This is a genomic window from Mesorhizobium sp. M0998, from assembly GCF_040318885.1.
GTDB lineage: Bacteria > Pseudomonadota > Alphaproteobacteria > Rhizobiales > Rhizobiaceae > Mesorhizobium.
This window is the reverse complement of sequence record NZ_JAMYND010000020.1, coordinates 1-113,887: the sequence shown is the minus strand read 5'-3', so window position 1 is coordinate 113,887 and position 113,887 is coordinate 1. Positions and strand designations below refer to the sequence as shown.

At 62.4% G+C, this 113,887-nt stretch carries 101 protein-coding genes, 1 tRNA gene and 1 riboswitch (1 of these 103 cut by a window edge); of the genes, 45 read left to right on the top strand and 57 right to left on the bottom strand.

The genetic code is table 11. The features are described 5' to 3' along the window. The 5 genes in view from NKH59_RS19990 to NKH59_RS19970 are tightly spaced (each overlapping or abutting the next) and all read left to right on the top strand, a layout consistent with a single transcriptional unit that may run on beyond the window. Positions 1–262, top strand: partial view of a sugar ABC transporter ATP-binding protein gene (locus tag NKH59_RS19990; protein ID WP_352685301.1) — the 3' end only. Its footprint begins 1,280 nt before the window's first position; only the last 262 of its 1,542 coding nucleotides appear in the window; the start codon falls outside the window, past its left edge; the stop codon is at positions 260–262. Beyond that, entirely contained in the window at positions 259–1,236 is a 978-nt protein-coding gene (locus NKH59_RS19985; protein ID WP_352613932.1) for an ABC transporter permease, read from the top strand. The genes NKH59_RS19990 and NKH59_RS19985 overlap by 4 nt, the downstream gene beginning before the upstream one ends. Next, positions 1,233–2,234: an ABC transporter permease gene (locus tag NKH59_RS19980; RefSeq protein WP_353022817.1), complete on the top strand. Its 1,002-nt coding sequence runs from the start codon at positions 1,233–1,235 to the stop codon at positions 2,232–2,234. Before NKH59_RS19985 ends, NKH59_RS19980 begins: the two co-directional genes overlap by 4 nt. After that, the gene (gene rhaM / locus NKH59_RS19975) at positions 2,234–2,551 is read left to right on the top strand and encodes an L-rhamnose mutarotase (protein WP_353022815.1); all 318 of its coding nucleotides are present in this window, start codon (positions 2,234–2,236) and stop codon (positions 2,549–2,551) included. The genes NKH59_RS19980 and rhaM overlap by 1 nt, the downstream gene beginning before the upstream one ends. Then, positions 2,548–3,918 (top strand): FGGY-family carbohydrate kinase, encoded by a 1,371-nt coding sequence (locus NKH59_RS19970; RefSeq protein WP_353022813.1) that lies wholly within the window; start codon positions 2,548–2,550, stop codon positions 3,916–3,918. The genes rhaM and NKH59_RS19970 overlap by 4 nt, the downstream gene beginning before the upstream one ends. Positions 3,919–3,954: 36 nt before the next feature. On the opposite strand, the gene NKH59_RS19965 is transcribed toward NKH59_RS19970, so the two are convergent. Together NKH59_RS19965 and galE are read right to left on the bottom strand one after the other, a co-directional pair. After that, positions 3,955–5,205, bottom strand: a complete 1,251-nt coding sequence (locus NKH59_RS19965; protein WP_353022811.1) for a D-amino acid dehydrogenase — start codon at positions 5,203–5,205, stop codon at positions 3,955–3,957. 43 nt (positions 5,206–5,248) lie between these two features. Continuing rightward, positions 5,249–6,244, bottom strand: a complete 996-nt coding sequence (galE, locus tag NKH59_RS19960; protein WP_353022810.1) for a UDP-glucose 4-epimerase GalE — start codon at positions 6,242–6,244, stop codon at positions 5,249–5,251. Positions 6,245–6,509: 265 nt separating this feature from the next. Between galE and hemA the strand changes: the two genes are divergently transcribed. Beyond that, on the top strand, positions 6,510–7,787 hold the full coding sequence (hemA, locus tag NKH59_RS19955; protein WP_353022824.1) for a 5-aminolevulinate synthase: 1,278 nt from the start codon (positions 6,510–6,512) through the stop codon (positions 7,785–7,787). 151 nt (positions 7,788–7,938) lie between these two features. Here hemA and NKH59_RS19950 read toward each other — a convergent pair whose 3' ends face one another. Then, entirely contained in the window at positions 7,939–9,105 is a 1,167-nt protein-coding gene (locus tag NKH59_RS19950) for a pyridoxal phosphate-dependent aminotransferase (protein ID WP_353022809.1), read from the bottom strand. A gap of 111 nt (positions 9,106–9,216) precedes the next feature. Next, positions 9,217–9,639, bottom strand: a complete 423-nt coding sequence (gene mscL, locus NKH59_RS19945) for a large conductance mechanosensitive channel protein MscL (protein WP_352577002.1) — start codon at positions 9,637–9,639, stop codon at positions 9,217–9,219. A gap of 231 nt (positions 9,640–9,870) precedes the next feature. On the opposite strand from mscL, the gene NKH59_RS19940 reads away from it, so the two are divergent. Next, on the top strand, positions 9,871–13,359 hold the full coding sequence (locus tag NKH59_RS19940) for a PAS domain-containing hybrid sensor histidine kinase/response regulator (RefSeq protein WP_353022807.1): 3,489 nt from the start codon (positions 9,871–9,873) through the stop codon (positions 13,357–13,359). Positions 13,360–13,362: 3 nt separating this feature from the next. Here the strand turns inward: NKH59_RS19940 and NKH59_RS19935 are convergent, their stop codons facing one another. Both NKH59_RS19935 and NKH59_RS19930 read right to left on the bottom strand, forming a co-directional pair. Continuing rightward, positions 13,363–14,025, bottom strand: a complete 663-nt coding sequence (locus NKH59_RS19935; RefSeq protein WP_502893818.1) for a response regulator — start codon at positions 14,023–14,025, stop codon at positions 13,363–13,365. A gap of 119 nt (positions 14,026–14,144) precedes the next feature. Continuing rightward, positions 14,145–14,576, bottom strand: coding sequence for a hypothetical protein (locus NKH59_RS19930; RefSeq protein WP_353022806.1), 432 nt, complete (start codon positions 14,574–14,576; stop codon positions 14,145–14,147). Between the two features lie 126 nt (positions 14,577–14,702). Between NKH59_RS19930 and NKH59_RS19925 the strand changes: the two genes are divergently transcribed. After that, positions 14,703–15,053 (top strand): DUF952 domain-containing protein, encoded by a 351-nt coding sequence (locus NKH59_RS19925; RefSeq protein WP_023677366.1) that lies wholly within the window; start codon positions 14,703–14,705, stop codon positions 15,051–15,053. Next, a complete protein-coding gene (locus NKH59_RS19920) occupies positions 15,050–16,126 on the top strand; it encodes a quinone-dependent dihydroorotate dehydrogenase (RefSeq protein ID WP_352541314.1) in 1,077 nt (358 codons plus the stop codon). Before NKH59_RS19925 ends, NKH59_RS19920 begins: the two co-directional genes overlap by 4 nt. A gap of 3 nt (positions 16,127–16,129) precedes the next feature. Here NKH59_RS19920 and NKH59_RS19915 read toward each other — a convergent pair whose 3' ends face one another. Continuing rightward, positions 16,130–17,554, bottom strand: coding sequence for an MATE family efflux transporter (locus NKH59_RS19915; RefSeq protein WP_352685317.1), 1,425 nt, complete (start codon positions 17,552–17,554; stop codon positions 16,130–16,132). A 50-nt stretch (positions 17,555–17,604) separates the two neighbouring features. Here NKH59_RS19915 and NKH59_RS19910 point away from each other — a divergent pair, with 50 nt between their 5' ends. Next, positions 17,605–18,507: a histone deacetylase family protein gene (locus NKH59_RS19910; RefSeq protein WP_353022805.1), complete on the top strand. Its 903-nt coding sequence runs from the start codon at positions 17,605–17,607 to the stop codon at positions 18,505–18,507. 4 nt (positions 18,508–18,511) lie between these two features. Here the strand turns inward: NKH59_RS19910 and NKH59_RS19905 are convergent, their stop codons facing one another. Continuing rightward, entirely contained in the window at positions 18,512–18,775 is a 264-nt protein-coding gene (locus NKH59_RS19905) for a DUF6460 domain-containing protein (RefSeq protein WP_023677362.1), read from the bottom strand. A gap of 131 nt (positions 18,776–18,906) precedes the next feature. Here NKH59_RS19905 and NKH59_RS19900 point away from each other — a divergent pair. Then, positions 18,907–18,980 (top strand) — tRNA-Gly (locus NKH59_RS19900). A 316-nt stretch (positions 18,981–19,296) separates the two neighbouring features. Here the strand turns inward: NKH59_RS19900 and NKH59_RS19895 are convergent. Next, a complete protein-coding gene (locus tag NKH59_RS19895) occupies positions 19,297–20,286 on the bottom strand; it encodes a LysR family transcriptional regulator (RefSeq protein WP_352685289.1) in 990 nt (329 codons plus the stop codon). A 317-nt stretch (positions 20,287–20,603) separates the two neighbouring features. On the opposite strand from NKH59_RS19895, the gene chvE reads away from it, so the two are divergent. The 4 genes from chvE (at position 20,604) to araD1 (ending at position 25,770) form a co-directional block, all read left to right on the top strand. Then, a complete protein-coding gene (gene chvE, locus NKH59_RS19890; RefSeq protein ID WP_352470121.1) occupies positions 20,604–21,668 on the top strand; it encodes a multiple monosaccharide ABC transporter substrate-binding protein in 1,065 nt (354 codons plus the stop codon). A gap of 99 nt (positions 21,669–21,767) precedes the next feature. Continuing rightward, the gene (gene mmsA / locus NKH59_RS19885; RefSeq protein ID WP_352470119.1) at positions 21,768–23,300 is read left to right on the top strand and encodes a multiple monosaccharide ABC transporter ATP-binding protein; all 1,533 of its coding nucleotides are present in this window, start codon (positions 21,768–21,770) and stop codon (positions 23,298–23,300) included. After that, positions 23,297–24,589 (top strand): multiple monosaccharide ABC transporter permease, encoded by a 1,293-nt coding sequence (gene mmsB, locus NKH59_RS19880; RefSeq protein WP_292659525.1) that lies wholly within the window; start codon positions 23,297–23,299, stop codon positions 24,587–24,589. Before mmsA ends, mmsB begins: the two co-directional genes overlap by 4 nt. Positions 24,590–24,777: 188 nt before the next feature. Then, positions 24,778–25,770, top strand: a complete 993-nt coding sequence (gene araD1 / locus NKH59_RS19875; protein WP_352613920.1) for an AraD1 family protein — start codon at positions 24,778–24,780, stop codon at positions 25,768–25,770. 30 nt (positions 25,771–25,800) lie between these two features. Here the strand turns inward: araD1 and NKH59_RS19870 are convergent, their stop codons facing one another. Continuing rightward, entirely contained in the window at positions 25,801–26,895 is a 1,095-nt protein-coding gene (locus NKH59_RS19870) for a 2'-deoxycytidine 5'-triphosphate deaminase (protein ID WP_352470117.1), read from the bottom strand. A 135-nt stretch (positions 26,896–27,030) separates the two neighbouring features. Beyond that, positions 27,031–27,108, top strand: a riboswitch (SAM riboswitch). 70 nt (positions 27,109–27,178) lie between these two features. Here NKH59_RS19870 and NKH59_RS19865 point away from each other — a divergent pair. After that, positions 27,179–28,369, top strand: a complete 1,191-nt coding sequence (locus NKH59_RS19865) for an O-succinylhomoserine sulfhydrylase (protein WP_352541307.1) — start codon at positions 27,179–27,181, stop codon at positions 28,367–28,369. A gap of 37 nt (positions 28,370–28,406) precedes the next feature. Here the strand turns inward: NKH59_RS19865 and NKH59_RS19860 are convergent, their stop codons facing one another. Then, the gene (locus tag NKH59_RS19860) at positions 28,407–29,561 is read right to left on the bottom strand and encodes a glycosyltransferase (RefSeq protein ID WP_353022803.1); all 1,155 of its coding nucleotides are present in this window, start codon (positions 29,559–29,561) and stop codon (positions 28,407–28,409) included. A 227-nt stretch (positions 29,562–29,788) separates the two neighbouring features. Here NKH59_RS19860 and apaG point away from each other — a divergent pair, with 227 nt between their 5' ends. After that, a complete protein-coding gene (gene apaG, locus NKH59_RS19855; protein WP_352470114.1) occupies positions 29,789–30,181 on the top strand; it encodes a Co2+/Mg2+ efflux facilitator ApaG/CorD in 393 nt (130 codons plus the stop codon). Between the two features lie 6 nt (positions 30,182–30,187). Here apaG and NKH59_RS19850 read toward each other — a convergent pair whose 3' ends face one another. The 3 genes from NKH59_RS19850 to NKH59_RS19840 form a co-directional block, all read right to left on the bottom strand. Continuing rightward, the gene (locus NKH59_RS19850; protein WP_352501705.1) at positions 30,188–31,198 is read right to left on the bottom strand and encodes an Hsp33 family molecular chaperone; all 1,011 of its coding nucleotides are present in this window, start codon (positions 31,196–31,198) and stop codon (positions 30,188–30,190) included. A 162-nt stretch (positions 31,199–31,360) separates the two neighbouring features. Further along, the gene (gene argF / locus NKH59_RS19845) at positions 31,361–32,272 is read right to left on the bottom strand and encodes an ornithine carbamoyltransferase (protein ID WP_353022801.1); all 912 of its coding nucleotides are present in this window, start codon (positions 32,270–32,272) and stop codon (positions 31,361–31,363) included. Positions 32,273–32,286: 14 nt separating this feature from the next. Further along, positions 32,287–33,486, bottom strand: coding sequence for an aspartate aminotransferase family protein (locus tag NKH59_RS19840; RefSeq protein ID WP_353022800.1), 1,200 nt, complete (start codon positions 33,484–33,486; stop codon positions 32,287–32,289). Between the two features lie 355 nt (positions 33,487–33,841). Here NKH59_RS19840 and NKH59_RS19835 point away from each other — a divergent pair, with 355 nt between their 5' ends. Continuing rightward, positions 33,842–34,366, top strand: coding sequence for a GcrA family cell cycle regulator (locus tag NKH59_RS19835; protein ID WP_023677348.1), 525 nt, complete (start codon positions 33,842–33,844; stop codon positions 34,364–34,366). A gap of 90 nt (positions 34,367–34,456) precedes the next feature. On the opposite strand, the gene NKH59_RS19830 is transcribed toward NKH59_RS19835, so the two are convergent. From NKH59_RS19830 to NKH59_RS19820, 3 genes are all read right to left on the bottom strand, one after another. Next, positions 34,457–35,464 (bottom strand): magnesium and cobalt transport protein CorA, encoded by a 1,008-nt coding sequence (locus NKH59_RS19830; protein WP_023677347.1) that lies wholly within the window; start codon positions 35,462–35,464, stop codon positions 34,457–34,459. 116 nt (positions 35,465–35,580) lie between these two features. Further along, positions 35,581–36,306 (bottom strand): phosphate signaling complex protein PhoU, encoded by a 726-nt coding sequence (gene phoU, locus NKH59_RS19825; RefSeq protein WP_023677346.1) that lies wholly within the window; start codon positions 36,304–36,306, stop codon positions 35,581–35,583. 117 nt (positions 36,307–36,423) lie between these two features. Continuing rightward, the gene (locus NKH59_RS19820; protein WP_352501704.1) at positions 36,424–37,686 is read right to left on the bottom strand and encodes an ATP-binding protein; all 1,263 of its coding nucleotides are present in this window, start codon (positions 37,684–37,686) and stop codon (positions 36,424–36,426) included. Between the two features lie 197 nt (positions 37,687–37,883). On the opposite strand from NKH59_RS19820, the gene ppk2 reads away from it, so the two are divergent. Beyond that, entirely contained in the window at positions 37,884–38,786 is a 903-nt protein-coding gene (gene ppk2 / locus NKH59_RS19815; protein WP_352501703.1) for a polyphosphate kinase 2, read from the top strand. Between the two features lie 24 nt (positions 38,787–38,810). On the opposite strand, the gene NKH59_RS19810 is transcribed toward ppk2, so the two are convergent. The 3 genes from NKH59_RS19810 to NKH59_RS19800 all read right to left on the bottom strand — a co-directional run bounded on the left by NKH59_RS19810 (position 38,811) and on the right by NKH59_RS19800 (position 41,043). Beyond that, positions 38,811–39,560 (bottom strand): enoyl-CoA hydratase-related protein, encoded by a 750-nt coding sequence (locus NKH59_RS19810; protein ID WP_023677343.1) that lies wholly within the window; start codon positions 39,558–39,560, stop codon positions 38,811–38,813. Between the two features lie 15 nt (positions 39,561–39,575). After that, a complete protein-coding gene (locus NKH59_RS19805) occupies positions 39,576–40,214 on the bottom strand; it encodes an acyl-homoserine-lactone synthase (RefSeq protein ID WP_023677342.1) in 639 nt (212 codons plus the stop codon). A gap of 97 nt (positions 40,215–40,311) precedes the next feature. Further along, complete coding sequence (locus tag NKH59_RS19800; RefSeq protein WP_352470107.1) at positions 40,312–41,043, bottom strand: helix-turn-helix transcriptional regulator; 732 nt, start codon at positions 41,041–41,043, stop codon at positions 40,312–40,314. Between the two features lie 271 nt (positions 41,044–41,314). Here NKH59_RS19800 and NKH59_RS19795 point away from each other — a divergent pair, with 271 nt between their 5' ends. After that, complete coding sequence (locus NKH59_RS19795; RefSeq protein ID WP_353022799.1) at positions 41,315–42,166, top strand: ABC transporter substrate-binding protein; 852 nt, start codon at positions 41,315–41,317, stop codon at positions 42,164–42,166. 14 nt (positions 42,167–42,180) lie between these two features. On the opposite strand, the gene NKH59_RS19790 is transcribed toward NKH59_RS19795, so the two are convergent. Continuing rightward, positions 42,181–42,591: a tellurite resistance TerB family protein gene (locus NKH59_RS19790; protein ID WP_353022797.1), complete on the bottom strand. Its 411-nt coding sequence runs from the start codon at positions 42,589–42,591 to the stop codon at positions 42,181–42,183. Positions 42,592–42,837: 246 nt separating this feature from the next. Between NKH59_RS19790 and NKH59_RS19785 the strand changes: the two genes are divergently transcribed. Further along, complete coding sequence (locus NKH59_RS19785; RefSeq protein WP_353022795.1) at positions 42,838–44,493, top strand: lysine--tRNA ligase; 1,656 nt, start codon at positions 42,838–42,840, stop codon at positions 44,491–44,493. Here NKH59_RS19785 and NKH59_RS19780 read toward each other — a convergent pair. The 7 genes from NKH59_RS19780 to NKH59_RS19750 all read right to left on the bottom strand — a co-directional run bounded on the left by NKH59_RS19780 (position 44,456) and on the right by NKH59_RS19750 (position 53,409). Then, a complete protein-coding gene (locus NKH59_RS19780; RefSeq protein ID WP_353022794.1) occupies positions 44,456–45,295 on the bottom strand; it encodes a thermonuclease family protein in 840 nt (279 codons plus the stop codon). The genes NKH59_RS19785 and NKH59_RS19780 overlap by 38 nt on opposite strands. 11 nt (positions 45,296–45,306) lie before the next feature. After that, positions 45,307–45,951 carry a S24 family peptidase gene (locus NKH59_RS19775; protein WP_352501699.1) on the bottom strand — a complete coding sequence of 215 codons (645 nt, stop codon included), beginning with the start codon at positions 45,949–45,951 and terminating at the stop codon, positions 45,307–45,309. Positions 45,952–46,033: 82 nt separating this feature from the next. Beyond that, positions 46,034–48,253, bottom strand: coding sequence for a 3-hydroxyacyl-CoA dehydrogenase NAD-binding domain-containing protein (locus tag NKH59_RS19770; RefSeq protein WP_353022792.1), 2,220 nt, complete (start codon positions 48,251–48,253; stop codon positions 46,034–46,036). Positions 48,254–48,265: 12 nt separating this feature from the next. Then, positions 48,266–49,474, bottom strand: a complete 1,209-nt coding sequence (locus NKH59_RS19765) for an acetyl-CoA C-acetyltransferase (RefSeq protein ID WP_352541294.1) — start codon at positions 49,472–49,474, stop codon at positions 48,266–48,268. Positions 49,475–49,506: 32 nt separating this feature from the next. Further along, positions 49,507–50,676: an acyl-CoA dehydrogenase family protein gene (locus NKH59_RS19760; protein WP_352977709.1), complete on the bottom strand. Its 1,170-nt coding sequence runs from the start codon at positions 50,674–50,676 to the stop codon at positions 49,507–49,509. A 237-nt stretch (positions 50,677–50,913) separates the two neighbouring features. Next, positions 50,914–52,710 carry an acyl-CoA dehydrogenase gene (locus tag NKH59_RS19755; RefSeq protein WP_352541292.1) on the bottom strand — a complete coding sequence of 599 codons (1,797 nt, stop codon included), beginning with the start codon at positions 52,708–52,710 and terminating at the stop codon, positions 50,914–50,916. A 237-nt stretch (positions 52,711–52,947) separates the two neighbouring features. Beyond that, a complete protein-coding gene (locus NKH59_RS19750) occupies positions 52,948–53,409 on the bottom strand; it encodes a MerR family transcriptional regulator (protein WP_023677331.1) in 462 nt (153 codons plus the stop codon). Positions 53,410–53,961: 552 nt separating this feature from the next. Between NKH59_RS19750 and NKH59_RS19745 the strand changes: the two genes are divergently transcribed. The 4 genes from NKH59_RS19745 to NKH59_RS19730 all read left to right on the top strand — a co-directional run bounded on the left by NKH59_RS19745 (position 53,962) and on the right by NKH59_RS19730 (position 61,093). Beyond that, complete coding sequence (locus NKH59_RS19745; protein ID WP_353022791.1) at positions 53,962–57,822, top strand: peptidoglycan-binding protein; 3,861 nt, start codon at positions 53,962–53,964, stop codon at positions 57,820–57,822. Between the two features lie 191 nt (positions 57,823–58,013). Further along, positions 58,014–58,937 carry a sulfite exporter TauE/SafE family protein gene (locus NKH59_RS19740; RefSeq protein WP_023676949.1) on the top strand — a complete coding sequence of 308 codons (924 nt, stop codon included), beginning with the start codon at positions 58,014–58,016 and terminating at the stop codon, positions 58,935–58,937. Beyond that, the gene (locus NKH59_RS19735; protein ID WP_352448631.1) at positions 58,937–59,728 is read left to right on the top strand and encodes a TIGR02186 family protein; all 792 of its coding nucleotides are present in this window, start codon (positions 58,937–58,939) and stop codon (positions 59,726–59,728) included. The genes NKH59_RS19740 and NKH59_RS19735 overlap by 1 nt, the downstream gene beginning before the upstream one ends. 108 nt (positions 59,729–59,836) lie before the next feature. Then, on the top strand, positions 59,837–61,093 hold the full coding sequence (locus NKH59_RS19730) for an Hsp70 family protein (RefSeq protein ID WP_352470096.1): 1,257 nt from the start codon (positions 59,837–59,839) through the stop codon (positions 61,091–61,093). Positions 61,094–61,098: 5 nt separating this feature from the next. Here the strand turns inward: NKH59_RS19730 and NKH59_RS19725 are convergent, their stop codons facing one another. After that, positions 61,099–62,001 (bottom strand): LysR substrate-binding domain-containing protein, encoded by a 903-nt coding sequence (locus NKH59_RS19725; protein ID WP_353022789.1) that lies wholly within the window; start codon positions 61,999–62,001, stop codon positions 61,099–61,101. A gap of 279 nt (positions 62,002–62,280) precedes the next feature. Here NKH59_RS19725 and NKH59_RS19720 point away from each other — a divergent pair, with 279 nt between their 5' ends. The 3 genes from NKH59_RS19720 to NKH59_RS19710 are packed head-to-tail and all read left to right on the top strand — an operon-like array spanning position 62,281 to position 66,889. Continuing rightward, on the top strand, positions 62,281–65,211 hold the full coding sequence (locus NKH59_RS19720) for a molybdopterin oxidoreductase family protein (protein ID WP_353022788.1): 2,931 nt from the start codon (positions 62,281–62,283) through the stop codon (positions 65,209–65,211). Then, positions 65,208–65,942: a 4Fe-4S dicluster domain-containing protein gene (locus NKH59_RS19715; RefSeq protein WP_352470094.1), complete on the top strand. Its 735-nt coding sequence runs from the start codon at positions 65,208–65,210 to the stop codon at positions 65,940–65,942. Before NKH59_RS19720 ends, NKH59_RS19715 begins: the two co-directional genes overlap by 4 nt. A gap of 11 nt (positions 65,943–65,953) precedes the next feature. Next, positions 65,954–66,889, top strand: coding sequence for a dimethyl sulfoxide reductase anchor subunit family protein (locus tag NKH59_RS19710; RefSeq protein WP_352920660.1), 936 nt, complete (start codon positions 65,954–65,956; stop codon positions 66,887–66,889). Positions 66,890–66,891: 2 nt separating this feature from the next. On the opposite strand, the gene pdeM is transcribed toward NKH59_RS19710, so the two are convergent. The 5 genes from pdeM to NKH59_RS19685 form a co-directional block, all read right to left on the bottom strand. Further along, positions 66,892–67,608 carry a ligase-associated DNA damage response endonuclease PdeM gene (gene pdeM, locus NKH59_RS19705; protein ID WP_352470092.1) on the bottom strand — a complete coding sequence of 239 codons (717 nt, stop codon included), beginning with the start codon at positions 67,606–67,608 and terminating at the stop codon, positions 66,892–66,894. Continuing rightward, positions 67,605–70,127 (bottom strand): ligase-associated DNA damage response DEXH box helicase, encoded by a 2,523-nt coding sequence (locus NKH59_RS19700; protein ID WP_353022786.1) that lies wholly within the window; start codon positions 70,125–70,127, stop codon positions 67,605–67,607. Before NKH59_RS19700 ends, pdeM begins: the two co-directional genes overlap by 4 nt. Positions 70,128–70,194: 67 nt before the next feature. Then, positions 70,195–71,106: a C40 family peptidase gene (locus NKH59_RS19695; RefSeq protein ID WP_502895698.1), complete on the bottom strand. Its 912-nt coding sequence runs from the start codon at positions 71,104–71,106 to the stop codon at positions 70,195–70,197. Beyond that, positions 71,069–71,419: a MarR family winged helix-turn-helix transcriptional regulator gene (locus tag NKH59_RS19690; protein WP_023676939.1), complete on the bottom strand. Its 351-nt coding sequence runs from the start codon at positions 71,417–71,419 to the stop codon at positions 71,069–71,071. Before NKH59_RS19690 ends, NKH59_RS19695 begins: the two co-directional genes overlap by 38 nt. A gap of 69 nt (positions 71,420–71,488) precedes the next feature. After that, positions 71,489–72,853, bottom strand: coding sequence for a leucyl aminopeptidase family protein (locus tag NKH59_RS19685; RefSeq protein WP_353022784.1), 1,365 nt, complete (start codon positions 72,851–72,853; stop codon positions 71,489–71,491). Between the two features lie 122 nt (positions 72,854–72,975). Between NKH59_RS19685 and NKH59_RS19680 the strand changes: the two genes are divergently transcribed. Next, the gene (locus tag NKH59_RS19680; protein WP_353022822.1) at positions 72,976–73,797 is read left to right on the top strand and encodes a tetratricopeptide repeat protein; all 822 of its coding nucleotides are present in this window, start codon (positions 72,976–72,978) and stop codon (positions 73,795–73,797) included. A 116-nt stretch (positions 73,798–73,913) separates the two neighbouring features. Here the strand turns inward: NKH59_RS19680 and NKH59_RS19675 are convergent, their stop codons facing one another. From NKH59_RS19675 to NKH59_RS19635, 9 genes are all read right to left on the bottom strand, one after another. After that, the gene (locus tag NKH59_RS19675) at positions 73,914–74,930 is read right to left on the bottom strand and encodes a type II secretion system F family protein (RefSeq protein ID WP_023676936.1); all 1,017 of its coding nucleotides are present in this window, start codon (positions 74,928–74,930) and stop codon (positions 73,914–73,916) included. Positions 74,931–74,938: 8 nt separating this feature from the next. Beyond that, a complete protein-coding gene (locus tag NKH59_RS19670) occupies positions 74,939–75,952 on the bottom strand; it encodes a type II secretion system F family protein (protein WP_352685699.1) in 1,014 nt (337 codons plus the stop codon). Between the two features lie 29 nt (positions 75,953–75,981). Then, a complete protein-coding gene (locus tag NKH59_RS19665; RefSeq protein ID WP_352448622.1) occupies positions 75,982–77,490 on the bottom strand; it encodes a TadA family conjugal transfer-associated ATPase in 1,509 nt (502 codons plus the stop codon). Positions 77,491–77,519: 29 nt separating this feature from the next. After that, the gene (locus tag NKH59_RS19660; protein WP_352621909.1) at positions 77,520–78,803 is read right to left on the bottom strand and encodes a CpaE/TadZ family protein; all 1,284 of its coding nucleotides are present in this window, start codon (positions 78,801–78,803) and stop codon (positions 77,520–77,522) included. Positions 78,804–78,858: 55 nt separating this feature from the next. Next, a complete protein-coding gene (locus tag NKH59_RS19655) occupies positions 78,859–79,593 on the bottom strand; it encodes a CpaD family pilus assembly protein (protein ID WP_352541279.1) in 735 nt (244 codons plus the stop codon). 14 nt (positions 79,594–79,607) lie between these two features. Further along, entirely contained in the window at positions 79,608–81,134 is a 1,527-nt protein-coding gene (locus tag NKH59_RS19650) for a type II and III secretion system protein family protein (protein WP_353022782.1), read from the bottom strand. Continuing rightward, complete coding sequence (cpaB, locus tag NKH59_RS19645; protein ID WP_023676931.1) at positions 81,131–81,946, bottom strand: Flp pilus assembly protein CpaB; 816 nt, start codon at positions 81,944–81,946, stop codon at positions 81,131–81,133. Before cpaB ends, NKH59_RS19650 begins: the two co-directional genes overlap by 4 nt. A gap of 189 nt (positions 81,947–82,135) precedes the next feature. Then, the gene (locus tag NKH59_RS19640; RefSeq protein ID WP_353022780.1) at positions 82,136–82,654 is read right to left on the bottom strand and encodes an A24 family peptidase; all 519 of its coding nucleotides are present in this window, start codon (positions 82,652–82,654) and stop codon (positions 82,136–82,138) included. 150 nt (positions 82,655–82,804) lie between these two features. Beyond that, a complete protein-coding gene (locus NKH59_RS19635; protein ID WP_023676929.1) occupies positions 82,805–82,975 on the bottom strand; it encodes a Flp family type IVb pilin in 171 nt (56 codons plus the stop codon). Positions 82,976–83,317: 342 nt separating this feature from the next. On the opposite strand from NKH59_RS19635, the gene NKH59_RS19630 reads away from it, so the two are divergent. The 12 genes from NKH59_RS19630 to NKH59_RS19575 all read left to right on the top strand — a co-directional run bounded on the left by NKH59_RS19630 (position 83,318) and on the right by NKH59_RS19575 (position 95,048). Then, positions 83,318–83,740, top strand: a complete 423-nt coding sequence (locus NKH59_RS19630; RefSeq protein ID WP_352613897.1) for a pilus assembly protein N-terminal domain-containing protein — start codon at positions 83,318–83,320, stop codon at positions 83,738–83,740. 152 nt (positions 83,741–83,892) lie between these two features. Beyond that, positions 83,893–84,453, top strand: coding sequence for a TadE/TadG family type IV pilus assembly protein (locus NKH59_RS19625; protein WP_353022778.1), 561 nt, complete (start codon positions 83,893–83,895; stop codon positions 84,451–84,453). Between the two features lie 30 nt (positions 84,454–84,483). After that, positions 84,484–85,104: a TadE/TadG family type IV pilus assembly protein gene (locus tag NKH59_RS19620; RefSeq protein ID WP_352470083.1), complete on the top strand. Its 621-nt coding sequence runs from the start codon at positions 84,484–84,486 to the stop codon at positions 85,102–85,104. Positions 85,105–85,494: 390 nt separating this feature from the next. Continuing rightward, a complete protein-coding gene (locus NKH59_RS19615) occupies positions 85,495–86,736 on the top strand; it encodes a phosphopentomutase (protein WP_352685693.1) in 1,242 nt (413 codons plus the stop codon). Next, positions 86,729–87,619, top strand: a complete 891-nt coding sequence (gene mutM, locus NKH59_RS19610; protein WP_352541274.1) for a bifunctional DNA-formamidopyrimidine glycosylase/DNA-(apurinic or apyrimidinic site) lyase — start codon at positions 86,729–86,731, stop codon at positions 87,617–87,619. Before NKH59_RS19615 ends, mutM begins: the two co-directional genes overlap by 8 nt. A 24-nt stretch (positions 87,620–87,643) precedes the next feature. Beyond that, positions 87,644–88,417 carry an enoyl-CoA hydratase gene (locus tag NKH59_RS19605; RefSeq protein ID WP_352685689.1) on the top strand — a complete coding sequence of 258 codons (774 nt, stop codon included), beginning with the start codon at positions 87,644–87,646 and terminating at the stop codon, positions 88,415–88,417. Positions 88,418–88,577: 160 nt separating this feature from the next. Further along, on the top strand, positions 88,578–88,844 hold the full coding sequence (rpsT, locus tag NKH59_RS19600; protein ID WP_023676922.1) for a 30S ribosomal protein S20: 267 nt from the start codon (positions 88,578–88,580) through the stop codon (positions 88,842–88,844). A 915-nt stretch (positions 88,845–89,759) separates the two neighbouring features. After that, a complete protein-coding gene (gene dnaA / locus NKH59_RS19595) occupies positions 89,760–91,232 on the top strand; it encodes a chromosomal replication initiator protein DnaA (RefSeq protein WP_023676921.1) in 1,473 nt (490 codons plus the stop codon). A gap of 199 nt (positions 91,233–91,431) precedes the next feature. After that, positions 91,432–92,550, top strand: a complete 1,119-nt coding sequence (dnaN, locus tag NKH59_RS19590; RefSeq protein WP_352613892.1) for a DNA polymerase III subunit beta — start codon at positions 91,432–91,434, stop codon at positions 92,548–92,550. 26 nt (positions 92,551–92,576) lie between these two features. Further along, a complete protein-coding gene (gene recF / locus NKH59_RS19585) occupies positions 92,577–93,725 on the top strand; it encodes a DNA replication/repair protein RecF (protein WP_352470079.1) in 1,149 nt (382 codons plus the stop codon). Between the two features lie 76 nt (positions 93,726–93,801). Then, the gene (locus tag NKH59_RS19580) at positions 93,802–94,563 is read left to right on the top strand and encodes a molybdopterin-synthase adenylyltransferase MoeB (protein ID WP_352470078.1); all 762 of its coding nucleotides are present in this window, start codon (positions 93,802–93,804) and stop codon (positions 94,561–94,563) included. Further along, positions 94,560–95,048, top strand: a complete 489-nt coding sequence (locus tag NKH59_RS19575; RefSeq protein WP_353022776.1) for a GNAT family N-acetyltransferase — start codon at positions 94,560–94,562, stop codon at positions 95,046–95,048. Before NKH59_RS19580 ends, NKH59_RS19575 begins: the two co-directional genes overlap by 4 nt. 64 nt (positions 95,049–95,112) lie before the next feature. Here NKH59_RS19575 and NKH59_RS19570 read toward each other — a convergent pair whose 3' ends face one another. Next, positions 95,113–96,114, bottom strand: a complete 1,002-nt coding sequence (locus tag NKH59_RS19570; RefSeq protein ID WP_352470076.1) for a 2-hydroxyacid dehydrogenase — start codon at positions 96,112–96,114, stop codon at positions 95,113–95,115. 156 nt (positions 96,115–96,270) lie between these two features. Here NKH59_RS19570 and NKH59_RS19565 point away from each other — a divergent pair, with 156 nt between their 5' ends. Further along, complete coding sequence (locus NKH59_RS19565; protein WP_352541270.1) at positions 96,271–96,828, top strand: SH3 domain-containing protein; 558 nt, start codon at positions 96,271–96,273, stop codon at positions 96,826–96,828. Positions 96,829–96,908: 80 nt separating this feature from the next. Here NKH59_RS19565 and NKH59_RS19560 read toward each other — a convergent pair whose 3' ends face one another. Continuing rightward, positions 96,909–97,268, bottom strand: coding sequence for a DUF4260 domain-containing protein (locus tag NKH59_RS19560; protein ID WP_352770784.1), 360 nt, complete (start codon positions 97,266–97,268; stop codon positions 96,909–96,911). Between the two features lie 9 nt (positions 97,269–97,277). Continuing rightward, a complete protein-coding gene (gene irrA, locus NKH59_RS19555; protein WP_352969655.1) occupies positions 97,278–97,709 on the bottom strand; it encodes an iron response transcriptional regulator IrrA in 432 nt (143 codons plus the stop codon). 239 nt (positions 97,710–97,948) lie between these two features. Here irrA and fabA point away from each other — a divergent pair, with 239 nt between their 5' ends. The 3 genes from fabA to fabI all read left to right on the top strand — a co-directional run bounded on the left by fabA (position 97,949) and on the right by fabI (position 100,636). Next, positions 97,949–98,467, top strand: a complete 519-nt coding sequence (fabA, locus tag NKH59_RS19550; RefSeq protein ID WP_352470073.1) for a 3-hydroxyacyl-[acyl-carrier-protein] dehydratase FabA — start codon at positions 97,949–97,951, stop codon at positions 98,465–98,467. Between the two features lie 122 nt (positions 98,468–98,589). Continuing rightward, on the top strand, positions 98,590–99,810 hold the full coding sequence (gene fabB / locus NKH59_RS19545; RefSeq protein ID WP_023676911.1) for a beta-ketoacyl-ACP synthase I: 1,221 nt from the start codon (positions 98,590–98,592) through the stop codon (positions 99,808–99,810). A 13-nt stretch (positions 99,811–99,823) separates the two neighbouring features. After that, positions 99,824–100,636, top strand: coding sequence for an enoyl-ACP reductase FabI (gene fabI / locus NKH59_RS19540; RefSeq protein WP_352613887.1), 813 nt, complete (start codon positions 99,824–99,826; stop codon positions 100,634–100,636). Between the two features lie 36 nt (positions 100,637–100,672). Here the strand turns inward: fabI and NKH59_RS19535 are convergent, their stop codons facing one another. The 11 genes from NKH59_RS19535 to rimP all read right to left on the bottom strand — a co-directional run bounded on the left by NKH59_RS19535 (position 100,673) and on the right by rimP (position 113,618). After that, entirely contained in the window at positions 100,673–101,686 is a 1,014-nt protein-coding gene (locus tag NKH59_RS19535; RefSeq protein ID WP_352767033.1) for a class I SAM-dependent methyltransferase, read from the bottom strand. An 89-nt stretch (positions 101,687–101,775) separates the two neighbouring features. Next, a complete protein-coding gene (pnp, locus tag NKH59_RS19530; RefSeq protein ID WP_023676908.1) occupies positions 101,776–103,923 on the bottom strand; it encodes a polyribonucleotide nucleotidyltransferase in 2,148 nt (715 codons plus the stop codon). A gap of 402 nt (positions 103,924–104,325) precedes the next feature. After that, positions 104,326–104,637 (bottom strand): 30S ribosomal protein S15, encoded by a 312-nt coding sequence (rpsO, locus tag NKH59_RS19525; RefSeq protein WP_280940423.1) that lies wholly within the window; start codon positions 104,635–104,637, stop codon positions 104,326–104,328. A gap of 140 nt (positions 104,638–104,777) precedes the next feature. Continuing rightward, on the bottom strand, positions 104,778–105,872 hold the full coding sequence (gene corA / locus NKH59_RS19520) for a magnesium/cobalt transporter CorA (RefSeq protein ID WP_352613885.1): 1,095 nt from the start codon (positions 105,870–105,872) through the stop codon (positions 104,778–104,780). Positions 105,873–106,018: 146 nt separating this feature from the next. Beyond that, entirely contained in the window at positions 106,019–106,972 is a 954-nt protein-coding gene (truB, locus tag NKH59_RS19515) for a tRNA pseudouridine(55) synthase TruB (protein WP_353022774.1), read from the bottom strand. Then, entirely contained in the window at positions 106,972–107,397 is a 426-nt protein-coding gene (gene rbfA, locus NKH59_RS19510) for a 30S ribosome-binding factor RbfA (protein ID WP_352541264.1), read from the bottom strand. The genes truB and rbfA overlap by 1 nt, the downstream gene beginning before the upstream one ends. 256 nt (positions 107,398–107,653) lie before the next feature. Further along, complete coding sequence (locus tag NKH59_RS19505; RefSeq protein ID WP_353022773.1) at positions 107,654–108,073, bottom strand: hypothetical protein; 420 nt, start codon at positions 108,071–108,073, stop codon at positions 107,654–107,656. A gap of 16 nt (positions 108,074–108,089) precedes the next feature. Continuing rightward, the gene (gene infB / locus NKH59_RS19500; RefSeq protein ID WP_353022771.1) at positions 108,090–110,657 is read right to left on the bottom strand and encodes a translation initiation factor IF-2; all 2,568 of its coding nucleotides are present in this window, start codon (positions 110,655–110,657) and stop codon (positions 108,090–108,092) included. After that, positions 110,654–111,304 carry an RNA-binding protein gene (locus NKH59_RS19495; protein WP_352455116.1) on the bottom strand — a complete coding sequence of 217 codons (651 nt, stop codon included), beginning with the start codon at positions 111,302–111,304 and terminating at the stop codon, positions 110,654–110,656. The genes infB and NKH59_RS19495 overlap by 4 nt, the downstream gene beginning before the upstream one ends. Positions 111,305–111,342: 38 nt before the next feature. Further along, complete coding sequence (gene nusA, locus NKH59_RS19490; RefSeq protein WP_352681242.1) at positions 111,343–112,938, bottom strand: transcription termination factor NusA; 1,596 nt, start codon at positions 112,936–112,938, stop codon at positions 111,343–111,345. Between the two features lie 47 nt (positions 112,939–112,985). Continuing rightward, positions 112,986–113,618, bottom strand: a complete 633-nt coding sequence (rimP, locus tag NKH59_RS19485) for a ribosome maturation factor RimP (RefSeq protein WP_023676900.1) — start codon at positions 113,616–113,618, stop codon at positions 112,986–112,988. Between the last annotated feature and the right edge of the window lie 269 nt (positions 113,619–113,887).

Here is a 113,887-nt window from a genome sequence, read left to right as displayed (position 1 = left end):
GGCGACCGCGCCCAAGGTGATCATCCTGGACGAGCCGACCAAGGGCATCGACATCGGCTCGAAGGCGGCCGTGCACGGCTTCATGGCCGAGCTCGTCGCGCAAGGCCTGTCGGTGATCATGGTGTCGTCCGAATTGCCGGAAATCCTCGGCATGTCGGACCGCGTCGTCGTTATGCGCGAGGGCCGCATTGCCGCGGTCTACGACAATAAAGGGCTCGACGCCGAAACCTTGGTCAGGACGGCAGCGGGGATCGCGGCATGAAGGCTCTTCTCAAACACCGCGAGGTCTGGCTGCTGGCGGCAATCGTCGTGCTGATCGGGCTGATCTCCACGCGGTTTCCAGGTTTTGCCGATCCGGCCAACCTGCGCCAGGTGTTCAACGACACGTCGATCCTGATGATCCTGGCGCTCGGCCAGATGGTCGTCATCCTGACCCGCTCGATCGACCTGTCGATGGCTTCAAATCTCTGCTTCACCGGCATGGTGGTGGCAATGCTGAACGCCGCGCATCCGGCGATCCCGATCCCGCTGCTGATCGTCATCGCACTGCTGGTCGGCCTGGTGCTCGGCGCCATCAACGGCCTGCTGGTATGGCGGCTGAACATTCCCTCGATCGTGGTAACGCTCGGCACCCTCACCATCTACCGCGGCGCCACGTTCGTTATTTCAGGCGGCGCCTGGGTCAACGCCGACCAGATGAGCGCTGAGTTCATCGGCCTGCAGCGTGCGGCTTTCCTCGGCATTCCGGTACTGTCGTGGATCGCCCTGCTGGTCATTGCATTGTTTTTCCTCGTGATGACGCGCACCGCGCTCGGCCGCTCGATCTATGCCATCGGCGTCAACCCGACCGCATCGGTCTATGCCGGCATCGATGTCGGCCGGACGAAATTCATCGTCTTCTGCATCTCGGGGATGATCGGCGGCCTCTGCGGCTATCTGTGGATTTCGCGCTACGTCATCGCCTCGGTCGAGGTCGCCAACGGCTATGAGCTCAACATCATCGCCGCCTGCGTCATCGGCGGCATCTCGATCGCCGGCGGCATCGGTTCGGTCGGCGGCGCGGTGCTCGGCGCGCTGTTCCTCGGCATCATCTCCAACGCGCTGCCGGTCATCAACATCTCACCTTTCTGGCAGATGGCGATTTCAGGCAGCGCCATCATCCTGGCCGTGGTGCTCAACGCGCGCGGCGAACGCCGGCAAGGCCGCATCATCCTCAAGAAAGCGGAAGCGGCATGACCGACACCCCTGCCCCACGCCACATTCCCGATCGGCTCGACAAGCCGCTGACGTCGGCGATCTTCTCATGGGAGGCGCTGCTGGTCGTCGTGGCGGTTGCCATCTTTGCCGTCAACAGCTTTGCCTCGCCCTACTTCCTCGACGCGTGGTCGTTGTCGGACCTGACCTTCAACTTCACGGAAAAGGCGCTGATCGCGCTGGCCATGGCGCTGCTGATCATCTCCGGCGAAATCGACCTGTCGGTGGCCGCCATCATCGCGCTGGCGTCAACAATGATGGGCATGGCGGTGCAGGCCGGCGCCGGCATGCCTGAACTGGTGGCAATCGGCCTCGTCGTCGGGCTCGGCTGCGGCGCCTTCAACGGACTGCTCGTCACCAGGCTCGGCTTGCCGTCGATCGTCGTCACCATCGGCACGATGAGCCTATTTCGCGGCATTGCCTTCATCATCCTCGGCGACCAGGCCTACAAGGGCTATCCCGCGAGCTTCGCCTTCTTCGGCCAGGGCTATGTCTGGTGGGTGGTGTCGTTCGAACTGACGCTTTTACTGGTCGCGGCAGTCGTCTACTGGTTCCTTCTGCACCGGACGAGCTTCGGCCGCCGGGTCTTTGCCATCGGTAACAACCCGGTCGCGGCGCAGTTTTCCGGCGTACGCGTCGGCCGTATCAAATTCATCCTGTTTTGCCTGACCGGCCTGATGGCGGGCATCGCCTCAGTGCTGATCACATCGCGGCTCGGCTCGACCCGGCCGTCGATCGCGCAGGGCTACGAGCTGGAAGTCATCACCATGGTGGTGCTTGGTGGCGTCAGCATCCTGGGCGGGGCCGGCAGCATAGTGGGCGTGGTGCTCGCGGCCTTCATCATGGGGCTGGTGACCTTCGGCCTCGGCCTGCTCAATGTGCCAGGGATTGTTATGTCGATCTTCATCGGCCTGCTGCTGATCATCGTCATCGCGCTGCCGATCCTGTGGCGGCGAGTACGGCGGGAGCGCTTTGCCTGATGCCGGAGAAATACGCGTTCAAGATGAAGCTCAATCCGGGCATGAAGGCCGAATACAAGAAGCGCCACGACGACATCTGGCCGTCGCTGGTCGCGCTGCTCAAGCAGGCCGGTATCTCCGATTACTCGATCCATCTCGACGAAGGGACCAACACCTTGTTCGGCGTGCTGTGGCGCCGTGACGACCACGGCATGGACGAATTGCCGAAGCATCCGGTGATGCAGCGTTGGTGGGCCGAGATGGCGGACATCATGGAGACCAAGCCGAACAACGAGCCGGTGGCGGTGCCGCTGGAAACAATGTTCCATATGGAATGACCCGCCACGTCGCCGTCATCGATATCGGCAAGACCAACGCCAAGGTGGCGCTGGTCGATCTTGCCGCAGCAAGCGAAGTCACGCTGCGCAGGATGGTGAACGAGCCGGTTCGGCAAGGCCCATACCCGCACCATGACGTCGAGCGGTTATGGGCGTTTATCCTTGGCAGCCTAGCCGAGATCGATCGCGAGCAGCGCATCGATGCGATATCGATCACCACCCATGGCGCAACGTCCGTGCTGGTCGACGCATCAGGCGAGCTGGCGCTGCCGGTGCTCGACTACGAATTCGACGGTCCGGATGCCCTTGCCGGGGACTATGACACGATCCGTCCGGCGTTCTCCGAGACCGGCACGCCGCGCCTGCTGGCCGGCCTCAATCTCGGCGCGCAGCTGTTCTGGCAGCAGAAGCGCTTTCCGGCGGATTTCGCCAGAACCGCCGCGATCCTGATGTATCCGCAATACTGGGCCTTGCGCCTGACCGGCGTCGCCGCCAGCGAGGTGACTTCGCTCGGCTGCCACACCGATCTGTGGAACCCGTGGAAAGCGGATTTTTCGTCGCTGGTCGACCGGCTGCAATGGCGCCGGCTAATGGCGCCGGTGCGGCAGGCCAAGGACCGCTTGGGCCCGATCCTGCCCGCGCTTGCGACACGGACCGGGCTCGACCCGCAAACGCCGGTGTTTTGCGGCCTGCACGATTCCAACGCCTCGCTGCTGCCACATCTCCTGTCCGACCGACCGCCTTTCTCCGTGGTCTCGACCGGCACCTGGGTGGTGTCGATGGCGGTTGGCGGCAACAAGATCGCGCTCGACCCGGCCCGCGATACGCTGGTCAATGTCAACGCGCTCGGCGATCCCGTGCCGTCGGCGCGCTTCATGGGTGGCCGCGAGTTTTCCGTGCTGACCGAGGGCCAATCGGAGAACTGGACGGAAGACGATGTTGCCACGGTGCTGGCGCGCAAGACGTCCCTATTGCCCTCGACCCAACAGGGTTCGGGCCCGTTTCCGCATCATACCGCATCATGGCTTAACGCGGACGGTATGAGTGTCGGCCAGCGCTTTGTCACCATCTCGTTCTACCTGGCGCTGATGACCGCGACCTGCCTCGACCTGATCGGCGCGGACGGTCCAACCATCGTCGAAGGACCCTTCGCCCGCAACCGGCTGTTCACCCGCATGCTGGCTGCGGCGGCGGCGCGCGCCGTCATTGCCTCCGAGGCTGCGACTGGTACCAGCATCGGCGCCGCCTTGCTGGCATCGGACCAGGGGACACCGCAAGGCAGAGGCGAAAGGACCGAACCGTCGGCCGATCCACTCTGGACAAGTTACGTGCGCTCCTGGCGTTCAGCGGTCGACGAACGAGCCTGACCGCCGAGCTCATGGCGCCCTGATGTCCGGAGATGCCTAGCCCGCATAGAGCAATCCTTGCGGATCGATCTCCGGCTTGCGGCCGGCGACCACATCGGCAAGGAACTTTCCCGAGCCGCAGGCCATGGTCCAGCCGAGATGACCGTGGCCGGTGTCGAGGTAGAGATTGTCGTACCGCGCCCGGCCGATGACCGGCACAGAGTTCGGCATCATCGGGCGAAGTCCAGCCCAGAGCTCGGCCTTGCTCTCGTCGAAAGCGCCGGGGAACAGGTCCTTGGCGGTGTTCAGGATCGAGTTGAAATCGCGTGGCTTGAACGTGCGGTCGAACCCGGTGAACTCCGCCGTCGAGGACATCCGCAGCCGATTTCCCAGCCTGGAATAGCCGATCAGCCGGTCCTCGTCGGCGCCACCCATGATCGGCCCCTTGCTTTCATCTTCCAGCGGAACAGTCACGGTATAGCCCTTCACGGGATAGACGGGCAGATCGATGCCGTAGCGGCGGCCGAGCAGACCGCTCTCCGGCCCCATGGAAATGACCACTGCGTCACCCGCCACCGGGCCGGCCGAGGTCATCACGGCGCGCACCCGGTCGCCGTCGATGTCGAGGCCTTCGACCGTGGTGCCGTAGAGGAATTGGACGCCGAGTTTCTCGGCGGCATAGGCAGCGAGGTTCTGCGTGAATTGGCTGGAGTCGCCGGTCTGGTCGATCGGCGAATAGACGCCGCCGGCTATCTTGTCCTTGGCGCCGGCAAGGCCGGGCTCGAGCTCGACCAGCCGGTCGCGGCCGACGATCTCGATCGGCAGGCCGTGTTCGCCGAGATAACGATAATTGTCGGTGCCGGTATCAAAGCTCTGCTGCGAGCGGAAGAAATACAGAATGCCTTTCTTGCGCTCGTCATAGTGGATGCCGGTTTCGGCGGAGACGGCGTTGATGCAGTCGCGCGAATAGAGCGCCAGACGCAGCTTGACGTCGGTGTTGGCGCGCATGCGCTTATGCGTGCACTGGCGCAGGAAGCGCAGGCTCCAGGCGAAAAAATACGGATCGAAGCGCAGCCGCACCTTGATGCCGAGATCGTGGTTGTAGAGGCCGCGCAGGAACGTCTTCAGCGCGGCGGGCGAGGCCCAGGCGGTGGCATCCCCGGGCGACACCAGGCCGGCATTCGACCGGCTGGTGCCGCGTGCCGCCGCCGGATGGCGCTCGATCACTATCACCTCATGGCCGGCGCTGGCCAGATAATAGGCCGCCGCCGTACCGACGACGCCGGCCCCAAGCACCAGGATTTTCATTCCGCCCCCAGCGCGCTGAACCAACCTTTGCGGAGAGCCCACTTCACCCCAGAGCCGAATTCTTGCTGGTCAGGATGCGCTCCCAGGCAAGCGCATCGGCAACGATCTGGTCGAGGTTGTCGCGCTGCGGGGTCCAGCCGAGTTCGCCGCGCGCCAGCTCCGAATTGGCGACGACCGCGGCGGCGTCGCCGGCGCGGCGATCGCCCATCCGTACGTCGAAATCATGGCCGAAGACGCGACGGACGCTGTCGATGACCTCGAGCACCGAATAGCCGTGGTTGTAACCACAATTGGCGACCAGGCTCGATCCGCCGGCACGCAGCCGCTGAAGCGCCAGCCGATGCGCCGCCGCCAGGTCGCTGACGTGGATATAGTCGCGCATGCAGGTGCCGTCCGGCGTCGGATAGTCGGTGCCGAACACCTGCATGAAGGGGCGCTTGCCGAGCGCCGTCTCGCAGGCGACCTTGATCAGATGCGTGGCACCGGGCGTCGACTGGCCGGTGCGGCCCTTCGGATCGGCGCCGGCGACGTTGAAATAGCGCAGCGCCGTATAGCGCAACCCATGGGCAATCGCCGCGTCGCGCAGCATCCATTCGCTCATCAGCTTGGACAGGCCATAGGGCGATTCCGGCGCAAGCCGGGCATCCTCGCGCACCGGCTCCAGGCCGGCGCCGCCGTAGACGGCGGCGGTCGAGGAAAAGATAAAATTGGGCACGCCTTCGCGCACCGCAGTCTCGATCAAGGTGCGCGTCTTGCAGGTATTGTTCTCGTAATAGGCAAGCGGGTCAGCGACCGATTCGGGGACCACGATCGAGCCGGCGAAATGGATGATCGCGTCGATCTTATTGTCGCGAATGATCGAGGCGACCAGTTCCCTGTCGGCGACGTCGCCGACGACGAGCTTTGCTTCCGGGGCCACCGCCCATTCAAAGCCGGTAGAAAGCCGGTCGAGGACGACGACGCTGTCGCCCGTGTCCAGCAATTCCCAGACCATATGGCTACCGATATAGCCGGCACCGCCTGTCACCAAAACCGTCATCCGCATCCTCGCTATTCATGATTTATCGGAACTGTCTCAATCGTCGCCGTACTGGAAAATCTGCCGCCAGGCCATTAAAACCTGCGGTAACCGGTCTCATCGGCGCGTGGCATTGTCCTGAAACAAGATTGATCCACATCAAGGGAATAGGCCACGTTCCGTGGTCGTTAGGAACAGGCTCGGGGCGTGGCATTTTGACCAAAAAGGCCAGGTGGACGACGAATGGGCCAATGACTATGATCCCGCGCAAAACTGGGAAGGCGACATGAATTATCAGCGGTTTTTCGAGGAGGCGATCGACCAGCTCCATGCGGAGCGTCGCTATCGCGTCTTCGCCGACCTTGAGCGTATCGTCGGGAAATTCCCACGCGCCATCTGGCGCGCCAATGGCCGCGCCGAGGAAATCACCGTCTGGTGCTCCAACGACTATCTCGGCATGGGCCAGCATCCCGACGTCATTGCCGCGTTCCAGAAGGCGGCAGGCAAGATGGGGTCGGGGGCCGGCGGCACCCGCAACATCTCCGGCACCAGCAACCCGCTGGTCGAGCTCGAACTGGAGCTTGCCGACCTGCACGACAAGGAAGCGGCACTGGTTTTCACCTCCGGCTTCGTTTCCAACGAGGCGTCGATCTCGACCATTGCAAAGCTGCTTCCCAATTGCCTGATCATCTCGGACGAGCTCAACCACGCTTCGATGATCGAGGGCGTGCGGCGCTCAGGCGCCGAGAAGAAGATCTTCCGCCATAACGATGTCGCGCATCTCGAAAGCCTGCTGCAGACGGCCGGCCGCGAGCGCGCCAAGCTGATTGTCTTCGAGAGCGTCTATTCGATGGACGGCGACATCGCGCCGATCAAGCAGATCGTCGATCTCGCCGAGCGCTACAACGCCATGACCTACATCGACGAGGTCCACGCCGTCGGCATGTACGGGCCGCGCGGCGGCGGCATCACCGAGCGCGAAGGGCTGGCCGACCGCATCGACATCATCGAGGGCACGCTGGCCAAGGCGTTCGGCACGCTTGGCGGCTACATCGCCGGCACCAGCGCCGTGATCGACGCGGTGCGCTCCTATGCGCCGGGCTTCATCTTCACCACGGCGTTGCCGCCGGCGATCGCTGCCGCGGCAACCACCTCGATCCGCCATCTCAAGCGCTCGCAGGCCGAGCGCGATGCGCAGCTGCGTCAGGCGACGCGGACCAAGCAAGTGCTGGCCGCGGCCGGCCTGCCAGTGATGGAGTCGCCTACCCACATCGTGCCCCTTCTGGTCGGCGATCCCGAGCTCTGCAAGATGGCCAGCGACCGCCTGCTCGGTGTGCACGGCATCTACATCCAGCCGATCAACTACCCGACAGTGCCGCGCGGCACCGAGCGGCTGCGCATCACGCCGACACCGTTCCATTCGGACGCGTTGATTGCGTCCCTGCAGGACGCGCTGGTCGAGACATGGGATGCGTTGGGGATTCCCTACGGTTCGGCGGGCCGACCGTCGGTCGCCAACAGCGACCGCGTCATTCCGTTGCTGGTGCCGAAGTCGGGCGGCTGAAGCCCGTTTGAAACTCTACTCCGGCGGCCATCTGACGCGGCTTTCTGCGCTTCCGGTGCTCACGGACCCAAATGTCCGCTGCGCTCCGGTTCTCGAAACCCACGCCAGCTGACTCGCCGGAGCGAGTTTGAACTCGGGGCTTCGAGGCAGCTCACATATTCTTCATCCATTTCGCCAGCCGGTGCGCGGCTTCCTCGAGCTGGTCGAGACGGCGGTGGAAGCATAGCCTGAGAAAGGATTCGCCGCCGGGGCCGAAGGCGGTGCCGGGAGCCAGGCCGACATTGGCGCGGTCGACCATGTCGAAGGCCGCGGCGCGGGAATCGGTGATGCCGTCGACCGCGAAGAACAGATAGAATGCGCCCTGCGGCACGGTGAACCGCGCCCTGCCGGTTTCGGCGAGAATGCCGCACACCAGGTCGCGCGCCGCCCTCGCCCGCTCCACCTGCTCGACGATGAAGGCGTCGCCCTCATCGAGGGCAACGACGGCGCCGCGCTGCATGAACTGCGCAACGCCGGACGTCGAATACTGGACCAGGTTCTCGAACACCTGCTGCAAGGCGGGATGAATCTTGATCCAGCCGATGCGCCAGCCGGTCATCGCCCAATTCTTGGAGAAGGAATTGACGAACAGGATGCGGTCCTCATCGGCCATGATGTCGATGAAGGACGCCGCCCGGCCGTGGCCGTAATGAAACAGCGAATAAATCTCGTCGGCGACGATCCACAGGCCCCTTTCGCGGGCAAGATCGAGGATCGCCTGCAGCGTCTCCTTGTCGGCGGTCCAGCCGGTCGGGTTGGACGGCGTGTTGACGAACAGCGCCTTGGTCCGTGGCGTGATCGCGGCTGCGATCTTGTCGACATCGCAGGACCAGCCATTGCCCGACTGATCGAGCGTGACCGCGACTGGAACGGCGCCCGCGATGCCGGCGGCGGCGGCGAAGTTCGGCCATGCCGGCGACAGGTAGACGAGTTCGTCGCCCTTGCCGGCCACCGCATCGATGGCCATCTGGATGGCATGCATGCCGGAGCCGGTGACGATGAATTCCTCGTTGGCGAAAGTCTTGCCGAAATGCCTGGTGTAGTAGCGGGCGAGCGCCTGCCTGAGTTCGGGAATGCCCCGCTGCCAGGTGTAGAAGGTCTCGCCGCCGGCGAGTGCCTTGGCGGCTGCATCGGTGATGAAGGCAGGCGTCGGCAGGTCGCCCTCGCCAGCCCAGAGCGGGATCATGCCGTCGCGGCCGCGGCCACGGTTCATGACGGCGACAATGCCGCTTTCAGGCGCCGCCCGCGCTTCGGCGCGCAGAGTATCGATCAGGGTCATGGATGGGTCCGTTTTCGTTTGCTCGACTGCTAGCGTGTTTCAGGGCGGACGAAAACAGAAAACCCCGGCCGCAGGCGACCGGGGTTTTGGTCCAGAAAGTTACCGCAGGCACTACTTTCTGGCGAGGAGATCGCGAATTTCGGTGAGCAGCGCGACATCGGCCGGCGGCGGGGCAACCGGGGCGGCCGGTTTCTCGCGCTCCAGCCGCTGGCGCAGATTGTTCACCGCTTTGACCATCAGGAAGATGATGAAGGCGAGAATGAGAAAATTCAGCGCCACGGTGATGAAGCTGCCATAGGCGAAGACCGCGCCCTGCTTCTTTGCGTCGGCCAGCGATGTGGCGTTGACGGCTGAAGACAAGGGCAGAAAGTAGTTGTTGAAGTCCAGTCCGCCGAAAATCGCCCCGATAATCGGCATGATGATGTCGTTGACCAGCGAATCGACGATCTTGCTGAAGGCAGCGCCGATGATGACGGCGACGGCCAGGTCCATCACATTGCCCCTGGAAATGAATTCCTGAAATTCTTTCAGCATTCGACCCTCCTTGTCCTGACCGGCCGTGCTGCCGTCCACGCCTCGGCATCGACCGGCGGGCAGAATAGCAAAAACCTGCGGTTGCGACAGGCGCAAAGACGTGTTTCCCCGGCCTGGATTGCGCGAAGCCGCGGCCATAATGCGCCGAAAGCCGCGATGGACTCGGTGGCCAAGCTGTGATTGCGTCTGCAAGGCCGGATGAAAAATCGGCGCAGGGAGGAAGTTCGAGCCGTGCAGGGCTGGTTCATCGTCATCATCGCGATCGCCTATGTGACGTTGCTGTTTGCTATCGCCAGCCTGGGCGACCGGCGCTCGACTTCATCCGGGCCTGGCCGCGCCCGGCCCTTTATCTATGCGCTCAGCCTCGCCATCTACTGCACCTCCTGGACCTTCTTCGGCTCGGTCGGGCTGTCCTCCGAGCGCGGCCTGGAGTTCCTCGGCATCTATATCGGACCGGTGCTGGTGTTCGTGTTCGGCTTTCCGCTGCTGCAGCGCATCGTCAGGCTGGCCAAGACCGAGAAGATCACCTCGGTCGCCGACTTTCTCGGTGCCCGCTACGGCAAGAGCTTCGCTGTCGCGGCGATCGCCACACTGATCGCGACCATCGGCGCGGTGCCCTATATGGCGCTGCAATTGAAGGCGATCTCGGGCTCGGTCAGCCTGATGGTCGAGCACTATACCGGCTCGCCGCCGTCGTTCGATCCGTTCGTCAGCGACATCTCGCTGGTCGTTGCCATGCTGCTGGCGCTGTTTGCGGTGCTGTTCGGCACGCGCCACGCCGATGCCACCGAGCACCAGGACGGGCTGGTGCTGGCGGTGGCAGTCGAAACCGTGGTCAAGCTCGCCGCCTTCCTGGCAATCGGCCTGATGGTCATGTTCCTGATCTTCGGTGGGCCAGGCGACATGTTCGACCGGCTCGCCGAAAACACGCAGGTGCGCCAGGCGATGGGCTACAACACCTCGCTCGCCACCTGGCTGGTGCTGACATGCCTGAGCGGCTTTGCCATCCTGATGCTGCCGCGCCAGTTCTATGTCACCATCGTCGAGAACCGCAGCGAGGCCGAGCTGCGCACCGCGACATGGGTGTTTCCGCTCTATCTGGTGGCAATCAACCTGTTCGTGCTGCCGATCGCGCTGGCCGGCCTGGAACTGGTCGGCCCCAGGACCAGCAGCGACCTTTACGTGCTGTCGCTGCCGCTGTTCAGCGGCCACGACGTGCTGGCCATGGCCGCCTTCATCGGCGGGCTGTCGGCGGCGACCGCAATGGTGATCGTCGAAAGCGTCGCGCTGTCGATCATGATCTCCAACGACCTGGTCATTCCGCTGTTCGTGCGCCGGCTGCTGCGGACCACGACATCCGAGAACGAGGACTGGTCGACGCTCATCCTCAATGTACGCCGGGCGGCGATCTTCATCATGCTGTTCATCGCCTTTCTCTACTACCGCGAGAGCACCAATAGCGCGCGGCTGTCCTCGATCGGCCTGATGTCGTTCGCCGCGATCGCGCAGTTCGCGCCGGCAATGATCGGCGGCCTGATCTGGCGCGGCGCCAACGGAAGGGGTGCCGCACTTGGCATGGTCGCCGGCATCGTCGTCTGGAGCTATACGCTGCTGCTTCCCTCGCTCGTCGCGCCCGATACCGGCATCCTCGTCCACGGCCTGTTCGGCTTCGATGCATTGCGGCCGCAAGCGCTTTTCGGCACCGTCGCCGAGCCGCTGAACCATGGCGTGCTGTGGAGCCTGTCGATCAACACGATTTTTTTTGTGTTCGGCTCGCTGTCGCGCGCCTCCGTGCCGCTGGAACGCATCCAGGCATCGATCTTCGTGCCGCGCGAGGCGGGGCCGCTGCCGAGCCTGCGCCGCTTCCGCACCACCATAACCGTCAACGACCTCAAGGACACGATCGCGCGCTATCTCGGTGTCGAACGCACCGAGCGGTCATTTCAGTCGTTCGAAAAGAGCGGCGGCACTTCACTGCACGGCAACGAACAGGCCAGCATGGATGTCATCCGCTTCTCCGAGCAGCTTCTGGCCAGTGCCGTCGGCTCCTCTTCGGCGCGGCTGATCCTGTCGCTACTGCTGCGCCGCAACGACCGCGAATCCAAGGACGCCTTCCGCCTGCTCGACGACGCCACGGAGGCGCTGCAGCACAATCGCGATCTGCTGCAGATCGCACTCGACCAGATGGAACAGGGCATCACTGTCTTCGACCGCGATTTCCGGTTGATTTGCTGGAACCGCCAGTACCGGGCGCTGTTCGACCTGCCCGACGAGATGGGCCAGGTCGGCGTCTCACTCGATCGTATCCTGCGCCACCTTGCCGAGCGCGGTGACATACCGGCAGACCAGCGCGTCACCATGCTCAACCGCCTGACCAGCTTCGTCAGCCCATGGCAGATGGAGCTGAAGACCAGCGGGCGCATCCTGGAATTGCGCTCCAATCCGATGCCGGACGGCGGCATCGTCGCCACCTACGCCGACATCTCTGGACGCGTCGAGCAGGATCTGGCGCTGAAGCGCGCCAACGAATCCCTGGAACAGCGAGTGAAGAGCCGCACCGCCGAGCTCACCCGCGTCAATGAGGAGCTGGCGCAGGCGCAGATGCTGGCCGAGGAGGCCAATCTCGGCAAGACCCGCTTCCTCGCTGCCGCCGGCCACGACATCCTGCAGCCGCTGAACGCCGCCCGCCTCTATTGCTCGTCACTGATCGAGAAGACTGGCAAGGGACCTGCCGGCAAGGCGGCGATGAACATCGAATCGTCGCTGGAATCGGTCGAGACCATCCTCGGCGCGGTGCTCGACATTTCGCGCCTCGATGCCGGCGCGATGAAGCCGGACGATACGAGCTTCGGCCTCGACGGGCTGCTGCGCCAGATCGGCAACGACTTCCGGCCGCTTGCCGCCGAAAAGAAGCTCGAACTCTCGATCATGCCGTCGTCGCTCAGCGTCATGACGGACCGCAATCTGCTGCGCCGGCTGATCCAGAACCTGGTCTCAAACGCCATTAAATACACGCGCCATGGCCGCATCCTGGTCGGCGTGCGGCGGCGCGGCGAATTGGCCGAGATCCAGGTTATCGACACCGGCATCGGCATTGCCGGCGACAAGCTCAACACCGTGTTTCGCGAATTCACCCGGCTCGACGAGGGCGCACGCGAGGCGGAAGGCCTCGGCCTTGGGCTCTCCATTGTCGACCGCATCGCCCGCGTCCTGCGCCTCGAAATCCGGATCTTCTCCAACCCAGGCAAGGGCACACGCTTTTCCGTGTTGCTGCCGGTGGCGGCCGTGCAGGCACCGCGGCGTGAGGCGGAGGCGAAGCCGCCTGCCCGTGCAGCGGCCTCGCTTGCCGGGCTCAATGTGCTCTGCATCGACAACGACGCCCGCATCCTCGACGGCATGCGGCTCCTGCTCGAGGGTTGGGGCTGCAGCGTCGACACGCTTTCCGGCGCGGAGGATCTCGACAGGTCCGGCATGCATCGGCCGGACATCGTGCTTGCCGACTATCATCTCGACAACAGGACCGGCCTCGAATTGATCGCCCAGTTGCGTGCGATCCATGGCGAGGACCTGCCGGCCGTGCTGGTCACCGCCGACCGCTCCAGCGAGGTTCGCGGCGCTGCCGGCAGGCTCGACGTGCCGGTGATCAGCAAACCACTGAAACCGGCGATGCTGCGCTCGATGATGGCCAGGGTCAGGCCGCTGGCGCCGGCGGCCGAATAGGAATCAGCCGGCCGCCTGAACCGGGTCGCTGCCGATTTTGGACAAAAGGATGACCGCCTGCGTGCGGCTGTCGACCCCGAGCTTCTGCAGGATAGCCGAGACATGCGCTTTGATCGTCGCTTCGGAGACCCCGAGTTCATAGGCGATCTGCTTGTTGAGCAGTCCCTCAGCCAGCATGCCGAGCACGCGCGTCTGCTGTGGGGTCAGCGCCTGCAGCCGCTTGATCAGGTCGGAAATCTCAGGATCGCGCTCGACGCCGAGATCGACCCCGGCGGGTGCCGCGATATCACCTGCGAGCACCGACTGCACAGCATTGCGGATCTCCTCCATGCTGGCCGATTTGGAGATGAAGCCGGAGGCGCCGAGATCGAGCGCGCGCCGGATCGTCACCGGGTCGTCATGCGCCGAGACCACCATCATCGGCACCGCCGGATGGATGCCGCGCAACGAAATCAGGCCGGAAAGGCCGCTTGCCCCCGGCATCGAGAGATCGAGTAGCACCAGATCGACGTCCTCATTGGCCAGGACCAGCGCCTTGGCGCTTTCGAAATCGCCGGCCTCGTGAATGGCGGCAACGTCTCCGATGCCCGCGAGTGCCTCCCTCAATGCACCGCGAAAAAGCGGATGATCGTCGGCAATGACGAATGTGTAGCCCAACGGTGATATCCCTCCCCGAATCCCGTTGGCGATTTTCCGCCTTGCAGGATCTGAACGATCATAACGCTACGCCTGCTGTTCGGCGTGGCCGGCTTGCTATTCCCGCCCCAGGTCTTTTTGCGAATTGCCTAGGTCTTTTGCGAATTGGGCTTGGCGCCGTCTTCGTCCCTGTCCATGTCCTTGACGATGTCCATGAAGCTGCGCAGGAAGCGCTCCATGTAGCCCATCGTCTTGTTGAAATCCTCCTCGCTGGGCAAAGTCGATTCGAAACGCGCGGCAAGCGAATTTTCGAGCTTGGCGACGCGCTCGTCGAGCGCCTTCACCGAATTTTGCAGCCGGTCGACCTCATCCTGGAGGGCGGCACGTTCGTCGGCCGCCGTCTTGCATACGAGCTGGCCGGAGCGTTCCTCGCAGAGCGACATGGCGCCGGTTTGCGTATCCATGCGGACATAGCCATTGGCCGATTTCTCCAACCGGTAGCGATCGGCTTCCTCGGAAAAGGCCGACGCCGCGACAAGCGACACCACTGCTGCGGGGATCAAGACGTGTTTCAGACGCATGTTTTCCTCCATGAGCCAGTCAGCGCAATCTATCACAGTTTGCGCCTGAAATGGGGATGAACCTGAAATGGGGAAGAACACGGGCCTGCCCTTCCCCGCGTGGTCGGTTCGGACTATAGCGCAACGATGTCCGAGATCATCTACAAGATAGTTCCCGAGGCGCTGTGGCGCGAGGCTGAAAGAGAAGGCGGCTTCACCGGCGCGCCGATCGACGTCGCCGACGGCTTCATCCATTTTTCTACCGCCGGGCAGGTTCGGGAAACGGCGGCCAAACATTTCGCCGGCCAAAGCCGGTTGCTGCTGGTCGCCGTCGATAGCGCGCGCCTCGGCGATGCGCTGAAATATGAGGTCTCGCGCGGCGGCGCCCTGTTCCCGCATCTCTATGGCGGGCTCGGCCTCGATGCGGTCGTTTCGGTGCAGGCATTGCCGCTCGGCGCTGACGGCCGGCATGAATTCCCGGCGCTGGAGGCCGAATGAGCGCGTTCGACCGGATCGGCCAGAAACTGCTGTTTACGCTCGATCCGGAAACCGCGCATGGGCTGTCGATTGCCGCGCTGAGATGCGGGCTGCCGGTCGCCGGTCGTCCGCCGCACGACAACAGGTTAAAGGTCAGCCGTTGCGGGCTGGATTTCCCGAACCCGCTCGGCATGGCCGCGGGTTACGACAAGAATGCCGAAGTGCCGGACGCGCTGCTCGGCCTCGGCTTCGGCTTCGCCGAGGTCGGCACGATCACGCCGCTGCCGCAGACGGGCAATCCGAAGCCGCGCATCTTCCGGCTGCCTTCGGACGGGGCGGTGATCAACCGGCTGGGCTTCAACAATGAAGGCCACGCCGCCGCAGAGAAGCGTCTTGCCGCCCGAAAAGGCCGCCCCGGCATCATCGGCATCAACATCGGCGCCAACAAGGACAGCGCCGACCGCGTCAGTGATTATGAGCGCGGCGTGATCCGATTCGCGCGATACGCCGGCTATCTGACAATCAATATCTCCTCGCCGAACACGCCGGGCCTGCGCAACATGCAGGCGCGCGAACAGCTTGGCGAGCTCCTGTCGCGGGTCATGGCCGCGCGTGCGGCGGCACCGGCAAAACCGCCCGTGTTCCTCAAGATCGCGCCGGATCTGGTCGAGGCCGAGCTTGAGGACATCGCTGCCGAGATCAGCGACAAGCAAATGGACGGCGTCATCGTCTCCAACACAACGATCGCGCGAGCCGGCCTGAGCAGCGCCGGCCTTGCCGGCGAGACCGGCGGGCTTTCGGGGAAACCCTTGTTCGAGCGCTCGACTATCGTGCTGGCAAGGATGCGAAAACTGCTTGGCCCGGATCCCACTATCATCGGCGTCGGCGGCGTCGATTCCGCCGAGACGGCGCTGGAAAAGATCCGTGCCGGCGCCGATCTCGTCCAGCTCTATACCGGCATGATCTATGCCGGGCCCGCGCTGCCGGGGCGCATTCTTTCCGGCATGGCCCGTTTCATGGACAATCAAGGGCTGAAGTCGCTGTGCGAGCTTCGCGACAGCCGCCTCGATCACTGGGCGGCGAAACCGCTTTAGCGATCAGTTAAAGGCTGTGCGCACCCGCAGCCGCAATATGGCGAGCAGGCTGAAGCCGCGTACCAGCAGGAAGACATGCAACGCCGCCCACAAGCCGTGATTACCGAAGGCCGGCGCCAGGATCAGCAGCGCGGCGCTGAACGCCAGGAATGACAACAGCATCATGTTGCGCATGTCGCGCGACCATGTTGCGCCGATGAAGACACCGTCCATCTGGAAAGCCAGCACGCCGCTGAGCGCGGTGAACGCCGCCCAGGGCAGGTAGATGTCGGCAATGGCGCGGACGTCCGTCGAGGTCGTGATCAGGGCGATCAGATCCGTGCCCTCCAGCAGGAAGAAGAGCGTCGCCGCGCCGGCCAGACCGAGCCCCCAAAGCAGCGTCAGACGCACCGCCTGATCAAACGCCGTGGCGGCACGGGCGCCGATGGCGCGCCCGGCGAGCTGTTCGGCAGCGGTGGCGAAACCATCGAGGAAATAGCCGGCAACCAGAAAGAGGTTCATCAGCACGGCGTTGGCGGCCAGCGTCAGAGTGCCGAATTGTGCGCCCTGGCGCGTGAACAGCGCGAAGGCGGCGAGCAGCGAAAAGGAGCGGATCATGATATCGCGATTGAGCGACATCATGCGCAGGAATGCCGGCAGATCGAGGACGCGGTGGCGCGGCAGCCTGGGCGCCGCCCAAAAGCGCCGGCCGACAATGGCGAGACCAAGCAGCATGGCGACGAATTCGCCGGTGACCGTTGCCCAGGCAACGCCGGCAACGCCCCAGCCGAGCTCCAGGCCAAGCAGGAAGCAGAGGACGATGTTGATGCCGTTCAGCATCAACTGCAGCATCAGCCCGAGCCCGCCCTCGCCGCGCCCAAGCACGTAACCGAGGATGGCGTAATTGATCAGCGAGAACGGTGCCGCGAGCATCCTGATGCGGATATAGACGTCCATCGCCGCGCTGACGCGCGGTTCGGCGCCTATGAACCATTGCCCGGCGGTGGAGACCAGCGGCGCAAGCGCGGCAAGCACGACGCCGGCGACGACCGCGATCAGCACGGCGCGCCAGAACACCGCCTGCTCCTCCAGCGCATCGCCGCGCCCGAAGGCCTGGGCGACGAGGCCGGTGGTGCCGGAGCGCAGGAAATTGAAGGTGGTGAAGACGACATCGAAGATCAGGGCGCCGGCCGCCAGGCCGCCGAGAAGGGCGGCGTCGCCGAACTGCCCAACCACCGCCGTGTCGACAATTCCGAGCAGCGGCGTCGTCAGATAGGCAAGCGTCATCGGCACGGCGATGGCGAGCACCGAGCGGTTGGTGACGACGAAGGCCCCGGCTTCGGTGGCGTGGGCTTCGGTGGGTAAAGCCTGCTCCAAACGCGTGTTGCTTCCTGTTGCGGCTTGATCGGCCAGCCGATGTGCCCCAGTTTGCGGACCTCGCGCAACCATCCACCCCGTTATGGTCAACCGAAATCCGCCTCTGGCGCACCGGCCGCCCCATGCCCTTGCAGATCGTTCATCATCCCGACTATGACGCCGGCTTCGCCGTCAACCACCGCTTCCCGATGAGCAAATATCCGCTGCTGATGGATGCGTTGCGGGCACGCGGCCTGGCACGTCCCGAAGCGCTCAACAAGCCGGAGGCGGCGCGGCCATCATGGCTGAAGCTTGCCCACGCGGCAGACTATGTCGACCAGGTGCTTGCCTGCAAAGTGCTGGTGGCGATCGAGCGCGAGATCGGCTTTCCCGTCGGACCGCGGGTTTCGCTGAGGGCGCAGCTCGCAACGGCCGGCACGGTGCTGGCGGCGCGGCTGGCGTTGCTGAACGGCATCGCCTGCAACACCGCCGGCGGCAGCCATCATGCACGGCGCGCGCAAGGCGCCGGCTTCTGCACCTTCAACGACGTAGCCGTTGCCGCGCTGGTGCTGCTCGCCGAAGCTGCTGTCCAAAACATCCTGGTCGTCGACCTCGACGTGCATCAGGGCGACGGCACGGCGGATATCCTGAACGACGAGCCGCGCGTGTTTACCTTCTCCATGCATGGCGACCGCAACTACCCCGCGCGCAAGATCGCCTCCGATCTCGATGTCGCCCTGCCCGACGACGCCGGCGATGCAGCCTATCTGGAGCGGCTGGACGCCATCCTGCCGGAGCTGTCGGCGCGAAGGCGCTGGGACCTCGTCTTCTACAATGCCGGCGTCGATGTCCATGTCGAGGACCGGCTCGGCAGGTTGTCGCTCACGGATGACGGGCTGCGCGCCCGCGACGATATGGTGATCCGCCATTTCCGCACGCTTGGCATACCGGTATGCGGCGTTATCGGCGGCGGCTATTCGACGGATGTCGCAGCACTTGCTGCACGGCATGCCATCCTGTTCGAGGTGGCGGCGGGCTACGCCTGAAAATTCACTTCCGGTAGTTAGCGATCCTGAGCAGGATGAAGGCCGGCACGACGATCGCGGCACCGAGCAGGATGTAGCCGAGAAAGCGGTCGATGGCGTGGAAGCCCAAATTCCACAGGTCGATGAAGAATTTGCGAATGCCATAAAGCACATCCATCGGCGACCAGCCGAAGGCATTCATGACCAGCCCGACGAGGAACGACACCACAAGCAGCTTCAGGATCACCCGGAGCGGCGTATCGCCGAGAAAGCGGTTCAGTGCGGACAAGCCTGTCTCCACAGTCGGGTGCCGCGATTCGGGCACATGCCTAGAAATACGCAGTTGATAGCCCTGCATCAAGCCGAGCCCTCAAACCGGATTGCGCATCGGCGCCGGGCCATGATATCGGAGGAACCAGCGCGGGTATGATGTAATGGTAGCTTGTCAGCTTCCCAAGCTGAACGCGCGGGTTCGATTCCCGCTACCCGCTCCAGCTTTTGCCCCCCGGTGCATTGCACTTGTTCTGGCCAAGCTGAAAACCAGCGGATTTATAGGCAGTTTTACAGCCCGGGCTGGCCGTCTTTCATCTGTTTGGCCGATGTGCCAGTTCGTGGAATATCTCACATTGAGGGTCGGCGGGGCCTCGAATGACCCCAACCGGAAAGTCTACCCTTGGTCCGCTGGCTTCTGCTGGCGGGCCTTTTTTGAGCATCAGGCAGTAGTGGCCGACGTGCATCGGCGCCGCTGCTGGCGGGCCTGTCTGGTCGTCTGGCCGGCCACGGGATGCGCTCCGCTTGCCGCTCCAGCCCTTATCCCACCTCCCGCAGAATAAAGTCGTGCAGCATCTTGGCTGCCGGTGACAGCGCGCGGTTCTTCACCGTGATCAGGCTGTAGGGCCTGACCTCGATGTCGAATTCAGTCTGGACAACATCGATGGCGCCGGCCAGGCCTTCGGGGTTCTGGATGAACTTCGCGACCTGGATCGAAACCGGCGCAATGGCGTCGGATTGCGCGACCATGACCAGAGTCAATAGCAGCGAGCTGGTGTTGAGGATGCGGTCCGGCAGCGCGATGTTGCGGTTCAAAAAGTTGCTTTCCATCGCCTGGCGCAGCGGCGAGCCGCCCGACTGGAAAACCCAGTCATAGGCGGCGGTGTCTTCCAGCCGCACCGCCTTGCCCTTGGTCAGCGGGTGGCCGCGGCGCACGATCAGGCAGGCTTTCTCGACGCCGATGACGCGCGCTTCGAACAGCCGCGGATTGAGGTCGTCGGGGATGCGGGCGATGATGAAATCGTGGCGCGAGGCGATCAGCTCGCGTGCCAGGACGTTCGAGGTCTCGACCTGCATGGTGATTTCGATGCGCGGATAAAGGCGCCGGATCTCGCGGATCGCCGGCACCGCCAGCTCGATCGCCGGTGCTGTCACCGCGCCCAGGAATACCGAGCCGCCCTTGCCCGCCTTGAGCTCGAAAATCTCGCGGTCGACCTCACGCATCTCGAGCAGGATCGATCGCGCGCGCCGTGCCAACGCCTTGCCATAGGGTGTCAGCGTGATGCCGCGCGGCAGCCTTTCGCAGAGCTTGACGTCGAGCACGGCCTCCATCTCGGCTATCATGCGCGAGGCCGCCGGCTGCGAGATGTTCATGACCTGGGCCGCGGCGCTCACTCGGCTGTGCTCGTCGAGGGCTGCGATCATACGCATGTGACGCAGGCTCAAGCCGCTGCGCAGCAAGGTTCCGCCATCACCCGGGATTTCATCGTAACTGGCTGATATTCCGCCAGGATTTCGCAGCGCTGCCATGATTCTTCCCTACTCTTACGCCCAGCGCCCTGGCAGGATCCGGCAGCGTCGTCACTAGCCTAAGCCATATCAGTCTCGATATAGCAACCATCAAAGATCGCATTTGACAGTTATGGCAAAGCGACACACCCTTCGCGCGTCCTGAGGCTTGACGGTCGGTGACGAGGGAAAACTCGTATCGATTGAAACCAGAGTCTCGGGGCCGATTGGGAGGATACCGGAGATCGATTGACGGCAGCGGCGCGTTTGGCGCTCCTGCACGATTGCGCGGCCCACGAAACCCAAGGGTACGCGTCCATCAACCAGGGAGAGTTAATGTGAAGATTATCAAGACACTGGCCGCCGTCGCGGCCCTAGGCATCGCGGCCATGACGCTGCCGGCGCAGGCGGGCGAAGGCCTGATCGGCGTGCTGATGCCCACCAAGACCTCGCAGCGCTGGATCAACGACGGCGACGCCGTCAAGTCCCAGCTCGAGGCTCTGGGCTACACTGTCGACCTGCAGTACGCGCAGGACGACATTCCGAACCAGCTCAGCCAGCTGGAAAACGAAATCACCAAGGGCCCGAAGGCGCTGATCATCGCTTCGATCGACGGCACCACGATGGGCGATGCGTTGCAGAAGGCGAATGACGCCGGCGTTGTCGTCGTCGCTTACGACCGCCTGATCAAGAAGACGCCAAATGTCGACTACTACACCACCTTCGACAATTTCGGCGTCGGCGTCATCCAGGCCAAATCGCTGCTCAAGGGTCTCGGTTATCCCGAGAAGAAGGGCCCGTTCAACATCGAGCTGTTCGGCGGTTCGCCGGACGACAACAATGCGTTCTTCTTCTATAACGGCGCCATGTCGGTTCTTCAGCCGCTGATCGACGACAAGACCCTCGTCGTGAAGTCCGGCCAGATGGGCATGGACAAGGTCGGCACGCTGCGCTGGCTGGCGGCAACCGCCCAGGCCCGCATGGACAATCTGCTCTCCGCCAACTACTCGGACGGCAGCCGCGTCGATGGCGTGCTCTCGCCCTATGACGGCCTGTCGCGCGGCATCATCGCTTCGCTGCGCGCCGTAGGCTACGGCACCGCCGATCAGCCATGGCCGATCGTCACCGGACAGGACGCCGAGACCGCTTCGGTCAAGGCGATCATCGCCGGCGAACAGTATTCGACCGTGTTCAAGGACACCCGCGAACTCGCCAAGGCGACGGTCGAACTCGTCGACAAGGTGCTCTCGGGCGGCAAGCCGGAAGGCCTCGACACCACGACCTACAACAACGACGTCAAGGTCGTTCCCTCGATCCTGTTGACACCGCACGACGTCGACAAGTCGAACTATCAGTCCCTGGTGGTCGATTCCGGCTACATCAAGGCCGAAGAGCTGAAGTAATCGCGGTTACAAAGCCTGGGGTCCTGCGCAGGCAGGGCCCCTTTTCGTTGGCGAGCCAGCCCGGTATTGTTTGCGGACCTCGCAGGAGTGGTATTCTCAATGGCATCGACGATTTTGGAGATGTGCGACATCACCAAGACGTTTCCCGGCGTCAAGGCGCTGTCGAACGTCAAGCTCATGGTCGAGGAAGGCGAGATCCATGCCGTGGTCGGCGAGAACGGCGCTGGCAAGTCGACGCTGATGAAGGTGCTGTCGGGTGTGTATCCGTCCGGCACCTATGACGGCCAGATCATCTATCGCGGCGATGAGTGCCATTTCAAAGGCATCCATGACAGCGAGCGCAAGGGCATCGTCATCATCCACCAGGAGCTTGCGCTGGTGCCGATGCTGTCGATCGCCGAAAACATCTTTCTCGGCAACGAGCACGCCAGATACGGCGTCATCGACTGGAATGCCAATGAGGCGCGCACCAGCGCCCTGCTCAAGAAGGTCGGCCTCAAGGAAGACCCCAACACGCTGATCACCAATATCGGCGTCGGCAAGCAGCAGCTGGTCGAGATCGCCAAGGCGCTCAGCAAGGAAGTGAAGTTGCTCATTCTCGATGAGCCGACCGCGAGCCTGTCCGAAAAGGACAGCCAGGCGCTGCTCGATCTGCTGCTCGAATTCAAGCGGCAAGGCATCACTTCGATCCTGATCTCGCACAAGCTCAACGAGGTGAACCGGGTCGCCGACAAGGTCACCATCATCCGTGACGGGCGGACTATCGAGACGCTGGCCAAGAAGGACATCTCGGAGGACCGCATCATTACCTCGATGGTCGGCCGTTCGCTCGACGACCGCTATCCGCCGCGCGAGCCGAAGATCGGCGAGACCGTTCTCGAAGTGAAAAACTGGTCGGTCTACCACCCCATCCATGCCGAGCGGCAGGTCATCAAGGGTATCAACCTCAACGCCCGCAAGGGCGAAGTGGTCGGCATTGCCGGGCTCATGGGTGCCGGCCGGACCGAGTTTGCCATGAGCCTGTTCGGCCGGTCCTATGGCCGTCGCATCACCGGCGAGGTGTTCCTCAACGGCAAGCCGATCGACGTCTCTTCGGTGAGCAAGGCGGTGGAACACGGCATCGCCTACGTTACCGAGGACCGCAAGACCTACGGGCTCAACCTGATCGACCACATCAAGCACAACATCACGCTGGCCAACCTGCCCGGCGTGTCGCGCCACGGCGTGATCGACGATTTGCGCGAGCTTTCGGTCGCCAACGATTATCGCGGCAGGACCAATATCCGCGCCTCGAGCGTCTACCAGATGACCGGCAACCTTTCTGGCGGCAATCAGCAGAAGGTGGTGCTGTCGAAATGGCTGTTCGCCAATCCGGAAGTGCTGATCCTCGACGAGCCGACACGCGGTATCGACGTCGGCGCCAAGTATGAAATCTATACGATCATCGCGCGTCTCGCCTCCGAGGGTAAGGCAATCATCGTCATCTCGTCGGAAATGCCCGAACTGCTCGGCATCACCGACCGCATCTACGTCATGAACGAAGGACGCATCGTCGGCGAAATGGCGGCAAGCGACGCCAGCCAGGAAAAGATAATGCGCGCCATCGTCCGCGGAGAAGGAAAAGCATCATGAGCACCGAAAGCGCTCCCGGGCCGCAGACCGGCGTTGCCCAGGATCTACAACAGGGACCTCGCATTGCCGTCTCGGCGCTGGTCACCAACCTGCGCGAATACGGGTTGGTGCTGGCGTTGATCGCAATCATGGTGTTCTTCCAGTTCACCACGTCCGGAACGCTGTTCAAGCCGGTGAACCTCAGCAATCTCGTGCAGCAGAACAGCTTCATCATCGTGATGGCGCTGGGCATGCTTCTGGTGATCGTTTCGGGCCACATCGATCTCAGCGTCGGCTCCGTCGCCGGCTTCATCGGCGCGCTGGCGGCGATGATGATGGTCATCTGGCCGCTTGGCCCATTGAGCAATCCGCTGGTGGTGTCGATCATCTGCCTGATCGTCGGTGGTGCGATCGGCGCGGCACAAGGCTACTGGATTGCCTATCACCGAATACCGAGCTTTATCGTCACGCTGGCGGGCATGCTGATCTTCCGCGGCATCTGCCAGGCGCTGCTGGGTGGCGGGTCTTCCGTAGGGCCGCTTCCCGTCGGCTTCAAGGCGCTCAGTTCCGGCTTCATTCCGGACCTGATCGGCCCATTGACGCTGATACCGCCAACCGTGAACGCCGCCGGCAAAACCATTGTCGGCAGCGGCCTGACGCTGCACCTGACGACGATCGTGATCGGCCTCGTCGCCGTGCTCGCCTATGCCTATTTCGGGCTCAGGGCACGGCGCACCCGCGAGAAGCATGGCTACGAAGCCGAGCCCTTCTCGCTGTTCGTCGTCAAGACCCTGGTGATCAGCGCGCTGGCGCTGTTTCTCGTCTACCAATTCGCCACCTATAGGGGCCTCCCCATCGTTCTCATGGTGATGGGCGTGCTGATCGCGTTGTTCGTCTTCGTTACCAAACGCATGACGATCGGCCGTCGCATCTATGCGATGGGCGGCAATGCCAAGGCAGCCCAGCTATCGGGCATCAAGACCGAACGGCTGACGTTGATGGTGTTCATCAATATGGGCGTGCTGTCGGCACTCGGCGGCCTGATTATCGCAGCGCGCCTGGGGCAGGCTGTGCCGGCGGCCGGCCTCGGCAGCGAGCTCGACGTCATCGCCGCGGTGTTCATCGGTGGCGCTTCGGCGATGGGCGGCGTCGGCCAGGTGATCGGCGCGGTGGTCGGCGGCTTCATCATGGGCGTCATGAACAACGGCATGTCGATCATGGGCGTCAATGTCGACTGGCAGCAGGTGGTCAAAGGCCTGGTGCTGCTCGGCGCCGTCGTCTTCGACGTCTACAACAAGAACAAGGCTTGAGAGGCAACCAGGAGGCATACGGGTCACATCGCGGCGCTGCCGGGCGCAAAGAAGTCCCCCGAGGGACCTGATCCGCGAGCGCAATCCGGACGAAGAATTTCAACCGAGGCGCGGACAGGGGTCCGGGCCGCGCAGGGTAGGGTTTGCCGAGAAAGGGCAGGCCAGCCCACAATTCAGAGAGGGTTACCATGCTGATCTCACAAATCCTCGACGACGCCGAGACGATCCGCGTCGTTGCCCGCAACGGCGGCAAGACCCGCGTCATCAACGGCGCCCGCAGCGTCTATTCGCTGGCGATGGAAGCCGCGCGTACCGGCAGCGGGCTTGTCGCCCTGATCGAGCGCAAGGGCTTCGGCGAAACCGTCGATCTCGACGCAGCCTACAAGAAGGGCCGGCTGCTGTCGCCGATCAACCATCCCGATCCGGCGCATCTCCATCTCACCGGCACCGGGCTGACGCATCTCGGCTCCGCCGCGACCCGCGATTCCATGCACAAGAAGCTCAGCACGGACGGCGAGGAACAGCTGACCGATTCCATGAAGATGTTCCGCATGGGGCTTGAGGGCGGCAAGCCGGCGAAGGGCCAGATCGGCGTGCAGCCGGAATGGTTCTACAAGGGCAACGGCACCATGGCGGTGGCGCCCGGTGCGGCGCTTATGTCGCCCGCCTTCGCCCAGGATGCCGGCGAGGAGCCGGAAATCGCCGGTATCTATGTGATCGGCGACGACGGCGCCCCGTTCCGCGTCGGCTTCACGCTGTCTAACGAGTTTTCCGACCATGTCACCGAGCGTGTGAACTATCTCTTCCTTGCCCATTCCAAGCTGCGCAATGCTTCGTTCGGGCCGGAGATCCTGATCGGCGATCTGCCGTCCGATATCCGCGGCACTTCGCGCATCCTGCGCGACGGCAAGCTGCTTTGGGAAAAGCCGTTCCTGTCGGGCGAGGCGAACATGTCGCACACCATTGGCAATCTCGAGCATCACCACTTCAAATACTCAGCCTTCCGCCAGCCGGGCGACGTGCATGTGCACATGTTCGGCACGGCGACGCTGTCCTTTGCCGACGGCGTCAGGACCGAGGCCGGTGACGTATTCGAAATCGAGGCGCAGGATTTCGGCCTGCCACTGCGCAACCCGCTTGAAATCGAGCAGCCGGTGAAGGTCGCCGTGAAGGCACTTTGAGCCGGGCGTAGCCCGGAAGTGAGAGGAAGGTCAGCGCGCGGCGCGGAAATGCTTGGACAGTTTCAGGCCCTGTGCCTGATAGTTCGAGCCGAGATCAGTGCCGTAGAGCGCCCGCGGCCGTTTCAGCATGTGCTCATAGACCAACCGTCCGACGATCTGGCCGTGGTCGAGGATGAACGGCACTTCGTGGCTGCGTACCTCGAGCACCGCCCGGCTGCCGGTGCCGCCCGACGCCGAATGGCCGAAACCCGGGTCGAAGAAACCGGCATAATGGACGCGGAACTCGCCGACCAGCGGATCGAAGGGCGTCATTTCGGCGGCGTAGAGCGGCGGCACATGCACCGCCTCGCGCGACACCAGAATATAGAATTCGTCCGGATCGAGCACCAGCTCGCCGGCACCGCTCTTGTAGAGCGGCTCCCAGAAATCGACGACATCCTGCGCGGCGCGCTTGTCGACGTCGACGAGGCCGGTGTGGTGCTTGCCGCGATAGCCGACCAGCCCGTCCTTGTCGCCGTCGAGGTCGATCGATAGCGCGATGCCCCCGCCTGAGATGTTGGGTGGTTCGGTGGCGACCAACATTTCGGCGCGGTGCAACTCGTGCAACTCGTTTTCCGACAAGAGCGCATTGCCGGTGCGGAACCTGATCTGCGACAGCCGCGAGCCGGTCCGCACGACGATCGGGAAAGTGCGCGGGCTGACCTCCAGGTAGAGCGGGCCTTCATAGCCGGCGGCGATCTTGTCGAACTCGTGGCCGCGGTCGGTCATTACCCGAGTGAAGATATCGAGCCGTCCGGTCGAGCTTTTCGGGTTGGCGGAGGCGGAAATATGGGCGGGCAGCGCCAGGCTTTCGAGCAGCGGCACGATGTAGACGCAGCCGGTTTCCAGCACAGCACCTTCGGCGAGGTTGATCTCGTGCAGCTTCAGCCGGTCGAGCTTGTCGGCAACCCTGTGGTCCGGGCCGGGCAAGAAGGAAGCACGCACCCGCCAGGCCTTGTCGCCGAGCCTGAGGTCAAGGCTGGCCGGCTGGATCTGATCGGCATCGAGCGTGCGCGGCGATTTCAGCGCGCCCGTCTGGAACAGCGCGGAAATATCCTGATCGGGAAGAATGCCTGTCTGCCGCAAGGGTCTGGCTCCGTTCGAACGCCGGGCGAGGTCTTGTTCTGTCGCAGGTCCGACCGTGGACGCGTTTGGCACCTGCTTGGTACAACCCTCTTAATCATGCCGGCAATTGACGCAAGCGTGGCGCGGGTCTAAAGCTCGTTATCCCGTGGTGATTTGGCCGGTCGGCTTGCAGCCACGTTAAACAAGTCGCTAAAGGACCGTCGGGCCGCAAGGCCATATGGACCGGTTGCGACTTTCGCGACCGGTTTTTTGTTGTTTGGACCAATTTTGGTGTTTGGATGGAATGATGACCAAGAAGCGCGACTGGAAGCCTCAGACCGCACTCGTGCATGCCGGAACGCTGCGTTCCGGCTTCGGCGAGACCTCCGAGGCGATGTATCTCACCCAAGGCTATGTCTACGAGACGGCGCAAGCGGCGGAGGCCCGCTTCAAGGGCGAGGAGCCGGGCTTCATCTATTCGCGCTATGCCAATCCGACGGTCGACATGTTTGAGAAACGCATGTGCGCGCTGGAAGGAGCCGAAGACGCGCGCGCCACGGCATCCGGCATGGCGGCGGTGACGGCAGCACTGCTGTGCAGCGCCAAGGCGGGCGACCATATCGTGGCGGCGCGCGCGCTGTTCGGCTCCTGCCGCTGGGTGGTCGAGACGCTGGCGCCGAAATACGGCATTGAGGCAACGCTGGTCGACGGCACCGACATCGCCAATTGGGAAAAGGCGGTCAAGCCAAACACCAAACTGTTCTTCCTGGAAAGCCCGACCAATCCTACGCTGGAAGTGATCGACATTGCCGCCGTCGCGGCACTTGCCAATGCGATCGGCGCCAGGCTGATCGTCGACAATGTGTTCGCCACGCCCTTGCAGCAGAAACCCCTGCAGCTCGGCGCCCACATCGTCGTCTATTCGGCCACGAAGCATATTGACGGCCAGGGGCGCTGTCTTGGCGGCATCGTTCTGTCGGACAAGAAATGGATCGACGAGAACCTGCATGACTATTTCCGCCACACCGGCCCAAGCCTCTCGCCCTTCAATGCCTGGACGCTGCTGAAAGGCCTGGAGACGCTGCCGCTACGCGTACGCCAGCAGACGGAAAGTGCCGGCCGCATCGCGGATTTCCTGGCCGAGCGCCCGCAAATCGCCCGTGTCATCTATCCCGGCCGTGCCGACCACCCGCAAGCGGCCGTGGTCAAGAGGCAGATGTCGGGTGGCTCGACGCTGATCTGCATGGATGTGAAGGGCGGCAAGCAGGCGGCCTTTGCCTTCCAGAACGCACTCGACGTCGTGCTCATTTCCAACAATCTCGGCGACGCCAAGAGCCTGATCACCCATCCGGCGACGACGACGCACAAGAACTTGACCGATGAGGCCCGCGCCGAGCTCGGCATCGGACCGGGAACGCTCAGGCTGTCAGTTGGCCTTGAGGACGCCGACGACCTGCTCGAAGACATCGAGCAGGCACTGAGAGTTGCCGGATAAGGGCTGGCCGAACAGAGGCGAGCGGGAACGCGCCCGATCAGGCGCCGGACGGGGTCTCTTCCAGCTCCGCGACGGTCTTTGTCTGGATAGTCATCACGTTGCCGCGCCAGTCGACGGCGCCGCTCAGCCATCCGCGCGCCCAAATGGCGGGAAGCATCAGGTCTCGCGCCATCATCGCCGGGATCGTGCGCGGCGACAGGTGCCATCCCTTAGCCGAGGCCAAAGCGCATTCCGGCAGGTAGGCCGCGACCAGCACGGCGATGGCGGTTGCCGGCAGGCTGACGCCGGCGTCAGCCGCCGCGATCAGCGCAAGCACCAGCGGCGGCGCCGCGCCGATCAGGATCTCGGGGGCGAAGAACAGCGCGAAGGTGACGCGGCGCAGCCGCGCCCAGCGCGCCTGCCGCGACCAGATCTCGCCAAGCGTGCGCCGGCCGAGCGGCTGTTCGAAGGGCGAGGCGACAAGATTGACCCGCAGTCCGAGCCCGTTGACCAGCTTGGTCGCGGCGGCGTCCTCGGCGATCTCGGCGGCAAGCGCGCGGATGCCGCCATTGGCGTCGAGCATCGGCTTGTTCCACAACATGCTCTTGCCCTGCGCGAAGCCGAGGCCGAGCGCCTCTCCGGCGTACTGCCAGCGTGCCTGCAGCGTGTTGAGAAAGGCGCATTCGACCTCCCCCCAGAAGCCGTCCGGCCGCGAGCCGATCGGCGTCGAGCAGACGAGGCCGGTGTCGTGCCGCCATGCCGCCATCAGCTGCTGGACGTAGTCGCTCGGCATAAGCACATTGGAATCGGCAAGGATGACCCAGCGATAACGCCCCGCCTCCCAACCCTTCACGCAATTGTTGAGTTTTGGATTGCCGCTGATGCGGTCGTCACCGACTAGAAGGCGGGCGCGAATAGCTGGAAAGCGCGCCATTGCGGCGGTGATCGGCTTGACCACCGGGTCGTCGGCATGGGCAACGCAGAAGATGAGTTCGTAGCGCGGCCAGTCGAGTGAGAAGGCGCGCTCCAGCGTCTCTTCGGCAAACGGCTCGATGCCGCGCGCCGGGATGACGATCGATACCGGCGGCGCGTTGGCCGCGGGCGGTGCGATCCTGGCTGGTCGCTTCAGCTTCAGCGAAGCTAACAGGATGCTGGCGAGATTTGAAAGAAGGAGGGCTATGGAAAGGAGGGCGGCTGCGAATGTCGGTTCCATCGAGATCTGGTCACTCCAGAAGTGCCGGCCGCATGACGGCCGTTTTCAACAATTCGACAGAACGCTGAGTCGCCCGGCACAAGCCTGCACACCATCATTGTCATGTGTCACTTAAATGACATTGTTTTTCGGCACCTGCGCTCGAGTCGGGCAAGGAGATGACGCGCATCGTTGATCAAACTGCGCTGAGCGTCGAAAGTTCCATCTACATTGCTTTGGAGCAGTTTATGTACAGCGCCGTCACCCGCAACATCGAAGTGCAGGTCAGGCCGTTCTATCTGGAGGATCACTCCGACCCTCCGCAAAACCGCTATGTCTGGGGATATCAGGTGACCATCGACAATCAGTCGGATGAGTTCGTGCAGCTTCTGTCGCGCTACTGGCACATTACCGACGGCACCGGCAAGGTCGAGGAAGTGCGCGGCCCCGGGGTCGTCGGCGAGCAACCCGGACTCAACCCCGGCGACAGCTATCAGTATACGTCTGGATGCCCGCTCTCGACGCCATCCGGCATCATGGTCGGGCACTACACCATGCGCAACAGGCGGGGCGAGACGTTCGACGTCGCCATCCCCGCCTTCTCGCTCGACTTGCCGGGAATGCGGCGCACCGTCAATTGACGGCCGTCATCCGGCCGCTGCAAACTCCGCCGGGTCGAAGTCATATTGCTTCGAGCAGAATTCGCAGGCGACGTGAATGCTGCCATCCTCGGTGCTGTCCCTGATCTCCTCGGCGGAAAAGCCTTCAAGGATGCCGTGGATCTTCTCCCTCGAGCATGAGCACTGGTCGGCGACCGGCACCCCGCCGAACACGCGGACGCCATGCTCGTGGAAAAGCCGGTAAAGCAGCCGTTCGGCACCGATCGTCGGATCGATCAGCTCGGTCGGTTCAATAGTACCAAGCAGCGCCAGCAGCTCCTGCCAGGAATTGTCGGTCGGGTCGTGGATTTCCTCACGCGGATCGCCGTCGCCACCTGGAAGGTCGGGTACGCGCATGCGCTCCGCCGACTGCGGCAGGAATTGTGCCAGCAGGCCACCGGCCCGCCATTGTTCGCGGGCACCGCCGACGCCGGGCGTCAGAAGCTTGGCAACCGAAAGCCGGAGGTCGGTCGGAATCTGCTCCGACTGGCGGAAATAAGTGCGTGCGGCATCTTCCAGTGTGACGCCGTCGAGCTGGACGATGCCCTGGTAGCGTTGCGTGTGGGCGCCCTGGTCGATGGTCAGCGCCAGGACGCCGCTGCCGAGCAGCGTCTGCGGTGACGTCTCGCCGGCAGAAGTCAAAGCCTGCAGCCGGTCGGCATCGAAGCGGGCATAAGCGCGCAGCGCGTGCGGCGTGGAGAAATCCGCGACCAGCATGTCGACCGGCCCGTCGGTGCGGGTCTGCAGAATGAACTTGCCCTCGAACTTCAGCGAAGTTCCGAGCAATACCGTCAACACACAGGCTTCAGCCAGGAGCCGGGCGACCGGCTCGGGATAGTCGTGACGGCTGAGAATAGCATCGAGCATCGGCCCGAGCTGGACGGTGCGACCGCGCACGTCGAGCGGGCCGACCTCGAACGGCACGACATGGTCGTCGCCGGCGTAGCCGAATTCGCCGAGCTTGGGTTTATGTTCAGCCAATTGATGAGTTTCCAACATGACAAAGCTCCGGGGCGCGGCGATGCCGCCCTCCGGGGCGCATGCGACGAGACGCGCTCGATTTGCGTGATGCGCCTGAGATAGGCACCACCAACTCCCGGATCAAGGCGGCCCAGATCAAGGCGGCGCAGATCAGGCCGGCGCGGATCACCGCGGCTCGTATCAAACGCCCAGGCACCAGGCCAGGACTGCCTTCTGGGCATGGAGCCGGTTCTCGGCCTCATCGAACACCACCGAATGCGGTCCGTCGATGACCTCGTCGGTAACCTCCTCACCGCGATGCGCCGGCAGACAGTGCATGAACAGCGCATCCGGCTTGGCTTTCGCCATCAGTGCCGCATTGACCTGATAGGGCAGGAAGACATTGTGGCCGCGGGCACGGTGCTCCTGGCCCATCGACACCCAGCAGTCGGTGACGATGCAGTCGGCCTTGTGAACGGCCTCCTCGGGCGAACGGGTGAATTTCAGCTTGCCGCCATTGGCTTTCGACCAGTCGACATGCTTCTGGGCCGGTTCGCTGCCCTCTGGCACGGCGACATTCAGCTTGAAATGGAACCGCGCGGATGCCTCCAGCAGCGAATGCAGCACGTTGTTGCCGTCGCCGGTCCAGGCGATCGTTTTACCGGCCACCGGACCGCGGTGCTCTTCGAAGGTCATGATGTCGGCCATCAGCTGGCAGGGGTGGGTCTCGTCGGTCAGCCCGTTGATGACGGGGACCGTAGCGTTTTCCATCAGTTCCAGCAGCCGGTCATGCGAGGTGGTGCGGATCATGATGGCATCGACATAGCGCGACAGCACCTTGGCTGTGTCAGCAATGGTCTCCGAGCGGCCAAGCTGCATCTCGGTGCCGGTCAGCATGATCGTCTCGCCACCCAACTGCCGCATACCGACGTCGAACGACACGCGCGTGCGCGTCGACGGCTTGTCGAAGATCATCGCCAGCACCTTGCCTTCGAGCGGCTTGCTGCGTTCGCCGGCCTTGAGCCTTGCCTTTCGCACCGCTGCGTCGTCGAGCATGAAGCGCAGATCGCCTTCGGAAACGGCGGAAAGATCGGTGAAATGGCGAAGGGACATCAGGAATTCCAGGATTACTTCGCAGCGGCAGCGACGATGGCATCTGCCAGGCTCTTGGCGCCGGCACGAATGCGCTCGAGCGCTTCGCGGATCTCGGCGTCGGTGACGGTGAGAGGCGGCAGCAGGCGGATAACGTTGTCGCCGGCCGGAACCGTCAAGAGATGCTGGTCACGCAGTGCCACCGTGACCTTGGTGTTGGGCATCGCGCATTTAAGCCCGAGCATCAGGCCGGTGCCCCTGATGCTTTCGATAACATCCGGAAATTCGTCGGCGACACCAGCGAGCCCCTGCTTCAACAGCAGTGCCTTGCGCCGGACGTCTTCGAGAAAGCCGTCTTCCAGCACCACGTCGAGCACGGCGTTGCCGACCGCCATTGCCAGCGGATTGCCGCCGAAGGTGGTGCCGTGCACGCCGGCGGTCATGCCGACCGCTGCCTCGTCGGTGGCGAGGCAGGCACCCATCGGGAAGCCGCCGCCGATGCCTTTGGCCACCGCCATGAGGTCGGGTGTGACACCCGCCCATTCATGCGCGAACAGCTTTCCGGTGCGGCCGACGCCGCATTGGACCTCGTCGAAAATCAGGAGCAGTCCGTGCTGATCGCAGAGCTGCCTGAGCCGCTTCAGCGATTGCGTCGGCACTTGCCTGATGCCGCCCTCGCCTTGTACCGGCTCGATCAGGATCGCCGCGGTTTCAGGCGTGATCGCCTTCTCGGCGGCATCCACATCGTCGAAACCGACCTGGTCGAAGCCGTCGACCTTGGGGCCGAAACCTTCCAGATACTTGTACTGACCGCCGGCGGCGATGGTCGCCAGGGTGCGGCCGTGGAAGGCGCCTTCGAAGGTGATTGTGCGGTAGCGTTCGGGATGGCCCTTGACGAAGTGGTAGCGCCGCGCCGTCTTGATGGCGCATTCGAGCGCCTCTGCGCCGGAATTGGTGAAGAACACCTTGTCGGCAAAGCTTGCGTCGGCCAGCCGCTCGCCGAGCCGGCTCTGTCCCGGAATCTCGTACAGATTGGAGACGTGCCAGAGCTTGGCGGCCTGCTCGGTGAGGGCCGCGACCAGATGCGGATGGCTGTAGCCCAACGAATTCACGGCGATGCCGCCGGCGAAATCGAGATATCGCTCGCCCTTGTCGGTGACCAGCCAGGTGCCTTCACCGTGGTCGAAAGCCAGGGGTGCGCGAACAAAGGTCTCGAAAAGCGCCGAACCGCTCATTATATGCGTCTCCGGAACCGGAAAAATCAAAAAGCCGCCAAAGCGGCGGCCCTTGTGGCTTATCGTGTTTTTCGGCCGTGAAGTCAACGAAAAGGTCGCGCAAGGTCGCGCGGCAAGCCCCCCAGCATAACGCCGGCTCCTAAGCGACCGGGCAAGTTGGGGAAAACCGAAAAAACCGATTCGTGTTGGCCTTGGGACTCTTGTCACCGAGTCAGCGCATAAGGTAATTGTAGCAGAGAAATAACTAGATTTCGTGCGGCGGACCTAATCACCCGATATATGTGGTGTCTGCCCGGCAGAAGCCGGGTCGGGAATGGATTCCGATTGCCGCACGTTTCAGCAGGAGCGCGGTCTCATGAACTGGACTGACGAGCGAGTCGAACTTCTCAGAAAATTGTGGTCGGAGGGCCTCAGCGCCAGCCAGATCGCCGCACAGCTTGGCGGGGTCAGCCGCAATGCGGTCATCGGCAAAGTGCACCGGCTGAAACTGTCCGGTCGCGGACGCACGACCGCCTCACCGGCACGCCAGAAGAAGACGGTGCAGGGATCGACGATCCAGAAATCGGTGTCCCGGGCAGCAAGCGCCACGCGCCATGCCACCACCTCGATGTCGATCGGTGCGACCGCGCTCAAGGCGCAGTTCGATGCCGAACCGGTGGCGCGCCACTATATCCGCCCGGTCGAGAACGTCGTCGTGCCGATCTCGCGGCATCTGCAACTTGTCGAACTCAACGAGCGCACTTGCAAATGGCCGAACGGCGATCCGCTTTCGGAAGACTTCCATTTCTGCGGCAACGACGCCGCCGAAACCGGCCCCTACTGCAAGTACCACGCCCGCGTGGCGTTCCAGCCGGCATCGGAGCGGCGGCGGAGCAGGTGAATGGTGAATGGTGAATGGTGGCGGGCTGAGCTTGGAGTAAGAAAGCAAGGCTCTTGCCTAGCCCTATTCACTATTGATCATTCACCCACTTCATAGCCACCCATTCTTGCGAAACCGCCAGTAAAGAAACGTGCAGATCAGGGCAATTGCCGCCAGGACGGCCGGGTAGCCATATTCCATCCTCAGTTCCGGCATGTCGCTGAAATTCATGCCGTAAATGCCGGCGAATGCCGTCGGCACGGCCAAGATTGCGGCCCATGAGGCAAGCTTCTTGGAGATCGCCGTCTCCTGGCTTTGACCGACCAGAAGGCTCGCCTCGAAGGCGAAGGCGAGAACCTCACGCAGGCTGTCGATCTTTTCCTGGACAGTGCGGATGTGGTCGGTGACGTCGCGAAACAGCGGGTGCATGGCTGTGTGGATTTGCGGCAGATCGGCGCTGGTGAGCCGCCGGCAGACCTCCACCAGCGGCAGGGCCGCATTACGCAGGCGCAAGAGATCGCGGCGCAGCATGTAAAGCCGTTCGATATCGGAGCCGGTCATCGGTTTCAGCAGAACCTTGTCCTCGATCGCCTCGACCTCGTTTTCGATCTGCTCAAGCACCGGCATATAGTTGTCGACGATGAAATCGAGAATGGCGTAGAGGACGAAATCCTCGCCCTTGGCAAGGGAATGCGGGCAGCTTTCCCAATGCTGGCGAACGGCGGCGTAGGAGGTCGACGGGCCATGCCTGACGCTGACGATGTAGCCCGCGCCGACGAACAGATGCGTCTCGCCGAAGGTGACGCGGCTGTCGATCAGCTGCGCCGTGCGGGCAACGATGAACAGGGCATCACCATATTGCTCGATCTTCGGTCGCTGGTGCGGATGCTCGGCGTCCTCGATCGCCAGCTCATGCAGATGGAATTGCGCCTGGACGCGCAGCAACAAATTGCGGTCGGGCTCCAGCAGTCCGATCCAGACCACGTGGCCCGGCTTCCCGGCCCATTCGCCGGCTTCCTCGATCGGAATGTCGGCGATGCGCCGCCCAGCCGTATAGACGCCGCAAGCGATTATACCCGACATCGGCGGCGCAGGAGCAAACTCGCGGACATATTCCATCGCAGCCTCCTGAAGGCGTGGCCTTCATCGCGGAACTGAGAAGTCGGCGCGTCGAAAGCTTAGCGCAATTTTCTGTCGGGTGGCGAATCCGAAATTCGCATCAGTGCTGAGAGAACTCACTTCGCTGGTTGGGTTGCGGGAAGAATAATCTTGTCCGTCTTATCGCCCTTCGGACGATCGGCCGGCATCTGGTCGCCGGTGACGATATAGTAGATCGTCTCGGCGATGTTGGTGGCGTGGTCGCCGATGCGCTCGATGTTCTTGGCGCAAAACAGGAGATGTGTGCAGGGCGTGATGTTGCGTGGGTCTTCCATCATGTAGGTCAGCAATTCGCGAAACAGAGAGGTGTACATGGCGTCGATCTGGTCGTCGCGGTCGCGCACGAAACCGATTTTCTCCACCGACCGCGACGCATAGACGTCGAGTACTTCCTTGAGCTGGGTCAGTGCCAGATTGGCCAAAGCCTCGAGGCCGCGGAACAGGCTGTTCGGCTGGCGCCCGTCTGCGACGGCAACCACCCGCTTGGCGACGTTCTTGCCGAGGTCGCCTACCCGTTCGAGGTCAGCCGAGATGCGGATCGCGCCGACGATCTCGCGCAGATCCGTCGCCATCGGCTGGCGTTTGGCGATGATGATGATCGCCTTGTCGTCGATCTCGCGCTGTCCCTCATCCAGAACCAGGTCGTCCCGAATGACTTTCTGGGCAAGCCCCGGATCCGCATTGACCAGCGCCGCGACCGCCTGCTCGACCATGCGCTCGGCATGCCCGCCCATCGCAGCGATGCGCTTCGACAGATATTTCAGCTCCTCGTCATAGGCGCTGACGATATGCACGGACTGCATGGACGAAATGCCTTCCCGGGATCTCGTGGTTGAGTCGTTCCCTCGAATCCCCGCTGATACGCTAGCCGGATGACAGAAAAAAGAAACGGCCCATTATGTGCTAGAGATAGTACTACGTTAGCGAGCCGGCAAATGGACCGTGAACGCCGCACCCTTGCCGATCTCCGACCTGATGGAGAGTCTGGCGTTGTGGCGGGTCAGGATATGCTTGACGATGGACAGGCCAAGGCCGGTGCCCTTCTGGGTTCGGCTGTTCTCGACGTCGACGCGGTAGAAACGCTCGGTGATGCGCGGGATGTGCTCTTCGGGGATGCCGGGGCCGAAATCCCTGATGGTGACGTCGATGCCCGGTTCGGGATCGCTGTCGCTGCGTATGATCGACACCACGACACGTCCGCCCGACTGACCATATTTGCAGGCGTTTTCCAGCAGATTTTCGAAGACCTGGAAAAGCTCGTCCCGATCGCCGGCCACGTCGAGCGGCCCTTCCGCGAAATCACGCTCGATGACGACGCCGTTTTCCTTTGCGAGCGGCCCAAGCGAATCGATGACGCTGTCGATGGCCTGGCGCACGTCGACCTCGGTTCCCGGCTTGAGATAGGGCTTCATCTCCAGGCGCGACAGCGACAGAAGGTCGTCGATGAGGCGCGCCATGCGGCTGGTCTGGTTCTGCATGATCTGCAGGAACTGCTCGCGCGCCGCGGGGTCGTTGCGGGCCGGCCCGCGCAGCGTCTCGATGAAGCCGGCGATCGAGGCGAGAGGCGTGCGCAGCTCGTGGCTGGCATTGGCAATGAAGTCGGCACGCATTCTGTCGATCCGGCGCGCCTCACTCTGGTCCTTGAACACCAGCACGTAGAGATCCGTGGCATGGCCGACTGAAGACGCGCTCACCCGATAGGCTCGTTCGACCGGCAGCTTTTCTATGTAGTCGACGCTGTCCGAAGCGACGTTGCCCGCCAAGATGCTATCCAGCAAGGCCTGCATTTCCGGCGCGCGGAATTTCAGCGACAGCGACATGCCGGGGGCAATCCCACCGAAGGCGGCAAAGGCAGCGGCGTTGGCGTGGACGATGGCGGCGGAGCGATCGAAAATGATCAGCGGATCGGCAACCGCCGCCGCGAGATATTCGCCGGAAAGTTGTTGCACGCCCGACTCGATGGCCGCGGCATTTTCGGTCGATTGGCGGGCGATGCCGGCCGGCAGCATCGCAGCGGCAACCAGCACGGCGCCAGCCAGCAGCACCACATAGCCAGACATGCCGGCAAAACCATAGACCATCAGAACCGCAACGAGACCGGCCGCCAGCAGCCAGCGGCTGTTCCACAGCCGCATGGCGACGGTTTGCGCCCTGCCTCTCCGCTCTGTGCCGATGTCGGCCATTTGCGCTCCGTCTGCGGCCACTTCAAGAACTTCTTGCTGGACCGGCGCTAGAGCGCAGTGCGTCCAATTGGGCGCACAAAGGACGCTCTACCTCTTTATCTGCTGCATCGTTCTTTCCGAAAATCGATTCCGATTTTCGGGCCGATGCAGTAAGGCTCCCAATAGCACGAGTCCGGAAGCTGGAAAGGTTCGCCTCGATGAAAAACGCCAACGAAAGCCCCGCCGCACCCTCATCGGGGCCGCTGAAGATCATGATCGACGGCAAGGAGAGGGCGTTCGACATCGAGGCCCCCGCGCTTCCCGACTGGGTCGAGGACCGCAAGCTCACTGCCGGCGGTTACCCTTACGACAAGAAGATGAAGAGCGAGGAGTATGACGAGAGGCTAGAGAAGCTGCAGATCGAGCTGGTCAAGGCGCAGGCGTGGCTGCAGTCGACGGGCAAGCGGGTAATGTCGCTGTTCGAGGGGCGCGACGCTGCCGGCAAGGGCGGCACGATCTTCGTTTTGCGCCAGTATCTGAACCCTCGCACGGCGCGCAACGTGGCGCTGACCAAGCCAACGCCCACCGAGCTTGGACAATGGTACTTCCAGCGCTACGTCGACCACTTCCCGACGTCGGGCGAATTCGTCACCTTCGACCGCTCCTGGTATAACCGCGCCGGCGTTGAACCGGTGATGGGATTCTGCACGCCCGAGCAGCACGAGCAATTTCTGGACGAGGTTCCGCATTTCGAGCGGATGATTCGCAACGAGGGCATACATTTCTTCAAATTCTGGCTGAACATCGGCCGGGAAACGCAGCTCGAGCGATTCCACGACCGCCGCTGGAGCCCGCTGAAGAGCTGGAAGTTTTCGCCAATCGACATCGCCGGCATCAGCAAATGGGACGAATACACCAAAGCGCGCGACCTGATGGTCGAGCGCACGCACAAGGAGTTCGCGCCCTGGATCATTGTGCGGGCGAACGACAAACGGCGCGCGCGGCTGGCCGTCATGCAGCGCATTCTCCTTTCGCTTCCCTATGACGGCCGCGACCTCGACGTCATCGGCAAGGAGGACAAGAAGATCATCGGCGAAGGGCCGACTTTCCTCGAAAAATAAGCTCACCTCATCGATACGCGGCTCTCATGCCGCCAGCCGGGCAATCCGCTGCAGTCGCTTCAGCGTGGTGTCGTCCTGCAGCGCCTGCTGGAAAAGCGAGATCTCCTGATCGATGCGGTCGCAGAGCGCGCCGGTGTCGCCCCTAAGCAGGTCGCGCGTCTGTAGCAGCGCCGCGACAGGCTTCTTGGCGAGTTGCCTGGCTCTTGCCAACGTGGCTTCCTCGACGCTGCCGTCCGTCACGATCTCGCCGACAAGGCCCAGTGCCCTGGCATCTTCGGCGGCGAGCGTGTCGCCCAGGCAGAAGAAGCGGAACGCCCCGGCATAGCCGAGCTTCTGCGGCGCCAGAATGCTGGTCGCCGCGTCCGGCACCAGGCCGAAATCGACGAACGGCACCCGAAACGTGCTCTTGCTCGAGGCGATCACCATGTCGCAGTGGAACAGGATGGTGCAACCGACGCCGACGGCGTCGCCGTCGACACAGGCAAGGACCGGTTTCGGAAACGTCGCCAGCGTGCGGAACATATCGGTGACGGCGGCGATCAGTCGCCGATGTTTGGTGGCGTCGAGAAATTCGGAGAAATCGGCACCGAGGCAGAAGCACCCGGCCAAGCCGCGCAGGACCACTACGCGGACGTCGTCGTCGACAGCGGCTTCGTGGAATGTCCTGGCCAGGCTTTCATAGGCCCGCCTGTCCAGCACCGGGCGGCCGTCACCCGACGATACCGTGACGATCAGCGTGTGATTGCGGAATTCTGCTTTTGAGTGAACGTTCATGGCCTCTCTCCAATCTCACGAGGCGCGTCTCTGTCCGAGCATGTCCGGGTACCCTCTGGCCAGCACCGGCGCAAAGTGGTTGCGGCGCGAACGCACCACGTCGAGCGTGTGCTCGTTGAAGGTGAGCAGTGTGGCAACCACCTGCTGGTTGCCATAGGTACGCTGGTAACCGAGCGGCGTTGCAAGGAAATGCAGCTGCAGCGCGCGAAGCACCCACATCGGCTCGAATTCGATGATCACCTGGTTGACGTTGCGCTTCAGACCCCACTCGACGAAGCCGGCGATCAGCTCGGTGCCGACCGTCGACACGCCGCGCCGACCGTCGCGGAATCCCGGCGCAACCGCATAGCGGGTCAGTTCATAGACATTCGGGCCCGACGGTGGGGTTCCCTCATAAAGGTCCGCCAGCACATCGGTTAGAAGATGGGCCCGGGTTGTCGGCAACATCCGCTGATAACCGGCGAGCTCGCCATTGCGGATGACGATCTGGTGCACTGCCTCGTCGTGGTCGAATTGATCGATCTCGAGGCCATCAGGGCGCTGCAGATCGGTCCATCCCATCTCTTCGACGAAAACTCTGTAACGCAAACGATGAACTGCCTCCCAGAGGTCGGGCCGTTCCATCAGTTCCTGGGTTGTGAGGGAAAAAAGCATTTGCCGTCTCCTAGTTTCAATAGGAAGATACGGCCGTGCTTTCCCAAAAAAATTACGCGATCACGCAAGCAAGAATTTCTAGGCCGGCGCGGCCGACCTAGTTAATATAGCCGCGCCTTATCGCTTCCGCGACGGCCTGGACCCGGTTGACGGCACCGAGTTTGCTTTTGGCGTTAAGAAGGTGTTTCTCTGACGTGTGTTCCGAAATGCCGAGAATTTGTGAAATCTCCCATTCGGACTTGCCAACAGCAGCCCATTGCAGGCATTCGCGCTCACGCGGCGTTAATTCGACATGATCGATGGTTTTGCCCGCCATGGTGTGGAGCTGCATTGCGCGGCCAATCGCATAAGTCGAGACCAGCGACACCAACCCGAAATCGGCGCTCGACAATTCGACAGCCTCGCCGCCTAGCGACACCATGACGATCTGGCCATCGAGCGTGATTAGCGGAAAGGCCAACCCGTCGCGCAGCTTGAATTCCCCGGCATCGCCCATCACCTCGCCGCCGCTCTTGCCGATGCGGATGCCCTGAGATGCTTCCCGCCACTGGAATGGCGCTTGAAGCTGCTTCATGTGGCTGACGACGGGGTCGTGATCGACGTAGTTGCGCGCGACGTAGCGTTCAAGCCATTCAGCCGGCCAGTCGCAGAGCAGCACATGGTCCTTTTGCTGGTTTCTCGGCGTGCCAGGTTGCGGAACCGTCCCGGCCATCAGCGCCGTCAGCCCGAACCCGCTTGTTACCCCCAACAGCTTTTCGCAGACGGCGGCGGCTGTGCCGGCGTGCTGCAACTGATCTATCAACTCCAGCGTACGATCGAAATGACCCATCGCAACATCTACCCCATGTTGCCTTCCGCTCTTGAGGCCAATGGCAGTGATCAACCCGCACCACGCCATCAACCCCGGACTGCAAAGCTGCCTCCCCTGTGCGTCCTACTGCTCCTCTTCAGCCGGCATCACGCAGTCACTTGCAAACTCACTAAACAATATCCCTAAATTGCAATGATGAAACCAAAAACCGTCGCACCTGTGTTTTTTTCGTACAAAAACCTGTGTTATTTCGTACGAAAGCCGGGGCAAGACCGAACGGAGTCGTCGCGTGGCGTTTCGGCGCATATCCATTTCATTGATCTCGATATTGATCGGAGCGCAATCGCTTGCGGCTGCTGCGCTCGCCGCGGAGCCGCAGGTGCCCGTGTTCTGGGACGCCAAGGAGCGGCTGCCAAAGCCGGACCTTTCGATGCTGCCGCGGCTGCGATTCCTGACCACCACGGATTTCCCGCCGTTCAATTTCCTCGATGGGACAGGCCGGCTGTCGGGCTTCCATGTCGACCTGGCGCGCGCCATCTGCGCCGAGCTCGGCGTTGCCGAAAAATGCCAGATCCAGGCGCTGCCCTGGGCCGAGCTCGAAGGTGCGCTCGGGAAGGGCGAGGGCGAAGCGATCATTGCCGGCATCGCCGCGACGCCGGAGTCGCGGTCGAAATACGCATTTTCACGCTCCTACCTGCAATTTCCGGCCCGCTTCATCATGCTGAAGACACAGGCGCTGACCGAACCAATGTTCGACAAGCTGCGCAGCAAGCGTGTCGGCGTGATCGCCGGCTCCGCGCACGAGCGGATGCTGCGCGATTATTTCGGCGACGTCCAAATCGTCCCGTTCGCAAAGCCGGAGGAGCTTTATGGTGAGCTGAAAGCCGGCAAGATCGACGCCGCCTTCGGCGACGGCATGCGTTTCGCCTTCTGGCTCGGCGGTTCGGATGCAGCGGGCTGCTGCCGCTTTGCCGGAGGCCCCTATCTGGCGCCCGAATATCTCGGCTCAGGCATGGCAATCGCCACCAGGGCCGACGATCCGGCACTGGCCGCCGCTTTCGACTACGCGCTGCAGGAAATCTCGGTGAAAGGCACGTTCGCCGAGTTCTATCTGCGCTATTTTCCCGTCAGTTTTTTCTGAGCTTGGCCGCCGGCTCAGGTCAGTGTGCGAAGGCGGGCCTTGGCGGCTCGGGCAATGGCGGCGACCGTCAGCGCATCGAGGTCGAGTTCCCGGCGGACGAGCTGCAGAACGCGTACCTCCTCCAGGCGCATTTCGAGATCGACAGCTGCGACCTCGAAGGCGGCGGCATAGGCGGTGTCACGCAGGCGTTCGGGCAGCGCCTCGGCGACGCGCGCCAGGACGCCCTCCAGCCCATCCTTTTCATGCAGCATTTTCTGGCAGGCCTGGGCGACCTCGACCAGCCGCTCCTGGTTGAAATCCTCAAACACCGGCCAGGATCGAACGACGTCGCCGATCCGCGCCAGTTCGACGTCGGTCATGTCGCGGTCTGACGCCGAGGTGATGACCATCAGGTAGATCATGCCTTCGTGTGGCGACAATGGCATTTACAACTCCTTGAGATGGTCCCGAAGTTAGGAACGAGGGACCGGCGCCGCAAGGAAAAACAGCCGCGATCGTTGGCGCTCCGATCACGCCTTGGAACTTGATCCATCCTGACTATCGGGACGGGGGCGCTTAATCTTCTTGCCTGATCACGGTCCTGCCCGAAAACCGGGTTCCACTTTTCGGGATCATGGTCTAGAGCATGCGGCTGCCGGCATCGATGCCGGCAAAGTTGCAGGAATAGCATCATGGCCGAACGACAGCCGATCGATCTCAGCCCGGAAGTCCTCGCCGCCGCCGCCGAAAGCAAGGCGTGGCCATTCGAGGAAGCGAAAAAGATCGTCGCCCGCTACGCGAGCAGCGGCTACCCGGAAACGGTGCTGTTCGAGACCGGCTACGGCCCGTCCGGCCTGCCGCACATCGGCACGTTCGGCGAGGTGGCGCGCACATCTATGGTGCGCCACGCTTTCCGCGTGCTGACTGAAGACAAGGTCAAGACGCGGCTGCTGTGCTTCTCCGACGACATGGACGGATTGCGCAAGGTGCCGGACAATGTGCCTAACAAGGACATGCTGCGCGCCTATCTCGGCAAGCCCCTGACCAGGATACCGGACCCGTTCTCCAATGAGTATCCGTCCTTCGGCGCCGCCAATAACGCACGGCTGCGCGCTTTCCTCGACCGTTTCGGCTTCGATTACGAATTCGCTTCCTCGACCGACTATTATACTTCCGGCCGCTTCGACGGGACGCTGCTCAAGATGCTCGAGCGCTTCGATAAGGTGATGGCAATTATGCTGCCGTCACTGCGCGAGGAGCGGGCGCTGAGCTATTCGCCCTTCCTGCCGATCCATCCCAAGACCGGCATCGTCATGCAAGTCGCGATCGACGAGCGCAAGCTCGACGCCGGCACCATCGTGTGGCGCGACCCGGACACCGGCGAGCGCTTCGAGACGCCGGTGACCGGCGGTCATGCCAAGCTGCAATGGAAGCCAGATTGGGCGATGCGCTGGGCAGCACTCGGCGTCGATTACGAGATGTCCGGCAAGGATCTGATCGATTCCGTCAAGCTCGCCGGGCAGATTTGCCGCGCGCTCGATGCTCCGGCACCCGAGGGCTTCAATTATGAGCTGTTCCTCGATGAGAACGGCCAGAAGATCTCGAAGTCGAAGGGCAATGGGCTGACCATCGACGAGTGGCTGACTTACGCGCCGACCGAGAGCCTTAGCCTTTATATGTTCCAGCGCCCGCGAACCGCGAAGAAGCTTTATTTCGACGTCATCCCGAAGGCGGTAGACGAATATTACACGTTCCTCTCTGCCTATCAGAGGCAGGACTGGAAGGAGCGGCTGGGCAATCCGGTCTGGCACATGCATGACGGCAATCCCCCGGCAGTCGACCTGCCGGTTCCGTTCTCGCTGCTGCTCAACCTGGTCAGCGCCTCGAATGCGCAGAACAGGGACGTGCTGTGGGGTTTCATTTCGCGCCACGCGCCGGGTGTGACGCCGACAACCCATCCCGAGCTCGACCGGCTGGCCGAATATGCCATCCGCTATTTCGACGATTTCGTGAAGCCGGCGAAAGTGTACCGTGCTGCCGACGCGGTCGAGCGCGAGGCGCTGACCAAGCTTTCGGAAGCGCTCGCCGCGCTGCCGGCTGATGCCGACAGCGAGGCAATCCAGAACGCTGCCCTCAATGTTGCGCGCAAGATCGAGCGCTACCAGGATCATTCCAAGCAGAGCCCGGAGGGCGGACCCGGTGTCTCCGTCGCCTTCTTCCAGATGATCTATCAGGTGCTGATAGGTCAGGAACGCGGGCCGCGCTTCGGCTCCTTCGCCGGGCTCTACGGCATCGCCGAAACGCGCGAGCTCATTCAGCGGGCGCTGGCTGGTCAGCTGGCGGCATGAGGACGCCGTCTTGCTCCTCCAGGATCGAGCTAGGCGCTACAGGCGCGGATCGCGACGCAGCAGCCGGGAGCGGCGGCAGGCCTGAAACGCTCGGCGCCGGCCCGAAGACGCCTTTTTTTGCTGCACGCGCCTTCTCGCCGGCTTCTGCGTAAGGGCCGCCCTTGGCGGCGCGCGCCCAGCCATTTTCGACCAGCCATTGGCCGATATCCTGATTGCCGATCCGGCACTCGGCGGCGATCAGATCACGACCGCCTTCGGGCGGCACGGCACAGACCACCGCACGACTGCGGAGAAAGGCGCGGAAGGCCGTTCGCGCCCGAATGCCGCAATTCCAGGACTCGCCGCCGTCGGTGCAAGTCTCCTCCTGCTTGACGATGTCGATACCGGAAACCGCAATCGAATAGCCCTTTGCTTCGATGACCCCGGCGGCCGACGCGACGGGCTGGAATAGTTTCGTGCCTTTCCAGTCGTCGGGCATTTTCGTTTTTGGCGGCTTGGGCGGTCCGGCCAATGCCAGATCGCTCAACGGGGCGCGCGGCTCTATCCGTTCAAGCTCGTTGGAACCGAGCTGCGGCGGCACCACGATGTCTGGATCGATTGCCCTCGAATGCGCCGCCTGCTTGGCTGGCACTGGTTTCGGGATGGCCGACGTAGCCGGCGCGGCGGGCTGCGGTTCAGCGCCGACCTGGATTTGCTCCCAGGGGCCGCCGCTTTCGCTCTGGACGGCGCGGCCGCCGGCGACAATTGCCGTGGCCATCGCCGGGATCGCCAGAACAGCCAAGGCAAGGTGAGGCAGACGCACCGGCCCCGCGCCTACTGGCTTGCCCAGACAATCCGCGCCACCCATTCGACATCGCGCATGGGGATGTCGCGGTCCGGGTGATCGGGATTGAGGGAGACCAGCGCGATCGACCTCGGTGTCTGGCGGTCGAGCACCTTGGCCATCACCTCGCCGGCATTGGTCTTGACGACGACGCGATCACCCTTTCGTATGGTAGCCCCCGGCTCGACGATCAGGACATCGCCATTGCGATAGAGCGGCAGCATGGAATCGCCCTGGACCTTCAAGGCATAGGAGGTCTCGGTTGCCCGTGCCGGAAGCTCGATCAGGTCCCATCCCTGCCCCGCTGGAAACCCGGCGTCGTCGAAGAAGCCACCGGCGCCCGCCTGGGCGAAGCCGAGCAGCGGCACCGACGATCTCTGCACGGATAGTGCGCCGGAATTACCCCGACCCTCGACCAGCCCCGCAAATTCGTCCAGCGAGGCGCCGGTCGCCTCAATGATCTTGGCCAGCGATTCGGTCGACGGCCAGCGCGGCCGTCCATCTGAGGACAGCCGCTTCGATTTGTTGAAGGCGGTCGAGTCGAGGCCTGCGCGCCTGGCCAGTCCGGAGGCCGAAAGCGAATAACGCTCGGCGAGAGCGTCGATGGCGGCCCAAACGCGGTCGTGCGAGAGCACCTTGCTCTTCCTTCGAAACAGGAAAAAATACCTTCTCTGTTCTACCCCTTGGCCGCCATCTTGTCCACCGCTGAAGACGGCGTCAGGCTGCCTCCTTGGCCTCGTCCCTGGTATAGGGATCGAAGCGCTCGTAGAAGGTCTCGCCCTTCTCGGCCATATCAAGCAGCAGCTTCGGCGCCTTGAACTCGGTGCCGTATTTCTTCTGCAGGCGCTTGGCGATTTTGACGAATTTCTTAGCGCCGATGCCGTCGATGTAGGACAGTGCACCGCCTGTATAGGGCGCGAAGCCGAAGGCCAGGATCGAGCCGACATCGGCCTCGCGTGGGTCGGTAACGATGCCCTCTTCCATCACCCGTACCGCCTCAAGCGCGATGGTGACCAGCAGCCGCTGCTTCAGTTCCTCATAATCGACCTGCTCCGGCGCCAGCTGCGGGTAGAGATCCCTGAGGCCTGGCCACAGCTTCTTCTTGGCCGGTTTTGCCGGATAGTCATAGAAGCCCTTGCCGTTCTTGCGGCCCAAGCGACCATGCGTGTCGACTATCGTGTTGATCAGCGCCATCTGCTTCGGATCGACCGCCTTGTCGCCGAGGTCGCGCATGGTCTGCTTCATGATCTTCTGGGCAAGGTCGATCGCGGTCTCGTCGGTCAACGCCAGAGGACCGACCGGCATGCCGGCGGCTTTCGCCGCATTCTCGATCATCGGCGCCGGAACACCTTCGATCAGCATCTTGTAGGCTTCCGACATGTAGCGCAGTACGCAGCGATTGACGTAAAAACCGCGCGTATCGTTGACGACGATCGGCGTCTTCTTGATGGCGCGGACGAAGTCGATCGCGGTGGCCAGCGCCTTGTCGCCGGTCTTCTTGCCGAGGATGATCTCGACCAGCATCATCTTGTCGACCGGCGAGAAGAAGTGGATGCCGATGAAATTCTTTGGCCGCGCCGAATTCCTGGCCAGCGATGTGATCGGTATGGTCGACGTATTCGAGGCGAAGATCGCCGACTGCTTGAGCACAGCCTCGGCCTGTTCGGTGGCATCCTTCTTGATGGCCGAGTCCTCGAACACCGCCTCGACCACAAGATCGCAGCCGGCAAGATCCGCGTAATCGGCCGTCGGCGTGATCAGCGACAGCAACCGATCCTTGTCCTGCGGCTTGGCACGGCCCTTCTTCACCTGATCCGAGATAAGGGTCTCGGAATGCCCCTTGCCCTTGGCGGCGGACTCCATGTCACGGTCGAGCAGCACCACCGGAATGCCGGCCTTGGCCGTCACATAGGCAATGCCAGCGCCCATGAAGCCGGCGCCGAGTACGCCAATCTTCTTGAACTTCGTTTCCGGCACACCGGCCGGGCGGCGCGCGCCCTTGTTCAGTTCCTGGAGCGACACGAACAGCGAACGGATCATCGCTGCCGCTTCCCTGGTCTGCATAATCTCGGTGAAATAGCGTTGCTCGATCCGCAGGGCGGTGTCGAACGGCACCAACAAGCCCTCGTAAACGCATTTCAGGATGGCGGCAGCGGCGGGATAATTGCCATAGGTCTCTCGGCGCAGAATGGCGATGGCCGGCGGCCACAGATTGGCACCGGCCACCGAATAGATCGGGGCGCCGGGCAGCTTGAAGCCCTTTTCATCCCATGGCGCCACCGGTTTCAAGCCGTTCTTGATCATCGCCTTGGCGGTTTCGACCAGCTTGTCCGGCTCGGCAATCTCATGGATCAGGCCCATCGACTTGGCCTTCTGAGGCAACAGCGTCTGGCCGGACGTCAGCATTTGCAGCGCCTGCTGCTGGTCGGTCAGCCGTGGCACGCGCTGGGTGCCGCCGGCGCCCGGAAAAATGCCGATCTTCACTTCGGGAAGCGCCATCCTCACTTTGTCTGAATCGGCCGCGACACGGCCATGGCAGGCGAGCGACAATTCGAACGCGCCGCCCATGCATGTGCCGTTGATCGCCGAAACCCATGGCTTTCCGGAAGTTTCCAGCTTACGGAACAGGCCGTTCATGGTGCCCGCATTGTCGAACAGCGCCTTGGTCGCCTTCTCCGGGTCCTTCGCCTTGTCGGCGGCGAAGGTCGCCAGCATCTTCTGCAGCATGGTGATATCGGCGCCGCCCGAGAACGTATCCTTGCCGGAGGTGATCACCGCGCCCTCTATCGCTACATCGCTCGCCACTTTGTCGACGATGGTATTCAGTTCGAGCACCACCTCCTCGGTGAAGACGTTCATCGAACGGTCCGGCATGTCCCAGGTGACCAGCGCAATGCCGTCGGCGTCGATGTCGAGGGTGAAATTGGTGTAGCTCATCATCTCTCTCCGTCAGACGCGTTCGATGATCGTTGCGGTGCCCATGCCGGCGCCGATGCAAAGCGTCACCAGCGCGGTGTTGAGGTCGCGGCGTTCCAATTCATCCAGCACCGTACCGAAGATCATCGCACCGGTGGCGCCGAGCGGATGGCCCATGGCGATGGCACCACCATTGACGTTGATCCGATCATGCGGAATGTCGAATGCCTGCATATAGCGCAGCACCACCGAAGCGAAGGCCTCGTTGAGCTCGAACAGGTCGATGTCCGACAACTTCATCTTCGCCCGCTTCAACAGCTTCTCGGTGACGTCGACGGGGCCGGTCAGCATCAGCACCGGTTCGGAGCCGATGTTGGCGAACGCACGGATGCGTGCGCGCGGCTTGAGGCCGAGCGTCTTTCCCGCCTTTTTCGAGCCGAGCAGCACGGCCGCCGCGCCATCGACGATGCCGGAGGAATTGCCGGCATGGTGGACGTGGTTGACCTGTTCCACCTCGGGATGCTTCTGCACGGCGACGGCGTCGAAGCCGCCCATTTCGCCCGGCATGACAAAGGACGGATTGAGTGCGGCTAGCGACTGCATGTCGGTCGAGGGCCGCATATGTTCGTCGTGGTCGAGGATGGTCAGGCCGTTCTGGTCCTTGACCGAGATCACCGAATTCTTGAACCGGCCCTCGCCCCACGCCTTGGCGGCACGCTTCTGGCTTTCGACTGCGTAGGCATCGACGTCGTCGCGCGAAAAGCCGTATTTGGTGGCGATCAGGTCGGCCGAGATTCCTTGCGGCACGAACCAGCCGGGCAGGCCGACCGATGGGTCCATGAACCAGGCGCCGCCGGAGGCGCCCATGCCGACGCGCGACATCGATTCGACGCCACCGGCGATGACGACCTCGTCGGCGCCCTGCGCGATCTTGGCGGCGCCGAAATTGATGGCGTCGAGGCCCGAGGCGCAGAAACGCGATATCTGCATGCCAGGCGCCTTGGTGTCGTAGCCGGCCTCGAAAGCAGCAGCACGTGGAATGACCGCACCCGCCTCGCCAACCGGATCGACACAGCCGAAGATGATGTCGTCGACGGTACCGGTGTCCAGCCCGTTGCGGTCGCGGATGGCCTCGAGCACCTTAGCGCCGAGCCGCACCGCCGGCACTTCGTGCAGAGAGCCATCCTTCTTGCCCCTGCCGCGCGGCGTGCGCACGGCATCATAGACATAAGCTTCGGCCATTTTCCTGCTCCTTGGGTTTGCCGAAAAGTCGCTCAGAGCGAGCGCCCGATCAGCAATTTCATGATCTCGTTGGTGCCCCCGTAGATGCGCTGGACGCGGGCGTCGCGAAACATGCGCGCAATCGGATATTCATTCATGTAGCCATAGCCGCCATGCAATTGAAGGCATTCGTCGACGACTTTTCCTTGCAGGTCTGACAGCCAGTATTTGGCCATCGAAGCGGTCACCGGGTCGAGGCCGCCGTTAATGTGGCGTGCAACGCAGTCATTATAGAAGACGCGGCCGATGGTCGCCTCGGTCTTCAATTCGGCAAGCTTGAACTGGGTGTTCTGGAATTCGATGATGGCCTTGCCGAAGGCCTTGCGCTCCTTGACGTAGTCGATGGTAAGCGCCAGCGCCCGCTCGACCATGGCAATAGCAGTGGTGCCGATCTGCAGCCGCTCCTGCGGCAATTGTTGCATCAACTGGACGAAGCCCTGGCCTTCGTCGTTGCCGAGCAGGTTCGAGGTCGGCACACGTACGTCGTTGAAGAACAGTTCCGACGTGTCGTTGGCCTTGAGGCCGATCTTGTCGAGGTTGCGGCCGCGCTCGAAACCCTCCACCTCGTCGGTCTCGACGACGATCAGCGAGATGCCCTTGGCGCCCTTCTCAGGATCGGTCTTGGCAACGACGATGATGAAATTGGCGAGCTGGCCGTTGGTGATAAAGGTCTTCGAGCCGTTGAGCTTGTACTGGTTGCCGTCCTTTTCGGCGCGCGTCTTGACGCCCTGAAGGTCGGAGCCCGCACCGGGCTCGGTCATGGCGATGGCGCCGATCAGCTCGCCGCTCGCCAGCCTCGGCAGCCACTTCTTCTTCTGCTCCTCCGAGCCGTAGTGGAGGATATAGGGGGCAACGATCGAATTGTGCAGGCCAATGCCGAACCCGTCGACGCCGACATGGCCGATCGCCTCGATAATGGCGCTCTCATGCGCGAAGGTGCCGCCCGATCCGCCATATTCCTCCGGCATCGAGGCGCACAGCAGGCCGGCAGCACCCGCCTTCAGCCAGCTCTCGCGGTCGACCATTTCGTTCTTCTCGAACTCGTCGTAACGCGGCGCGATCTCTTCCGACATGAAGCGGTGCGCCATGTCGTAAAGCATGCCGACCTCGTCCGCCGCCCAGGCGGGCTTGGGAAGGCCAAGGATTTCGGCGGGGTGGGTCATGGTTTCTCCCTCGCGCCGACGTTCCCCTCCCCCTCGAGGGGAGGGTGGCCGCGAAGCGGCCGGGTGGGGTCGCCGATGACTTGCTCGACCTTATCTTTTACAACCTGCGCCATGTGCCACGGCATTGCGATCATTTTCCTCCAAGGCATGCACCAGAATGGAGGTCGGCGCACTGCACGCAGGACCCCTCCCGGCCCTTCGGGCCACCCTCCCCTCGAGGGGAGGGGAACGCCGAAGCTAGAACGCTTCCGCCGGCAGTGCCATCAATGTGTCGGCACCGCTGGAGATGCGGGCAAGATGCGCCGACGTTTCCGGCATGATCCGCTCTATGAAGAAGCGCGCCGTCACCAGCTTGTTGTCGTAGAAAGACGAAGCGCCGTCAGCGCCATCAGCCAATTTCGCTGCGGCCACCCTGGCCATCCGGGCCCACATATAGCCCAGCGCCACCAGGCCGAAGAGATGCATGTAGTCGGTCGAGGCGGCACCGGCATTGTCGGGCTTGGCCATGCCGTTCTGCACCAGCCACATCGTCGCCGCCTGCAGATCGTTGAGGCCCTTTTTAAGCGCCTTGGTGAAGGGCGCCATCGTCTCGTCGGTGCGGTTCTCCTCGCAGAACTCTCCGACTTCCCTAAAGAAGGCCTGGACCGCGCGGCCGCCATTCAAGGCCAGCTTGCGGCCGACGAGATCGAGCGCCTGGATGCCGTTGGCACCCTCATAGATCATGGCTATGCGGGCATCGCGGACGAACTGGCTCATGCCGTGTTCTTCTATATAGCCGTGGCCGCCGAACACCTGCTGCGCCATTACCGCGTGATCGAAACCCTTGTCGGTGAGCACGCCCTTGACCACCGGCGTCATCAGGCCGGTATAGTCGTCTGCGACCTGGCGATCTTTGTCGTCACCGGAGCGGTGAGCGATGTCGGACTTGATTGCCGTCCACAGCGCCAGCGCGCGCCCGGCCTCGTTGAACGCCTTCATGGTCATCAGGCTGCGGCGGATGTCCGGATGGACAATGATCGGATCGGCCTTCCTGTCCGGCGCCTTCGGTCCTGACAGCGAGCGGCCCTGCAGACGGTCCTTGGCGTAGGAAACCGCATTCTGATAGGCGACCTCCGATAGCGAGAGGCCCTGCAGGCCGACGCCAAGCCGCGCCTCATTCATCATGGTGAACATTGCTTTCAGCCCGCCATTGGCCTCGCCGAGCAGCGTGCCTTCAGCGTCGTCGTAATTCATGACGCAGGTCGAGTTGCCATGGATACCCATCTTCTGCTCGATCGAGCCACAGGAGACGGTGTTCTTCTCGTCCGGATTGCCTGAGGCATCGAGCTTGAGCTTCGGCACGATGAACAGCGAGATGCCCTTCACGCCATCCGGCGCGCCCTCGATACGGGCCAGCACCAGATGGACGATATTGTCCGACATGTCATGCTCGCCGGCAGAGATGAAGATCTTCTGACCGGAGATCCTGTAGGTGCCGTCGCCATTGGGGACGGCCTTGGTGCGCAGCAAGCCAAGATCGGTTCCGCAGTGTGGCTCGGTCAGGTTCATGGTGCCGGTCCAGGCGCCCTCGACCAGCTTCGGCAACCATGTTGCCTTCTGCTCTTTGGTGCCATGGGTGATGATCGCAGCGATCGCGCCTTGCGTCAGGCCGGCATACATCATCAGCGACATATTGGCCGACACCATGTATTCGGCAACCGCAGTGTGCACCGCGTAGGGCAAGCCTTGCCCGCCAAACTCGACAGGTGCCGCGAGCCCCATCCAGCCGCCTTCGCGATACTGGTCGAAAGCTTCCTTGAAGCCTTTCGGCGTCGTTACCGAACCGTCGTCATGGCGCATGCAGCCTTCCACGTCGCCAACGCGGTTCAGCGGCTGCATCACGTTTTCGGCGAGCTTCGCGCCCTCGGCAAGGATGGCCTCGAGCACATCAGGTGTGGCGTCGGAAAATCCGGGAAGATTGGAATAACGCTGATATCCCAGCACTTCGTTCAGCACGAACAGCGTGTCCCGGACCGGCGCTCTGTAGATCGGCATGCGTTTCCTCCACCATGCGGTCTTGGCCCCGAAATCAGCCCCAGCATATGAGGATGGCAGACGGACCAACGTTGTGGTCGAGATAACAAATATTGACGTTTGCGTAAACGTCAATTCTGTGCTGAGGCAAATTTTCTCCCGCGCGCCAGGGCGACAAACGACAAAGCACGGCAAACGACGAAGAACCACGCAGCGAAAGCCGCGCGGCTCCTATTCGTCACAAATCGAAAGCTTAGTTTAGCTCGCCACACTGGCCTGCGGCGTCGAGCGCTCGATCAGCATTTGCCGGACGGTCGACATCGAAGCACTCAGTTCGCTGATGGCATCGTCGATCAGCGCCCGCTGCTTCTGCAGGCGGGCAAGCTGCTTCTCCGACTTGTCGAGCGCCAGCCGCAATTGCTTGGTGTTGGAGCCGTTCGGATCGTAGAGGTCCATCATCTGCTTGACGTCACGCAGCGAGAACCCGACCTTGCGGCCAAGCAGGATCAGCTTCAGCCGGGCCCTGTCGCGGCGTGTATAAAGACGGGTCGAGCCGTCGCGCTGCGGGTTGAGCAGACCCTTGTCCTCATAGAAACGCAGCGTACGCAGCGTCACTCCGTATTTCTTGGCCATTTCGCCGATGCGGACAAGCTCTTCACCGGCTTCGCTCGACATATCGTTGGTGTTGGCCGCGGCTTGGCCGGGCGAAATAAGTTTCATGGTCACTGGCTTTCCCCGTCTGGTGGCGTCGCGGTCGCCGACCTTGCGTCGCCTGAGTGAAAGCGGGGGCGTGCTTCCACTCGTGGTTTCAACAAACAAATCGCAAACGGCGTAATCCGCTCATTTACGTTTACGTCAATTCTATATCGATAGCCGCCTCAGCACGCAAGAGTGTTCTGGTCTTGCAACTTTATGCCGCAGCACCAGCGGACAACCTAAAAGGTCGTTGCCGATTTCGGGAGCGATCATGCGGCTGATCAAAATTCTACAACGTCTTTTGCGCGTCCAAAAAAAGACACCCGGCGCCGTCGGCAGCCAGCCGACAAAGTTGCAACTTCTTAAGCTTGGTTAACGCGTTGTTTACCACGTTGGGGCGAAATGTGCGCATGTCGGTTACCCGTGTCTATCCTGTACTGAATTTTTCACGGTTTTTCGGAGCGCGGATGAGACCGGGAAGCTCGTCTTCCACTGCAACAAGCCAAGCAGTCGCCTTCGTCCCGGCAGGACTTTGGGAACCTGGTGAAAGCCAGCAATTCTGAAACGGGCGCATTGATGAACAGCAAGCGGTCCTACCTCGATACACTCAACGCCGGCAGGCAACGCCGGCCGCACACGACGCTTGAAGAGCTCAACCGCTCCCTGGAAACTCTGGAGCAGCGGCTGGAGCGGACGCGCGAGGAGACGGCAAGCCACGCCGATCCGCGCCGACCAGCGGCAGAACCACGCTATCCCAGCGCCCAACCCTATGGCCAGCAGCGCCGGTATGAGGATCCACGCGCGCAGCGGTCGAAAGGTCCAGCAGCGGCTTTCGACCAGAATTACCAGGCGATCGCCCGCGATATCGACCGGGTGCGGGGCCAGGAGGACGGCGTCGCCCTAGCCGGCAAGATCGCCGGCGAATTGCGCGGCCTGCGCGAAGAGTTGCGCCAGCAGATGACCTCCGGCCTGCAACGCGAGTTCGAGGTACTGCGCAAGAATATTGAGCGAGCCTTCCAGTCAAATGGCGGCGGCAAAGGCAGCGCCGAACTCAGCGTCGAATTCGAGCGGCTTTCCGGCGCCATCCAGACACTGGCCGAAAAAAGCGACGACAGAACCGTCAATATGCTGCGGCTCGAGCTTGAGCAGGTCAAAGCCGCGCTCGATACGCTGGCGCGCGAGGAGAGCGTGCAGGCGGTCGGACGCCGTTGGGACGATTTCGACCGCCGCTGGAACGCTTTCGAGGATCGCGTCGAGGCCGATCAGCGCAAGCGTTCCGATGCACCCGGCCTGTCGGCGCTAACGGAGCGGCTCGAACAGATCAGCAATGCCGTCAGCAATCTGCCGGAATCGCTGTCGCTGCGCTCGCTCGAGGAAAAGGTCCGCACGCTTGCCGGAGCGGTCGACCATTTCGCCCGCCAGCAGGACAATCGCGGCGGCGACACATTCAGTCAGATCGACGAGCGGCTCGACGAGATTTCCCGCGCGATCGTCGCCTCGACGGTTGCCGCGCAAGCCAATTCGTTCGACCCCGAGCCCTTCGAACGCATCGAGAAGCGGATCGATTCACTGGCCCAGCAAATCGAAGAAGTGTCGCAGGATCGTCCGGGTCGGGAGGTCATCGACCGTCTCAACACATTGTCGAGCCGCGTGGATGAACTGGCCGGCCGAGCCAATCTGCCGGAACAGGCGATGGAGCGCCTTGCCAGGCAAGTCGCGCTTATTGCCGACAAGATCGACCACGCACCTGCCATGCCCGACGCCGACTACATCTTCCAGGGGCTCGAGCAGCGCTTCGACGTGCTGTCCAGCATGATGGAACGTCGCCAGGGCGACGCAATCGAACAAGGCAACATGCTGTTTCGCGACCTTGAGCACCGGTTGGACGAGGTCGCCGACAGGCTGGACCAGCGCATGCCGCAGGTCGATAGCGCCGGCATCATGGATGCCATCGACGCCCGCTTCACCGCGCTGGCCAAGCGGATTGAGACGCGCGTTCCAGATCCCGCTAACGAGGCGGCGATCCGTGGCCTGGAGAGCCGGCTCGAAGACATCTCAAGCCGGCTGGATTCGTCCGCGGCACAGGTCGCCAGCATCGACCCGGCGTTGATCCGCAGCCTTGAAGCGCAGGTCGCCGGCCTGACGGCGCATCTTTCCAAGTCTGGCACGCCGCTGCCGGAATTCGACGACATCAGCCCGCGTCTCAACGAAATCGAGAAGTCGCTGGCCGGAACCCGCGATTCCGTCCTCGGCGCGGCGCGCGAGGCGGCTGAGAGCGCCGTCCGCTCACTGGCCGGATCAAGCGCCAACACGGCGGCCGTTACCGGCCTCGCCCAGGACCTGAAGACGCTCGAGGCACTGACGCGGCGTTCGGACGAGCGCAATTCGAGAACGTTCGAGGCTATCCACGATACGCTGCTCAAGATCGTTGACAGGCTTGGTTCATTGGAGACGGGCGAACCGGCAAGCGCGGAGTTGAGCAAGCGTTTCGGCCGGCCATCCAAGATCTCGGTACAGGACGCACCGTCGATGGACCTCGACCAGCCGCTGCCGTTGACAGGCAGCATGGCCGATCTCGACGGCCGCGCCGCGGCGCTCGTGCGCGACGAGCCAGGTCCGCGTACGCCAGCCGAGGCCGCCGCCGCAGCAGCCCTGGCGGCTCTCGGTTCAGACACGACGCGTGAAAAATCCGAGCAAGGCGGCGGCAGGAAATCGATGTTAGGCGGGCTGGCGCGCGCCTTGAAGGGCAAGAAGGACGCCGAGATGCCGCCGCTTGCAGGCTCGGCGCAGAGCGCCGAGATACCGAGCGTCGATCTCGACGAGCCCCTCGACCCCAAGCTCGCCAACCGGCCGCTGGAACCCGGCTCCGGCGCACCCGACCTCAGCGCCATCATGAAGCGCGTGCGCGACGAGCGCGGGCAGCCGACCCGGGAAGGCGGCGCTGAGGCGGCGAAATCGGACTTCATCGCGGCAGCCAGACGGGCTGCGCAAGCGGCGGCTGCCGAGGCGGACGCCCTCAAGCGCCAGTCGACGATGAAAGGCCCGGTCAAGGCACTCAGGATCGGCGACCTGCTCAAGGCGCGGCGCAAGCCGATCCTGATGGGGGCAATCGCCATTATGCTGGCGCTTGCCGGCCTGCAACTGGGCAAAGCCTTCTTCTCCGACCCGGTCGAAGTCACCAACAATGAGGCGGCACCGGCCGTGGCCGTACAGCCGGTGGAAACCAATTTGGCCAGCGTTGCCAGCGAGCCGAAGGCGGACGCGCAGACGACACCACAGGAGAGCGCGCCGTCGCCCACCGTCAGGCAGGCAGAGCCATCCGCATCGATGACAAAGGACGACACGGCGGCGCAAACCGGCCCCGCTACACCGGCAGCCGAGACATCGACGGCGCCCTCGGCTTCCGCGGAGCCCGCTGACCTGGCGGCGCAAGACACCGCGGCCGCAGTGCCCGCGCCGGCAGCGGCGACGGCCAGCGACGCCGAGCCAATGGCTGCCGCGCCTGCTATAGCCACCGCTGCGACGCAGGACACGACCGGCACGGTGCCGCCGGCGGATGCTGCCGCGGCAGGCGTTGCCAAGATCGACGTTCCGGCCGATGCCGGTCCGGCCGCCCTGCGCGATGCAGCGGCGGGCGGCGACGCCAAGGCGCTGTTCGAGATCGGCTCGCGCTACGCCGAGTCTCGCGGCGTCAAAGAAGACATGGCGGCGGCGACCAAATGGTATGAGAAAGCTGCCGAACTCGGTTTCGCGCCGGCAGAATACCGCATCGGCAATTTCTACGAGAAGGGCATCGGCGTCGCACGCGACATCAAGAAAGCGAAAACCTGGTACCAGCTTGCCGCAGCGCAGGGCAATGCCAGCGCGATGCACAATCTTGCCGTGCTGTTTGCGATGGCGGCGGATGGCGTGACTGACAATGAATCGGCAGCGCGCTGGTTCCAGGCGGCGGCGGATCTCGGTGTCAAGGATAGCCAGTTCAATCTCGGCATCCTCGCGGCGAAGGGCGTCGGCATGAAGCAGAACCTCGAGGAGAGCTACAAATGGTTCGCACTCGTCGCCAAGACCGGCGACAAGGATGCGGCGGCCAAGCGCGACGAGATCGCCAAGGCACTGAGGCCCGAGCAGCTGGAGCGTGCGCGGGCCGCGGCTGAACTGTGGAAGGCCAAGCCGCTCGATCCAACCGCCAATTCGGCCGACGTTCCTGAATCGTGGCAGGACGGCACACCGCAGACGACCGCCGGCATCGACATGAAGAAAGCGGTCCAGAACATCCAGCGCATTCTCAACAAGAACGGCTACGAGGCCGGCAATCCCGACGGGATGATGGGCCAGAAAACCAAGAACGCGATCATGGCCTTCCAGGCCGACAACGATATGAAGGCAACCGGCGCGATCGACGAAAAGCTGGTCAAGGCGCTGCTTGCGCGTAAATAACGGCGGATGCGTCGTTTCCGCGACGCCCTTGCCACAGATTTGCCTGTTAACTGATTGAGTTGTTTTTTGTTTCGGCGGTGCGGCGAAGTTTGACTTCACGGCCCGGCCGGCGCAAGAACGAGATAGCCTTCTGACGCAAAATGCCCGCAACGGTTGCATTCGCCAGGAGGCAAACTGATCGAGACTGACGGGTGGGCATCTATCTCCCGATCGCGGAAATTTCCGTCAACATCTTCGTGCTGCTGGCCATGGGTGCGGCGGTGGGTTTCCTGTCGGGCATGTTCGGCGTGGGCGGCGGCTTTCTCATTACGCCGCTGCTGATCTTCTACAACATACCGCCGGCAATCGCGGTCGCCACCGGCGCCAACCAGGTCATCGCTTCCTCCTTCTCCGGCGCCCTGTCGCACATGAAGCGCGGCACGCTCGACTTCAAGCTTGGCGGCGTGCTTTTAGCCGGCGGCATCGTCGGCTCGACTGGTGGTATCTATGTCTTTGCGCTCCTGCGCCGGCTCGGCCAGCTCGACCTGTTCATCTCGCTGCTCTACGTCGTGCTGCTCGGCACCGTCGGCGGACTGATGCTGGTCGAGAGCGTCAATGCGCTGCGCGCCACTCGCAGCGGCGCCGCACCGGTGTTGAAGAAATCCGGCCAGCATAATTGGATCCACCGCCTGCCGCTGAAGATGCGGTTCAGGGCCTCGAAGCTCTTCGTCAGCGTCATTCCGGTGCTTGGGCTTGGCGCGGCGATTGGCTTCCTGTCCTCGATCATGGGCGTCGGCGGCGGCTTCATCATGGTGCCGGCCCTGATCTACCTTTTGAAAGTGCCGACCAACGTCGTCATCGGCACCTCGCTGTTCCAGATCATCTTCACCTCGGCTTACACCACGCTGGTCCACGCCACCACCAATCAGACGGTCGACGTCATGCTCGCCTTCCTGTTGATGGCAGGCGGCGTCGCCGGCGCGCAATATGGCGCCAAGGCTGGTCAGAGGCTGCGGGGCGAGCAACTCAGGGCACTGCTGGCGCTGCTCGTGCTGGCGGTAGCCATCCGGCTTGCCATCGATCTTTTCGTCACGCCGCCCAATCTCTATTCTCTGTCCGGCGTGGGCCTGAGCTGATGGCCGGCCTAAGGACGCTCGCGGCCGCCGTCTTGCTGTCGCTGCTGGCTGCTGCGCCACCGGCGAAGGCGCAGGCGCCACTAACCGAAAACATCCAGATCGGCCTTTCCACCGACAATGTCTCGATTACCGCCGGCTTTTCCGGCGCCGACCTGACCATTTTCGGCTCACTGGAAAATGCCGATCCGCTTGTCGCGCGGCAAGGGCGCTACGACGTGATCGTCGTGCTGGAAGGCCCGGCTCGGCCGGTCGTCGTGCGCCGCAAGGACCGGGTGCTCGGCGTCTGGGTCAATCTGGAGTCGGAGACCTTCAAAAACGTACCTGTCTCCTATTCGGTGGCGACGACGCGGCCGCTGCAGGACGTCACCGATCCGAACAGCTACAAGCAGCTGTCGCTTGGCGCCTCCAACCTCTATTTGCAGCCGGCCGACGCGGAGGACAGCCCGGCGACAATCGAGGAGTTCACCGCCGCGCTGCGCGAACGCAAGGCGGCGACCGGCCTCTACAGCGAGAATGTCGGCGGTGTGCAGTTCCTGTCGCAGAACCTGTTCCGCGCCACCGTCAGGCTCGCCCCAAACGTTCCGGTCGGCACCCATAAGGCCCGCGCCTTCCTGTTCAAGAGCGGCTTGTTCATCAAGGAAAGCTCCGCCCAGCTCGAAATCCGCAAGTCCGGTTTCGAACAGTCGATCTTCCGCGTCGCGCACGACTATTCCTTCCTCTACGGTGTCTTTGCCGTATCGCTTGCCATGCTGACCGGCTGGCTCGGAAGACTGGTGTTCAGGAAAGACTGAACTCTCGTAAAAGTGGTTTCCCTTTCCGAGGGTATGGGTTAGACCGCGACCCCCGGCCCGACCGGACACGAGCTGCTGCTCCCCAAATCAGAAATACAGGAACGCACGATGCGACCAGCATTCGCCGGGATCGACTTCGGCACTTCGAATTCCACCGTAAGCGTGGTCAGGAACGGGCAGCCGCGGCTGGTGGCGTTGGAAGACGGCCAGGTCACGCTGCCCAGTGCGGTATTCTTCAATTTCGAGGACAACCACACCTATTTCGGGCGACGCGCCCTTGCCAATTATACGGACAGTATCGAAGGCCGCCTGATGCGCTCGTTGAAGAGTGTGCTCGGCAGCTCGCTCGCCCACGAAAAGACGCGCATCAAGGCGCGCTCGATCGGCTTCATGGAGATTGTCGGCCTGTTCGTCGGCCATCTGAAAAAGAAGCTGGAAGAAGAAGCCCATGACGCGGTCGACAGCGTCGTGCTGGGACGGCCCGTGCAGTTCGTCGACGACGATGCCGAGGCCGACGCCAAGGCGGAGCACGAACTCGAAAACGCCGCTCGTGCCCACGGCTTCAAGCAGATCGCCTTCCAGTTCGAACCGATTGCCGCGGCGCTCGACTACGAACAAAAGGTGACGCGCGAGGAACTGGCGCTGATCGTCGACATGGGCGGCGGCACGTCCGACTTCTCAATCGTGCGGGTCTCGCCCGAGCGCGCCCGCTCGCTTGACCGCAAGGACGACATCCTGGCCAGCCGCGGCATCCACATCGGCGGCACCGACTTCGACCGGCTGCTGAGCATCGCCCATGTGATGCCGCAGCTCGGCTATCTCTCACCGACCAAGGATGGCAAACGTAATCTGCCGGCGAGCTACTTCATCGACCTGGCGACGTGGCAGCGCATCAACCTGGTCTATACCGCGAGGGCGATGACGCATCTGCGCCAGATCCGCTATGAGGCGGAGCACGCAGACCTGGTCGACCGCTTCATCCACATCGTCGAGCATCGTTACGGCCACGCGCTGGCGGCGCTGGTCGAAAAGGCCAAGATCAAGCTGACGGACCGATCGTCGGCCGATGTCGAGGTCGCGCTGCCCGAGGTGAGGTTCACGGCAGAAATCACGCGCAAGGGTCTCGAAGCCACCATAGCCAGGGACATTGAGCGTGTTGCGGCTACGGTCGAGCAGACCATCCGCGACGCACAGGTGAAGGCCTCGGACATCACCGCGGTGTTCCTGACCGGCGGATCGACCGCGATCCCGCTGGCCAGGCAGCAGATCCTGGCGCTGGTGCCGCAGGCGTCGGTAATCGAAGGCGATGTGTTCGGCTCGGTCGGGCTTGGGCTGGCGCTCGACGCGCAGCGGAAGTTCGGCTGATCGGCTTAAAGCGGCGCGGATCTCTCAGCTTTGCCGCCAAGATGCGCCTTGAGCGCCATCTGGGCCAGGCTTGGCTGCCGGTCGCGATGCGTGATCATGGCAAATTCGCGCTTCGGCAGATCGACCGGCACAGAACGCAGGCTGCCTTCGGCGACCGCGCGGGCGACGACGAGTTCCGAGATGATGCTGGCGCCGGCTCCGGCCTCGACCGCCTGGCGAATAGCCTCATTGCTCGGCAATACCAGGAATATCTGCAGGTCCGCGAACGAAACCCCGTCGCGTCGGGCAAGGTCCTCCAATGCCTCGCGCGTGCCCGACCCGCCTTCGCGAATGATCCAGCGAAGCCCGCCAAGGTCGGGATGTCCAGGCGAAACTTCCGCGATCTCCGGGTGCGAGCGCGCCACGACCAGCATCATGCGATCGATATCGACCTTGGCACGCCGCAAAATGTCGGATTCGGTGCGCCCCTCGACCAGGCCAAAATCGGCTACGCCATCAAGTACATTGGTCTCGACCTGCCTGGTGTTGCCAATGCTCACGCTCAGCCTGACGGCAGGATAGGCTTCGTGGAAAGAGGCGAGCCGGCGCGGCAGCCAATAGCTGGCGATGGTCTGGCTGGCAGCTATCGAGAGACTGCCTGATATCGTCTGCGAGACATGCTCCAGCACATTGTGGGCCGCCGCAGCCCGCTCGAGGACCGCCTTGGCTTCGGGCAAGAATCGGCGTCCGGTCTCGGCGAGCTCGATGTTGCGGCCGACGCGGTTGAACAACTGGACGCCATGCTGCTGTTCGAGCGAGCGGATGGCGGCCGACGCGGCCGACTGTGAGATGCCCAGCAACTCGGCCGCTTTGGTCATGTGCGCCCGTTCGGCGACGGCAACGAAGATCCGCAACTGGTCCAGGGTCATTCCGACACTAAGAAGCAAATCCGATTGGAATTACAAGAGCAAGTTGTTAGACGGATCGGTCGCTTTGTTCTAAATTTTGACCCGAAATTGGAAAAAAGTCGCGCCAGAGCAGTCGAGGGTAGAATTGGTGGGGCGGTTCAAATCCGTGTTTGCGCACTGGACCCGCAGCCTGCGGCGGCGGCTCTTGGGTGAACGCTATCGGCCGGAAGAGCATTACATGCGCGGCCCCGGCCCGAAGACGAGAGCCAAGGTCGCGGAGCGCAAGAGCATCACCGGATCATGACCAACAACCTGCTGCGCGGAGCCAATTCGGCACCATCACAACGGCCGCTTGCCGATACGCGCGCGCCCTCTGAACGCGACGGCGTCGATACTTCGCCTGATGTCTCCGACAGCATCGCCAAGACGACCTGCTATATGTGCGCCTGCCGCTGCGGCATCGACGTCCACATCAAGGACGGCAAGGTCCGCTACATCAACGGCAACAAGGATCATCCGGTCAATCGCGGCGTGCTGTGCGGCAAGGGCAGCGCCGGCATCATGCAGCATTACAGCCCGGCCCGGCTGAAGAAGCCGCTACTGCGCACCGGCCCGCGCGGCTCGGGTGAGTTCCGCGAAATTGAGTGGGACCAAGCTTTGTCGATCGCGGCAGAACGGCTTTCGAACATCCGCCGAACCGATCCGAAGAAACTCGCCTTCTTTACCGGCCGCGACCAGTCGCAATCGCTGACCGGTTGGTGGGCGAGCCAGTTCGGCACACCGAACTTCGCCGCCCATGGCGGCTTCTGCTCGGTGAACATGGCAGCCGGCGGCCTCTACACGATTGGCGGCTCGTTCTGGGAGTTCGGCGAGCCCGACTGGGACAACACCAAGTATTTCATGCTGTTCGGGGTTGCCGAAGACCATGATTCCAATCCGATCAAGATCGGCCTCGGCAAGCTCAAGGCGCGTGGCGCCAAGGTGGTTTCAATCAATCCCTGCCGCACCGGCTATAATGCAATTGCCGACGACTGGATCGGCATCCGGCCCGGCACCGACGGCCTGTTCGTATTCGCCCTCATCCATGAATTGCTGAAGGCTGGCCGCATCGATCTCGAGTACCTCTTGCGCCACACCAATGCCCACATCCTGGTCGTTCAGGAGCCTGGAGCTGTCGATGACGGGCTGTTCATGCGAAATGGCGACGGCAATCTGCTGGCTTGGGACAGGGTGGCGAAGATGCCTGTCAATGCCAGCGATGCCGACGCGAAGCCCGCATTGACCGGCAGCTTTCTCGTAGACGGCCGCCGCTGCGTGCCGGTCTTCCAACTCGTCGCCGACCGTTATCTGGACGAGAGCTATTCACCGGACGCCGTCGCTGACCGGTGCGGCATCTCCGCCGACACCATCCGACGCATTGCCGCAGAACTCGCCCATGTCGCCTTCGAACAGCAAATCGAATTGCCGGTGGCCTGGACGGACTGGGCTGGCCGCCGGCACGAGACCATCAAGGGCCGCCCGGTGTCGATGCATGCGATGCGCGGCATCTCGGCCCACTCGAATGGTTTTCACTCTTGCCGGGCCATTCATCTGCTTCAGGTGCTTCTCGGCACGGTGGACGTGCCGGGCGGCTTCCGCTTCAAACCGCCTTATCCGCGGTCCGCGCCGCCGGGTCCAAAGCCCGCCGGCAAGAATGTGAAGCCGATGACACCACTCGAAGGCATGCCGCTCGGCTTCATCTGCGGGCCGGAAGACCTGCTGATCGACGGAGGCGGCAAACCGATCCGTATCGACAAGGCCTATTCCTGGGATGCGCCGCTGGCTGCACACGGGCTCATGCACACGGTTATCCGTAACGCCTGGGCCGGCGATCCCTACACGATCGACACTCTGTTCATGTACATGTCCAACATGGCCTGGAACTCATCGATGAATACGGTCGAGACGATGGCAATGCTGACCGATATTGATGCGTCGGGTGAGTACAAGATCCCGTTCATCATCTATTCCGACGCTTATTATTCCGAGACCGTACCTTTTGCCGATCTGGTGCTGCCGGACACGACCTATCTCGAGCGTCATGACTGTATCAGTCTGCTCGACCGGCCGATCAGCCACGCCGACGGGCCGGGCGACGCCATCCGCCATCCCGTCGTCGAGCCGGACCGCGACGTCAGGCCGTTCCAGACGGTGCTGATCGAACTCGGCGCGCGGCTCGGTCTGCCCGGCTTCGTTCATGACGACGGCTCCGCCAAATACCGCGACTATGCCGACTACATCGTCAATCACGAGCGCACGCCAGGTGTCGGTCCGCTCGCCGGCTGGCGCGGCAAGGACGGGGCCTCGGTCGGCAAGGGCGAGGTCAATCCCGACCAGTTGCAGCGCTACATAGATAATGGCGGCTTCTGGCACCAGGATTTCGCCGCCGATCAGCGCTATTACAAGATGGCCAACCGCTCGTATCTCGAATTGGCTGAGAGCATGGGCTTCATGCCGAAGGCCGAGCCGATCGTCTTCCAACTCTATTCGGAGCCGATGCAGCGCTTTCGCCTTGCGGCGCGCGGCCATGGCGGGGTGCTGCCGCCGGAGGCGGAGCGCAGCCGCATCGAGACCTATATGGATCCGCTGCCGTTCTGGTATGCGCCCTTCGAAGAGGCTGCGGTCGACAGCCAAGCCTATCCGCTGCACGCGCTGACGCAGCGGCCGATGCACATGTACCATTCCTGGGGCGGGCAGAATGCCTGGCTAAGGCAGATCACCAGCCAGAACCGACTGTTCGTGCACTACCGGACGGCAGCCGGCCTCAGCCTTGTCGACGACGATTGGGTTTGGATCGAGAGCATCAACGGCAAGGTCAAAGGACAGATCAAGCTGGCCGACGGCGTCAACGCCGATACGGTGTGGACCTGGAACGCGATCGGCAAACGGCGCGGCAGTTGGGGGCTCAAGGACGACGCGGCCGAATCCAATCGCGGCTTCCTGCTCAACCACATCATCGGCGACCAGACCTCCGCCGATGCCAACGGCAAACGCTATTCGAATTCCGACCCGGTAACGGGCCAGGCCGCATGGTTCGACCTGCGCGTGCGCATCGTCAAATGCGCGCCCGAGGAAGCGGGCTTCACCGAACCGCAGTTCGAGCGGTTCCGCCAGCTGCCGGACTCTGAGCTCTCGCCCGACAAGCTCAGTTTCGGCGCCGAGTTCCGCATGAAAAGAGAAGCCGCGGAATGACTTGCCTTCCCGCCCATACCGACAAGAAGCTCGGCCTTGTCATCGATCTCGACACCTGCGTCGGCTGCCAGGCCTGCGTTACCGCCTGCAAAGAATGGAACACCGGCGGCCATATGGCGCCGCTAACCGACATCGACCCCTATGGCGGCAATGTCGACGGCGTCTGGTTCAACCGCGTGCACAGTTATGAGCACATGACCGAGATGGGTGGGCGCACGGTCAATTTCCCACGCTCCTGCCTGCACTGCGAGACGCCGGCGTGCGTCACGGTCTGCCCGACCGGCGCCTCCTACAAGCGGGCGTCGGATGGCATCGTGCTGGTCGACGAGGACAAATGCATCGGCTGCAAATTGTGCAGCTGGGCCTGCCCCTATGGCGCGCGCGAGTTCGACACCGATGTCGGCGTGATGAAGAAATGCACGTTGTGCGTCGACCGCATCTACAACGACAATCTGGCGGAAGAAGATCGCGTGCCGGCCTGCGTCGCTGCTTGCCCAACCAGCGCGCGGCATTTTGGCGATCTGGGCGATCCGGCATCCGCTATCTCGCAACTGGTGGCCGAGCGTGGCGGTGTCGATCTGATGCCGGAAATGGGCTATAAGCCGACCAACAAATATCTGCCGCCACGTGCCCACACCACCCGCGCCGCATCGGTGCCGGCGCCAGCGCTTGAAGCGGTGCGGGCCGAAGGCGGCTTCCTCGGCTGGGTCGACCGCATGCTCTCGAACTGACCCGTGCCTTCATGCATCCAGCCTTCTCCGTCGTCTTTTTCACCACGGCCACGGGCGCCGGTTACGGCCTGCTCGCGCTGCTTGGCGTGCTCGCTGGACAGGGCTTTATCCCGCCCGATTTCTGGCTTGGCCTCACCGGCATGGGGCTGGCGCTTGGCCTGATCTCGACAGGCCTGCTGTCGTCGGCCGGCCATCTCGGCCGGCCCGAACGCGCCTGGCGTGCCTTCTCGCAATGGCGTAGCTCATGGCTGTCGCGCGAAGGTGTTGCCTCGGTCGCCACCTTCGTGCCGGCGGGACTGTTCGGTATTGGCTGGGTGGTCCTCGGCCGTACGAGCGGCTGGGCGGCTGTCGCCGGGCTGCTCGCTGCCGTCGGCGCGGTCGCAACCGTCTGCACCACCGGCATGATCTACGCGTCGTTGAAGCCGATTGCCCAGTGGCACAGCCGCTTCACCCTGCCCGCCTACCTGGTCTTTTCGGCGATGACCGGCAGCGTACTGCTCAACGCCCTGCTGCAGGGATTTGCCGCAGGCTCGAATATGCTTCTGGCGGCTGCCCTGTTGCTGACCGCGCTCGGCTGGGGTTTGAAGCTGGCGACCTGGCGATACAATGACAGGCTGGAGATCCCGACCAACGCCAACACCGCAACCGGGCTTTCCGGCGGCACGGTGCGGTCGCTGGAATGGCCGCATACCGAGGAAAACTATCTGCTCAAGGAGATGGGTTTTCGCATTGCGCGCAAGCACAGCGCTAAACTCCGCCAGATCACGCAGGTGCTGGCCTTTGCTTTGCCCGCGTTGCTGCTGGTGGTGGCGTTCGCCTTGCCGTGGCCCTATGCGGCAGCACTGTCGATACTCGCCCCAATCGCCCAACTCGCCGGAATGCTGGTCGAGCGCTGGCTGTTCTTCGCCGAGGCCAAGCACACGGTTACTTTGTACTACGGCAGGTAGGTTCAGCCCGGCCTGAGCATCGCGTGGGAAATCGCGAAAATGCGCTCTGTGCCAAGCATATAGGCCATCAGCGTTTCGCGGCGGAACAGCCCGGCATAGGCGCGATCGAGCACGTTGAGCGAGCCGGTATAGGCGCCGAAAGCCGGCATGATCATGCGGCCGCCATCGCCGGCAAAGCAACGACGCCGCACCGAACGGCCTTGCTGCACGATGCGGGCGCAAGGATGCAGGTGACCTGATATCTCGCCTTCCGCCCTCACCGCCGAAGGCTCGTGCCGGAAGAGCAGAGAACCGATGGCCAATTCGCGCACGGTCTCGCCCGGCAGGTCGGCCGGTGCTTCCGGGTCATGATTGCCGGCGACCCAGAACCAGTCGCGCCCGACCATCAGCCCCTCCAGCCTTTGGCGAAAGCTCGCGTGCATACGTGCGGCGCCGCCGCCATCGTGAAAACTGTCGCCCAGGCTGATAACGATCGCAGGCTGATAATCGGCGATCACCGCCTGCAGCCGGAGCAACGTCGCACCGGTGTCGTAAGGTGGGACCAGCGTGCCGCGCCTGGCCAGTGATGAACCTTTTTCCAGATGCAGGTCGGATACGGTCAGAAGCCGGAATTCGGGAAAATAGAGCACGCCGCGACGGTCGCAGATCGCGCGTTCGCCGGCGATACGGACAGCGCCCGCATCCGCCAGAGGCGCAGCCATGGCGAGCGCGACAGTCATTTCGTCCCCATGGCCTCCTCGACCAGCGTGGCTGCATCCATCAGCAGCGTGTCATCGGCCTCGCCATGCACCGGCATTTTGCCGATCTCGAGCATGATCGGCACGGCGAGCGGCGATATCTGCTCGAGGTTCTTATGCATGATTCGACCTTGGACGCGCGAGAGCATCTCGGCAAGTCTGCTGACATCCAAGAGACCGGTCGCGGCATCGGCACGCGTCGCCTGCAAAAGGATATGGTCGGGCTCGTGGCTGCGCAGCACGTCGTAGATGAGATCCGTCGACACGGTTACCTGGCGGCCGCTCTTCTCCTGCCCTGGGTGGCGTTTCTCGATCAATCCCGAGATCAGCGCGCAATTGCGAAACGTGCGCTTCAACAACCAACTGCCGGCGAGCCAGGCTTCGAGGTCGTCGCCCAGCATGTCCTGATCGAATAGCGCAGCCAGCGACGGTTTCTTCGCCCTGAACATATGGCCCATATCGGCCAGCGACCATATGGCAAGCGCATAGTCGGTGGCGACGAAGCCGAGCGGCTTGGCTCCCGCCCTGTCGAGGCGGCGGGTGAGCAGCATGCCGAGCGTCTGGTGCGCCAGCCTGCCCTCGAACGGATAGGCCACCAGATAGTAGCGGTTGCCGCGCGGAAAGGTCTCGATCAGCAGATCGTCGCGTTTCGGCAGCACCGACTTGTCGGCCTGAAAGCGTAGCCAGTCGGCGACCTGCTCCGGCAGCTTCTTCCAGCGCTGCGGATCGTCCAGCATGGCGCGGACCTGTTCGGCCAGGTACGTCGAAAGCGGGAATTTGCCACCACCGTAATACGGCACCTTGGCGTCGCTGCCGGGTGCATTCGAGACAAAGCACTCATTCTCGCGGATACCTTCGAAGCGGAGCACCTTGCCGGCGAACATGAAGGTGTCGCCATGCGTCAGCGTTTCGAGGAACGCCTCCTCGATCTTGCCCAGAACCCGGCCGCCACGCGACGCCGCGCCTCTGCTGCCGGCCTGGACGTAGCGGACGTTGAGCGCCGGCACTTCGATGATGGTGCCGACATTCAGCCGGTATTGCTGGGCGACGCGAGGATTTGAGACCCGCCACAGCCCGTCCTTGTTGAGACGAATACGGGCGTAGCGTTCGTAGTTCTTCAGCGCATAGCCGCCGGTGGCGACGAAATCGATGACGCGATCGAATGTCGGCCGATCGAGATCGGCATAGGGTGCTGCCGTTCGCACTTCCTCAAACAGCGCATCGGCATGGAACGGCGCACCGCAGGCACAGCCCAGCACGTGCTGCGCCAGGACGTCGAGCCCGCCATTGACCAGCGGCGGCGTATCCTGGGCACCGAGATAATTGGCGTCGAGCGCCGCCCTGCATTCCAGCACCTCGAAGCGGTTGGCCGGTATCAGGATCGCCTTGGACGGCTCGTCCATACGGTGGTTGGCACGGCCGATGCGCTGCGCCAGCCGGCTGGCACCTTTCGGCGCGCCGACATGGACGACCAGGTCGACATCGCCCCAGTCGATGCCGAGGTCGAGCGTCGACGTGGCGACGATGGCGCGCAGGGCGTTCTCGCCCATTGCCTTTTCGACACGCCGGCGCTGCGCGACGTCGAGCGAGCCGTGATGCAGCGCGATCGGCAAGGTCTCCTCGTTGACCCGCCACAACTCCTGGAACAGCAACTCCGCCTGGCTGCGCGTGTTGACGAACAGCAGGGTTGTCTTGTGGCGCTTGATCTCGTTGTAGATTTCCGGCGTTGCGTAGCGGGCCGAATGTCCCGCCCACGGCACGCGCTCCTCCGAATCGAGAATGGAGATGTCGGGCTTGGCGCCGCCAGTGACGACGATCAGTTCGGCCATCGGCCCCGGTGGATTCTGGCTGACCAGCCAGCGCCGCAATTCGTCAGGCTCGGCGACCGTCGCCGATAGGCCTATCGTCTGCAGGGCGGGCACAGACGAGCGCAGCCGGGCCAGCCCGAGCGACAGGAGATGCCCGCGCTTCGAGGTCACCAGCGAATGCAATTCGTCGAGCACGACATAGCGCAGGTCCTCGAAGAAGCGCCTGGCATCGGGCGCGGCAATCAGCAGCGCCAATTGCTCGGGCGTGGTCAGGAGAATGTCGGGCGGCGCCAGCTTCTGCCGCTGGCGCTTGTGTGCGGGCGTGTCGCCGGTGCGCGTCTCGACGGTGACCGGCAGCCCGATTTCTTCGACGGGTTTGCCGAGATTGCGCTCGATGTCGACCGCCAGCGCCTTCAGCGGCGAGATGTAGAGTGTGTGGATGCCTCGATGCGCCTGCCCCGGCCTTCTCCTCGGCCGGCCGGCCAGTTCGGTCAGCGATGGCAAGAACCCGGCCAGCGTCTTGCCGGCGCCGGTCGGGGCGATTAGTAATACCGACCGGCCGCCCTGGGCTTTGGCCAGCAAATCGATCTGGTGGGCGCGCGGCGACCAGCCCTTTTCCGCAAACCATTTGACAAATGGCTCGGGCAGGACGACGGCGGCATTCTGTTCGGCAAGGCGCGGCTGCTCTGTCACGCGCCAGACGTAGCGCGGCGGCGCGCAATCGCCAAGCAGAATCAGAACAAAAGGTGATCGATTCGCGTTACGGCCGGCGAAACCCGGTCGGTCCGCCATAGAGATAGCCGATACGGGCGACCGCCTCCCTCAGTCCTTCACGCGACACCAGCATGGTGTGGCCGTTGGCGTGGATCATGGTCTCCGGATCCGTCATGATCGCGACGTGGCCTTTCCAGAAGACCAGGTCGCCGCGCCGCAACCCGGCAAAATCCGGCCCGGGTTCGAGCGGCTCGCCGACGGTCGCCGCCTGCATGTCGGTGTCGCGCAGCACTTGCCTGCCAGCCATGTGCATTGCAAGTTGCACGAGACCGGAACAATCGATGCCGAAGCCGGAGACGCCGCCCCACAGATAGGGCGTGCCGAGAAACGCCTCGGCGACCGCGACGTAGTCGGGATGAACCTCGGCGACCGGCCTGAGATGACCCGAGATGACCGCCTGGCCGGACGGCAGCAGAGCATAATGCGTGCCGCGCGTTTCCGCTGAGCCCGTCACCGCCACCAATGACCCCATCGAGAGCTCCCCGCTCACCGGGAACCGCAAATCCGGTCCCGGATAGAGGAAAGTGCGGGGCACCGAGACAACATGGGTGGGCGCATGCTCCCGACCGCCCAGCACGGTGTCGGCGACATAGCCGACATAGCCGTCGCGCTCGGCCTGTATCCAGGCCCAGCCCTCAACGTCCTCGAAGACGAGGACGTCTTCGCCGAACAGAAGCTGGGTATCGACGCCGGCGTCCGGCCGCGGCGCCTTGCGGATGTCGGCGACGGAGGCTGATATGCGAGCCGGCCGGCCGGCGACGAAACGGTCGGCGGCGACCTCGCCTCGCAGCCTGGCGTCGGCGAGATCGGAGCGGAAGGCATGGAGGCGGGCATCCCTGGCGGTCAAATCGGCAACTCGTTCAAATGGGCAACTCTTGGGCTCTGGCAATGATAACATCGCCAAAGCGCTCGACAAAGAGCGCGCCTTCGACTGTGCGCCTGACCAGCACGTTGCGCTTGTCGAGCTCGTCGCGGTGGCGCGACACCAGTTTCAGCGCCCCCATCGTATCGAGCGCACGGGTGATCACCGGCTTGGTGACGTTGAGGCGGGCGGCTAACCCCCGCACCGTGTGCGGCGGCGGATCGAGATAGATGGTGAACAGGATCGCCGTCTGGCGCATGGTGAGATCGGGCGCGTCGTCGCGCACCTCCGACAGCACCACCTGTTGCCATAGTCGCAACGCTTGGCTTGGACGCATGATAATCGACATCCGGTCCAGCATGACGGAAAATTGTTTCGGTTCCGTTTCAGTCCATACCTTCGTCGGCTACTCCTAGAATCAGCCGTAGCGGCTCGAAATGACCTGCTCCAGCGCCCGGATGCCTTGCGCTTCGCCACCGGCAAGGCCGTGCGGGCGGTCGAACGGGTTCCAGGCGAAGATGTCGACATGCGCCCAGCCGGCGGTCTTTTCCACGAAGCGCTTCAGGAAAAGCGCCGCCGTGATCGAGCCGGCGAAACCGTCCGGCGTGACGTTGTTGACGTCGGCCACCTTCGACGCCAGCTTGGCGTCATAGGGCTTCCACAACGGCATCCGCCATAGCGGATCCTCGACCGCAACGGAGGCGTCCGCCAGCTCGGATGCAAGCGTCTCGTCACCGGTATAGAACGGCGGCAAGTCGGGACCGAGCGCAACACGGGCAGCGCCTGTCAGCGTTGCCATATCGACCAGCATCTGCGGCTCTTCGTCATCGGCCAAGGCCAGGGCATCGGCGAGCACCAACCGTCCTTCGGCGTCGGTGTTGCCGATTTCGACGGTAATGCCCTTGCGGCTCACCAGCACGTCGCCTGGCCGGAAGGCGTTGCCGGCTATCGAATTCTCGACAGCCGGGATGAGCACGCGCAGCCGAACCTTCAACCCGGTGGCCATGATCATGGAAGCGAGACCCAGCACGTTGGCAGCGCCACCCATGTCCTTCTTCATCAAAAGCATGCCCGAGGACGGCTTGATGTCGAGACCGCCTGTATCGAAGCAGACGCCCTTGCCGACCAGCGTTATCTTGGGGGCATTGTTCGGCCCCCAAATCATGTCGATCAGGCGTGGCGCGTCGGCAGAAGCCCGACCGACGGCGTGGATCATCGGAAAGTTGGCGGTAAGAAGATCGTCGCCTTTGGTCACCGATATTTCGGCCTTGTGCGTCGCGGCCAAGGTCCGGGCGGCCTTCTCCAACTGACCGGGGCCCATATCGCTGGTCGGCGTGTTAACCAGATCGCGCGCCAGGAAAATGCCATCGGCGAGGCGGCGGATGCGGGCGGCGTCGGTGCCTGCCGGCAGCGCGAGGCGAAGCGTCTTGCCTGGCTTCTTGCCGTAGCGGGTGAAGACATAGCCGCCGAGCGCCACGGCGAGTGCCGTAAGCTCCGGCTTGGCCGGTGCGGACGCAAAATGCCACTCGCCTGCGGGCAAGGCTCTCGCTAGTGCGCCGATGGCCAGTGCGCCCTCGCCATCACCGGTGCCGAACAGGGCTCCGGCAATCGCGCCGTTGTCGCCAGGCACGATCAGCGTCCTGCCGGCCTCGCCGGAAAAGCCGTTGGCCTTGGCCCAGGCGACCGAGGATGGCGCAAGGCCCGCCGCCGCCAGAGCATCCTTCGCCACCAGATGGACCGGCAGCGCATTGCTCAATTCTTTCTCGACGAGTTCGACAGGCATTCGCTGGCCTCCGGCTTCCGAGTCGGCGTTTCTTAACTCTCCGTTAGGGTTAACAGAATATTTCTGCGGGAGGAAAGATGACCTCGCAAATGGTCACGCGCATGAACGGAGCCCTGGTGCCGATGCCGACCAACCGCAGGATGAACGCCAGCGCAAACAGGCTGATCACCACGGCGTTGATGATGGTGCTTGCTGCAGGCGTCGCCGGCTGCGGAACCAGCAAATTGACGACTGGCTCGATTTCTCGTCCAAGCGGCAAGCCGCTGGAAACAATGTCGGCGGGCGAACTGCACAACGCTACGATGGCGCTCGGCCAGTCCTATTCGAAAAACCCCAGCGACAAGCGGATCGCGACAAATTATGCCGCGGCGCTGCAGATGGACGGCGACGCAGACCAATCGCTTGCGGTGATGCGCAAGCTGGTGATCGCCTTGCCGAAGGATCGCGACGTGCTCGCCGCCTATGGCAAGGCGCTTGCCGCCAACGGACAGTTCGAGCCGGCACTCGATGCCGTGCGCCGCGCCCAGACGCCCGAATATCCTGACTGGAAACTGGTATCGGCGGAAGCTGCTATTCTCGACCAGCTCGGCCAGAAGGACGAGGCTCGCCAAGGCTATCGCAAGGCGCTTGACCTCAGGCCGAACGAACCGTCGATCCTTTCCAATCTCGGGATGTCGTACGTGCTGGAAGGTGATTTGCGCACAGCCGAAACCTATATGCGCTCAGCCGCCCAGCAGCCGAATGCAGACAGCCGCGTCCGCCAGAACCTTGCGCTGGTCGTCGGTCTGCAAGGCCGTTTCGACGAGGCAGAGAAGATCGCCTCGCAAGAGCTGTCGCCGGATCAGGCGCAGGCTAACGTCGCTTACCTTCGCCAGATGCTGGCGCAGCAGAATGCCTGGAGCCAGCTCAAGGACCAGGACAAGGCAAAGCCCGCCACCAACTGACCGCTTCGAGCGCCGAACCGGCGCGCGAATTCCGCAACATGTCTAACGCAAAGAGCCGCGCTGCACCGGCAGCGTGGCTCTGGATCGTATCAGCGTTTCTGGCAACGCCGCTGGCGCTACTCGCTGCTTGATTTCGGCTGGTCGCCAAAGATGCCGCGCTGGCTCACCTGGATGCCGGCGGGACCCAGAATGATGGCGAACAGCACCGGCAGGAAGAACAGGATCATCGGCACGGTGAGCTTCGGCGGCAGCGCGGCCGCCTTCTTCTCGGCGGCATTCATGCGCATGTCGCGGCTCTCACTGGCAAGCACCCGCAATGCATGCGCCACGGGCGTGCCGTAGCGCTCGGCCTGAACCAACGCCTGGGACACAGACCTGACGGATTCCAGGCCAGTTCGGCTTGCAAGGTTCTCGTAGGCCTGCTTGCGCTCCTGCAGATAGGAAAGCTCGGCGTTTGTCAGGATGAATTCTTCCGCCAATGCCACCGATTGCGCGCCGATCTCATCGGCGACCTTGCGAAGCGCCGCTTCCACCGACATGCCGGACTCGACGCATATCAGCAACAGGTCGAGCGCGTCCGGCCACGCCATCTGAATCGATTGCTTGCGCTTGGTAGCGCGGTTGTTGACGTAGAGCACCGGCGCGTAGAATCCCGCATAGGCTACCACGATGCACACGAACAGCTTCACGAAAAGCGGCTGCTCGGGCAATCCGCCGAGCACGAACAGATACATCGCCGCCAATGCAAAGCCGATGAAGGGCAGGACGAGACGGAAGAAAAGGAAGCGCGTCAGCGGATTTTGCCCGCGAAAACCCGCCACTTTCAATTTCTGCAAGGTACCTTCATCCGCCAGCGCACGCCTGAGATCCAGGCGATCGACAATATTGCGCATGCCGACCGACTGTTCTTCGCGCAGGCCCTTGCGGCGGCGGTCGGCTTCGACTGCCAGCCGCGCGCGCTGCTTGGCGCGCAGCTCATCGCGCTCCAGCGCTACGGATTTCATGCGCGCCTTGAGCTGGTTCCCGCCAAAAGCGGGCAGCAGCGTGAAGACGGTCGCAAACACCGCGATGCCGACCAGCAGTGCGATCAGCAGGGACGGGTCGGTGAGAGTTCTGATGACGTGATCGGTCATAGCGAGTCCTAGACTTCGAAATTCATCATCTTGCGCATTACCAGGACGCCCATCGACATCCAGATACCGGAACAACCGAGGATCAGATGGCCGGTGCTGGTGATGAAGAGGGGCATGATGTAGTTCGGGCTCGTCAAATAGACGAGAAAGGCGACGACGAAAGGCAACGCGCCGATGATCACGGCGGATGCCTTGGCTTCCATGGACAATGCCTGGACCTTGGCTTTCATTTTCTTGCGGTCGCGAAGCACGCGCGAAAGATTGCCCAGCGCTTCGGAAAGATTGCCGCCGGCCTGAGACTGAATCTGGATGACGATGCCGAAGAAGCTCGCCTCGGTGCACGGCATCGTTTCTGGCATGCGCATGGCCGCGTCAGGGATCGACAAACCCATTTGCTGCGAATCGACTATGCGGCGGAACTCGGTCTTGACCGGCTCGGGGGATTCGTTGGCGATCAGACGCACGGCGTCGTTCAGCGGCAGGCCGGATTTTACCGCACGCACGATGATGTCGAGCGCGTTCGGAAATTCGTTGAGGAACGCCTTGACGCGGTGCGCGCGGCGAAACGAGACGAACCAGCGGGGCAGACCCAAGACGCCGACCAGCAGCGCAGCCGGCAAGATCAGCAACGGTGCGCCGATGAAATATACAAGAGCCGTCAATACGACGCCGCAGACCGCCGAGTAGACATAGAAGCGCTCAAGCGAGATCTTCATGCCGGCCTGGCGGATTTGGATCTTCAGCGGTGGCTTCTTGACCAGGCTCTGATTGGACTTTTGCTTTTGATCGAGATCCTTCAGCGAATCCTGGACGGACTTGCGACGCTTGGCCGCTTCCGCCACGCGATCGCGCGACGCCTTGACGACGGAACGATCCGTCTCGGCGGTCTTGATCGATTCAAGCCGCTTGCCGACCTGCTTCTCGGTGCTGATCCGGTTGAACAGGAAAGCATAGGCCACCGCGCCGGCGCTGAAGCCGGCGAGCACGACGAATGCCAATACGGTGCCGTCAATTCCGAACATCGACCCTGGCCCCCACGCTTCCAGACGGATCAATCAGCGCGTTTCTCCATCGCCTCGAGCGCAACCGCGAGGCGCTGCTCCTCACCGTAGTAGCGGGCGCGCTCCCAGAAATGCGGACGGCCGATGCCAGTCGACACGTGCTCGCCCAGCAGCCGGCCGTTCGCGTCCTCGCCCTTGATGTTATAGAGAACGATGTCCTGGGTGATGATGACGTCGCCTTCCATGCCGATCACCTCGGTGATGTGGGTGATACGCCGCGATCCGTCGCGCAGGCGTGCAGCCTGTATGATCACGTCGACGGAGCCGACGACGATTTCGCGCACGGTTTTTTGCGGCAGCGTGTAGCCGCCCATGGCGATCATCGACTCTATGCGGTTGAGGCATTCGCGCGGGCTGTTCGAGTGGATCGTTCCCATCGAGCCGTCATGGCCGGTGTTCATCGCCTGCAGCAGGTCGAACACTTCGGGTCCGCGCACTTCGCCGACGATAATACGTTCGGGGCGCATGCGCAGACAGTTCTTGACCAGGTCGCGCATGGTCACTTCGCCCTCGCCTTCGAGGTTGGGCGGACGGGTTTCGAGACGCACCACATGCGGCTGCTGCAATTGCAGCTCAGCTGAGTCCTCGCAGGTGATGACGCGTTCTTCGCGGTCGATATAGTTGGTCAGGCAATTGAGCAGCGTCGTCTTGCCTGAGCCGGTACCGCCCGAGATGACAATGTTGCAGCGGACACGCCCGATGATCTTGAGAATCTCGGCCCCTTGCGGAGAAATCGAACCGAACTTGACCAGCTGGTCGAGCGTCAGCTTGTCCTTCTTGAACTTGCGGATGGTAAGTGCGGTGCCGTCGATAGCCAGGGGCGGTGCGATGACGTTGACACGGGAGCCATCAGGAAGACGCGCATCGCAGATCGGGCTTGATTCATCGACGCGGCGGCCAACCTGGCTGACGATACGCTGGCAGATGTTGAGGAGCTGCTGGTTGTCGCGGAAACGGATGCCGGTCTGCTCGACCTTGCCGTTGACTTCGATGTAGACGTTCTTGGAGCCATTGACCATGATGTCGGCAATATCGTCGCGGGCAAGCAGTGGCTCCAGCGGCCCGTAGCCCAAAACGTCGTTGCAGATATCCTCGAGAAGCTCTTCCTGCTCGGCGATGGACATCGCGAAATTCTTGATCGCGATGATGTCGTTGACAATATCGCGGATTTCCTCGCGCGCGCTTTCGGGATCGAGTTTGGCGAGCTGCGACAGATCTATCGTATCGATGAGTGCGGCGAAGACCTGGCTTTTGGTGTCGTAGTAGGTTTCGCTCTTTTGGCGCTGGATACTTTTCGGCTCCGGCGCCAATGGCGGCGGCTCGACCGCACGGCGAACCGCCGGCGCGGCAGGCGCGCCGGATGGCGGCAGCGCCGCCGGCCTGGCAGTTACAGCCGCTTCCACAGGGTTTGCGGCCGCCGGCGCAGCAGGCGCGGGTGCTGGCTGACGGAATTCCGGAATGGTCCGGTTGCCGTCGTCGCTGCCTCTTTTACCAAACATGATCGCTTACCAATTCCACCGCTGAGGCATCACTTCTTGTTGCGCGAAAGCTTGCCGATCAGATTGCCGAGGCCAGCCTTTTTCTTCACCTTGATTTCGCTGCGCCCTGTCAGCACATGGGCGATCTCGTTGATCGTGGCGACAACCGGACTCTTGGCATCCATCTCACCGAGCATACGTCCGTTGTTGGCAGCATTTCCGAACAAAAGCGGCTCGAACGGGATGACCGACATCGGCGAAAGGCCGAGCGATTCGGAGAAGTCGGACGGCGTAATCTCAGGACGTTTCGGCACACCGGCCTGGTTGATCACAAGCTTTGGCGCGGGGTCGTTCGGACGAAGCCGCTTCAGCATGTCGACCAGGTTCTTCGTGTTGCGCAGATTGGCAAGTTCGGGCGTCGCCGTGATGACGATCTCGTCGGCCTTGACCAGCGTGTTCTTGGTCCAGCCGGCCCACACGTGGGGAACATCGAGCACGAGGAGCGGCGCGCTACGCTGGGCTATGTCGATAAGCTGGGTGAAGGCGTCGGGATCGAAATCGTAGACCCGCTCCAGGGTCGAAGGGGCCGCAAGCAGCGACAGGTGCTCGGCGCATTGGGCGAGCAGCCGGTCGAGATAGACCTCGTCGACGCGTTCCGGCGAGAAGACTGCCTCGGCAATGCCTTGCGCCGGATCCTGGTCGAAATTGATATTGGCCGTTCCGAAGGCGAGGTCGAGATCGGCGACAACCACTTCGGATTTGAAAAGGGACGACATGGCCCAGGCCACATTATGGGCTATGGTCGAGGAGCCGACGCCGCCTTTGGCGCCGATGAAGGCAATCGAGCGGCCGATCGGCTCAGCTTCCGGATCAACGAAGATCGAAGACACCACGCTGACTATGTCGGCCATCGATACGGGCGCGATGACATACTCGGAAATGCCCGAACGGATGAGTTCGCGATACAGGCCGACATCGTTGTAGTGGCCGACCACCACCACCTTGGAGGTCGGGTCGCAATGCTCGGAGAGCTGGGCGAGTTGTTCCAGCAACAGCTTCGGCTCGCTGCGCGATTCAAGCAGGATCAGGTTCGGCGTCGGCGCCGACTGATAGAATTCGATAGCGGTGGGGATGCCCCCCATATGCACCTTCAAATGGGCCTTGGCCATGCGGCGATCCTCGCCGGCGCGCTCGACCGGATTGGCTACGCCTTCGGTCTCGCAAAATGCCTGGATCGAAATGCGCGGGATCGGCCGCAACGCCTGCATCGCGGCAATATCCTGCTCCGAGGTTTCGCCGCCCGGTACCTCTGTGTCATAGGCAAGATTGCTCATTGTCATCACTTTCCGTGACTTGCGCGGCTTAGGGTTTGTTGAGCCTCAACACTCGTTAATATTCGACTTCCGAATTGCCGAGGAATTCGTCCGAAATACCTCTGTCACGATAGACGTCGATCACCGCGCCGCGATTTTCCGCGTCGATCGGCGTCGGCTTGCGTGGCCCGATCAGATCGGACGGATTGGCCATCTGGGCAGCCAGGTTGTTCTGATACGAACAGCCGAAATCGGCATAGTGCTTGTTTTCCGAAGTCTGCAGCAGGTCTTCGGGCCAGCGCCCGCATTTATCCGTCTGAGCCTTCACCGAGACGTAGGCAACACGGACCGGTGCGGACGCTTCGGCCGAAACAGACTGATAGGACCGCATGTCGATCCGCTTCCGGCTGATGCCGCTGGCTATGGCCAGCCTGGCGAAATCGCGGCCGGCCGCGGCCGCTGCGATTTCGTTGGCTGAGCCGCTCGGAATCTCGATCGTCAGCACCGGAGCCGCGCTCCTGTCGTATCCGTCCAGGAAGCCCAGGAGCGTGTCACGCTGGGATCTGGTCATGCCACGGTCGCCGGCGCCGACCGGAAGGTCGATCTTCTGTACCTTCTCGGCTATGACGATCGGATGGGTGGTGCGATAATCGTCCGGTATGGCACCCACCGTGACGCTGTCGCGATTGGCGCAGCCGGCCAGCAATGCCGCCATCGCGATCGCCATAATGGGAACGGCCGGCCGCCAGATTCGCGAATGGACTGACCGCGTCGCGGTGATCGCCCGTGCCTTCGATGTTGCCTTAGACATGACCGCTTCCCCGCTTACTTGTAGATAAAGCCGACAACGCCGTGGTAACGGCCGTTGGGCTTGTCGGTCTGCATGGTGCCGTAGACACGGTTGACGCGGCCAAGGAAAATGCCGGCGCCATCGCTGGCGGCGTTGAAATTGTCATCCGGCTTGGCAAGATCGTTGCGCGCCACCGGCTTCACCAGATAGGGCGTAATGATGATGACGAGCTCGGTCTCGTTGCGAACGAAATCCCTACTGCGGAACAGCGCGCCAAGCACTGGAATCTTTGTCAGACCGGGCAAGCCGTTGACAGCTTGCCTGAGATCATCGCGGACAAGGCCGGCAATCATCATCGAGCCGCCCGAAGGCAGTTCCACTGTTGTGTCGGCCAAGCGCTTGCGGAGCGACAGGGCATTCATGCCCGGGCTCGTTACGCCTTCGGACAAAGACACAGATCCCTCCGTTGTCGGCTCGGAAACCGAGGTTCTGACTTTCAGGCTGATACGGCCGGGAGACAGCACCACCGGCTGGAATTCCAGGCCAATGCCGTATTCGATCTTCTCGACCGAATACGTCTTCAGACCGGTCTGGTTATCGTTTGATACGGCTTGGGAAACGCTGGTCACCATGTTGTATTCGCCGCCAACCTTGAAGGTCGCCTTCTCGCCGGATACGGCCGTCAATGTTGGTTCGGCGAGGGTTTTCATGACACCGGACTGTTCCATGGCATTGATGTAGGCCTGCAGCGTCGAGCTCCCGATAGAGAGGCCCGAGTTCGACAGCGACTTGCCCAAACCAGTGAAATTGTCGCTTACCGCGCCCCAGCTGATGCCGTTGCTGCTGCCGTTGCCCACCATGTTGACGCCGAGCTGCTTCATCACCGAGCGGCTGACTTCCGCGACCGTCACCTTCAGCGTCACCTGGTCGTCGCCGATGATCTGCAGCAGGTTGACGATCTTGCTGACGCGGCGCTCGGCATCCGGGTTATCGATCGCGACGCCGGCTTCAGCCGAACCGCCGGCAGCGGTCTGCGAATATTGACCCGTGGTTGCCTCGCCGCCGGACACGAAAATGGTTGCCAGATCGGCCGCGCGCTTGGCGTCCAGAGGAGTGTCCACGGTTCCGGTCAGAACGACGTTGTCGTTCAGCAACTCGACCTTGACCTCCGATGACGGGATGAAGCGCTTGATATAATCCTCCAGCCCGGCGACGTCACGTTCGACCGCTAGGTCAAGGCTGACGATCTGCTCGCCATTCGAGCCAAAGACGAAGATATTTGTCTCGCCGACCGCCTTTCCAAACAGATAGATGCGCCTGGCGGTGCGGGTCACCGCGTCGGCTACAGCGGGGTTGGCGACGAGAATGTCGTAGGCATCGCTCGGGAGGTCGATGACCACCGACTTGTTCAGTCCGAGCTTAACCCGCTGGGTGGCGGTCGAAGCCGTCACCCTGGCATTGCCCGCCGCACTGGCATCGACAATGCCATATGCATTCGTTCCAAGGAGAAACAGGCCGATCGCCGCAGCCAGGATGAGCGGCAGTTTGGTCTTTAGCCTCATTTCCTTGCCCCCACTTCGGAAACTTCGCCCGACTTGATCAACCGCACTGTTCCGCGCCGGCCATTGCCGGAAACCAGGTAATCGGCTTCGCCCACATTCTTGTCCTGGCTGTCCTTGATCGAGCGCAGCGCCAATGTCAGGCGATCCGCCATCTGCTGTGCGACGGTGATGATCTCGGACTGCTGCGGCGTCAGTTCCAGGGTGGCGGTCTGGCCAACCCTGGTCTTCTTACCTTCCTCGTCCTCCTGAATGGTCTGGTCGATCGCCAGGACGCGAATGTTCTTCAGGATAGTTTCGGTCGTGAAGCCCGGACCACCGCCATTGGCGGGATCGGCTCGGCGGGTCATGATGACGTCGACGAAATCGTTGGGAAGAATAAAGCCACCGGCCGAGGTGTCGGCCGAGATGCTTGTGGCAACGGCCCGCATGCCGGAGGGCAGGATCGACGACATGAAGCTTTGCCCTTCACCGATCAGCTTCGAGCGCCGCAGCGGCTCGCCGGCGTAGAGCGCCACGCGAGCGACGGCGCCCTTCAGCTTGTCCAGCGCTTCAGGCTCGGCGGCGCGGGTGATGAAATTTGCGTTGATGCCTGCGGACGGCCATGACTCCCAGGAAATGTTGTTTTCAAGCGGACTGCCCATCGGAACGTCGCCGGAAAGAACAAGCACATCCTGCAGCGCGATCGCCGGCGCCTGAGGACCGGAATCGACAACCGGAGGCGGCGGAGCCACGACCATGTTCTTCGCGACATAGCCTGCACCACCGGCCGCGGCTATCGCCACGCTCAGAATAATCAATCGGGATGCTGGCATCTGTCCGAACCTCGCCTTGGCAAACCACGTAGCCAAGCGGGACTTTGCAGCGGCAATCGTCAAAACAAGGTTAATGTTATACTTACGATCGTGATTAATTTAACGTTTATATAAATTGGACCGACAAGCCCGGCCCGAAGGAAAACGTGGCCAACTCGCCTGCTCGGCGCCAACCGCGTAAAGTGAAATTCAGCCCGCCAGCCTGGTAAGTGCCCAGGCCATCAATGGCGAGTCGGAATAGGTGAGCAGACCGCCAATGCCAAGCGCGATGCCGTACGGAACGCCGGTCGCCTCATCGGCGAAATGGCGCAGGAACGGATTATGGCTTGTGACGGCGGCAAGCGGCGATTTTCGATAGGCGAGGATGGCTAGCGTCAGCAGGCCGCCGATGAATGTCGAGGCGACGAGGTATTCGATGAGATGGATGTTCAGTCCCATCCACATGGCAGTGGCAGCCAGAAGCTTGGCGTCGCCGCCGCCCATGCCGCCCAGCGCGAACAGGCCGAACGTCACCGCGAGAGCCAGGCCGGCGGCGGCGAAATGCCAGCCATAGGTGGCCCAGTCCATACCGGTCAAAGGCGCAACCAAGGCGAAGACGACCACAAGCAACACCGGCACGCGATTGGCGATCGTCATCGAAAGCATGTCGGAGATCGCGGCAAAAAGCATGCAGAACGGAAATACGACGAAGATCACGGCTTCAAGCATCGGCGCGCCTATGACCCAATTGCATCTGGCCCCCAAACCCAATCCTATTCGACTAACGACTGATGAGGCGCAAATTTCAATTCATACCAGGACTAAATAAGGGCCGCCAGTGCGGCGGCCCTTATTTCAGAACAACCGAACCCGTTACGGTCAGCTACCGTTCACCTTAGTGGAGATGGCGGTGAACTTGGCGTTCAGCGAGTTGCCGAGCTGGCCGGCGCCGACCATGATGGCGAGTGCGATAAGAGCGGCGATCAGACCGTATTCGATAGCGGTCGCGCCGGATTCGTCCTTCACAAAACGTGCGATGAGGTTAGACATTCGAGCTCCTACTCCAATTGTTACAGCACTTCCGTCAACTTCTCTTGGTGGCTGATCGGATACTGCGAATCTAAGGAGAAGCTGTTTCAATCGGCTTAATAAACAGGCTTACCGATTCCTTTCCCGCTTCGACGACATTGCGTGGTTAACCCAGAACTAAAATACCCGCCGCCAGGGCCTCGGCCGACAAAAGGCGCAACAGGCGCAATTCGGCAAAGACGTTTCAGCCGTGCCGGCTAGGCCCAATGCCGGTTCCGGCTTGATCCTGAATTCCAGCCGCTTAACGGTTGGTTCACCAATCTCGTTCATGTTCCGTTGAACAGTTTGCCAGGGGGCGCCTCAATGGCCGGGCCGAGATCATCATTTCCAGTTGCCGTGCTTTTTGCCGCAGCGGCTTTCGCCTTTCCAGCCAAGGCCGGCGCCGGCATCGAGGTGACGATGAACCAGGCAAAGATCATCAAATTGTCGCGCGCCGCCGATACGATTGTCGTCGGCAATCCGGCGATCGCCGACGCCTCCGTGCAGGACGCATCGACGATCGTACTGACCGGCAAGGGATTTGGCGTCACCAATCTCGTCGTCCTCGACCAGCAGGGCAATCCGATCGTCGATGAGCAAATAACCGTCGTGCGCCAGGCAGCGTCGTCGGTGCGCATCTATCGGCGTTCCGAAGTACAGACCATGTCCTGCGCGCCATATTGCGAAAGCTCGTATAAGAGCGATGCCGAGAAGGCCTCTGAAGCCGAAATGAGCGCCGTGCATTAGCTAGCCGACGTCTCCGTCTTTGGCGGGAACGTGCTTCGGTTATCGCCAGGTTAAGGCCTTCCCGTTGAATTTAACGGTCATTCCAACCGGACTTCAATCGGTTCCGACTAACGGTGGACCGATACAGAAGCGGGCATCGGCGGGCAGCGGACATGAGCAAGGTAGGACGAGCAGGTTCTCCAAGACGGTTTTTGGGCGACCGCCGCGGAAGCACGGCGATCGAATTCGCCATGCTTGCAATTCCTTTCGCGCTTCTTGTCTTCGCCATCCTGGAGAGCTGCATTTCTTTTGCCGCACAGGAAGTGATGGCAAACGCAACCGACGACATCGCGCGCCAACTGCGTACCGGCCAACTAAGACCGGCCGATGTGTCCGGCACCAAGCTGCGGGATATGATCTGCACCAAATTGGAGATCATGGTCGCCAAGACCTGTCCCGGATTGCTGGTGGACTTGCGCGAATATCCGACCTTCGCCGATGCGGCGCTGGCCGGTTTCAAGATCCAGGATGGCGACGTCGTGCTGACCAAAGGCACGAGCACACAGACCTTCACCGTCGCACCTGGCCTGGCGGAGTCGAGAAACATGCTGCGTGTTTTTTACAAATGGCCGGTGATGACCGACTTCATGGCCAAATCGATGGCCAACCTGAAGGACGGCAAAACGCTGCATTTTGCTTCGATCACTTGGCAGAACGAGCCGTTCGACAACTGAACCACGTAGTCGCTTGAAAAGGGCAAAGCCATGATTCGTGCGGGGGCACAGCTGGGCATCGCAGGGATTTGTACAAGAGCAGTCCGGCTTTGCTCGGACCGCCGCGGTATTGCGGCTGTCGAGTTTGCCCTCATCGTGCCTATCCTGTTGATCATGTACTTTATGACAATGGAGGCCTCGCAAGCCATCGAGACCAGCAAGAAGGTCAGCCGCATCGGCAGCATGGTAGCGGACCTCGTCACGCAGCAGCAGACCGTCAAGGCGGCCGATGTCGATGCCATCATGGCGATCGGCAGTTCCACGCTCCAGCCCTACAACCGCTCGAAACCGAAGATCATTATCACGGCGATACAGGTGACGAACGAGACGACGCCGAAAGTCCTGGTCGTGTGGTCGCGCAAGCTGGTCGATGGCGTCTCTAGCGTCGACGCGGTCAAGGATTCCACCACGACGGTCCCGAGCGCGCTCAAGATCAAAGGCACGTTCCTCATTCGGGTCGAAAGCGATCTCGCCTACAAGCCAATCATCACCTGGTCGGCGGACGGCCAAAGCCGGTTCGGGTTGAGCTCGGTCTTCAATTCGATATCGATGGCGGAAACTTATTATCTGCGGCCGCGCAGGAGCCCGACCATTCCGTGCAGCGATTGCTGACGCCTGAAGCCCGCTAACCGGTCTGTTGCTATTGCTTGCGACTGCGGGCCGAGACTAGACGCACGATGGCTGCAGCCAGCACATAGTCCCTCGACCGGCAACGGTTCGGCGACGATACCGATACGGAGCGTTCCGATAACATCGCGCCAATCGGCTCGCGCCAGGTTTGTGCAAGACGCATCCAGCAGCAAAGCCAGTACGGTGGCGAATGCTGTCAGGGCAAGCCTCATGCGAGCTCCGCGCCGCGCATTTCCATCCGCAGATCGACCATGCCGCGATTCGTCTCTCCGGGACCAGCACGCCAAGCCGTGCTGTTTGGGTTTCCGAATTGCCAATGGTGGCGCGGAACCCTATGTCTGAGCCAACACACAGGCAATGATGAACCTTTCGATGGCACGCGCCTTCCTTTTTGTCCTCGACTCCTTCGGCATCGGCGGCGCGGCCGATGCCGAACGTTATGGCGACACCGGCTCCAATACGTTCGCACACATCGCGCGGGCCTGCGCAGAGGGCCGCGCCGATCGCGAAGGCCTGCGTGCCGGACCCCTTCTTGTACCAAACATGCTCGCGCTCGGTCTCGGCCAGGCCGCGGCAACGGCAACGGGTTTCAGGTTTGAGAATGCCGGCAGTGCACCGCTTGCCGCCGCCTTTCACGGCGCGGCCCAAGAGGTTTCGAGCGGCAAGGACACGCCATCGGGCCATTGGGAAATAGCCGGCCTGCCGGTCCGTTTCGACTGGGGTTACTTCCCAGACAAGATTCCCGCCTTTCCGGCCGAGTTGACCGAAGCAATGGTGCGTGAAGGGAAGGTGCCTGGCATCCTCGGCAATTGCCATGCTCCGGGCACCGAGATTATCGAACGGTTCGGCGAAGACCATATCCGCACCGGCAAGCCGATCTGCTACACCTCGATCGACTCCGTCCTGCAGATCGCCGCGCATGAGGTTCATTTCGGCCTGGAACGGCTTTACGAGTTCTGCAAAGTGGTGCGCAGGCTCGTCGATCCGCTGAATATCGGCCGCGTCATCGCGCGGCCGTTTATCGGTGAAACCGCCGCCACGTTCGAGCGAACGCATAATCGTCGCGACTATGCCGTACCGCCACCGGAACCGACGCTGCTCGACCGGCTGACGGCGCGCGGCAGCCGGGTTATCGCGATCGGCAAGATCGGCGACATTTTCGCCCATCGGGGGATCTCGGAAGTCCGCAAGGCTGCCGGCAACATGGCGATGTTCGACAAAACGCTTGGTGCCATGGAAGACGCCCGCGACGGCGACCTCGTCTTCGCAAACTTTGTCGACTTCGACACCGAGTTCGGGCATCGGCGCGACGTTGCGGGATATGCCGCCGCACTCGAAGCTTTCGACCGGCGCCTGCCCGAGGCATTCGCACGGCTGAGGCCAGGCGATCTGCTCATCTTGACCGCCGATCACGGCAATGATCCGACGTGGCGCGGCACCGACCACACGCGCGAGCGTATTCCGATTATCGGGACACGGCCGGGTTTCAAAGGCGCAGACATCGGACTGAGGACAACATTTGCCGACATCGGCGAAACCGTGGCCGAACATCTCGGGCTGGCGCGCGGCCGTCACGGCACCTCCTTCCATGCCACGATAGGTGGCCATGCCTGAGCTGCCGGAGGTAGAGACAGTCAGGCGCGGTCTGCAGCCGGCCCTTGAAGGTGCCCGCATTGTCGGTGTCGAGGCACGCCGGCCGGATTTGCGGTTTCCGTTCCCCGAGAGATTTTCGGAGCGGCTGACCGGCAAGACGATTGCGGCGCTCGGCCGCCGTGCCAAATATCTGACAATGCACATGGACAACGGCCCGGTTCTGATCTGCCATCTCGGCATGTCGGGTTCGTTTCGCATCGAAACGGCCGACGAGAGCGCAACGCCCAGCGTGTTCCACCACGAACGCTCGAAAAACACTGCTCACGATCACGTCGTCTTCGACATCGCATCCCCTGCCGGCGTCCGCTCTCGCGTGATCTTCAACGACCCGCGCCGCTTCGGGTTCATGCTGTTTTCGGAAGGCGAGCCCGACATGCATCCGATGCTGGCGGGATTAGGCGTCGAGCCTACAGGCAACGCACTGGACGGCGCGCTGCTCGCTTCGTTGCTGAAAGGTCGCAAGTCACCGCTGAAAGCGGCACTTCTGGACCAGAGGCTGATTGCCGGGCTAGGCAATATCTACGTCTCGGAAGCGCTTTGGCGGGCCGGCCTATCGCCGCTGCGCGAAGCGGGCACCCTCGCGAGAGCCGGCAAGAAAGCCAAAGAGCAGAGCGAACGCCTGGCCGAAGCAATCCGCTCGGTCGTCGCCGATGCGATCGCCGCCGGCGGCTCGTCGTTGCGCGATCATATGAAGACCGATGGATCACTGGGCTACTTCCAGCATTCCTTCGCGGTTTACGATCGCGAGGGGGAAGGCTGCTCCAAGCCTGGTTGTGGCGGCCACATCGAGCGTATCGTGCAAAGCGGTCGTTCGACCTTCCACTGCCGGGCCTGTCAGGCTTGAACCAGAACCGAGGAGGAGCAAAGCATGGGCTATGAAACCATCATCGTCGAAACCCGCGGCAAGGTCGGGCTGATTACGCTGAACCGGCCGCAGGCGCTCAACGCGCTGAATTCACAAGTGCTCGCGGAACTGGTCGCGTCGGTGAATAGCATGGGCGCCAATGCCGACATCGGCGCCATGGTCATCACTGGTTCGGAAAAGGCTTTCGCGGCAGGTGCCGATATCAAGGAAATGCAGTCCATCTCCTATGTGGATGCCTATCTGCAGGATTTCTTCGTCGGCTGGGAAGAATTTACGCGGGCACGAAAGCCGATCATCGCGGCGGTGGCGGGCTATGCGCTGGGGGGCGGCTGCGAACTGGCGATGATGTGCGACTTCATCATCGCCGCCGACACTGCCAAGTTTGGCCAACCCGAGATCACGCTGGGCGTCATGCCCGGCATGGGCGGATCGCAGCGCCTGACCCGCTTTGTCGGCAAGTCGAAGGCGATGGATATGTGCCTGACGGGTCGAATGATGGACGCAGCCGAGGCCGAGCGTTCCGGCCTTGTCTCGCGCGTGGTGCCAGCCGGCGAGTTGATCGAGGAAGCGCTTAAGGCAGCGGCCAAGATCGCTGGTTTTTCCTTGCCGTCGGTGATGATGGCAAAGGAGGCCGTCAACCGCGCCTATGAGACGACGCTCACCGAGGGTCTGCGGTTCGAGCGCCGGCTGTTTCATTCGCTGTTTGCGCTGGATGACCAGAAGGAAGGCATGGCGGCCTTCAGCGGCAAGCGGAAGCCGAATTTCACGAACCGATGAGATGACGAAGGCGCCGGTCAAAAAGAAAGCGCTGCAGCGTTGACGCGCCGGAAAAGCTGAACTATAAGCCGCACCAACCGAGGCGGCCCTGTGGCTGCCCGTTTGTTTTTTGCGCCCTGCGGTATCCCGCAAGCGCCCACCAGATCAGAAGAGAGGCACCATGGCCAATACCTCCTCGGCCAAAAAGGCAACGCGCAAGATCGCCCGTCGCGCAGCGATCAACAAGAACCGCCGCTCCCGCGTCCGGACCTACATCCGCCAGGTCGAAGAGGCGCTCGCGGCCGGCGATAAGGCGGCCGCACAGGCTGCCTTCAAGGTGGCCGAGCCGGAATTGATGCGCGCCGCGACCAAGGGCGTGGTGCACAAGAACACGGCATCGCGCAAGGTGTCGCGGCTGGCCCAACGGGTCAAGGTGCTGTCGGCCTAATATATCTTTTCCTGAACTGCGCTTCTTCAAACCCGGCCAATCGCGCCGGGTTTTTTTCGTTTGCCGGCAAGTACTTAAAAGAAAGCCCGCAAAATGGCGCTCCGCGTGCATTTCAAAATTCGAAATGCTTTGCCGGCGTATACATACCCGCTGATATTCGCAGCCTTCGAAACCGTCAATGCGAAAATTTCCGAGCGTCACAGATTACTGTTTTTTTTCAGAGGCTTACCGATGGTGATCCACAGCTTGTTCACATCGGCTGTGGCCGATAGGCGGCAATTGGCTGTCAAGTGAATTATTTCAGAAAATTTCGCGTTGTGTGGCCTTTTTCACATTCGCCGGAAAAGGGTTTGAATCACAATGGCTTTGTCAAAATCAACTGTTGCGGCATGGCGTTCGAAACGTCCCTTGCTAGTCAGATTCCTTAAAAATCCGTTAGGGGTGGCCTTGCCCTATCCACAGCGATTTCGGTAATGTCTGTCCATCGAAGGGACGGGCCCTTGGCCCTTGACCAGCCTGAAACCGGCCAGCTCAAATTGGCAGAGTTTACACCGCGGATTCAACTCCGCGGACGGGGTTGGTTTGTCTTTTCGATACGGTAGGGGACTGGCGTAATTGTACATGGCAGGTCGACGGTGCGCCGGCGGTTTTTCGCCGGACGGCATTTTGTTGCCCTGACATGACCAAAGCGGATCGGCTCTTCGGCGCCGGACCGACAACGAGGCGATTCATCAGCCGGCGGCGGCGATGGTGTCGCCGCGAAGACACGGTCGCCGGAAACATGGATGCAGGAGGCGCATCCCCGGCGGAAAACAGGTACAAGAGACAAGGAACTCGATCATGCAGAGCGGCGGCATCGAAAGGGAGCTTACAGGCGACCTCCCATTTCCTGGAACGTTAATCGGAAGGAACGACATGGCGGCTTCCAATGAAGCTGAACAGAAGTTCGATCGGGTCAAGGCCCAGTTGAAGGCGCGTCTGGGAACCGAGGTCTATTCGAGCTGGTTCGGGCGCATGAAGGTCGCTGAATCCTCTAAGGGCATTGTCCGCATCTCAGTGCCAACCGCATTCCTGCGTTCATGGATCAACGGCCACTATCTCGATCTCATCACCGAGTTGTGGAAGCACGAGGATCCGGAGATCCTCAAGATCGAGATCGTGGTTCGCACCGCCACACGGCAGGGCCGCAACAGCGTCGAGCCAGAAGTGGCCCCGGCGCGCAAGATGACCAGACAGACGCAAACCGCGCTCTCTGCGGGCACGGCGAGCCCCAGCAGGGTCGAACGGGTCCCGGTACCCCGCCCGGGGATGCCCGCAGAAACCGAGTTCCGGCACAATGTTCTCGGTTCGCCACTCGATCCACGCTATACTTTCACCTCCTTCATCGAAGGACCATCGAACCGAGTGGCTTTTGCCGCCGCCAAGGCGGTCGCGGAATCGCAGTCGAGCGCGGTGCGTTTTAATCCGCTCTTTCTTCACGCGACGGTCGGGCTGGGCAAAACGCACCTGTTGCAGGCGATCGCCGCAGAATCGCTGAAGCAGAACCCGAAATCGCGGGTCGTCTATCTGACGGCTGAGTATTTCATGTGGCGGTTCGCCACCGCGATCCGCGACAACAACGCACTGACGCTGAAAGAACAGCTGCGCGACATCGACCTCCTCATCATCGACGACATGCAGTTCCTGCAGGGCAAGTCGATCCAGCACGAATTCTGCCATTTGATCAACATGCTGCTCGACAGCGCCAAGCAAGTGGTGGTCGCTGCCGACCGGCCGCCGTCGGAATTGGAGTCGCTGGAGCCACGCGTCCGCTCGCGCCTCAACGGCGGCGTCGCGCTGGAAATGTCAGCCCCGGATTTCGCCATGCGTATCGGTATGCTCAAGCTCAGGCTTGCCACCGCCAAGCTCGACGATGCGTCGCTCGATATTTCCGAAGAGATCCTCAACCACGTCGCCCGCACGGTGACCGGCAGCGGACGCGAGCTCGAAGGTGCCTTCAACCAGCTTTTGTTTCGCCAATCCTTCGAACCGCAGATCACCATCGACCGCATCGACGAGATCCTTGGTCACATCTATCGTTCGGGCGAACCCAAGCGGGTGCGTATCGAGGACATCCAGCGCATCGTCGCGCGCCACTACAACGTGTCGAAGACCGAACTTCTGTCCAACCGGCGCACACGCACCATCGTCAAGCCACGGCAGGTCGCCATGTATCTGTCGAAGGTGATGACGCCGCGCTCGCTGCCGGAGATCGGGCGGCGGTTCGGCGGTCGTGACCATACGACCGTGCTGCATGCGGTGCGCAAGATCGAGGATCTTTCCGGTGCCGACAACACACTGGCGCAGGAACTCGAATTGCTGAGAAGGCTGATCAACGACCAGGCCTGACGGCCCGAAAAACGCCGGCTCGCGGACTCCGGCCTTTTTATCCCCGGAAAGCCCGTGCAGCCGGTCCGAACCGGTGGCGCGGGCTTGCGTTTGCCGGGTTTTTCCTGTCAGTTTACGCAGATTCTGAGCCTGTTCAGACCTTTCGCGGGGCGCCGCTTGCCGGAGACCCGTTCATTCATTCAAGCGAGCCTGTTTTGTCATGCGTGTTATCCTGGAACGGTCAAATCTCCTGAAGTCGCTCAACCATGTTCACCGCGTGGTCGAGCGGCGCAATACCATTCCGATCCTGTCGAACGTGCTGCTCAGCGCCGAGGGGGCCAGCCTTGAAATGAAGGCGACCGACCTCGACCTGGAGGTGACCGAAGCAACGCCGGCAAAGGTCGAACGTGGCGGGGCGACGACGGTCCCGGCACATCTGCTCTACGACATCGTGCGCAAGCTTGCCGACGGCGCGGAGGTGGCGCTGAAGACCGACGAAGACGGCAACGCCATGACGGTGACGTCGGGGCGCTCGAGCTTCCGCCTGCAATGCCTGCCGCAGTCCGACTTTCCCGAGCTTTCAGCCGGGTCGTTCTCGCATATTTTCCGGCTCGATTCCTTCGGACTAAAGGGCCTCATCGAAAAGACCCAGTTCGCCATCTCGACCGAGGAGACGCGCTATTATCTGAACGGCATTTATCTGCACACGCACGAGGCCGGCGGCAAGCTGAAGCTGCGCTCTGTCGCGACCGACGGCCACCGGCTGGCGCGCGCCGAGATCGATGCGCCGGCAGGCTCTGAGGGCATGCCCGGCGTCATAATCCCGCGAAAGACGGTCAGCGAGCTGCAAAAGCTGGTCGACGATCCCGATGTTGCAGTCACCACCGAATTGTCCGACACCAAGATCCGTTTCACCATCGGCAGCGTTATCTTGACCTCCAAGCTGATCGACGGCACTTTCCCGGATTACCAGCGCGTCATTCCGACCGGCAACGACAAGAAGCTGATTATCGATCGCCAGAGTTTCGCCGCTGCCGTCGATCGCGTTTCGACCATTTCGTCCGAACGCGGCCGGGCGGTGAAGCTTTCGATCGCCGAAGGGCAGGTCACGCTTGCGGTCAACAACCCGGATTCGGGCAGTGCCACCGAGGAACTGGCGGCCGACTATTCGTCCGATCCGATTGAAATCGGCTTCAACGCCAAATACCTGCTCGACGTTGCCGCGCAACTGACCGGCACGGAGGCGAAGTTCATGCTGGCGGATGCCGGTTCCCCGACACTGATCCACGATATGGCCGACGAGACCGCGCTCTACGTGCTGATGCCGATGCGGGTGTAGGGCCCGAACGGGGCCATCTTGCTGTCGTGACCAGATCTGCAAAACCGCAGCAGACGTACATAAGTAAGCTCATACTTACGAATTTCCGCAACTATGCGGCGTTGGCAATCGACCTTGATCCCGGCGCTGTCGTTTTCTCCGGCGACAATGGCGCCGGCAAGACCAATCTGCTTGAAGCGATCTCGCTGCTCACGCCGGGCCGCGGCCTGCGCCGCGCACCCTATTCCGAGGTGGCGCGCGAAGGCGGCGACGGTGGCTTTGCGCTGCATGCCCGGCTTGACGGGCCGGAAGGCCAGGTCGAGATCGGTACCGGAATATCGGGCAGCGACGGCGAAGCCGGCCGGCGGGTGCGGATCAACGGCGCGACGGCACGCTCAGCCGAAGACATGCTGGAATGGCTGCGCGTGGTCTGGCTGACACCGGCCATGGACGGCCTGTTCCCCGGGCCGGCTGCCGACCGCCGGCGCTTCCTAGACCGGCTGGTGCTGGCGATCGATCCTGGCCACGGCCAGCGCGCGCTTGACTACGAAAAGGCAATGCGCGGCCGCAACAGACTGCTCGCCGACGGTTCACGCGACGGTGCCTGGTTCGATGCGATCGAGATGCAAATGGCCGAGACCGGCGTGGCGATTGCCGCGGCGCGTGCCGAACTGGTGCGCCTGCTCGCCGCCATGATCGACCGGCTGCCCGGCGACGGACCGTTTCCGCAAGCCGACATCGGCATCTCTGGCGAACTGGAAGGCGAACTCGGTATTTTGCCGGCCGTCGACGTAGAGGAACGGTTCCGTCGTGCGCTTGCCCAGGGGCGCGACCGCGACCGCACCGCCGGACGCACGCTCGACGGCCCGCACCGTTCCGACCTCGTGGTGCGCCACCGGCCCAAGGCGATGCCGGCCGAGCTCTGTTCGACCGGCGAGCAGAAGGCGCTGCTGGTCGGCATTGTCTTGTCGCATGCGCGGCTAACCGGTGAGATGTCGGGCATGACACCGATCCTGCTGCTCGACGAGATCGCCGCCCATCTCGACGGCGGTCGACGGGCGGCCTTGTTCTCGATCCTGGAGGAACTAAACTGCCAGGCCTTCATGACCGGGACCGATGCCGCGTTGTTTGACAGCCTCAAGGGACGCGCGCAATTCCTGACCGTCGATCACGGCACGGTCAGGCCGACCATTTGAACTTGGTTCATGGCGCACTTCTGAGCGGCATGCATTGATACCTGACAAGCTTTTTCCTCCGCTATATGGTCCGGCGATGATCACAGCCGCCCTCACCGATGAAGAGCTCGAACGCTACGCCCGCCACATCGTGCTGCCCGAGATCGGCGGCGCCGGCCAGCAGCGGCTGAAGCGGGCGCGGGTGCTCGTCATTGGCGCCGGCGGATTGGGAGCGCCTGTGCTCGAATATCTCGCCGCCGCAGGGATTGGCACTCTCGGTATCGTCGACGACGACATCGTTTCGCTTTCCAACCTGCAACGACAAGTGATCCACGGCACGGACATGGTCGGCATGGCAAAAACCGACAGTGCCAGAGCGGCGATCATCCGCATCAATCCAAACGTCGTCGTGGAAGAGCACAATTTCAGGCTGACCGTCGACAACGCCCCTACCCTCATTGCCCGTTATGACATCGTCGTTGACGGCTCCGACAATTTCGAGACACGCTACGCGGTGGCCGACGCCTGCGCCGCGGAAAGCCGGCCGCTCGTGCATGCCGCCGTTGGCCGCTTCGACGGCTCGGTCACCGTACTGAAGCCATTCGAAACCGGCCCGGACGGCAAGTTGAACCCAAGCTACCGCGATCTCTTTCCCGAGGCGCCGCCGCCGGGACTTGTGCCATCCTGCGCGGTGGCCGGCATTGTCGGCGCGCTGACCGGGGTCATCGGCACGCTGCAAGCCATGGAAGCGATCAAGCTGATCACCGGGATTGGCGAGCCGCTGGTCGGACGACTGCTGCTCTACGATGCGCTGGCGGCACGCTTCGACACGATCCGCTACAAGCGAACCAGCCCGTGAGCCTGCCTGCCGACGTTTCCATCGTGCAGCTTGCGGCCGATTTCGACCGTTGGGACGAGGTGCTGGCGCTGGTCATGCGCGCCTTCGCCTTTATGGACGAGGTTATTGACCCGCCGTCCTCGGCGCATCGGCTCACCGTTGAAAATCTCAGGGCTAGAGCGCTGGAGGAGACAGCATTCCTGGCGCTGAAGGAAAACGAGATCGTCGGTTGCGTCTTCATCCTGAAGCGCGCAGACGAGCTCTATGTTGGAAAGCTCGCGGTCGAGCCGGTTCTTCAGGGACAAGGCATTGGAAAACAGCTGATGCAGGCCGTCGAAGATCTTGCCCGCAGCCACAACAGGACCGCCATCGAGCTCCAGACGCGGGTCGAGCTGACCGGAAATCACGCAGCCTTTGCCCGCCTCGGTTTTCGTGAAACCGAACGGACAGCGCACAAGGGCTACGACCGGCCGACCTCAGTCACCATGCGCAAGGCATATTCGTAAGCCAAAGCTATCCAACGACGAACGCGCGGTTGCCGCGGCAAGACCGTGCCGGCGTGACGGCAGGTCACGCCCTCAACGGCAGCACGCGGTCGGGCGGGCGATGACCATCGAAGAAGGCGCGGATATTGATGATCACCTTCTCGCCCATGTCGATACGGCCTTCGAGCGTCGCCGAGCCCATATGCGGCAACAGCACGACCTTGCCTTTGTGGGCAAGTTTCAGCAGCTTGCTGTTCAGCGCCGGCTCGTGCTCGTAGACGTCGAGGCCGGCGCCGGCGATCTTGCCGTCATGGATGAGCTTGACCAGCGATTCCTCATCGATGATATCGCCGCGCGCGGTGTTGACTATGTAAGCTGACGGTTGCAGAAGCGCCAGCCGCCGCGCCGAAAGCAGGTGGAAGGTTGCCGGTGTCGATGGACAATTGACCGAGATAATGTCCATGCGGGCGAGCATCTGGTCAAGGCTTTCCCAATACGTGGCTTCCAACTCGTCCTCGATTGCCGGCAGTACGCGGTGGCGGTTGTGGTAGTGGATCGAGAGGCCAAACGCCTTGGCACGCCTGGCGACGGCGGTGCCGATGCGACCCATGCCGACAATGCCGAGCCGTTTGCCCCAAATGCGCCGGCCGAGCATCCAGGTCGGCGACCAGCCCGCCCATTTCTTATCGCCGGTCAGCACGTTGGCGCCTTCGGCCAGCCGCCGCGGTACGGCCAGCATCAGCGCCATGGTCATGTCGGCCGTATCTTCGGTCAGCACGTTCGGCGTGTTGGTCACGGTGATGCCTTTCTTGGCCGCTGCCGCAACGTCGATCTTGTCTACCCCATTGCCGAAATTGGCGATCAGCTTGAGGTTGTCGCCGGCCTGGGCAATCAGCGCCGCGTCGATATTATCGGTGACGGTCGGCACCAGCACGTCGGCCTCCTTGACCGCAGCCACCAGTTCCGGCTGCGTCATCGGCCTGTCCTCCACATTCAAGCGGGCGTCGAACAACTCGCGCATGCGGGTCTCGACCGGGTCGGGCAATTTGCGCGTGATGACGACGAGGGGCTTCTTTTTGCCTGCCATTGTTTTCCTCGAACCCGATCTCGTTGAGACCTCTTTAACCAAGAACGGCGAAACTGAGTGCCGATCGCGGTACCGGTCATTCATGTAACAAGCGGTTCCGCCGAAGACAAAGAAAAAGGGGCGAAGGCCGATGGGCCGGCGCCGAAAGGAACGAAAGTGTCTGGTTTCGCGTCGCTCCGCCTGACCCTCAGTGCAGCATTCCTCGGCGCTCTCATCCATAGCCCACTGGTGATGGCGCAAAGTGCCGCCGCACCCGCCCAGAGCATCACGCTCGGACCAAGCGGCTTGCCACTGCCGCGCTTCGTCAGCCTGAAATCCGGCCGCGTCAACTCGCGCGTTGGGCCGGGCGTCAATTATTCCGTCGACTGGATGTATATGAAGCCCGGCCTGCCGATGGAGATCATCCAGGAGTTCGATACGTGGCGCCGTGTGCGTGATGCCGACGGCTCGGAAGGCTGGATCAATCAGTCGCTGCTTTCGGGCCGTCGCACGGCGATCGTCGCCCCCTGGCAGCGCGGCAAGGACGCTCGCGTCAACCTCCTTGACGACCCGGCAAAAGACGCAGGCGTCATCGCGATCCTCGAACCGGGGGTGATGGGCACGATCAAGTCCTGCGATGGCCAGTGGTGCGAAATGACCTTCGACGGCCATACCGGCTGGCTCGCGCAGTCGCTGGTCTGGGGTGCCTATCCCGGCGAAAAGGTCAAGAACTGACTTTCCGAACCGCAGGTCGGGCCAGCGCTGCAAGCACCGGATCCGGCATTTGTTTCGCTGGTCTTCGGTTCGGGGATGGTTTAGCGGCCGATGCGGCCGAGATGGGTATCCTGGAAACTGCTTGACAGCTTCAAACCATAGCCCAGAGCGCGGTCGATGGCGATGTGGGCGATCCAGATCAGCGCGACAGCTACCGCCATTGCATTGTCAAAGACGCTGCCGACAAGCGCCAGCAGAACGGGGAAGATCAGTATGTGCAAGGCGTTGTAGGCGACGGCCCCGACGCGCGGCCCGGCGATGTAACCCAGCATCGACAGGTCGGGCGCCAGAATGAGCACGGCAAACAGCCACCAGGAAACACCGGCGATTGCATAGAAGATAAGAGCCGCCACCGCGACGGCGACCCATTCGAGCCGGAGCGTCAAATCCAGGAATTTCATAAGTGCCGGTCAGTCGCAGCGTTTCGGACGCAGTCTCACCACGATATCGACATTGGCGATCTCCATGCCCTCCGGCGGCTCCGGCAGGTTGGAAACCGTCACCGGGCCGCTGTCAATATCGAAGATCCTGTTTTCGCCCTCGATATAGAAATGATGGTGATCGGAGGTGTTGGTGTCGAAATAAGTCTTCGCCCCCTCGACGGCAAGGATGCGCAGAAGACCGGCCTGGGTAAACTGGTGCAGAGCATTGTAGACGGTGGCCAGAGACACCGGCACGCCGGCGGCAAGCGCCTCCTCGTGCAGTTCCTCGGCCGAAAGATGGCGGTCGCCCTTGGCGAAAAGCAGATCGGCCAGCGCGATGCGCTGGCGTGTCGGCCTCAGACCGGCCTCACGAACCCGCTTGTCCACAGCGACATTATCCTTCCGGCAACCCAGATCCATCTATCCGTCGCGCTCACAGTTCCGCCTCAGACGGTCCAAAATGGCAGAAATTGAGCATCTGCCGAAACTGGACGTGTCCTGACATATATTCTGTCGACCGAATGCGATCAATAGCGCGCATTGACCCGGGCAGACGGGCAGGTTAAGCGCAAACGCCGGTTTCCGGCCTGAAACAGATTGTGTTAGGAAACCACCGACAAGGGCGCCTTTCGCCCGGGACGATCACGGGGACGAGATTGATGGCGGATCCGAAATCCAGCTACGGTTACGAGGAATTGCTTGCCTGCGCCCGCGGCGAGCTGTTCGGACCGGGAAATGCGCAGCTGCCCTATCCGCCGATGCTGATGTTCGACCGCATCACCGAGATCAGCGAGACCGGCGGTGCGTTCGACAAGGGTTTCATCCGCGCGGAATTCGACATCAAGCCGGATTTGTGGTTTTTCGCCTGCCATTTCATCGGTAATCCGATCATGCCGGGATGCCTGGGCCTGGACGCCATGTGGCAGTTGACGGGGTTCTATCTCGGATGGCTCGGTGAACCCGGCAAGGGGATGGCGCTGTCGACCGGTGAGGTGAGGTTCAAAGGCATGGTCACGCCTTCGGTCAAGAAGGTGGAGTATGGCGTCGACTTCAAGCGCGTGATGCGCGGTCGGCTTGTGCTGGGCATCGCCGATGGCTGGCTGAAGGCAGATGGCGAGCCCATATACGCGGCAACGGATCTGAAGGTCGGTCTGTCCAAGCAATCGGCCGCCGTCTGAACGAAGACCCTACAGTACGACGTCTTGGACGTCTGATGAACGCTGTAGCACTTTAATTTTGCGCATGGTTCCATTCCGGAAATTGATTTCAGGTTCGGGGTCGGCGCTGGAAGGAGTTGCGAATGAGACGGGTCGTAGTCACAGGTCTCGGCATCGTGTCGTCGATAGGCAACAATGCCAACGAGGTGCAGACCTCGCTGCACGATGCCAGATCCGGCATCAGCTTCTCCGACTCTTTCGCCGAGCATGGCTTCCGTTGCCGGGTGTGGGGTGCGCCGACGCTGGACCCATCGGGCATGATCGACCGTCGCGCCATGCGCTTCCTGTCGCAGGGTGCTGCCTGGAACCATGTCGCAATGGACCAGGCGATCGCAGACGCCGGCCTCGACGAGGCCGACATCACCAATGAGCGCACCGGTATCGTGATGGGCTCCGGCGGACCGTCGACCCGTGCAATCGTCGAGGCGGCCGAGACCACGATCAAAAACGGCAGCCCCAAGCGGATCGGGCCGTTCGCGGTGCCAAAAGCGATGTCGTCGACCGCGTCGGCGACGCTTGCCACCTGGTTCAAGATCCACGGCGTCAACTATTCGATCTCATCGGCCTGCTCGACGTCTGCGCATTGCATCGGCAATGGCTACGAGCTGATTCAGTGGGGCAAGCAGGACATCGTCTTCGCCGGCGGCCATGAGGATCTCGACTGGACGATGTCGGATCTCTTCGATGCCATGGGCGCCATGTCGTCCAAGTTCAACGACAGGGCGTCGGTCGCCTCACGCGCCTACGACGTCGATCGCGACGGTTTCGTCATTGCCGGCGGCGCCGGCGTGCTGATTCTTGAAGAGCTCGAGCATGCCAAGGCACGCGGCGCCAAGATCTATGCCGAGATCGTCGGCTATGGCGCGACATCGGACGGCTACGACATGGTGGCGCCGTCGGGCGAAGGCGCGGCGCGCTGCATGAAGCAGGCGCTCGCAACGGTGTCCTCGCCGGTCGACTACATCAATACGCACGGCACCTCGACGCCGGTCGGCGACTCCAAGGAAATGGGCGCCATCCGCGAGGTGTTCGGCGAGAAGATGCCTTTCATCACGTCGACCAAATCGTTAACCGGCCATTCTCTGGGCGCCGCCGGCGTGCAGGAATCGATCTACTCGATCCTGATGATGCAAGGCGGCTTCATCGGCGAGAGCGCCCACATTGAGAACCTCGATCCGGAATTCGAGGGCATGCCGATCGTGCGCAAGCGCATCGACGATGCAAGGATCGACACCGTTTTGTCCAATTCGTTCGGTTTCGGTGGCACCAACGCAACGCTGATTTTCCAGCGCTATTCCGCATAAGGATTTGCCGATCATGGACGGATTGATGAAGGGCAAGCGCGGGCTTGTCATGGGTGTTGCCAACGATCATTCGATCGCCTGGGGTATCGCCCGCAAACTGTCCGAACATGGCGCGGACCTCGCCTTCACCTATCAGGGCGAGGCCTTCGGGCGCCGGGTCAAGCCGCTCGCCGAGAAATTGGGCGCATCCCTGGTGGTGCCTTGCGACGTCGAGGACAGCGTGTCGGTCGCCGCGACTTTCGAGACTTTGGGGAAGGCGTGGGGCGGGCTGGATTTCGTCGTCCATGCCATCGGCTTTTCCGACAAGAACGAGCTGAAAGGCCTCTACGCCGACACGAGCCGCGACAACTTCATCCGCACCATGGTGATCTCCTGCTACTCCTTCACCGAGATCGCCCGTCACGCCGCCACATTGATGAAGGATAGCGGTTCGATGGTCACGCTGACCTATGCCGGTTCGGTCCGTGTCATGCCGAACTACAACGTTATGGGTGTCGCCAAGGCGGGGCTGGAGGCCAGCGTCCGCTATCTCGCCAACGACTACGGCCCGCGCGGCATCAGGGTGAACGGCATATCGGCGGGACCGGTACGGACGCTTGCGGGCGCCGGGATTTCCGACGCACGCCACATGTTCTCCTACCAGCAGCGCAACTCGCCGCTACGCCGTACAGTGACGATCGATGAAGTCGGCGGCTCCGCGCTCTATTTGCTGTCCGACCTGTCCTCCGGCGTCACCGGCGAAATCCATTATGTCGATTCCGGCTATCACATCGTTTCCATGCCGACGCTTGACGAATTGAAGCAGACCGACGGCGGGCGGGAATAGCGCGAGCGACGTATCGCCGGCTTGCCCCGCAGGATTTCAGCGTCGCGCCGATAAGACCTTGAACATGCCGTCGCGGGCGAGCTCCGCATGGCTGGAGAAGGCGGCCGCCAGCACCGGTTCGTAGGGAAGCTGGCGGTTTGCCACCATGAACAGCCGGCCGCCGGGCTTCAGCGCCTTGCCTGCCGCGCGGATCATGCCGGCACCGATTTCCGGCTCAGTCGCCCGGCTGCGGTGAAAGGGCGGGTTCATGACGACCACGTCGTAGCGGCGCTCGACCGGTTCGCTCAACAGATCTATCCAGAAGAAACGTGGCTCCACGCCTGTGTTGCCGACATTGGCCTTGGCCGCCTCCAGCGCCTCGAAATCCGCTTCGTAAAGGTCAAGCGCCGATATGCCGGGTGAGCGGGCGGCGACTTCGGCGGCGACATAGCCCCAACCGGCACAGAAGTCCGCAACGCTGCCACGCAGATCGTTGGGCAGATTTTCGACTAGCAGCTTCGATCCGGCATCGATCTTGTCGAAGGAAAACATGCCTGGGGCCGTGCGGAAGCGGTCCTCGACCACCAAGTCCGGATTGGCGGCGCGAAGCGTTGCCGCGGCAACGGTATCGGCCGGCCGGCGAAACCAGAAGGCAATGCCGTGATGCTTCGGCAGGTGGCCTTCGAGCGGCACAAGGGCGCCGACATGCTTGCGCAGGCTGGCGATTCCATCGTCCTTGCTGCCGGCGACGACGATCAACCCGCCTGGTGCTGCGCGTTCGACCGCTTCGGCAACGCGCAACTCGTTTTGGCCGCGATGGCGGCCAGCGAGCACAAATGCCGCGTCGAAAGCCTCGCCTTCGACCTGCGGCGTGACCGCGAAGCCGGACGCCTGCAAGGCGCGAAAGTGCGGCCTGAAGCCTTGGACAAGATGAAGCTTGGCATCAAAACTTTCGGGCAAGCGAAAGCCGGGCTCGGCACCGAGAAAGAGTATGCGTTCATCCTTTCGTGGCAGGGAGACAGCACCGGCCTCGAACGGATGGAAAAGCGTTTTCAGCGGCTCGGCGGACATTCACCACTCTTGAACTGCAAGGCTGTTGTTGAAACGCAAACGGGCGCGACCTTCCGGCGCGCCCGCTTCGATTGCATAGTTAGATCAGCTTAGGCGGCGTTTTCTTCGCCTTCGCTCTTCTTGTCGCGAACGATTTCCTTGCCGGTGGCCTGGTCGACGACCTTCATCGACAGGCGGACCTTGCCGCGCTCGTCGAAGCCCATCAGCTTGACCCAGACCTTGTCGCCTTCCTTGACCACATCGGAGGTCTTGGCGACGCGGTCATTGGCGAGTTGCGAGATGTGGACGAGGCCGTCACGCGGACCGAAGAAATTGACGAAAGCGCCGAAGTCGGCGGTCTTGACGACCGTGCCTTCGTAGATTTCACCGACTTCCGGCTCGGCGACGATGGTGTGTATCCACTTCTTCGCCGCCTCGATCTCCTTGGCATTGGCCGAGGCGATCTTGACGGTGCCGTCGTCCTCGATGTTGATCTTGGCGCCGGTCTTTTCGACGATCTCGCGGATGACCTTGCCGCCCGAGCCGATCACGTCGCGGATCTTGTCGGTCGGGATGTGCATGACCTCGATGCGCGGCGCGAACTCGCCGAGCTCGGCACGTGCGCCGGACAGCGCGTGGGCCATTTCGCCGAGAATGTACTGACGGCCATCCTTGGCCTGGTCGAGGGCGATCTTCATGATCTCTTCGGTGATGCCCTCGATCTTGATGTCCATCTGCAGCGAGGTGATGCCGTAGGCGGTGCCGGCAACCTTGAAGTCCATGTCGCCGAGGTGGTCCTCGTCGCCAAGGATGTCGGAGAGCACGGCGAAGCGCTCGCCTTCCTTGATCAGGCCCATCGCAATGCCGGCGACCGGCTTGGCAAGCGGCACGCCCGCGTCCATCAGAGCCAGCGAGGTGCCGCAGACGGTAGCCATCGACGACGAGCCGTTGGACTCGGTGATCTCCGAAACGACGCGCAACGTATAGGGGAACTGGTCGGCGGTCGGCAGCATCGGCCGGATGGCGCGCCAGGCGAGCTTGCCATGGCCGATTTCGCGGCGGCCCGGCGAACCCATGCGGCCGGTTTCACCGACCGAATAGGGAGGGAAGTTGTAGTGCAGGAGGAACTTCTCCTTGTACATGCCGGTCAACGAATCGACATACTGCTCGTCCTCGCCGGTGCCGAGCGTGGCGACGACCAGCGCCTGGGTCTCGCCGCGAGTGAACAGCGCCGAGCCGTGCGTGCGCGGCAGGACGCCGACTTCCGAGACGATCTTGCGGACCGTCTTCAGGTCGCGGCCGTCGATGCGCGAGCCGGTGTCGAGGATGTTCCAGCGCACGACCTTGGCCTGGAGCTCCTTGAACACGGTGCCGATCTGTTCGGACGTGTATTTGGCCTCTTCGCCTTCTGCCGGCGCGAACGCGGCCTTGACCTTCGCCTTGACGGCGTCGACGGCGGCATAGCGCTTCTGCTTGTCGGTGATCTTGTAGGCGTCGCGAAGCTCGCCTTCGACGATCTTGAGCATCTCGGCTTCAAGTGCGGAATAGTCCGGCGCGTTGAAGTCGCGCGGGTCCTTTGCCGCGACTTCAGCCAGCTTGATGATCGCGTCGATCACCGGCTGGAAGCCCCTGTGGCCGAACATGACGGCGCCGAGCATAAGGTCCTCGCCGAGTTCCTTGGCTTCGGACTCGACCATCAGCACGGCGTCGGCGGTGCCGGCGACGACTAGGTCGAGCTTCGATTCCTGCATCTCGTCGACATGCGGGTTGAGCACGTATTCGCCGTTGATGTAGCCGACGCGGGCGCCGCCAACCGGACCCATGAACGGCACGCCGGACAAGGTCAGGGCGGCGGAGGTGGCGACGATCGACAGGATGTCCGGGTCATTTTCGAGATCGTGCTGGACGACGGTGACGACGATCTGGGTGTCGTTCTTGTAGCCTTCGGCGAAGAGCGGCCGGATCGGGCGGTCGATCAGGCGGGAAACCAGCGTTTCCTTCTCGCTCGGACGGCCTTCACGCTTGAAATAGCCACCCGGGATCTTGCCGGCGGCGTAAGTCTTCTCCTGGTAGTTGACCGTCAGCGGGAAGAAATCGAGGCCGGGTTTCGGCTCTTTCATCGAGACGACGGTGGCGAGAACCTTGGTTTCGCCGTAGGTGGCCAGCACCGCGCCATCAGCCTGACGTGCGATCTTGCCGGTTTCGAGAATGAGCGGACGGCCGCCCCATTCGATTTCCACTTTGTGGTAATTGAACATGTCTTGTCCTTCGTATGCGGAAAGGGCCGCGCCGTTTCAGCGTGCGCGGATGCCCCTTTCCCTTGGCTTCCTTTCTCGGGCAGCCACGGGCAAGACAACGGGAAGCTCGGCTATTCAGCGCATTTGCCGCACGAGCGTCCTGCAATCCTGCCCCATGACCGTCCATGGGCGGTTTCGAGCGGCCCTCTGCTGTTTCGAAACCGGGTTGGCCAATCGATCCGAGTGGCCTTGCGCGTGAACCCGAAAACCAGGTTTTCGGAAAATATCCTGCGCAAATCTAAACTTCAGAGCGTCCGCATCCAAACCGATGCGCGGCGCTCTACTTCCTTCATGGAGCCTTGGATGACCCGATGCTCCAATGCGCGACCGGCGGGCTCTCGAAAGAACCCGCCGGTCAATTCGTCAACGGCGCAGACCGAGCTTCTCGATCAGCGTCTGATAGCGCGCGTCGTCCTTGCGCTTGAGATAATCAAGCAGGCTGCGGCGCTGGGAAACGAGAGCGAGCAGACCACGGCGGGAATGGTTATCCTTCTTGTGGTCCTTGAAATGATCGGTCAGGTTCTTGATGCGCTCGGAAAGGATGGCCACCTGGACTTCCGGAGACCCGGTATCGCCCTTGGCGGTTGCGAATTCGCCCATCAATTCCTTCTTGCGTTCGGCAGTAATCGACATCGTGTTTTTCCTTGTCTGTTTGAGGAAACGGGACGCCCTCAGCCGGGATGTCGTCCAGCAGGGGCCGGTGCAAGCAACGCGTCAAAGCGCGAAGCTGCGGCGCATATAGTGCAATTCCGACAAAAAGGCCAGCCTAATTCACAAGCCGGCTTTTTGCTGCATAAACGGGCACTTCCGCCTAGTCAGAGCCATTTCTTCCATTTGAAGTACGCAAAGAGCCCGACCGCAACAAGCGCCATGAAGGCGAGCGACAGCGGATAGCCGTAATAGGCCTTCAGCTCCGGCATGTTCCAGGGCGAGGTGTCGGGGTCGAAATTCATGCCCCATACGCCGACGAGAAAGGTAAGCGGCATGAAGATCACCGAGACGATCGTCAGATAGCTGATGACGTCGTTGGTGCGCGCCTGGCTGAGCGACAAGTGCATCTCGATCAGGCCGGTCAGCATGTCGCGCTGGGTTTCGACCAGTTCGATCAATCGCAGCGAATGATCGAGCGTGTCGTTCAGAAATATCTTGGTTTCGGCCTTCACATAAGAGACGTCGTTGCGGATCATGGTCGCCAGCGCGTCGCGCATCGGCCAAAGCACGCCCTTCAGCACATTGGCATCGCGCCGCAATTCGTGAAGCTGCCGCATCTGATGCTTGTGCGCCTGGTTCAGCATTTGGTCCTCAATGCTGTCGACCAATTCGCCGGCAGCCTCGATCGGCGGGAAATAGCTGTCGACGATGGCGTCGATCAAAGCATAGGCGAGATAGTCGGCGCCGCGCGAGCGCAAGCGGTTGGGCACCGAGCTTGCGATCCGCTTGCGCACGGGATCGAACGGGTCGCCTTCGCGCTCCTGGAAGGTGACGACGAAGTTCCTGCCGAAGAAGACGGCGATCTGTTCGTAGCGGTGCGCGGTGACATCGTCGATCATCCTGACGACAACAAAGGCATGGTCCTCGAAGAAATCCACCTTCGGCCGCTGGCCGGTGTTGACGACATCTTCCAGCGCCAACGGATGCAGGTTGAAGATCCGGCCGATCTCCTCGATCAGCTGGATGTTGGCGAGGCCTGTGCAATCGAGCCAGATAACCGGCCAATTGTGGCAATGGGTGTTGACGTCGTCGATGCTGGCATTGTCGATGGTCTTGAACTTTTCGGGCGAGATCAATGTCAGCCTGAGCTCGGAACGGCGTGCCGCCGGGTCGGCGATCAGCGTGCCCGGCGAAGCCCCGACCGGCGGCCTCCGTGTTTTGAGCGCCGCTCGTTTGTTGACCGTGTCAGCCTTTGCCATGTGCCCCCTCGAGTGCAGCGTCGAACGGCACTACAGCGCAGCGCATCCTTTCGGACGGCAAACGACGCCGTAGGCCTGTTGATTTAGCGCATGATCCTTTCCCAAAATAGAATCCGGTTTGGAGATCATGCGCCGGGCGACAGCTGTTACCCGACAAAGACCCGCTTTGGCTTGAACATGCCTTGCTCGATGGCGCCGATGGCGACCAGCTTGCCGCGCGCGGTGGCGCAGGCCTCCTCAGCTTCAACCGGCGCGTCACGGCCGCGAATGATGACCGGATTGCCGAGGCGGATTTTGGTTGCCGCATCGTCGCTGATCGCAACCTGCGGCAAGCATTCGAGCGCCGCGGCGGTGTCGACCAGAAGTGCATCGATGGTACCGAAGTCGATCGGTGCGTCTGCTGCTTGCGGCTCGCCCTGCTCGCCGAAGCGGGCGGCTTCCAGCTCGGCCAGGGTAACGAAATCTTCATGCGTGAACGGCTCGACCTCGACCCGCCGCAGCTCGGCGATGTGACCGAAGCAGCCAAGGTCGCGGCCCATGTCGCGCGCCAGCGAGCGGACATAGGTGCCCTTGCCGCATTCGACCTCGAAGATGGTGCGATCGGCCATGTGCTCGACCAGATCGAGCCGGCCGATCTCGACCTCGCGTGCCGGAATGTCGATCGTCTCGCCATCGCGGGCAAGGTCGTAGGCGCGCTCGCCGGCGATCTTGATCGCCGAGAATTGCGGCGGTGTCTGCATGATCACGCCGGTATATTTCGAAAGCAGCGCCAGCACTTCGGATTCCGCCGGAAGGCGGTCCGAGCTTTTGGTCGCCGGGCCTTCGAGGTCGTCGGTCGAACGCTCCTCGCCCCAGGCAACCGTGAAGCGGTAGACCTTGGCGCCGTCCTGGACGTATGGCACGGTCTTGGTCGCTTCGCCGAGCGCGATCGGCAGCATGCCGGACGCCAGCGGGTCGAGCGTGCCGGCATGGCCGGCCTTTTCCGCCTGGAACAGCCATTTGATCTTGGCGACGGCTTCAGTCGAGCCCATGCCGACCGGCTTGTCCAGTACCAGCCAGCCCGAGATCGGCCGGCCCTTCTTCTTGCCGCGACGCGCCACTATTCGCTGTCCTTCCGGTCGTCTTTGTCTTTGTCGTCGGCGCTGAGATCGCGCGCCACTTCGGGCGAGTGCAGCAATTCGTTGATCTTCTGGAAATTGTCGTAGCTGGTGTCGAGCCGGAAGCGGAATTCCGGCATGTACTTCATCTGCCGCAGCGCGCCGGAGACACGGCCGCGGACGAACTTCGCATGCTTGTTGAGCGCTTCGACCACCACGCCGGCATCCTTGGCGCCGAGCGGCGAGACGAAGGCGGTGGCGATCTTGAGATCGGGCGACATGCGCACTTCCGAGACCGACACCACGGCATTCTCGATCAACGGATCGAGGATCTCGCCACGTTGCAAGGTTTCCGACAGGGCATGGCGCACCTGCTCGCCGACGCGAAGCATACGCTGGGATGGGCCAGCCGATGGTGGTCTTGGCATGAAAATTCTTCCTTCGCGCGGGTTCGAACCGCCTCAAACCGCTGACTTAACGCCGTTGGGCAGGTTTGGCTACCCTGGGCAACTGACCTTAATAGGTCTTCGTTCTACGACCGAGCCTGAGTTGCCCAGATTTTTATTTTCTCGAGCGCATCGGCGGGAACGACATCCCTTGGGATAAAAACGAAACGGGTACCGTTATCTATGAGGAAAAACAGGTAGTCGTTGCTCAGTTGCACCCGTTCTATCCTTCGATTCTTTATCGAGTTCTCGTCCAAAAACTGTTAATATACCCATCGAAGATCTTTACCGGTTCGGTGATATTGCCAATTTTCTTATTATTTACTTTCCTTTTAAAGAAACCAAAAAAACTACGAGCTACTATAATATATATAGTCCCCATCGCAATTGGGGCGAGAACGTAAATTGTCTCACTGGAGACCACGCCCTTTGAAAGGTACTCCAGCAGAGCGACGGCCAACGCAGATGTCCAGATAATCAAAAGAACTGAGGCTATCAAAATCAGCCAAGCAAGACCTGTGAGAATCCAACGCCTGGATCGACCATACCGCAGGTCGGAAAACGAACGCGCAGCACGTTTAAGCTGCGTATCATTTGTTTGGAAGGTATATTCCCATAGAGGGAACATACCTTCCAGATTTGAAGCGTCCTGGCCCATATCGGTGCCAAGCGCTTTATAGTGTCCTGGTCACCATCTCGACGCGGAAGCACTCGATGACGTCACCGACGCGCATGTCCTCGTAGTTCTGGAAGGCCATGCCGCATTCCTGGCCGCCCGGAACTTCCGAAACCTCGTCCTTGAAGCGCTTCAGGGTCTTCAGCGTGCCTTCGTGGATGACGACGTTGTCGCGGATCAGGCGCACGCCCGCACCACGCTCGACCTTGCCTTCGGTGACACGGCAGCCGGCGATCTTGCCGACCTTGGTGATGTCGAAGATCTCGAGGATCTCGGCATTGCCGATGAAGGTCTCGCGACGCTCCGGCGAGAGCAGGCCGGAGAGCGCCGCTTTCACATCATCGACCAGATTGTAGATGATCGAATAGTAGCGGATCTCGATGCCTGCCGCAGCCGCGGCTGCGCGGGCCTGCGCATTGGCGCGAACGTTGAAGCCGATGATCGCAGCCCCCGAAGTTTCCGCCAGCGACACGTCGCTTTCGGTAATGCCGCCAGCCCCCGCATGGACGATGCGGGCGCGCACCTCGTCGGTGCCGAGATTGTCGAGCGCCGCGTTGATCGCCTCGATCGAGCCCTGCACGTCGCCCTTGATGACCAGCGGGAATTCCTTCAATCCGCTGGTCTGCAACTGCGACATCATCTGTTCAAGCGAGCCGCGCTGGCCGGCATGCCTGGCCACCGCCTTCTCACGCGCCAGACGCTGGCGATATTCGGTGATCTCGCGGGCGCGGGCTTCGTTGTTGACAACGGCGAAGCGGTCGCCGGCCAGCGGCGTACCTTGCAGACCGAGGACTTCCACCGGCATTGCCGGCGGCGCTTCCTTGACCTGCTCGCCGCGATCATTGACGAGCGCGCGTACCCGGCCCCATTCGTTGCCGGCGACGAGAATGTCGCCCGGCATCAACGTGCCGGTCTGCACCAGCACGGTAGCGACTGGGCCGCGGCCCTTGTCGAGCTGGGCTTCGATGACCACGCCTTCGGCGGTGCGGTCCGGATTGGCCTTCAGGTCGAGGATTTCGGCCTGCAGCAGGATCGCTTCGAGCAACTTGTCGAGATTGATGCCCTTGGTCGCCGACACCTCGACATCCAGCATCTCGCCGCCCATCGATTCGACGAACACCTCGTGGCGCAGCAGTTCCGAACGCACCTTCTGCGGGTCGGCGTCATGCTTGTCGATCTTGTTGATCGCCACAATGATCGGAACGCCGGCCGCCTTGGCATGATTGATCGATTCGATCGTCTGCGGCATGACGCTGTCGTCGGCTGCCACCACCAGGATGGCGATATCGGTCGCCTGGGCACCGCGGGCACGCATCGCCGTGAAGGCGGCGTGGCCGGGAGTGTCGATGAAGGTAATCTTGTGACCGTTCTTCTCGACCTGATAGGCCCCGATATGCTGGGTAATGCCGCCGGCCTCGCCGGAGACGACGTTGGCATTGCGGATGGCATCGAGCAACGAGGTCTTGCCGTGATCGACATGGCCCATGATCGTTACCACCGGCGGACGCGGCCGCAGGTCCTCGGGACGATCGGCGATGTTGAACAAGCCCTCTTCGATGTCTGACTCGGCGACGCGGCGGACCGTGTGGCCAAATTCTGTGGCGACGAGTTCGGCCGTGTCGGCGTCGATGACGTCACCAGGCTTCAGGATCTGGCCCTGCTTCATGAAGAACTTGACCACGTCGACAGCGCGCTCGGACATGCGCTGCGCCAGCTCCTGGATGGTGATGGTTTCGGGCAGGATCACTTCACGCATGACTTTCTCGCGTGGCTCGTTATGCAACGCGCGCTTGAATTTCTCCTGACGGCGGCGCATCGACGAGAGCGAGCGGGCGCGCGCATCCTCGTCGGAAAGCGCCGAATTCAGCGTCAGCTTGCCGCGGCGGCGGTCTTCCTCGCCCTTGGTCGGTTTGGCCGGACGCGCCACTTCCGGCGTGACCAGACGGCGCACTGGTGCGCCGGCACCGGTCCGCTTCGGTTTGACCTCTTCCTCGTCATCGACTGTTGCCAGTTCGGCGGCGAGCGGCGCACGGCGGCGCGCCTCTTCCTCGGCACGGCGGCGGGATTCGGCCTCGGCTTGCAGCCGTGCCTCTTCCTCGGCCTGACGGCGAGCCGATTCCTCGCGCTCGCGGCGACGGCGCTCTTCGTCCTCGCTGCGGCGCTTGGCTTCCTCGATGGCGCGCTGGCGATCCTCGACATCGCGGACCTTCGAGCCCTCGAGAGCCCGGCGGCGCGCTTCCATTTCCTGGCGCGACAACTCGTTCAGCACCATGCCGCCGCGTTCGACCGGCGGCGGAGGGGGAGGCGCCTTGGGAGCTTCCTGCACGGCAGGCGCTGCCGCGACCGGCTTCGGCGTGAAGACGGAAACAGGCGCTGCCGCCGGCTCCGGCTTGTCGCCGGGCAGCGAGAACTTGCGCTTCTTGGTCTCGACGACCACCGACTTGGTGCGGCCGTGCGAGAAGTTCTGGCGCACCGTGCCCTGTTCCATACCGGGGCGCTTCAGCGTCAAGGTCTTCTTCGGCGTAACACTCAGCGTCTTGTCGTCGCCCGATTTCGTATCGCTCATTCCATATCCTCTGCGGCATCATCTTCGTCAGCAACGGCCGCAAGCATTGCCAGATCGTCCGGGGAACCGCCCCGATATCGGTCGAGCGCAACCATGCGCTTCTGGACCGCCCTGCCCGCGTCTCCCGCGAGAACGGCAGCATGTATCACATTTGTACCCCCCAATGCCAAGCTCAACTCGGCCTCGGAGAAAAGTTTGTAAGCGCGGATCGCAGGCCCGCCAAGGTGGACGGTTGCCCGTCGCGCCTGGCTTATCTTGCGGACGCCATCGTCGGAAGCCTCGGTCGCGTGGAGCACGAAAAGTGCAAGTCCGCCGCGCACGGCGCTCTCGACCTTGGTCGCTCCGAGCGCTATGGCGCCCGCCTTGCGGGCCAGGCCAAGCATGCCCAGAGCGGACCTGGAAAGCAGCGCGTCGACCATGCCGCCAAGATCGGCCGGCACGCTCACCTGCGCCTTAAAAGCACGGGCAAACAGGTTTTTGGCCGCTGCCTTTTCTATATGTAGGCGGTCGGCCGTCACCCAGCAACCGCGGCCGGGCAGGTTTCTCTTGATGTCCGGAACGACGGCCGAATCCGGGCCGACGACGAAACGGATCAGTTCATCCGGTTCGGCTTGCCTGCGGGTGACGATGCAGGTGCGATCGTTCATCTCGTCCAAGGGCGGGTTCGGTGCGATGCGGTTTCACCTCACGCACCGACGGTTTCGTCAGCCGGCACGCCCTCGGCGGCAAGCTCGTCTTCGGTGATCCAGCCAGCCTTCAGGCGAGCGGCCAGGACCATCTGCTCGGCATCGGCGCGTGATACGCCGTGGTTGGCGAGCACACCCGGGAATACCTTCGTCTCGCCGTCCTTGCGTTCCTTCCAACCGGTCAGGTCGTCGGCGGCGTAGCCGGCGAAATCCTCGATCGTCTTCACGCCGTCCTCGCCGAGCGTCACCATCATGGCGGTGGTGATGCCGGGAATCTCGCGCAGCTCGTCCTTGACGCCGAGCGCCTTGCGCTTCTCGTCATGCTGGGCTTCGATCTTCTCCAGATATTCGCGGGCGCGGGTCTGGATTTCCGAAGCCGTGTCCTCGTCGAAGCCGTCGATCGACGCGATTTCGCCGGAGTCGACATACGCGACCTCTTCGACGCTGGTGAAGCCTTCGGAAGCGAGCACCTGGCCGACCATCTCGTCGACGTCGAGGGCTTCCATGAACAGCGACGACCGTTCGACGAATTCCTTCTGGCGGCGTTCGCTCTCTTCCTGCTCGGTCAGGATGTCGATATCCCAGCCGGTGAGCTGCGAGGCAAGACGGACGTTCTGGCCGCGGCGGCCGATGGCCAGCGACAGCTGATCGTCGGGAACGACGACCTCGATGCGCTCGGCATCCTCGTCGAGCACGACCTTGGCGACTTCCGCCGGCTGCAATGCATTGACAATGAAGGACGCCGCCGAAGGCGACCAAGGAATGATGTCGATCTTCTCGCCCTGCAATTCACCGACGACCGCCTGGACGCGGCTGCCGCGCATACCGACGCAGGCACCGACCGGATCGATGGAGCTGTCGCGCGAGATGACAGCGATCTTGGCGCGCGAACCCGGATCGCGGGCGACCGACTTGATCTCGATGATGCCGTCGTAGATTTCCGGCACTTCCATGGTGAACAGCTTCGCCATGAACTGCGGATGGGTGCGCGACAGGAATATCTGCGGGCCGCGCTGTTCGCGGCGCACGTCATAGACATAGGCACGGACGCGATCGCCATACTTGTAGTTTTCGCGCGGAATCAGCTCGTCGCGGCGGATGATCGCTTCGCCGCGGCCGAGATCGACGATGACGTTGCCGTATTCGACGCGCTTGACGGTACCGTTGACGATCTCGCCGATACGGTCCTTGTATTCGTCATATTGCCGGTCGCGCTCGGCCTCGCGCACCTTCTGCACGATGACCTGCTTGGCCGACTGGGCGGCGATGCGGCCAAAATCCATCGGCGGTAGCTGTTCGGCAATGAAATCGCCGAGCTGGGCGTCCGGATTGCGCTCGCGCGCCGAGGAAATGGCAATCTGCGTCGCGTAGTCATCGACCTTCTCGACCACTTCCATCAGCCGCTGCAGCTTCATCTCGCCGGTGTTGGCATTGATGTCGGCGCGGATATTGGTTTCCTGGCCGTAGCGCGAGCGCGCGGCCTTCTGGATCGCATCGGCCATGGCGGCGATGACGATCGACTTGTCGATCGACTTTTCACGCGCGACCGCATCGGCGATCTGCAGCAGTTCAAGCCTGTTGGCGCTTACAACCATCTTCTTTCTCCCGAGCTTGTTGCCGACCTTTACGGCCGACAGCCCAATCACATTTCCTGTTCGGTTTCGTCTTCCGCACCCTCTGGTGCGTCTTCGGGTTCGCCGCGGCGTTTCCTGGCTTCCTTGCGCGCCCGATTGTCCTTCGACAGCGCATCGCGGATAAGGTCGTCGGTCAGAATCAGCCGCGCTTCGGCAATCGCATCGTAGGGAACACGTACCGTCGGCTCCTCGCCGTAAGCGGCCTTGTCACGCTCGATCAGCACACCGTCCGCGTCGCTTTCGGCGATCTTGCCCTTGAAGCGCTTACGGTCGGCGACGAGAACCGACGTTTCCATCTTCACCAGATGGCCGGTCCAGGCTGCAAAGTCCGATTTGCGGACCAGCGGCCGGTCGATGCCCGGCGACGACACTTCGAGATGATAAGCCTTCTCGATCGGATCATCGACATCGAGCGCCGGCGATACCGCCCGGCTGACCTCTTCACAATCCTCGACCGTCATGGTGCCGTCCTCGCGCTCGGCCATGATCTGCAGCGTCAGCCCGTTCTGGCCCGACAGGTGCACACGTACCAAGCGGAAGCCAATGGCGCGCAGTACCGGCTGAACGATCAGCGCGATGCGCGCATCGATGCCGCTTTCGCGGATGATGCGGTCGTCGCCTTCGCTTGCCGTCACTGTCATTCGGTCCTGTCACTCGATTTCTGTCGGTCGGCAGGTAATAAAAAAGAGCGGGACCGGGTGGACCCACTCTTCGTCATACCGACCAAGAATTTGAAGCTGATATAGACGATCGTGGTCCTCGTTTCAAGCCCGTCCTGCATGACGGCAAGGCTCCGAGTCCGCAGCGCTGCTCCAAATGCATGGCTGTCCAACCCGGAGACATGGGTAACAGATTGTACTTAAGACATGGGTGACAACCTCGTGCCGAACGGGTTGTCGATGGTCTGCAA

What these genes read in the sequence shown, in the direction of transcription:
- NKH59_RS19580 (WP_352470078.1), top strand. Translation starts at nt 93,802, where the DNA reads ATGATCACAGCCGCCCTCACCGATGAAGAGCTCGAACGCTACGCCCGC.
- mmsB (WP_292659525.1), top strand. Translation starts at nt 23,297, where the DNA reads ATGAGCACCGAAAGCGCTCCCGGGCCGCAGACCGGCGTTGCCCAGGAT.
- NKH59_RS19560 (WP_352770784.1), bottom strand. Translation starts at nt 97,268, where the DNA reads ATGAAATTCCTGGATTTGACGCTCCGGCTCGAATGGGTCGCCGTCGCG.
- NKH59_RS19640 (WP_353022780.1), bottom strand. Translation starts at nt 82,654, where the DNA reads ATGCTTGAAGCCGTGATCTTCGTCGTATTTCCGTTCTGCATGCTTTTT.
- NKH59_RS19985 (WP_352613932.1), top strand. Translation starts at nt 259, where the DNA reads ATGAAGGCTCTTCTCAAACACCGCGAGGTCTGGCTGCTGGCGGCAATC.
- fabB (WP_023676911.1), top strand. Translation starts at nt 98,590, where the DNA reads ATGAGACGGGTCGTAGTCACAGGTCTCGGCATCGTGTCGTCGATAGGC.
- NKH59_RS19685 (WP_353022784.1), bottom strand. Translation starts at nt 72,853, where the DNA reads ATGCCTGTCGAACTCGTCGAGAAAGAATTGAGCAATGCGCTGCCGGTC.
- NKH59_RS19860 (WP_353022803.1), bottom strand. Translation starts at nt 29,561, where the DNA reads ATGGAACCGACATTCGCAGCCGCCCTCCTTTCCATAGCCCTCCTTCTT.
- rpsT (WP_023676922.1), top strand. Translation starts at nt 88,578, where the DNA reads ATGGCCAATACCTCCTCGGCCAAAAAGGCAACGCGCAAGATCGCCCGT.
- phoU (WP_023677346.1), bottom strand. Translation starts at nt 36,306, where the DNA reads ATGCAGTCCGTGCATATCGTCAGCGCCTATGACGAGGAGCTGAAATAT.
- NKH59_RS19650 (WP_353022782.1), bottom strand. Translation starts at nt 81,134, where the DNA reads ATGAGGCTAAAGACCAAACTGCCGCTCATCCTGGCTGCGGCGATCGGC.
- NKH59_RS19495 (WP_352455116.1), bottom strand. Translation starts at nt 111,304, where the DNA reads ATGAACGATCGCACCTGCATCGTCACCCGCAGGCAAGCCGAACCGGAT.
- NKH59_RS19920 (WP_352541314.1), top strand. Translation starts at nt 15,050, where the DNA reads ATGAGCGCGTTCGACCGGATCGGCCAGAAACTGCTGTTTACGCTCGAT.
- NKH59_RS19950 (WP_353022809.1), bottom strand. Translation starts at nt 9,105, where the DNA reads ATGACCCTGATCGATACTCTGCGCGCCGAAGCGCGGGCGGCGCCTGAA.
- corA (WP_352613885.1), bottom strand. Translation starts at nt 105,872, where the DNA reads ATGGCAAAGGCTGACACGGTCAACAAACGAGCGGCGCTCAAAACACGG.
- NKH59_RS19675 (WP_023676936.1), bottom strand. Translation starts at nt 74,930, where the DNA reads ATGACCGATCACGTCATCAGAACTCTCACCGACCCGTCCCTGCTGATC.
- rhaM (WP_353022815.1), top strand. Translation starts at nt 2,234, where the DNA reads ATGCCGGAGAAATACGCGTTCAAGATGAAGCTCAATCCGGGCATGAAG.
- NKH59_RS19970 (WP_353022813.1), top strand. Translation starts at nt 2,548, where the DNA reads ATGACCCGCCACGTCGCCGTCATCGATATCGGCAAGACCAACGCCAAG.
- pdeM (WP_352470092.1), bottom strand. Translation starts at nt 67,608, where the DNA reads ATGACTGTCGCGCTCGCCATGGCTGCGCCTCTGGCGGATGCGGGCGCT.
- ppk2 (WP_352501703.1), top strand. Translation starts at nt 37,884, where the DNA reads ATGAAAAACGCCAACGAAAGCCCCGCCGCACCCTCATCGGGGCCGCTG.
- NKH59_RS19760 (WP_352977709.1), bottom strand. Translation starts at nt 50,676, where the DNA reads ATGACCCACCCCGCCGAAATCCTTGGCCTTCCCAAGCCCGCCTGGGCG.
- nusA (WP_352681242.1), bottom strand. Translation starts at nt 112,938, where the DNA reads ATGGTTGTAAGCGCCAACAGGCTTGAACTGCTGCAGATCGCCGATGCG.
- NKH59_RS19715 (WP_352470094.1), top strand. Translation starts at nt 65,208, where the DNA reads ATGACTTGCCTTCCCGCCCATACCGACAAGAAGCTCGGCCTTGTCATC.
- mmsA (WP_352470119.1), top strand. Translation starts at nt 21,768, where the DNA reads ATGGCATCGACGATTTTGGAGATGTGCGACATCACCAAGACGTTTCCC.
- irrA (WP_352969655.1), bottom strand. Translation starts at nt 97,709, where the DNA reads ATGGATCTGGGTTGCCGGAAGGATAATGTCGCTGTGGACAAGCGGGTT.
- hemA (WP_353022824.1), top strand. Translation starts at nt 6,510, where the DNA reads ATGAATTATCAGCGGTTTTTCGAGGAGGCGATCGACCAGCTCCATGCG.
- NKH59_RS19635 (WP_023676929.1), bottom strand. Translation starts at nt 82,975, where the DNA reads ATGTCTAACCTCATCGCACGTTTTGTGAAGGACGAATCCGGCGCGACC.
- NKH59_RS19680 (WP_353022822.1), top strand. Translation starts at nt 72,976, where the DNA reads ATGCCGACCAACCGCAGGATGAACGCCAGCGCAAACAGGCTGATCACC.
- infB (WP_353022771.1), bottom strand. Translation starts at nt 110,657, where the DNA reads ATGAGCGATACGAAATCGGGCGACGACAAGACGCTGAGTGTTACGCCG.
- NKH59_RS19710 (WP_352920660.1), top strand. Translation starts at nt 65,954, where the DNA reads ATGCATCCAGCCTTCTCCGTCGTCTTTTTCACCACGGCCACGGGCGCC.
- NKH59_RS19980 (WP_353022817.1), top strand. Translation starts at nt 1,233, where the DNA reads ATGACCGACACCCCTGCCCCACGCCACATTCCCGATCGGCTCGACAAG.
- NKH59_RS19745 (WP_353022791.1), top strand. Translation starts at nt 53,962, where the DNA reads ATGAACAGCAAGCGGTCCTACCTCGATACACTCAACGCCGGCAGGCAA.
- NKH59_RS19965 (WP_353022811.1), bottom strand. Translation starts at nt 5,205, where the DNA reads ATGAAAATCCTGGTGCTTGGGGCCGGCGTCGTCGGTACGGCGGCGGCC.
- pnp (WP_023676908.1), bottom strand. Translation starts at nt 103,923, where the DNA reads ATGTTCAATTACCACAAAGTGGAAATCGAATGGGGCGGCCGTCCGCTC.
- apaG (WP_352470114.1), top strand. Translation starts at nt 29,789, where the DNA reads ATGTACAGCGCCGTCACCCGCAACATCGAAGTGCAGGTCAGGCCGTTC.
- NKH59_RS19840 (WP_353022800.1), bottom strand. Translation starts at nt 33,486, where the DNA reads ATGAGCGGTTCGGCGCTTTTCGAGACCTTTGTTCGCGCACCCCTGGCT.
- araD1 (WP_352613920.1), top strand. Translation starts at nt 24,778, where the DNA reads ATGCTGATCTCACAAATCCTCGACGACGCCGAGACGATCCGCGTCGTT.
- NKH59_RS19605 (WP_352685689.1), top strand. Translation starts at nt 87,644, where the DNA reads ATGGGCTATGAAACCATCATCGTCGAAACCCGCGGCAAGGTCGGGCTG.
- NKH59_RS19865 (WP_352541307.1), top strand. Translation starts at nt 27,179, where the DNA reads ATGATGACCAAGAAGCGCGACTGGAAGCCTCAGACCGCACTCGTGCAT.
- galE (WP_353022810.1), bottom strand. Translation starts at nt 6,244, where the DNA reads ATGACGGTTTTGGTGACAGGCGGTGCCGGCTATATCGGTAGCCATATG.
- dnaA (WP_023676921.1), top strand. Translation starts at nt 89,760, where the DNA reads ATGGCGGCTTCCAATGAAGCTGAACAGAAGTTCGATCGGGTCAAGGCC.
- NKH59_RS19620 (WP_352470083.1), top strand. Translation starts at nt 84,484, where the DNA reads ATGATTCGTGCGGGGGCACAGCTGGGCATCGCAGGGATTTGTACAAGA.
- cpaB (WP_023676931.1), bottom strand. Translation starts at nt 81,946, where the DNA reads ATGCCAGCATCCCGATTGATTATTCTGAGCGTGGCGATAGCCGCGGCC.
- NKH59_RS19660 (WP_352621909.1), bottom strand. Translation starts at nt 78,803, where the DNA reads ATGAGCAATCTTGCCTATGACACAGAGGTACCGGGCGGCGAAACCTCG.
- NKH59_RS19535 (WP_352767033.1), bottom strand. Translation starts at nt 101,686, where the DNA reads ATGTCCGCCGAGCCGCTGAAAACGCTTTTCCATCCGTTCGAGGCCGGT.
- NKH59_RS19695 (WP_502895698.1), bottom strand. Translation starts at nt 71,106, where the DNA reads ATGTTATCATTGCCAGAGCCCAAGAGTTGCCCATTTGAACGAGTTGCC.
- NKH59_RS19800 (WP_352470107.1), bottom strand. Translation starts at nt 41,043, where the DNA reads ATGGGTCATTTCGATCGTACGCTGGAGTTGATAGATCAGTTGCAGCAC.
- NKH59_RS19720 (WP_353022788.1), top strand. Translation starts at nt 62,281, where the DNA reads ATGACCAACAACCTGCTGCGCGGAGCCAATTCGGCACCATCACAACGG.
- NKH59_RS19750 (WP_023677331.1), bottom strand. Translation starts at nt 53,409, where the DNA reads ATGAAACTTATTTCGCCCGGCCAAGCCGCGGCCAACACCAACGATATG.
- NKH59_RS19925 (WP_023677366.1), top strand. Translation starts at nt 14,703, where the DNA reads ATGTCCGAGATCATCTACAAGATAGTTCCCGAGGCGCTGTGGCGCGAG.
- NKH59_RS19770 (WP_353022792.1), bottom strand. Translation starts at nt 48,253, where the DNA reads ATGAGCTACACCAATTTCACCCTCGACATCGACGCCGACGGCATTGCG.
- NKH59_RS19910 (WP_353022805.1), top strand. Translation starts at nt 17,605, where the DNA reads ATGCCCTTGCAGATCGTTCATCATCCCGACTATGACGCCGGCTTCGCC.
- NKH59_RS19570 (WP_352470076.1), bottom strand. Translation starts at nt 96,114, where the DNA reads ATGGCAGGCAAAAAGAAGCCCCTCGTCGTCATCACGCGCAAATTGCCC.
- NKH59_RS19655 (WP_352541279.1), bottom strand. Translation starts at nt 79,593, where the DNA reads ATGTCTAAGGCAACATCGAAGGCACGGGCGATCACCGCGACGCGGTCA.
- NKH59_RS19930 (WP_353022806.1), bottom strand. Translation starts at nt 14,576, where the DNA reads ATGCGTCTGAAACACGTCTTGATCCCCGCAGCAGTGGTGTCGCTTGTC.
- NKH59_RS19725 (WP_353022789.1), bottom strand. Translation starts at nt 62,001, where the DNA reads ATGACCCTGGACCAGTTGCGGATCTTCGTTGCCGTCGCCGAACGGGCG.
- NKH59_RS19835 (WP_023677348.1), top strand. Translation starts at nt 33,842, where the DNA reads ATGAACTGGACTGACGAGCGAGTCGAACTTCTCAGAAAATTGTGGTCG.
- NKH59_RS19830 (WP_023677347.1), bottom strand. Translation starts at nt 35,464, where the DNA reads ATGGAATATGTCCGCGAGTTTGCTCCTGCGCCGCCGATGTCGGGTATA.
- NKH59_RS19625 (WP_353022778.1), top strand. Translation starts at nt 83,893, where the DNA reads ATGAGCAAGGTAGGACGAGCAGGTTCTCCAAGACGGTTTTTGGGCGAC.
- argF (WP_353022801.1), bottom strand. Translation starts at nt 32,272, where the DNA reads ATGTCCCTTCGCCATTTCACCGATCTTTCCGCCGTTTCCGAAGGCGAT.
- NKH59_RS19810 (WP_023677343.1), bottom strand. Translation starts at nt 39,560, where the DNA reads ATGAACGTTCACTCAAAAGCAGAATTCCGCAATCACACGCTGATCGTC.
- NKH59_RS19805 (WP_023677342.1), bottom strand. Translation starts at nt 40,214, where the DNA reads ATGCTTTTTTCCCTCACAACCCAGGAACTGATGGAACGGCCCGACCTC.
- NKH59_RS19670 (WP_352685699.1), bottom strand. Translation starts at nt 75,952, where the DNA reads ATGTTCGGAATTGACGGCACCGTATTGGCATTCGTCGTGCTCGCCGGC.
- NKH59_RS19665 (WP_352448622.1), bottom strand. Translation starts at nt 77,490, where the DNA reads ATGTTTGGTAAAAGAGGCAGCGACGACGGCAACCGGACCATTCCGGAA.
- NKH59_RS19765 (WP_352541294.1), bottom strand. Translation starts at nt 49,474, where the DNA reads ATGGCCGAAGCTTATGTCTATGATGCCGTGCGCACGCCGCGCGGCAGG.
- rbfA (WP_352541264.1), bottom strand. Translation starts at nt 107,397, where the DNA reads ATGCCAAGACCACCATCGGCTGGCCCATCCCAGCGTATGCTTCGCGTC.
- NKH59_RS19505 (WP_353022773.1), bottom strand. Translation starts at nt 108,073, where the DNA reads ATGGGCCAGGACGCTTCAAATCTGGAAGGTATGTTCCCTCTATGGGAA.
- NKH59_RS19820 (WP_352501704.1), bottom strand. Translation starts at nt 37,686, where the DNA reads ATGGCCGACATCGGCACAGAGCGGAGAGGCAGGGCGCAAACCGTCGCC.
- NKH59_RS19915 (WP_352685317.1), bottom strand. Translation starts at nt 17,554, where the DNA reads ATGGTTGCGCGAGGTCCGCAAACTGGGGCACATCGGCTGGCCGATCAA.
- NKH59_RS19785 (WP_353022795.1), top strand. Translation starts at nt 42,838, where the DNA reads ATGGCCGAACGACAGCCGATCGATCTCAGCCCGGAAGTCCTCGCCGCC.
- NKH59_RS19735 (WP_352448631.1), top strand. Translation starts at nt 58,937, where the DNA reads ATGGCCGGCCTAAGGACGCTCGCGGCCGCCGTCTTGCTGTCGCTGCTG.
- NKH59_RS19850 (WP_352501705.1), bottom strand. Translation starts at nt 31,198, where the DNA reads ATGTTGGAAACTCATCAATTGGCTGAACATAAACCCAAGCTCGGCGAA.
- NKH59_RS19895 (WP_352685289.1), bottom strand. Translation starts at nt 20,286, where the DNA reads ATGGCAGCGCTGCGAAATCCTGGCGGAATATCAGCCAGTTACGATGAA.
- dnaN (WP_352613892.1), top strand. Translation starts at nt 91,432, where the DNA reads ATGCGTGTTATCCTGGAACGGTCAAATCTCCTGAAGTCGCTCAACCAT.
- mutM (WP_352541274.1), top strand. Translation starts at nt 86,729, where the DNA reads ATGCCTGAGCTGCCGGAGGTAGAGACAGTCAGGCGCGGTCTGCAGCCG.
- mscL (WP_352577002.1), bottom strand. Translation starts at nt 9,639, where the DNA reads ATGCTGAAAGAATTTCAGGAATTCATTTCCAGGGGCAATGTGATGGAC.
- NKH59_RS19790 (WP_353022797.1), bottom strand. Translation starts at nt 42,591, where the DNA reads ATGCCATTGTCGCCACACGAAGGCATGATCTACCTGATGGTCATCACC.
- NKH59_RS19690 (WP_023676939.1), bottom strand. Translation starts at nt 71,419, where the DNA reads ATGTCGATTATCATGCGTCCAAGCCAAGCGTTGCGACTATGGCAACAG.
- NKH59_RS19730 (WP_352470096.1), top strand. Translation starts at nt 59,837, where the DNA reads ATGCGACCAGCATTCGCCGGGATCGACTTCGGCACTTCGAATTCCACC.
- rimP (WP_023676900.1), bottom strand. Translation starts at nt 113,618, where the DNA reads ATGACAGTGACGGCAAGCGAAGGCGACGACCGCATCATCCGCGAAAGC.
- NKH59_RS19630 (WP_352613897.1), top strand. Translation starts at nt 83,318, where the DNA reads ATGGCCGGGCCGAGATCATCATTTCCAGTTGCCGTGCTTTTTGCCGCA.
- NKH59_RS19615 (WP_352685693.1), top strand. Translation starts at nt 85,495, where the DNA reads ATGGCACGCGCCTTCCTTTTTGTCCTCGACTCCTTCGGCATCGGCGGC.
- fabI (WP_352613887.1), top strand. Translation starts at nt 99,824, where the DNA reads ATGGACGGATTGATGAAGGGCAAGCGCGGGCTTGTCATGGGTGTTGCC.
- NKH59_RS19755 (WP_352541292.1), bottom strand. Translation starts at nt 52,710, where the DNA reads ATGCCGATCTACAGAGCGCCGGTCCGGGACACGCTGTTCGTGCTGAAC.
- fabA (WP_352470073.1), top strand. Translation starts at nt 97,949, where the DNA reads ATGGCGGATCCGAAATCCAGCTACGGTTACGAGGAATTGCTTGCCTGC.